This window comes from Sinomonas sp. R1AF57, assembly GCF_002224485.1.
In the GTDB taxonomy this organism is placed as follows: Bacteria; Actinomycetota; Actinomycetes; order Actinomycetales; family Micrococcaceae; genus Sinomonas; species Sinomonas flava.
The window spans coordinates 684119-795839 of record NZ_CP022463.1 but is presented as its reverse complement, the minus strand read 5'-3'; the positions used below and the strand labels follow the sequence as shown (position 1 = coordinate 795839).

General features: G+C 71.0%; 107 protein-coding genes and 3 pseudogenes (1 of these 110 only partly in view). 64 read left to right on the top strand and 46 right to left on the bottom strand.

The window, feature by feature from the left end:
* From CGQ25_RS03710 to CGQ25_RS03700, 4 genes are all read left to right on the top strand, one after another.
* On the top strand, window positions 1–727 hold the 3' portion of the coding sequence (locus tag CGQ25_RS03710) for an NAD(P)-binding domain-containing protein (RefSeq protein WP_208711875.1). The gene continues 86 nt to the left of window position 1, outside the view; the window shows 727 of its 813 coding nt (coding positions 87–813); its start codon lies beyond the left edge, outside the window; its stop codon occupies window positions 725–727.
* Between the two features lie 59 nt (window positions 728–786).
* Window positions 787–987 (top strand): hypothetical protein, encoded by a 201-nt coding sequence (locus CGQ25_RS03705; protein WP_208711874.1) that lies wholly within the window; start codon window positions 787–789, stop codon window positions 985–987.
* A gap of 67 nt (window positions 988–1054) precedes the next feature.
* Window positions 1055–1186 (top strand): hypothetical protein, encoded by a 132-nt coding sequence (locus CGQ25_RS18395; protein ID WP_255405545.1) that lies wholly within the window; start codon window positions 1055–1057, stop codon window positions 1184–1186.
* Entirely contained in the window at window positions 1183–1416 is a 234-nt protein-coding gene (locus tag CGQ25_RS03700) for a hypothetical protein (RefSeq protein ID WP_208711873.1), read from the top strand. The genes CGQ25_RS18395 and CGQ25_RS03700 overlap by 4 nt, the downstream gene beginning before the upstream one ends.
* A gap of 68 nt (window positions 1417–1484) precedes the next feature.
* Here CGQ25_RS03700 and CGQ25_RS03695 read toward each other — a convergent pair whose 3' ends face one another.
* On the bottom strand, window positions 1485–2192 hold the full coding sequence (locus CGQ25_RS03695) for an MBL fold metallo-hydrolase (protein WP_208711872.1): 708 nt from the start codon (window positions 2190–2192) through the stop codon (window positions 1485–1487).
* 94 nt (window positions 2193–2286) lie between these two features.
* Here CGQ25_RS03695 and CGQ25_RS03690 point away from each other — a divergent pair, with 94 nt between their 5' ends.
* The 3 genes from CGQ25_RS03690 (at window position 2287) to CGQ25_RS03680 (ending at window position 4232) form a co-directional block, all read left to right on the top strand.
* A complete protein-coding gene (locus tag CGQ25_RS03690; protein ID WP_208711871.1) occupies window positions 2287–2829 on the top strand; it encodes a TetR/AcrR family transcriptional regulator in 543 nt (180 codons plus the stop codon).
* Window positions 2830–2892: 63 nt separating this feature from the next.
* Window positions 2893–3570: a hypothetical protein gene (locus CGQ25_RS03685; RefSeq protein ID WP_208711870.1), complete on the top strand. Its 678-nt coding sequence runs from the start codon at window positions 2893–2895 to the stop codon at window positions 3568–3570.
* A 119-nt stretch (window positions 3571–3689) separates the two neighbouring features.
* Window positions 3690–4232: a flavodoxin domain-containing protein gene (locus tag CGQ25_RS03680; protein WP_208711869.1), complete on the top strand. Its 543-nt coding sequence runs from the start codon at window positions 3690–3692 to the stop codon at window positions 4230–4232.
* A 70-nt stretch (window positions 4233–4302) separates the two neighbouring features.
* On the opposite strand, the gene CGQ25_RS03675 is transcribed toward CGQ25_RS03680, so the two are convergent.
* Together CGQ25_RS03675 and CGQ25_RS03670 are read right to left on the bottom strand one after the other, a co-directional pair.
* Window positions 4303–4590 carry a CHY zinc finger protein gene (locus tag CGQ25_RS03675; protein WP_255405544.1) on the bottom strand — a complete coding sequence of 96 codons (288 nt, stop codon included), beginning with the start codon at window positions 4588–4590 and terminating at the stop codon, window positions 4303–4305.
* A gap of 38 nt (window positions 4591–4628) precedes the next feature.
* Window positions 4629–5321 (bottom strand): biotin transporter BioY, encoded by a 693-nt coding sequence (locus CGQ25_RS03670; RefSeq protein WP_208711867.1) that lies wholly within the window; start codon window positions 5319–5321, stop codon window positions 4629–4631.
* 223 nt (window positions 5322–5544) lie between these two features.
* Between CGQ25_RS03670 and CGQ25_RS03665 the strand changes: the two genes are divergently transcribed.
* Window positions 5545–6081, top strand: a complete 537-nt coding sequence (locus tag CGQ25_RS03665) for a flavodoxin domain-containing protein (protein WP_208711866.1) — start codon at window positions 5545–5547, stop codon at window positions 6079–6081.
* Window positions 6082–6641: 560 nt separating this feature from the next.
* On the opposite strand, the gene CGQ25_RS03660 is transcribed toward CGQ25_RS03665, so the two are convergent.
* From CGQ25_RS03660 to CGQ25_RS18680, 4 genes and pseudogenes are all read right to left on the bottom strand, one after another.
* On the bottom strand, window positions 6642–6785 hold the full coding sequence (locus CGQ25_RS03660; protein WP_208711865.1) for a hypothetical protein: 144 nt from the start codon (window positions 6783–6785) through the stop codon (window positions 6642–6644).
* 399 nt (window positions 6786–7184) lie between these two features.
* On the bottom strand, window positions 7185–7565 hold the full coding sequence (locus tag CGQ25_RS03655; RefSeq protein ID WP_208711864.1) for a hypothetical protein: 381 nt from the start codon (window positions 7563–7565) through the stop codon (window positions 7185–7187).
* 180 nt (window positions 7566–7745) lie between these two features.
* Window positions 7746–8663 carry a nuclease-related domain-containing protein gene (locus CGQ25_RS03650; protein ID WP_208711863.1) on the bottom strand — a complete coding sequence of 306 codons (918 nt, stop codon included), beginning with the start codon at window positions 8661–8663 and terminating at the stop codon, window positions 7746–7748.
* Between the two features lie 197 nt (window positions 8664–8860).
* A pseudogene (locus tag CGQ25_RS18680) lies at window positions 8861–9049 on the bottom strand (DUF86 domain-containing protein); the annotation flags it as partial.
* Window positions 9050–9249: 200 nt separating this feature from the next.
* Here CGQ25_RS18680 and CGQ25_RS18675 point away from each other — a divergent pair.
* The 3 genes and pseudogenes from CGQ25_RS18675 to CGQ25_RS03635 form a co-directional block, all read left to right on the top strand.
* A pseudogene (locus CGQ25_RS18675) lies at window positions 9250–10041 on the top strand (MFS transporter); the annotation flags it as partial.
* 245 nt (window positions 10042–10286) lie between these two features.
* Window positions 10287–10586, top strand: coding sequence for a hypothetical protein (locus tag CGQ25_RS18670; RefSeq protein ID WP_369802284.1), 300 nt, complete (start codon window positions 10287–10289; stop codon window positions 10584–10586).
* Window positions 10583–11590, top strand: coding sequence for a hypothetical protein (locus tag CGQ25_RS03635; protein ID WP_208711862.1), 1008 nt, complete (start codon window positions 10583–10585; stop codon window positions 11588–11590). Before CGQ25_RS18670 ends, CGQ25_RS03635 begins: the two co-directional genes overlap by 4 nt.
* Before the next feature lie 332 nt (window positions 11591–11922).
* Here CGQ25_RS03635 and CGQ25_RS03630 read toward each other — a convergent pair whose 3' ends face one another.
* From CGQ25_RS03630 to CGQ25_RS03610, 5 genes are all read right to left on the bottom strand, one after another.
* Window positions 11923–13374 carry an amino acid permease gene (locus tag CGQ25_RS03630; RefSeq protein WP_208711861.1) on the bottom strand — a complete coding sequence of 484 codons (1452 nt, stop codon included), beginning with the start codon at window positions 13372–13374 and terminating at the stop codon, window positions 11923–11925.
* A gap of 221 nt (window positions 13375–13595) precedes the next feature.
* Window positions 13596–15335, bottom strand: a complete 1740-nt coding sequence (locus tag CGQ25_RS03625; protein ID WP_208711860.1) for an alpha-glucosidase — start codon at window positions 15333–15335, stop codon at window positions 13596–13598.
* Window positions 15336–15480: 145 nt separating this feature from the next.
* Complete coding sequence (locus CGQ25_RS03620) at window positions 15481–18057, bottom strand: hypothetical protein (RefSeq protein WP_208711859.1); 2577 nt, start codon at window positions 18055–18057, stop codon at window positions 15481–15483.
* A 147-nt stretch (window positions 18058–18204) separates the two neighbouring features.
* Window positions 18205–18747 carry a hypothetical protein gene (locus tag CGQ25_RS03615; RefSeq protein WP_208711858.1) on the bottom strand — a complete coding sequence of 181 codons (543 nt, stop codon included), beginning with the start codon at window positions 18745–18747 and terminating at the stop codon, window positions 18205–18207.
* Between the two features lie 59 nt (window positions 18748–18806).
* Window positions 18807–19274, bottom strand: a complete 468-nt coding sequence (locus tag CGQ25_RS03610) for a hypothetical protein (protein ID WP_208711857.1) — start codon at window positions 19272–19274, stop codon at window positions 18807–18809.
* Between the two features lie 293 nt (window positions 19275–19567).
* Here CGQ25_RS03610 and CGQ25_RS03605 point away from each other — a divergent pair, with 293 nt between their 5' ends.
* From CGQ25_RS03605 to CGQ25_RS03595, 3 genes are all read left to right on the top strand, one after another.
* Entirely contained in the window at window positions 19568–20677 is a 1110-nt protein-coding gene (locus tag CGQ25_RS03605; protein WP_208712857.1) for an acyl-CoA desaturase, read from the top strand.
* A gap of 315 nt (window positions 20678–20992) precedes the next feature.
* Window positions 20993–21196 (top strand): cold-shock protein, encoded by a 204-nt coding sequence (locus CGQ25_RS03600; RefSeq protein WP_208711856.1) that lies wholly within the window; start codon window positions 20993–20995, stop codon window positions 21194–21196.
* 105 nt (window positions 21197–21301) lie between these two features.
* Window positions 21302–21670 (top strand): hypothetical protein, encoded by a 369-nt coding sequence (locus CGQ25_RS03595; protein ID WP_208711855.1) that lies wholly within the window; start codon window positions 21302–21304, stop codon window positions 21668–21670.
* An 88-nt stretch (window positions 21671–21758) separates the two neighbouring features.
* On the opposite strand, the gene CGQ25_RS03590 is transcribed toward CGQ25_RS03595, so the two are convergent.
* Entirely contained in the window at window positions 21759–22259 is a 501-nt protein-coding gene (locus tag CGQ25_RS03590; protein ID WP_208711854.1) for a hypothetical protein, read from the bottom strand.
* Between the two features lie 159 nt (window positions 22260–22418).
* Between CGQ25_RS03590 and CGQ25_RS03585 the strand changes: the two genes are divergently transcribed.
* Window positions 22419–23144 carry a DUF4386 family protein gene (locus tag CGQ25_RS03585; RefSeq protein WP_208711853.1) on the top strand — a complete coding sequence of 242 codons (726 nt, stop codon included), beginning with the start codon at window positions 22419–22421 and terminating at the stop codon, window positions 23142–23144.
* Between the two features lie 19 nt (window positions 23145–23163).
* Here the strand turns inward: CGQ25_RS03585 and CGQ25_RS03580 are convergent, their stop codons facing one another.
* Window positions 23164–24345, bottom strand: coding sequence for an acyltransferase family protein (locus CGQ25_RS03580; protein WP_208711852.1), 1182 nt, complete (start codon window positions 24343–24345; stop codon window positions 23164–23166).
* Between the two features lie 154 nt (window positions 24346–24499).
* Between CGQ25_RS03580 and CGQ25_RS03575 the strand changes: the two genes are divergently transcribed.
* On the top strand, window positions 24500–26071 hold the full coding sequence (locus CGQ25_RS03575; protein ID WP_208711851.1) for a CYTH and CHAD domain-containing protein: 1572 nt from the start codon (window positions 24500–24502) through the stop codon (window positions 26069–26071).
* 27 nt (window positions 26072–26098) lie between these two features.
* Here the strand turns inward: CGQ25_RS03575 and CGQ25_RS03570 are convergent, their stop codons facing one another.
* A complete protein-coding gene (locus CGQ25_RS03570; protein WP_208711850.1) occupies window positions 26099–27217 on the bottom strand; it encodes an alcohol dehydrogenase catalytic domain-containing protein in 1119 nt (372 codons plus the stop codon).
* Between the two features lie 100 nt (window positions 27218–27317).
* Here CGQ25_RS03570 and CGQ25_RS03565 point away from each other — a divergent pair, with 100 nt between their 5' ends.
* Window positions 27318–27650, top strand: coding sequence for a TfoX/Sxy family protein (locus CGQ25_RS03565; protein WP_208711849.1), 333 nt, complete (start codon window positions 27318–27320; stop codon window positions 27648–27650).
* Window positions 27651–27835: 185 nt separating this feature from the next.
* Here the strand turns inward: CGQ25_RS03565 and CGQ25_RS03560 are convergent, their stop codons facing one another.
* Window positions 27836–28798 carry a hypothetical protein gene (locus CGQ25_RS03560; RefSeq protein WP_208711848.1) on the bottom strand — a complete coding sequence of 321 codons (963 nt, stop codon included), beginning with the start codon at window positions 28796–28798 and terminating at the stop codon, window positions 27836–27838.
* A gap of 102 nt (window positions 28799–28900) precedes the next feature.
* A complete protein-coding gene (locus CGQ25_RS03555; RefSeq protein WP_222703690.1) occupies window positions 28901–29908 on the bottom strand; it encodes an adenosine deaminase in 1008 nt (335 codons plus the stop codon).
* Between the two features lie 57 nt (window positions 29909–29965).
* On the opposite strand from CGQ25_RS03555, the gene CGQ25_RS03550 reads away from it, so the two are divergent.
* The gene (locus CGQ25_RS03550; protein WP_208711847.1) at window positions 29966–30631 is read left to right on the top strand and encodes a hypothetical protein; all 666 of its coding nucleotides are present in this window, start codon (window positions 29966–29968) and stop codon (window positions 30629–30631) included.
* Between the two features lie 20 nt (window positions 30632–30651).
* Here CGQ25_RS03550 and CGQ25_RS03545 read toward each other — a convergent pair whose 3' ends face one another.
* Window positions 30652–31347, bottom strand: coding sequence for a type 1 glutamine amidotransferase domain-containing protein (locus tag CGQ25_RS03545; protein WP_208711846.1), 696 nt, complete (start codon window positions 31345–31347; stop codon window positions 30652–30654).
* A gap of 70 nt (window positions 31348–31417) precedes the next feature.
* Window positions 31418–32287: an NAD(P)-dependent oxidoreductase gene (locus CGQ25_RS03540; RefSeq protein ID WP_208711845.1), complete on the bottom strand. Its 870-nt coding sequence runs from the start codon at window positions 32285–32287 to the stop codon at window positions 31418–31420.
* Between the two features lie 138 nt (window positions 32288–32425).
* On the opposite strand from CGQ25_RS03540, the gene CGQ25_RS03535 reads away from it, so the two are divergent.
* The 11 genes from CGQ25_RS03535 to CGQ25_RS03485 all read left to right on the top strand — a co-directional run bounded on the left by CGQ25_RS03535 (window position 32426) and on the right by CGQ25_RS03485 (window position 42656).
* Window positions 32426–33406 (top strand): ABC transporter ATP-binding protein, encoded by a 981-nt coding sequence (locus tag CGQ25_RS03535; protein WP_208711844.1) that lies wholly within the window; start codon window positions 32426–32428, stop codon window positions 33404–33406.
* Entirely contained in the window at window positions 33345–35030 is a 1686-nt protein-coding gene (locus CGQ25_RS03530; protein WP_208711843.1) for an ABC transporter permease, read from the top strand. Before CGQ25_RS03535 ends, CGQ25_RS03530 begins: the two co-directional genes overlap by 62 nt.
* Entirely contained in the window at window positions 35027–35512 is a 486-nt protein-coding gene (locus CGQ25_RS03525) for a GbsR/MarR family transcriptional regulator (protein ID WP_255405543.1), read from the top strand. Before CGQ25_RS03530 ends, CGQ25_RS03525 begins: the two co-directional genes overlap by 4 nt.
* A 35-nt stretch (window positions 35513–35547) precedes the next feature.
* The gene (locus tag CGQ25_RS03520) at window positions 35548–36198 is read left to right on the top strand and encodes an SDR family oxidoreductase (RefSeq protein ID WP_208711842.1); all 651 of its coding nucleotides are present in this window, start codon (window positions 35548–35550) and stop codon (window positions 36196–36198) included.
* Window positions 36199–36287: 89 nt separating this feature from the next.
* Window positions 36288–36716, top strand: coding sequence for a universal stress protein (locus CGQ25_RS03515; protein WP_208711841.1), 429 nt, complete (start codon window positions 36288–36290; stop codon window positions 36714–36716).
* A 68-nt stretch (window positions 36717–36784) separates the two neighbouring features.
* The gene (locus CGQ25_RS03510) at window positions 36785–37096 is read left to right on the top strand and encodes a hypothetical protein (protein ID WP_208711840.1); all 312 of its coding nucleotides are present in this window, start codon (window positions 36785–36787) and stop codon (window positions 37094–37096) included.
* Between the two features lie 204 nt (window positions 37097–37300).
* Window positions 37301–37867 carry a dihydrofolate reductase family protein gene (locus CGQ25_RS03505; protein WP_208711839.1) on the top strand — a complete coding sequence of 189 codons (567 nt, stop codon included), beginning with the start codon at window positions 37301–37303 and terminating at the stop codon, window positions 37865–37867.
* A 102-nt stretch (window positions 37868–37969) separates the two neighbouring features.
* The gene (locus CGQ25_RS03500; protein ID WP_208711838.1) at window positions 37970–40156 is read left to right on the top strand and encodes an McrB family protein; all 2187 of its coding nucleotides are present in this window, start codon (window positions 37970–37972) and stop codon (window positions 40154–40156) included.
* Complete coding sequence (locus CGQ25_RS03495; protein WP_208711837.1) at window positions 40153–41334, top strand: 5-methylcytosine-specific restriction endonuclease system specificity protein McrC; 1182 nt, start codon at window positions 40153–40155, stop codon at window positions 41332–41334. The genes CGQ25_RS03500 and CGQ25_RS03495 overlap by 4 nt, the downstream gene beginning before the upstream one ends.
* A 78-nt stretch (window positions 41335–41412) precedes the next feature.
* Entirely contained in the window at window positions 41413–41772 is a 360-nt protein-coding gene (locus CGQ25_RS03490; RefSeq protein WP_208711836.1) for an iron chaperone, read from the top strand.
* Between the two features lie 179 nt (window positions 41773–41951).
* Window positions 41952–42656: a DNA alkylation repair protein gene (locus CGQ25_RS03485; protein WP_208711835.1), complete on the top strand. Its 705-nt coding sequence runs from the start codon at window positions 41952–41954 to the stop codon at window positions 42654–42656.
* A 35-nt stretch (window positions 42657–42691) separates the two neighbouring features.
* Here the strand turns inward: CGQ25_RS03485 and CGQ25_RS03480 are convergent, their stop codons facing one another.
* Window positions 42692–43438, bottom strand: a complete 747-nt coding sequence (locus tag CGQ25_RS03480) for an HNH endonuclease family protein (protein ID WP_208711834.1) — start codon at window positions 43436–43438, stop codon at window positions 42692–42694.
* 138 nt (window positions 43439–43576) lie between these two features.
* Window positions 43577–44398: a glycosidase gene (locus tag CGQ25_RS03475; protein WP_208711833.1), complete on the bottom strand. Its 822-nt coding sequence runs from the start codon at window positions 44396–44398 to the stop codon at window positions 43577–43579.
* A gap of 250 nt (window positions 44399–44648) precedes the next feature.
* Here CGQ25_RS03475 and CGQ25_RS03470 point away from each other — a divergent pair, with 250 nt between their 5' ends.
* Window positions 44649–48200, top strand: coding sequence for a bifunctional RecB family nuclease/DEAD/DEAH box helicase (locus CGQ25_RS03470; protein ID WP_208711832.1), 3552 nt, complete (start codon window positions 44649–44651; stop codon window positions 48198–48200).
* Between the two features lie 81 nt (window positions 48201–48281).
* On the opposite strand, the gene CGQ25_RS03465 is transcribed toward CGQ25_RS03470, so the two are convergent.
* Together CGQ25_RS03465 and CGQ25_RS03460 are read right to left on the bottom strand one after the other, a co-directional pair.
* Window positions 48282–49073 (bottom strand): DUF4190 domain-containing protein, encoded by a 792-nt coding sequence (locus CGQ25_RS03465; RefSeq protein ID WP_208711831.1) that lies wholly within the window; start codon window positions 49071–49073, stop codon window positions 48282–48284.
* A gap of 87 nt (window positions 49074–49160) precedes the next feature.
* Complete coding sequence (locus CGQ25_RS03460) at window positions 49161–49607, bottom strand: thioesterase family protein (RefSeq protein WP_208712854.1); 447 nt, start codon at window positions 49605–49607, stop codon at window positions 49161–49163.
* A gap of 534 nt (window positions 49608–50141) precedes the next feature.
* Between CGQ25_RS03460 and CGQ25_RS03455 the strand changes: the two genes are divergently transcribed.
* The 21 genes from CGQ25_RS03455 to CGQ25_RS03355 all read left to right on the top strand — a co-directional run bounded on the left by CGQ25_RS03455 (window position 50142) and on the right by CGQ25_RS03355 (window position 69336).
* Window positions 50142–50444 (top strand): urease subunit gamma, encoded by a 303-nt coding sequence (locus CGQ25_RS03455; RefSeq protein ID WP_208711830.1) that lies wholly within the window; start codon window positions 50142–50144, stop codon window positions 50442–50444.
* A gap of 10 nt (window positions 50445–50454) precedes the next feature.
* Window positions 50455–50763, top strand: a complete 309-nt coding sequence (locus tag CGQ25_RS03450) for an urease subunit beta (protein ID WP_208711829.1) — start codon at window positions 50455–50457, stop codon at window positions 50761–50763.
* A gap of 45 nt (window positions 50764–50808) precedes the next feature.
* Window positions 50809–52536 carry an urease subunit alpha gene (ureC, locus tag CGQ25_RS03445; protein WP_208711828.1) on the top strand — a complete coding sequence of 576 codons (1728 nt, stop codon included), beginning with the start codon at window positions 50809–50811 and terminating at the stop codon, window positions 52534–52536.
* A 24-nt stretch (window positions 52537–52560) separates the two neighbouring features.
* A complete protein-coding gene (ureE, locus tag CGQ25_RS03440; protein WP_208711827.1) occupies window positions 52561–53046 on the top strand; it encodes an urease accessory protein UreE in 486 nt (161 codons plus the stop codon).
* Window positions 53046–53771: an urease accessory protein UreF gene (locus tag CGQ25_RS03435; protein ID WP_208711826.1), complete on the top strand. Its 726-nt coding sequence runs from the start codon at window positions 53046–53048 to the stop codon at window positions 53769–53771. Before ureE ends, CGQ25_RS03435 begins: the two co-directional genes overlap by 1 nt.
* 46 nt (window positions 53772–53817) lie before the next feature.
* On the top strand, window positions 53818–54429 hold the full coding sequence (ureG, locus tag CGQ25_RS03430) for an urease accessory protein UreG (protein ID WP_208711825.1): 612 nt from the start codon (window positions 53818–53820) through the stop codon (window positions 54427–54429).
* Window positions 54426–55277 carry an urease accessory protein UreD gene (locus CGQ25_RS03425; protein WP_255405542.1) on the top strand — a complete coding sequence of 284 codons (852 nt, stop codon included), beginning with the start codon at window positions 54426–54428 and terminating at the stop codon, window positions 55275–55277. Before ureG ends, CGQ25_RS03425 begins: the two co-directional genes overlap by 4 nt.
* An 11-nt stretch (window positions 55278–55288) precedes the next feature.
* Entirely contained in the window at window positions 55289–56350 is a 1062-nt protein-coding gene (locus CGQ25_RS03420; protein WP_208711824.1) for a HoxN/HupN/NixA family nickel/cobalt transporter, read from the top strand.
* A complete protein-coding gene (locus tag CGQ25_RS03415) occupies window positions 56347–57252 on the top strand; it encodes an urea transporter (RefSeq protein WP_208711823.1) in 906 nt (301 codons plus the stop codon). The genes CGQ25_RS03420 and CGQ25_RS03415 overlap by 4 nt, the downstream gene beginning before the upstream one ends.
* 34 nt (window positions 57253–57286) lie before the next feature.
* Window positions 57287–57733, top strand: coding sequence for a pyridoxamine 5'-phosphate oxidase family protein (locus CGQ25_RS03410; RefSeq protein ID WP_208711822.1), 447 nt, complete (start codon window positions 57287–57289; stop codon window positions 57731–57733).
* A gap of 16 nt (window positions 57734–57749) precedes the next feature.
* Window positions 57750–58532 carry an IclR family transcriptional regulator gene (locus CGQ25_RS03405; protein WP_208711821.1) on the top strand — a complete coding sequence of 261 codons (783 nt, stop codon included), beginning with the start codon at window positions 57750–57752 and terminating at the stop codon, window positions 58530–58532.
* Between the two features lie 122 nt (window positions 58533–58654).
* Window positions 58655–60355, top strand: a complete 1701-nt coding sequence (locus CGQ25_RS03400) for an FAD-dependent oxidoreductase (protein ID WP_208711820.1) — start codon at window positions 58655–58657, stop codon at window positions 60353–60355.
* Window positions 60352–60657, top strand: a complete 306-nt coding sequence (locus CGQ25_RS03395) for a Dabb family protein (RefSeq protein WP_208711819.1) — start codon at window positions 60352–60354, stop codon at window positions 60655–60657. The genes CGQ25_RS03400 and CGQ25_RS03395 overlap by 4 nt, the downstream gene beginning before the upstream one ends.
* Entirely contained in the window at window positions 60654–62024 is a 1371-nt protein-coding gene (locus tag CGQ25_RS03390) for an MFS transporter (RefSeq protein WP_208711818.1), read from the top strand. The genes CGQ25_RS03395 and CGQ25_RS03390 overlap by 4 nt, the downstream gene beginning before the upstream one ends.
* A 20-nt stretch (window positions 62025–62044) precedes the next feature.
* Window positions 62045–63799 carry an FAD-dependent oxidoreductase gene (locus CGQ25_RS03385; protein WP_208711817.1) on the top strand — a complete coding sequence of 585 codons (1755 nt, stop codon included), beginning with the start codon at window positions 62045–62047 and terminating at the stop codon, window positions 63797–63799.
* Window positions 63796–64575: an SDR family oxidoreductase gene (locus CGQ25_RS03380; protein WP_222703689.1), complete on the top strand. Its 780-nt coding sequence runs from the start codon at window positions 63796–63798 to the stop codon at window positions 64573–64575. Before CGQ25_RS03385 ends, CGQ25_RS03380 begins: the two co-directional genes overlap by 4 nt.
* Window positions 64572–65321, top strand: a complete 750-nt coding sequence (locus CGQ25_RS03375; protein ID WP_208711816.1) for an SDR family NAD(P)-dependent oxidoreductase — start codon at window positions 64572–64574, stop codon at window positions 65319–65321. The genes CGQ25_RS03380 and CGQ25_RS03375 overlap by 4 nt, the downstream gene beginning before the upstream one ends.
* A gap of 6 nt (window positions 65322–65327) precedes the next feature.
* Entirely contained in the window at window positions 65328–66101 is a 774-nt protein-coding gene (locus CGQ25_RS03370) for an IclR family transcriptional regulator (RefSeq protein WP_208711815.1), read from the top strand.
* A 283-nt stretch (window positions 66102–66384) separates the two neighbouring features.
* The gene (locus tag CGQ25_RS03365) at window positions 66385–67722 is read left to right on the top strand and encodes a cytochrome P450 (RefSeq protein ID WP_208711812.1); all 1338 of its coding nucleotides are present in this window, start codon (window positions 66385–66387) and stop codon (window positions 67720–67722) included.
* Window positions 67715–68983: an NAD(P)/FAD-dependent oxidoreductase gene (locus CGQ25_RS03360; protein WP_208711806.1), complete on the top strand. Its 1269-nt coding sequence runs from the start codon at window positions 67715–67717 to the stop codon at window positions 68981–68983. Before CGQ25_RS03365 ends, CGQ25_RS03360 begins: the two co-directional genes overlap by 8 nt.
* Before the next feature lie 32 nt (window positions 68984–69015).
* A complete protein-coding gene (locus CGQ25_RS03355) occupies window positions 69016–69336 on the top strand; it encodes a 2Fe-2S iron-sulfur cluster-binding protein (RefSeq protein ID WP_208711805.1) in 321 nt (106 codons plus the stop codon).
* A gap of 522 nt (window positions 69337–69858) precedes the next feature.
* On the opposite strand, the gene CGQ25_RS03350 is transcribed toward CGQ25_RS03355, so the two are convergent.
* The 6 genes from CGQ25_RS03350 to speB all read right to left on the bottom strand — a co-directional run bounded on the left by CGQ25_RS03350 (window position 69859) and on the right by speB (window position 79465).
* Window positions 69859–71796: an ABC transporter ATP-binding protein gene (locus CGQ25_RS03350; protein WP_208712851.1), complete on the bottom strand. Its 1938-nt coding sequence runs from the start codon at window positions 71794–71796 to the stop codon at window positions 69859–69861.
* A 142-nt stretch (window positions 71797–71938) separates the two neighbouring features.
* A complete protein-coding gene (locus CGQ25_RS03345) occupies window positions 71939–73708 on the bottom strand; it encodes an ABC transporter ATP-binding protein (RefSeq protein ID WP_208711804.1) in 1770 nt (589 codons plus the stop codon).
* A gap of 163 nt (window positions 73709–73871) precedes the next feature.
* Window positions 73872–75893 carry an MDR family MFS transporter gene (locus CGQ25_RS03340; RefSeq protein WP_208712850.1) on the bottom strand — a complete coding sequence of 674 codons (2022 nt, stop codon included), beginning with the start codon at window positions 75891–75893 and terminating at the stop codon, window positions 73872–73874.
* Between the two features lie 16 nt (window positions 75894–75909).
* On the bottom strand, window positions 75910–76410 hold the full coding sequence (locus tag CGQ25_RS03335; RefSeq protein ID WP_208711803.1) for a MarR family winged helix-turn-helix transcriptional regulator: 501 nt from the start codon (window positions 76408–76410) through the stop codon (window positions 75910–75912).
* A gap of 203 nt (window positions 76411–76613) precedes the next feature.
* A complete protein-coding gene (locus tag CGQ25_RS03330; RefSeq protein WP_208712849.1) occupies window positions 76614–78305 on the bottom strand; it encodes a thiamine pyrophosphate-binding protein in 1692 nt (563 codons plus the stop codon).
* 119 nt (window positions 78306–78424) lie between these two features.
* The gene (speB, locus tag CGQ25_RS03325) at window positions 78425–79465 is read right to left on the bottom strand and encodes an agmatinase (protein ID WP_208711802.1); all 1041 of its coding nucleotides are present in this window, start codon (window positions 79463–79465) and stop codon (window positions 78425–78427) included.
* 250 nt (window positions 79466–79715) lie between these two features.
* On the opposite strand from speB, the gene CGQ25_RS03320 reads away from it, so the two are divergent.
* Window positions 79716–81695 carry an amino acid transporter gene (locus tag CGQ25_RS03320; protein ID WP_208711801.1) on the top strand — a complete coding sequence of 660 codons (1980 nt, stop codon included), beginning with the start codon at window positions 79716–79718 and terminating at the stop codon, window positions 81693–81695.
* 75 nt (window positions 81696–81770) lie between these two features.
* Window positions 81771–82373, top strand: coding sequence for a bifunctional 2-polyprenyl-6-hydroxyphenol methylase/3-demethylubiquinol 3-O-methyltransferase UbiG (locus CGQ25_RS03315; RefSeq protein ID WP_208711800.1), 603 nt, complete (start codon window positions 81771–81773; stop codon window positions 82371–82373).
* Window positions 82374–82427: 54 nt separating this feature from the next.
* On the opposite strand, the gene CGQ25_RS03310 is transcribed toward CGQ25_RS03315, so the two are convergent.
* Window positions 82428–83003 carry a cupin domain-containing protein gene (locus CGQ25_RS03310; protein WP_208711799.1) on the bottom strand — a complete coding sequence of 192 codons (576 nt, stop codon included), beginning with the start codon at window positions 83001–83003 and terminating at the stop codon, window positions 82428–82430.
* 237 nt (window positions 83004–83240) lie between these two features.
* On the opposite strand from CGQ25_RS03310, the gene CGQ25_RS03305 reads away from it, so the two are divergent.
* The 4 genes from CGQ25_RS03305 (at window position 83241) to CGQ25_RS03290 (ending at window position 87030) form a co-directional block, all read left to right on the top strand.
* Entirely contained in the window at window positions 83241–84359 is a 1119-nt protein-coding gene (locus tag CGQ25_RS03305; RefSeq protein WP_208711798.1) for a VIT1/CCC1 transporter family protein, read from the top strand.
* A gap of 188 nt (window positions 84360–84547) precedes the next feature.
* The gene (locus tag CGQ25_RS03300; RefSeq protein WP_208711797.1) at window positions 84548–85525 is read left to right on the top strand and encodes a glutamate ABC transporter substrate-binding protein; all 978 of its coding nucleotides are present in this window, start codon (window positions 84548–84550) and stop codon (window positions 85523–85525) included.
* 3 nt (window positions 85526–85528) lie between these two features.
* A complete protein-coding gene (locus tag CGQ25_RS03295; protein ID WP_208711796.1) occupies window positions 85529–86176 on the top strand; it encodes an amino acid ABC transporter permease in 648 nt (215 codons plus the stop codon).
* Entirely contained in the window at window positions 86173–87030 is an 858-nt protein-coding gene (locus tag CGQ25_RS03290) for an amino acid ABC transporter permease (RefSeq protein WP_222703688.1), read from the top strand. Before CGQ25_RS03295 ends, CGQ25_RS03290 begins: the two co-directional genes overlap by 4 nt.
* Window positions 87031–87067: 37 nt before the next feature.
* On the opposite strand, the gene CGQ25_RS03285 is transcribed toward CGQ25_RS03290, so the two are convergent.
* Window positions 87068–87967, bottom strand: a complete 900-nt coding sequence (locus tag CGQ25_RS03285) for a LysR family transcriptional regulator (RefSeq protein ID WP_208711795.1) — start codon at window positions 87965–87967, stop codon at window positions 87068–87070.
* A 103-nt stretch (window positions 87968–88070) separates the two neighbouring features.
* Between CGQ25_RS03285 and CGQ25_RS03280 the strand changes: the two genes are divergently transcribed.
* Window positions 88071–89096, top strand: a complete 1026-nt coding sequence (locus CGQ25_RS03280) for an MBL fold metallo-hydrolase (RefSeq protein WP_208711794.1) — start codon at window positions 88071–88073, stop codon at window positions 89094–89096.
* Between the two features lie 40 nt (window positions 89097–89136).
* Window positions 89137–90492: an MFS transporter gene (locus tag CGQ25_RS03275; RefSeq protein ID WP_255405541.1), complete on the top strand. Its 1356-nt coding sequence runs from the start codon at window positions 89137–89139 to the stop codon at window positions 90490–90492.
* 135 nt (window positions 90493–90627) lie between these two features.
* Here CGQ25_RS03275 and CGQ25_RS03270 read toward each other — a convergent pair whose 3' ends face one another.
* Window positions 90628–91752 (bottom strand): LOG family protein, encoded by a 1125-nt coding sequence (locus tag CGQ25_RS03270; protein ID WP_208711793.1) that lies wholly within the window; start codon window positions 91750–91752, stop codon window positions 90628–90630.
* A 242-nt stretch (window positions 91753–91994) separates the two neighbouring features.
* On the bottom strand, window positions 91995–93032 hold the full coding sequence (locus CGQ25_RS03265; RefSeq protein ID WP_208711792.1) for a Gfo/Idh/MocA family oxidoreductase: 1038 nt from the start codon (window positions 93030–93032) through the stop codon (window positions 91995–91997).
* Window positions 93033–93135: 103 nt separating this feature from the next.
* On the opposite strand from CGQ25_RS03265, the gene CGQ25_RS03260 reads away from it, so the two are divergent.
* Window positions 93136–94173, top strand: a complete 1038-nt coding sequence (locus tag CGQ25_RS03260; protein ID WP_208711791.1) for a LacI family DNA-binding transcriptional regulator — start codon at window positions 93136–93138, stop codon at window positions 94171–94173.
* A gap of 36 nt (window positions 94174–94209) precedes the next feature.
* Here the strand turns inward: CGQ25_RS03260 and solA are convergent, their stop codons facing one another.
* The 4 genes from solA to CGQ25_RS03240 form a co-directional block, all read right to left on the bottom strand.
* Window positions 94210–95385 carry an N-methyl-L-tryptophan oxidase gene (gene solA, locus CGQ25_RS03255; RefSeq protein ID WP_208711790.1) on the bottom strand — a complete coding sequence of 392 codons (1176 nt, stop codon included), beginning with the start codon at window positions 95383–95385 and terminating at the stop codon, window positions 94210–94212.
* Window positions 95386–95405: 20 nt separating this feature from the next.
* Window positions 95406–95987, bottom strand: a complete 582-nt coding sequence (locus CGQ25_RS03250) for an HhH-GPD-type base excision DNA repair protein (RefSeq protein WP_208711789.1) — start codon at window positions 95985–95987, stop codon at window positions 95406–95408.
* Window positions 95988–96057: 70 nt separating this feature from the next.
* On the bottom strand, window positions 96058–96825 hold the full coding sequence (locus CGQ25_RS03245) for a TIM barrel protein (RefSeq protein ID WP_208711788.1): 768 nt from the start codon (window positions 96823–96825) through the stop codon (window positions 96058–96060).
* Entirely contained in the window at window positions 96822–98003 is a 1182-nt protein-coding gene (locus CGQ25_RS03240; RefSeq protein WP_208711787.1) for a Gfo/Idh/MocA family oxidoreductase, read from the bottom strand. The genes CGQ25_RS03245 and CGQ25_RS03240 overlap by 4 nt, the downstream gene beginning before the upstream one ends.
* A gap of 147 nt (window positions 98004–98150) precedes the next feature.
* On the opposite strand from CGQ25_RS03240, the gene CGQ25_RS03235 reads away from it, so the two are divergent.
* Window positions 98151–99152, top strand: a complete 1002-nt coding sequence (locus CGQ25_RS03235; protein ID WP_208711786.1) for a LacI family DNA-binding transcriptional regulator — start codon at window positions 98151–98153, stop codon at window positions 99150–99152.
* A gap of 79 nt (window positions 99153–99231) precedes the next feature.
* Here the strand turns inward: CGQ25_RS03235 and CGQ25_RS03230 are convergent, their stop codons facing one another.
* A complete protein-coding gene (locus CGQ25_RS03230) occupies window positions 99232–100251 on the bottom strand; it encodes a sugar phosphate isomerase/epimerase (RefSeq protein ID WP_208711785.1) in 1020 nt (339 codons plus the stop codon).
* A 22-nt stretch (window positions 100252–100273) separates the two neighbouring features.
* Window positions 100274–101497, bottom strand: coding sequence for a Gfo/Idh/MocA family protein (locus CGQ25_RS03225; RefSeq protein ID WP_208711784.1), 1224 nt, complete (start codon window positions 101495–101497; stop codon window positions 100274–100276).
* Window positions 101498–101653: 156 nt separating this feature from the next.
* Between CGQ25_RS03225 and CGQ25_RS03220 the strand changes: the two genes are divergently transcribed.
* The gene (locus CGQ25_RS03220) at window positions 101654–102667 is read left to right on the top strand and encodes a LacI family DNA-binding transcriptional regulator (RefSeq protein ID WP_208711783.1); all 1014 of its coding nucleotides are present in this window, start codon (window positions 101654–101656) and stop codon (window positions 102665–102667) included.
* 451 nt (window positions 102668–103118) lie between these two features.
* On the opposite strand, the gene CGQ25_RS03215 is transcribed toward CGQ25_RS03220, so the two are convergent.
* From CGQ25_RS03215 to CGQ25_RS03205, 3 genes are all read right to left on the bottom strand, one after another.
* Complete coding sequence (locus tag CGQ25_RS03215) at window positions 103119–104066, bottom strand: ATP-binding cassette domain-containing protein (protein WP_208711782.1); 948 nt, start codon at window positions 104064–104066, stop codon at window positions 103119–103121.
* A gap of 15 nt (window positions 104067–104081) precedes the next feature.
* Entirely contained in the window at window positions 104082–105134 is a 1053-nt protein-coding gene (locus CGQ25_RS03210) for an ABC transporter permease (protein ID WP_208711781.1), read from the bottom strand.
* 75 nt (window positions 105135–105209) lie between these two features.
* Window positions 105210–106202, bottom strand: coding sequence for a substrate-binding domain-containing protein (locus CGQ25_RS03205; RefSeq protein WP_255405539.1), 993 nt, complete (start codon window positions 106200–106202; stop codon window positions 105210–105212).
* Between the two features lie 310 nt (window positions 106203–106512).
* On the opposite strand from CGQ25_RS03205, the gene CGQ25_RS03200 reads away from it, so the two are divergent.
* Together CGQ25_RS03200 and iolB are read left to right on the top strand one after the other, a co-directional pair.
* The gene (locus CGQ25_RS03200; protein WP_208711779.1) at window positions 106513–107253 is read left to right on the top strand and encodes a GntR family transcriptional regulator; all 741 of its coding nucleotides are present in this window, start codon (window positions 106513–106515) and stop codon (window positions 107251–107253) included.
* 36 nt (window positions 107254–107289) lie between these two features.
* Entirely contained in the window at window positions 107290–108195 is a 906-nt protein-coding gene (gene iolB, locus CGQ25_RS03195) for a 5-deoxy-glucuronate isomerase (RefSeq protein WP_208711778.1), read from the top strand.
* Between the two features lie 321 nt (window positions 108196–108516).
* Here the strand turns inward: iolB and CGQ25_RS03190 are convergent.
* The 4 genes and pseudogenes from CGQ25_RS03190 to CGQ25_RS18390 all read right to left on the bottom strand — a co-directional run.
* Window positions 108517–109392, bottom strand: a pseudogene (locus CGQ25_RS03190) (sugar phosphate isomerase/epimerase family protein).
* Entirely contained in the window at window positions 109389–110429 is a 1041-nt protein-coding gene (locus tag CGQ25_RS03185) for a Gfo/Idh/MocA family protein (protein WP_208711777.1), read from the bottom strand. The pseudogene CGQ25_RS03190 and the gene CGQ25_RS03185 overlap by 4 nt, the downstream one beginning before the upstream one ends.
* Window positions 110430–110472: 43 nt before the next feature.
* The gene (locus CGQ25_RS03180; RefSeq protein ID WP_208711776.1) at window positions 110473–111402 is read right to left on the bottom strand and encodes a sugar phosphate isomerase/epimerase; all 930 of its coding nucleotides are present in this window, start codon (window positions 111400–111402) and stop codon (window positions 110473–110475) included.
* Between the two features lie 94 nt (window positions 111403–111496).
* On the bottom strand, window positions 111497–111721 hold a 225-nt coding region (locus CGQ25_RS18390), incomplete at its 5' end, for an aldehyde dehydrogenase family protein (protein ID WP_208710882.1).

Here is a 111721-nt window from a genome sequence, read left to right as displayed (position 1 = left end):
CCTCGACCCCGGCCGCGCCGCCGACTGGGCCAATGAACACAGCGCTCCCGCCGTTTCCTCCTTCGAGGATGTCCCGTGGCCCCGCATCCGCAGGGTAATCATCGCAGTACGACTCGCAGCCCAGGTTGCCGACTGCTTCGAACAACTGCGCACACGGTTGAGCGGGCGCGACCACACTGTCTACGTACTGACGACCCTCAAGGTCAGCGACGCCAAAGCATTGCTGGACGTCGAGTGGGCGCGAATATTTGAAGCGCCGCTGTCGGGCGGGCCCAGGGCTGCCGCGCTCGGCACGATGGTCCTGTTCGTCGCGGGACCGACCCCGAACCCTGAGGAAGAAGCGTTGCTGCGCGACATGGCAGGACGTGTCTTCCGCACTGACCGATACGGCGCCCCGGCCGTGCTGAAACTGGCCAACAACGCACTCGGCGCCTACAACGCGATCGCCACGGCGACCATGCTTCGGATTGCTGCCGAACACGGTGTGACAGCCGAACAGTTCCTCGAGATCGTCAACGTCTCATCCGGCCAGAGCTGGATGAGCCAGAACTTCACTGAATTCCACCACGACTTGCTGTTCAAGGACGCGCACCTGTGGCAGCAGGACTGGGGATCGCTCCCAGAGATCAGTCTCTCGCCGGCACAGCCGGAGCTGAGCGCGCTCATCGACGGAAGCCGAGCTCTGCTGGGTATAGGGGCGCATCCGGCAGCTGAGCTCCCTGGCTAGGCCTTGATCAGTCCTGACGACGCCGACTTGGCACCACGCCCGTCATCATCTTCTGGACCGTGGTCGTCGTGGGTGCCCTCGTGGACATCTACACGATGCGCGAAGGGCGCACGCTCAAGGGTGCTCCGCAGAAGTTCGGCGAGGGAAGGCTGGGCCAGTTCAGAGACGGCAAGCGGGCGACGGCGGGTGCCCCACCCGTCGTCGTCCGCTCACCCTCTGGGTTTCGAGGAGCGCGCAGCGCAGTGGCTGCCGCGGCGTAGACGTGGTCCACCACACGGTGACGTTCTCCTCTTGCTTAGGCTCAGCGCCACTCGGGACTCTGGGCGCATGAACAAGGTGCGCGTCTCATTCGGCGCGTCCACCGCCGCGGCGATCGCCTGTGCCGCGGCCCTCCGCGACGGCGAGCGCGGTTCCTGGAACCCATCGACGGCCTCCTCAGCGGGCTGGCCGACGGGGTGAACGAATTCAACAATGTGCAGGCTGCGCTTCCGGTGGCTGGGGGTTTCCTCGCCTCCGCCGGTCGGGCGTTCGCCCTCGCCATACCGCTGTGCGTCGTCGCGATGGTGGTGAGCTTCTTCGCGGCCCGCAAGCGCCGGCGGGCGTTCAGGCGGCTGACCCAGCAGGTCCACGAACTCACTGCCGAAGTTGCCGAGCTCAAGCGCCTCGTCGGTGATCCGGTCCGGGTGTAGCCCCAGCCAAGCGAGGCGGACGACGGCGGGTGCGCACCCGGCGTCGTCCGTTCCCCAGACAGGCGCGGTCAGGCGGAGCGGACGGCCGCCACGAGGTCGGCGGGCGACCCGCGCCAGGGCCCGCCGTGACCGGGGAGAACCCAGGAGGCCGGAACCCCGCTGAGCCGATCGAGTGAGGCCAACGCCTCATCCGGGCTGTCCGTGAAAGGGGCCGGCTGCGCGGCCTCGCTTCCGGTGAGCACGTGGCGCGTGGTGAGCGCGTCGCCAACGAACACGGCATCCGCCACGGGGACGTGCACGGCGATGCTCCCGGGCGAGTGCCCCGGCATCCCGAGGATGACCGGGCTGCCGGGAAGGTCGAGCACGTCTCCGTCCGCGATCTCGACGACATCCTGCAGGTACCGGGTGCGCAGCCCGTTCTTCCGCAGCGCGTAGGCGAAGAAGCCGAGCGTGGGTCCGAGCCGCGCGGGCCCCATGGGGGTCTTGGGCTTCTCGCCGGTGCGCGCGCGGTGGGCGTCGCGGGCGTGGATGAAGACGGGCACGCCGACTTCCTGTCGCAGACGCTCGGCGAAGCCGATGTGGTCGCTGTCCCCGTGGGTGAGGACCAGGCCGCGGATGTCGGACAGCGGGCGGCCGATGGCGTCCAGCTCGCGGCGCAGGTCGTCCCAGTGGCCCGGCAGGCCGGCGTCGACGAGCGTGATCCCCTCGGGCACGTCGACGAGGTACGAGGCAACGATGTCGTTGCCGAGACGATGCAGGTGCGGCGCAAGCTTCATGGCGATCCCTTCCGCTATGATGGCTACGATCAGTAGCCTTCATAGCTACAGTACGTAGCCATGATGGCTGGCGTCAACAGCCGAGGAGGCCTGCGTGGTGGCACCCGCACGCATCACGAACGAGGAGGCGGTCAAGGCTGCGCGGGAGATCCTCGAGTCCTCCGGACCCGCGGGGCTCACGATGCAGGCCGTGGCCGCTCGTGTCGGCGTCCGGGCCCCGTCGCTGTACAAGCGCTTCCGAGACAGGGATGCCCTGCTCGCGGCGGTGGCGGCGTCGTGCATCGACGATCTGACCGGTCGGCTCGAGACCGCAGCGCCTGACCTGTCACGCCTGGCCACCGCCTACCGGAGCTTCGCCCATGAGCACCCCGAGGCGTTTCGCCTGATCTTCACTCCCTCCGCTCCGCAGGAGGCCCTTCAGCGCTCGGCCGCGCCCGTCATCCGCGCCGTCGCCGCGCTGGTCGGTGAAGAGCACGCGCTCGATGCCGCCCGGCTGGTCACCGCCTGGGCGACCGGTTTCGTGCAGATGGAGCTCGCGGGAGCCTTCCGCCTCGGTGGGGACGTCGACGAAGCGTTCGATTACGGGCTGCGACGCGTCGTTGCAATGCTCGACGCTGAACGTGCGCCGCATAGGTGATCCCCTGCCGTCGCGGCCGCGCTCCCCCTTGCGGCTCCGACTGCCGCTCGCGACGCTGGATTCATGAACAAGGTGCTCACCGCCGTCGGCGCGTCCACCGCGGCGGCCATTGCCTGCTCGGCCGCCCTCCGCCCCGTGTTCAGGCACTGGGGCGCGACCCGCGACGAGGTCGAGGGCCCCTACCCCGGCGAGGGCATCGTCCCCGACGGCGAGCGCGGCGCCACGATGGCCGTGACCATCGACGCCCCGCCCGAGGCCGTCTGGCCGTGGCTCGTCCAGCTCGGCGGCGACCGCGCCGGCTGGTACTCCTGGGACCGCCTCGACAACGGCGGCCGGCCGAGCGCCGACCGGATCCACCCCGAATGGCAGGATCTCAAGCTCGGCGACACCGTCAAGTACTGGACCAAGCGCAACGGAGCGGTGGGCGCCTGGACTGTCGCCGCCCTCGAGCCCAACCGCTTCCTCGGGCTCCACGGCCTCAGCGACCTCACCGGCCGCCCCCTCGACCCCGCACAGCCTCGACCCGCCGCCTACACCGAGGGCCTCTGGGGCTTCCAGCTCAAGGAGCTCCCGGGTGGCCGGACGCGCCTCGTGATCGGCGGGTACGAGACCTTTCGGCCGCGTTCAGTCGGCTGGCTGCTCTCGCAGTGGATCTTCCCCCCGCTCGTGTGGGTCATGCAGTCCCGCATGCTCGCGGTCCTCAAGCGCAACGCCGAGCGAGCTCCGAGCCACGCCGGCTGAGCGCGCGGCGGCCACACGCCGTCGTGCGCCGGGGCCCCAACCCGGCGGGACCCTCGCCACTGGGCTCCGCCTCCGGCCAGGCGGACCATGGAGGAAACCCGCCTCTGGAAGGAGCCGTCATGGGCAAGGTCCTCATCGCCTACAGCACGCACGAGGGGCAGTCGGCGAAGGTCGCGGACTTCATCGCGGAGGTCCTGCGCGGGCGCGGCCTCGACGCGACCGTCTCCGACATCAAAGAGTCCCCCGACGCGGGCCCGGCCGGGTACGACGGCGTGATCGTCGGCGGATCGATCCACATGGGCAAGCACGACAACCGCATGGTCGAGTACGTCCGCAGCAACCTTGAGGCGCTGTCCGCGGGGCCGTCGGCCTTCTTCTCCGTCAGCCTCGCCTCCCACGGCGAGCCGGAGGAGGCCGAGGGCTACGTCAAGAACTTCGAGGAGCAGACCGGGTGGCGGCCGGGCAAGGTCGCGATGTTCAGCGGCGGACTCCCCTACACGCACATGAACTTCATCGTGCGGCACATGATGAAGAAGATCGTCGAGGGCAAGCCCGGGGGCATGGACACCGACACCTCCCGCGACTACGTCTACACCGAATGGGACGGCGTCCGGCGGTTCGCCGAGGACTTCGCCGCCCAGCTCGAGGCCGCCGCCTCCTAGCAGCGGTGAGCGCACGACGGCGGGTGCGCACCCGCCGTCGTGCGCCGGCCACCCGCGGGGCTCGGTCAGCTCACCCGAAGTAGAGGTGCGTGTGGAGCGCGCAGCGCTCGTTGAACCCGGCGCCGCAGTTCGGGCAGGACGTGGTCGCCAGGTAGTCCTGGACGGCCATCTCGCCCTTGCACACCCCGCAGAGCACCGCCGGCTCCGACCACTGCGCCCGGGGCCAGGTCCGCGCCTCGTGGTCCGCGCCCTCGGCGTGGCAGAGGTGGCACGGGTAGTACCGCAGGCAGCAGGCGAACTTGATGGCGACGACGTCGACCTCGGTGCGGTAGTGGACGCAGCGGGTCTGGTCGTCCACGGTGGCGCCGAAGACGCGCACAGCCTGAGTTCGCCCGTTCACTTCACGCGGCGCACGAGCACGTCGGGGAACGCCCGGTGCACGGCGACCGCGGCGACGGCCGCCACGGCGTCCTTGAGGAGGTCGCCCGGGTAGAAGACGAGGTCGGCGGCGAACGCGGCCTGCCAGGAGAGCTTGAGGTTGACCATCATCCCGAGCACGCCCGGCAGGTGCGAGGCGAACACCGAGACCACGGCCGCGGCCAGGAAGAACCACAGGGCCCGGCGCTTGGCCGGCAGGCGCCGGATGATCTGCTCGGCGGCGACGCCCACGAGGAAGGCCGCGAGGACGAACCCGACGATGTAGCCGGCGGATCCGCCGGCCATGACCTGCAGGCCGGCGCGGCCGCCCGAGAAGATCGGCAGCCCGGCGAACGCCAGGACGAGGTAGAGCCCCACCGCAGCGGCGGCGCGGCCCCCGCCGAGGACGAGGCCGGTGAGCATGATCGCGAGGGTCTGCAGCGTGATCGGCACCCCGAAGCCGCCCACCGGGATGCCCGGGACGAGCGCCGAGGCCGCGATGAACGCGGCGAACACGGAGATCAGGGCCAGCGACCGGGAGTCCCACATGCGGCGGGGCTTGCGGGTGCTCTCGCGGGGGGTGTCACCGGGGCTGGTCTCAGCCTTCGGGGCGGTTTCAGTCTTCGGGGCGGGGCGGCCGGGTGCCGGGGTCGGCGTCGTGGGGTTGCTCATGGTTCCTCCAGAGGGTCCGGGCGGACGTTCTGCAGGAAGGCTATGCCGCCGCGGCGCCGGCTGTTTTGTGGGGAATCCACCACACGCGCGGGTGGTTTGTAGATCGGTCGCTACAAAGACCGGCGGAGGTGACGTAGCACATCGCGGGCGTGCGTCACCGGCTCGTACGCTGGTGCCATTGGCCCGGCACCCCGGCGGCCGGCCGCGCACCCAAGGAGCGTCCATGACCCAGATCCTCGTCGCCTACGGCACCACCGAGGGGCACACCGGCACGATCGCCGCCTTCGTGGCGGGCGTCCTGCGCGAGCAGGGCCACGAGGTCACGGTCGCGGACGTGGAGGCGCTCGAGACGGTCCCCGAGACCTGCGGCGCGGTGATCCTGGCCGGATCCGTCCACGTCGGCAAGCACGACGCCCAGGTGGTCGACTTCGCTGCCGCCAACCTCGAGGCGCTCACCACGCGCTCCTCGGCGTTCCTGTCCGTCAGCCTCGCCCTCGTCGGCGACACCGCCGAGGCGCAGAAGTACGTGCAGGACTTCGAGGCCGCATCGGGCTGGACCCCCGAGCAGGTCTCCCTCGTGGCCGGCGCCCTGCTCTACACGCAGTACGGCTTCGCCAAGCGCCAGCTCATGCGCGGCATCGCCGCCAGCAAGCGCGGCGCGCTGAGCACCGACACGAGCCAGGACCACGTCTACACCGACTGGGACGCCGTGCGCCGCTTCGCCGAGGGTTTCGCCGCGCAGGTCGCCGCCGCGGCGTAGCAGCACCCCGGCGGTCGGCGGGCGCACGACGGCGGGTGCGCACCCGCCGTCGTGCGTCGCCTGCAGAACAGTACGCCGCGCCAGGCACGACAGCGGTGAGTTAGTTGGCTATTCCGTTATGCCCCCTGCAGGCACCCTGCCGAGTCGTCCCGGGCCAAATGTAGCCATCCCTGCAGATGATGGGTCCGCCGATATGGGGAACGCTGGCCCCGCCCGACGTCCCGCCTCCTGAACCAGATACGTTGCCCCCACTCGTCCCAACGGCTGCACGCTGGGCCGCAGCTGCAGCATCAGCTGCGGCCTGCGCATCGGCCGCCGCCTTCGCATCTGCTGCAGCCTTCGCGTCAGCAGCAGCTTTGGCGTCCGCGGCGGCCTTCGCATCAGCGGCAGCCTTCTCTGCTGCGAGGTCGGAGGCGAGCTTGTCGGCCTTGGACTTGGTCATCCATACGGTGCTCCCGGCGCGGTCCTTCGTGCAGGTCAAGTCAACCTTGGCCATCGCGTACCGCTCGCCCACGGTGACGCAGGCGTCTCCATCGGCGTGAAGGGCGACCAGCACCGTTTCAGTCGAGGTCGGGCAGGCAGACGGCGTCGTCGCAGGAGCTGATGTGGCAGCGGTGCTCGTCGCCGACGGCTTGGCCGTCTGACCGCTCGGCGTGGGAGTGGCCGTGATGGTCACGGTCGACGTCGGCATGGGCGTGGGACAAGCCATAGTTGGCGTCGCCGTCGGCGTCTGAGACGTATTCGTGGCCTGAACCGTCGGGCTTGCCGAACACCCGGTGGTCACAATCGCCGCCAGGGCAAATACCGCTAGCAATTTCCTCAATCTGATTCCCCCTACCGCACTGATTTTCCTGCGCCCGGTCACCCACTTACGATGAACCGCGCAACGCTGCGCGGCTGGAGTGACAAGGACGAGCTCTTCCCGATGGAGTCTCACGAAACCCGCGGGCGCGTACCCGCAAGGAGATCACATTCTTGTTTGACATGTAAATAACACTGTCCCGAGGCGAGAAGCAGTGGACAGGGAGTGGTGGTTCCGGCTTCGAGAGCCGGAACCACCACTCATCGCTCACTTAGCGTTTACACGCCTGAATTGCGACGAACTATGCGCCCCTGAACCACCGGGCTGACGCCCGAAAGCGCCTCAAGAAGCCACGCTTCCCGGCGCCGCGCTCGTTCTCGCGGCGCCAGCGCTCGTCATCGCAAATCCGCAGAGCAACGACCTCGGCAGGTCCGGCAAGGTCGCCGAGGAGCTCCACGACCCACGGGGCGAAGCCCCATGCGTCCTCGAAGGTCTCGGCGTCCACCCTGAAACCGACACCGAGCTCCGGCATCTCCGACTCGGGCGAGAAGCTGAAGGTCTCAGCCCCGGCCTCCGTCACCCGCCCCATGGCGGCAACGACCCTGTCGACCGGGCTCGGCGAAGGACCGCCGGGGACAGGGAGGAGGCGGATATCCGCGGCAATGTGCCACACGCTGTTCATGCTGGTGTCCTTTCACGGTAGGACCGCCGATCACCCGGGTGATTCCCGGACGAAGGACGGTATCCCGTGCAGAACGTCAAGAAAGCAACATGGAGGCGTCGTCATAGGCCTCATCAGAGCACACGGCACCGACAGAACAGGCGAGCGGACGACGGCGGGCACGCACCCGCCGTCGTCCGCTCACCCTCCGCCGGGCGCGGCGTTGCCCGTTCCCGGGGGAACGGGCGGAACCGGGGGCTTGAGCTTCCCCACGAGCGCGGCGTGCACGGCGGGGTTGTCGGGCCAGTAGCCGATGGTGGCAGCGAGCGTGTTGCCGATCCGCTCCATGGCCTGCGCTGCGGTGGCGAGGTGGACCCCGTGTGCGGAGATGCTCGACGGCCGGACGGCGACGCCGCGCCCGTGGATGAGGACCAGCGGGATGACCTCGACCTGCGGACCCAGCAGCCGCCGATAGCCTTCCGCGGCGGCGTGCATCGCGTTGGGGCGGGGCGACCCGTACCCGTCCGTCCGGACCAGGACGTCGCGGTCCCGGCGAACATCCCACTGGTACGTGCCCCACCGGTAGAGCTTCGAGTCGATCAGGAAGACGACGTTCCCACGCGCCACGGCGTGGTCGACGTCGGCGTTGTCGTCGTACGGGAACTGCAGGCCGTGGAAGACCGCGGTGCCGGGGATGCTCAGCAGCATGTCCAGGAGGAGGGCAGTCGCCTCCTCCCCCACGGCCCCAGCCTGCACCTGCGCCGAGCCGAACCGGCTACCGGCCGCCCGGATGCCGCCGGGCGAACCGTGCGCCCTGCCCGCCCGCGCCGCCACCCCACGGTTGTGCTCGCGCTGGCGGGCGGCAGAGGCGAGGATGCGGATGAACCAGACGAAGCCGACGAGCAGCACACCCAGAACGAGTGGCGCCCATCCCGGCGACTTCGACGTCCCCGTGACGAAGGCGAGCAGGGACAGTGCAACGAGCGCCCCGAGCGCAGCCGAGAGGCAGCCCCCGACGCGCAGCAGCGCCCGCCAGCCCACGGCGAGGTTGGCCTTCCTCAGCTCCGGCGTCACATAGTTGGGGCCGCCCCCAAAGTTCCGGTACCAGGCCCACTGCATCGGATAGAGCCCAGAAAAGGCGACCGACCGCGCATCACGATCCACAGCTCCCCCCACGTCCCCCCAATTCGAGACCGGGCGCCCGGCGCCTCGGTATCGCCCATTCCACCATCTGGGCGAGCACCCGACGAGGCCTGAAGTACCGAAGGTGTTCTCCGCATCCGGGGAACCGGACATTCAACTAAACGCGCGCCCGCCTACGTGTTTAGCCGACTCACAATGCTCCGCACACGTTCTGCCTCGATCGGCAGCTGACGAGCCAGCGCGCCCCATAGGAGGTCGTAGTCGACCTGGTCGTAGCTGTGCGCTACGAGATTGCGAGTCGCCTTCATGGACCGCCACGGGACTTCGGGGTTTGCGGCGGTGAAATCTTCGGGCAGCCGCGCGACGGCTTCGCAAGAACAGCGCCGCCCGGATCAAACAGAGCTGATCCGAGCGAGCGCGTCACTGTTCCCCACCCGCGCCCGCTACACACTCTCCTCTACCGCCCACCAGGCAGCCCAGACGGGAGGAGCGTGAACGCGAAGTCGCGTACTCCGACTGGCTTTTTCGAGTGGTCGGAGGTGGAGCTTTCGCGTACACGGATATGCGAGAGTGGGCCCACCGGCGCCGCAGTGTGGCCGCGGAGCCGGCCCACATGGGGCGATGGCGGCGATCGGAGCGGCCGATGTATCTATCCCTCGCGGACTGGCGCAGCCGCAGGACCGAACTCGCTGCCGGCAAGGCGCCGCCTTTCAGGCTGGCCCCCACGATCGTCGCACTGGGCGTGGTCAGCCTGCTGACCGATGTCTCCTCCGAGTCGGTGGCGTCGGTCCTTCCCCTCTACATCACGGCATCGCTGGGTCTGTCGACGGTGGCCTACGGGTTCATGGACGGGATCTACCAGGGCGTCAGCGCCACGGTCCGGATCGCTGCGGGCATGGCCGCAGACCGGTCAGGCAGCCAGAAGTGGGTCGCGTTCTTCGGCTACGGGCTTTCGGCCGCGGCAAGGGTGGTCCTGCTGGCGGCCAACGGGTTCAACTCGCTCGCCGCCGTGATCGCCGTCGACCGCGTCGGCAAGGGCATCCGCACCGCCCCGCGGGACGCGATGATCCGCTTCGCCGCGCAGCCGGAGCACCTCGGCCGGTCGTTCGGCGTCCACCGCATGCTCGACACGATCGGCGCCACGCTCGGACCCGTCCTGGCGTTCCTGATCCTGCTGGCGATCCCCAACGGCTACGGCGTCGTCTTCGTCGCCTCGCTCGCGTTCGCGCTCGTCGGGCTCGCCGTGCTGGGCCTCCTCGTCCCGAATGATCGGGGACGCCTCCCGGCCGACGCCGTGCCGTCGCCGCCGCGCCCCCGCCCCCGCTGGCGGGACGTGAACACCGGCCCGATGCGGCGGCTGCTGCTCGCCGCCGGAATTCTCGGACTCCTCACGGTCGGCGACGGGTTCCTCTACCTCGTCCTCCAGGCCCGCACGTCGTTCGCTGCCCAGTGGTTCCCGCTCCTGTATGTCGGAACGAACACCGCGTACCTGGCCCTGGCCATCCCCATCGGCCGGCTCGCGGACCGGTGGGGCCGCAAGCGCGTCTTCCTCGCCGGTCACGCAGCTCTCCTCGCCGCCTACGCGTTCGCCGTCATGCCTTGGGCCGGGCTGCCCACGACCGTCGCGACGCTGGCCCTGCTGGGCGTCTTCTACGGCGCTACCGACGGCGTGCTGGCCGCGATGGCCGGCCTCCTCGCCCCCGGGAAGCCGCCGCGACCGGGATCGCCGCCGCGCAGACGGTCGTCGCCGTCGCCCGCCTGCTCGCGTCGACGGGTTTCGGCCTGCTCTGGTACACGGTCGGGAGCGACGCCGCGATGTGGCTGGTCGCCGTCGTGCTCGCGGCCGCCCTGCCGGTCGCGGCGATGCTGCTGCGCACTGCCCGGACGGCGGCCGCGTGACCACCCGCGTTCGGAGCATCCTGCTCATCGTCATCGCCGTCCTGGCCCTCGGCGGTGCGGGCGGCTACGGCGCCTGGGCGTACGCCCAGTACCAGTCCGAGTCCCGCGCCCCCTCCCAGGCCGCCGTCGCCGCAAGCGCGCCCGCCGGGCCCGTTGTGTACTTCCGCAACGTCGCGTCGGGGCAGGGCCAGGGGATGGTGGCGACCGTCCCGGTCGACAACTCCCTGGGACCGCGGACGATCACCGACCAGTCCTGCGACCGGATCTACGCGGCCGCCGCGCGCCGCATCTGCCTTCACGCCACACCGGGCCTGGCGAACACCACCGACGAGGAGATCTTCGACGCCGACTGGAACCTCCTGCGCACACGCACCCTCAACGGGTCGCCCAGCCGGGCCCGCCTGCTCGCGGACGGCACGCTCGCGTCGTCGACAGTGTTCGTGGCTGGCAGCGGCTACGCCGGCGGGTTCTCCACCGCCACAGAGATCTCCGCGACGGACGGCGAGGGCTTCGGCAACCTCGAGGCGTACGCGATCGACATCCCAGGCGTCACCCTGAGCCCCGCCGAGCACAACCTCTGGGGAGTGACGTTCGCCGAAGACGGGGACACCTTCTATGCCACGGTCGGCTCGGCGGACCGCAATTGGCTCGTCAAGGGCAGCGTCAGGGCGCGGACGCTCACCGCCGTCCGGGCCGGCGTCGAGTGCCCCTCGCTCTCACCGGACAGGACCAGGATCGCCTTCAAGTACAAGGCCGATCCGAACCAGCCGGGCACGAGGGTGCTCGCCGTCCTGGACCTCGCCACCGGCGAAGTGACCGTCCTCGCTGAGGGCCGCAACGTGGACGACCAGGCCGAGTGGCTGGACAACACCACGGTTCTCTATGGCCTCGCCCGCGGGGTTCCGATAGGCGACAGCGACGTCTGGTCGGTGCCCGCTGACGGCACGGGCAGGCCCACCCTCTTCATCGAGCACGCCTGGTCGCCGTCTGTCGAACGGCGGTAGCCTGCGCGCCCTGGGCGGAAACGGGCGCCGGGAGCCATTGACCCGCAGCAGTGGACTGCCGCGCGGACGACGCCGGGTGCGCACCCGCCGTCGTGCGCCCGTGGTTTCGACTCCGCTCAACCACCGGTGTGTGCCCGTGGTTTCGACTCCGCTCAACCACCGGTGTGCGCCCGTGGTTTCGACCCCGCTCAACCACCGGTGTGCGCCCGTGGTTTCGACCCCGCTCAACAACCGGTGTGCGCCCGTGGTTTCGACTCCGCTCAACCACCGTTGTGCGTCCGTGGTTTCGACTCCGCTCAACCACCGTCAACCATCTCACCGAGGCGGGCGCCTCAGCCGCGCAGGCTCGCCTCCTGCACGCGGCGCGGGCTGTCCGGGTTCATGAGCGAGTGCTTGCGCCCGTAGGCGAAGTAGATGACCAGCCCGATCACGAGCCAGACCACGAAGCGCAGCCAGGTCTCCCAGTGCAGCTGGCTGATCAGCAGGAGCGAGGCGATGACGCCGACCGCGGGGACCACCGGCATCCACGGCAGGCGGAAGGTGCGCGGGGCGTCCGGCTTGGTGCGCCGGAACACGATGACCGAGACGCACACCACCACGAAGGCGGCGAGGATGCCGATGTTGGTCAGGTCGGCCACGGCGCGGATGGGGAACACGCCGGCCAGGAACGCCGAGCCGACGCCGGCGATCCAGGTGACGCGCTGAGGGGTCCCGCCGCGGTCCACCTTCGAGAACCACTTCGGCAGCAAGCCGTCGCGGCTCATGGAGAACCAGACGCGGGTCACGCCGAGCAGGAAGGTCAGCATCACGGTGAGGATGGAGAGCACCGCGAACACCGAGATGATGCTCGCGATGACCGGCAGGCCCACCCCGGTGAAGGCGGAGGCAAACCCGGCCTTGGGGTCGATGTCCTGGTAGTTCTGCATGCCCGTCAGGACCAGAGTCGCGGCCACGTAGAGGAGCATCGCGATGATGAGGGACAGGATGATGGCCTTGGGCATGTGCTTCTTGCCCTCCGTGGCCTCCTCGGCGGCCGTGCTCATGGCGTCGTAGCCGAAGACGGCGAAGAAGACCGTGGCCGCGCCGCTCATCACCGGACCGAAGCCGCTGGGCATGAACGGCGTGTAGTTGTTGGTGTTGATGTAGAAGACGCCCAGGCCCACGATGAACAGGATCAGCGTGACCTTGATGGCCACGACGGCGAGCTCGAAGCGGCCGAACGCCTTGGTCCCGCGGCTGAGGATCAGCGTGACGAGGAGGCAGATCAGGATGGCCGGCACGTTGACGATGCCGCCCTTGCCCTCGTCCACGGTGGAAGTCATCCACGCCGGAAGGTGGACGCCGAAGCCGCCCAGGAACGCGTCGAGGTACCCGGAGATGCCGATCGCCACCACAGCCACGATCGCGATGTACTCCAGCAGCAGGTCCCACCCGATGAACCAGCCGGTGATCTCGCCCAGCGCCACGTAGCCGTAGGTGTACGCGGAGCCGGCGCGCGGGATCATGCCGGCGAACTCCGCGTAGGAGAGCGCCGCGGCGGCGGAGGCCAGGCCCGCGACCAGGAACGAGATCAGGACTGCCGGCCCGACCCCGGGGTTGTCTGCGTCGCCGTGCGCCACGAGCCCGGCGAGGGAGAAGATGCCCACGCCGATGATCCCGCCGACACCGATCGCCGTCAGCTGCCACAGGCCGAGACTCCTGAACAGCCCGCTCTTGACGGTCTCGTCTTCCATCTCCTCCAGTGGCTTGCGTCGCCACACCGACCGAGGATTCTGCCCACTCATCGAGAAACTCCCACCGTTGCTCCAGACCCGTTGCCGGGCCTTCTGGACTGTGCGGCCTCCGCGGGCAGCGGCTCCCCAACGTGACGCCCACCACATCGGCCTTGTTCAGTATCCGGAGCTGTGTCCCATCAGGTAAAGCGACTCTTCCCGAACACTATCGGTCAGCTTTTCCGATCAGTACCGCGCAGAGGGCTGTCCGGTGGGGGCCCGAAGACGGGCGTTCAGGCCGAGACGGTGCGGATCCGGCAGGCGAACTCCCAGGGCCCCAGGTCCAGGCCCGGGCTGTCAGGGCGGTTGCCGAGCAGCACCTGGGCGTGGGCCCAGCCCGGGTCGCCGAGCTCCACCGGCCGCGGCTCGGCCGAGAAGTTGCCGAGGACGAGCAGCTCCGTGGCCCCGAGGCGCCGGGTGAAGGCGTAGACGGCCTCGGTCTCGGGCAGGAGCATGGTGAAGTCGCCGTCGGCAATCACCGGCAGCTCGTGGCGGAGGCGGATGAGCTCGCGGTAGAAGGCGAAGACGGAGTCCTCACGGTCGACCTGGGCCGCGGCGTTGATCTCCGCGGCGTTGGGGTTGACCACGATCCAGGGGGTGCCGGTGGTGAAGCCGGCGTTGGGCCCGGCGTCCCACTGGACGGGCGTGCGGGCGTTGTCCCGGTTGAGCGGGGCGATGGACTCCAGGACCTGCACTGGGTCCAGGCCCAGGCCGCCGGTGGCCTCGCGATAGTGATTCAGGACCTCGATGTCCCGATGCGCGTCGATCCCGGCGAAGGCCATGTTCGTCATGCCCAGCTCCTCGCCCTGGTACACGTACGGGGTGCCGCGGTGCAGGTGCAGGACACCGGCGAGCATCTTCGCCGAGAGCTCCCGGTACTCGCCGTCGTCTCCCCACCGGGACACGATCCGCGGCTGGTCGTGGTTGCCCCAGTAGAGGCTGTTCCAGCCGCGCTCCTCGAGCCCCTTCTGCCATCGGCCGAACGAGGCCTTCAGGTCCGTGAGCCGCATGCGGCCGGGGCGCCATTTGCTGCCCCCGCCGTGGTCGAGGTTCACGTGCTCGAACTGGAAGACCATGTCCAGCTCGTGGCGGGCGGGATCGGTGAACAGGACCGCGTCCTCAACCGTGACGCTGGGCATCTCGCCCACGGTCAGCAGGCCCGGGCCGCGGTGTGCGAACACCTCCCGGTGCATCTCCTGGAGGAACTCGTGGATCCGGGGGCCGCACGCGTAGCCGCGGCGGTCGTGGCTGTGGAGCTCGCCCTCGTGGACGGGGGTGTCCGCCAGGGCGGGGTCCTTGGAGATGAAGTTGATGACGTCCATCCGGAATCCGTCCACCCCGCGGTCCAGCCACCAGTTCATCATCGCGTAGACGGCCTGCCGGACCTCGGGGTTCTCCCAGTTCAGGTCCGGCTGCTTCCTCGAGAAGAGGTGGAGGTAGTACTCGCCGGAGGCCTCGTCGAACTGCCACGCCGACCCGGAGAAGAACGAGCCCCAGTTGTTCGGCTCCGCGCCGGGCGTGCCGGGCTTGCGGCCGGGCCGGGGCGGGCGCCACCAGTACCAGTCGCGCCGCGGCGAGTCCTTCGACGCGCGCGACTCCTCGAACCACGGGTGCTCGTCCGAGGTGTGGTTGACCACGAGGTCCATGACGAGCTTCATCCCGCGGGCGTGGAGGCCCTCGATGAGCTCGTCGAGGTCTGTGAGGGACCCGAAGAGCGGGTCGATGTCCCGGTAGTCGCTGATGTCGTAGCCGTTGTCGTCCTGGGGCGACCGGTACACGGGCGAGAGCCAGACGACGTCCACGCCAAGCCGCTCGAGGTAGTCCAGCTTTCCGATGATCCCGCGGAGGTCGCCCACGCCGTCGCCGTCGGAGTCCGCGAAGCTGCGGGGGTAGATCTGGTAGACGACGGCGCTGCGGAACCACTGTGGGTCGGCGGCGGGGTTGGCGTGGGGCGAGCGGTCCGGAACGGTCATGGGTCCTCCTGTCGCGGTCCGGGCATCGTAGGCACGGTGCGGACCCCCGGGCCAGAGCGCCGGGCACGGCTGTTGGGCGGGCGGCCCGATGGACCGCACCGCCCAGACTCAGGACCCCGTCGCCTCCGGCTCGGACCTCGACCCATCAGGAGCCCGGCGTGTAGGACCCGTACGGGGCGTACTGGAACTCGACCTTCCCGTCCCTGACCTTGGCCACGCCGTAGAGGTAGATGCTCGTGCTGTCCTTGGTGTCGGTGTACGGGCTGTCCTTGGCGTAGGAGGAGGTGCTCTTGCTCTGGTAGGTGAGCTCCGCGGTCCCCGGGGCCTTCGGCTGCACGGCGACTGCGCCGTCGGAGTAGACGCGGTCGCCCACCGTGTAGGCCGGCGCCTTCGTGATGCTCCAGTGGACATTCCGGTAGTCGTAGCCCGACCATGCCGAACGGTCGAACGGGCACGCGCTGTCGCTGGAGCTGCTGGACTTCGAGAGCTCAGTCCGGGCGGCGCAGCGGTCCAGGAAGGCCTTCACGGACGCGTCGAGCTGATCTTGGAACGCCTTGCTCAGAGCAGCCTTGAGGCCTGCTGTTGCCGGCGCCTGCGCGCCGATGGCCACACTGAGGCGCTGCTCGGGGACCTCGAGCAATGGGCTCCCTGTGTCGATGCCGAACGTGTACTCCCCCGGAAGGGCATAGAAGGTCATGGCCGTGGTCCGGTCCGAGAGCCAACCGTCCGGGCCCGTCGGCGTGCCCGCCGAGCCGAAGGCGTAGGAGTTCCCCACCTTCACGTCGGAGGCACCGGTGCTGACGGCCGTCCCGTTGGCCATGACCTTGGGGTTCTTCGTGTTCACGGCGACGGTCAGCGGACGCACGAGGCTGCCGGAGTCGACGGTCCAGTGGTCGTCGAGCAGGCTCGGATCGCGCTTGGACACGGTGAACGTCTGGCGCTCGGTGCGCCCGCCCTGGCTGAGCTCCACCACCACCGTCGATGCATTCCCTGCGGACTCCGTGCTCACCATCGAGTACCGGTCAATCCGGCCGCCTGCCTTCCCGTACACGTCGTCGCTCAGCAGCGCCCGCGACTCATTCGGCACGTTCGGCGAGACCTTCTCCATGGCAGCCTCAGCCCGTCCCGCCACGACGTCGTCCAGGTAGGCGCGGACCACTGCGTCGGGTCCCTTGCCCGCCTTGACGACCGCCACAGCGATCGCTCCCGCCCCCACGAGCAGGCCCACGCCCACGACGGCGACAGCCACCACGAGCGCCCGCTTCCTCGCCCGCGGGCTCAGGGTTCTGACGGCGGGGGAAGCAGCCGGTGCGGTTCCAGCGGCCGCCGCGGCCCCGGCGTCGTGCGTCCGTGCCTCGCCGCTGGCTGCCGCGGACAGGGCAGCGCCATGCCCGTCCGGCGCGGGAGCGCCGGCAGGGGGCGCCTGGGGCCCGAGCCTGCGGCCCAGCCCGGCGAGGACCGGGGCCGGCAGCGCGCCCAGGGCGTACGGGGCGAGCGCCCGGCTGGCGACCTCGGCGAGCAGCCCCCACGCCCCGAGGACGAGCGGCGACCACGCCGAGGGACCCGCAGACACGCGGGCCGAGCCCGTCCCCAGGAAGGCGCTGAACGTCACGTCCACCGAGACATGGAACACGCCCAGGATCACGAGGCCCGCGAAGGCGTAGGCGACAGGGCCGGTCCACGCCGACCTCCAGTCCCGGGCCGCCGCACCGCGGGCCACAGAGAGCACGGCACCGGCGACCGCCGTCGCCCCGAGCGCCAGGACCACGAGGAGCCACGCGGCCCAGACGGGAACCGGGCCGCCGTCGCCGGCGAGGAAGTAGTAGAGGCCGTCGCCCCGCATCGTGCCCGCTGAGCTGCCGGCGGAAATCCCACCGACATGGCCGATGGTGAAGGCTCCGGCGACGGCATGGCCGAGCCACAGCGGACCGGAGAGGGTCGCGCCCCACCCGCCTTGGACGCCGCCGACGATCCAGGCGACGGGCGCCGCGATCAGGCTGAAGACCAGCAGGTGGGCGGCGCAGGCCTTCACGGGCGGGAGCAGCAGCGCGGCCACACTGGAGGTCTGGGAGCCAGTCAAGGGCCGCGGTGTCGACGGGCGGCCGATCCCGGACCCGATCCACCCCATGGCGGCGCCGAGCACAAGCGCCACCAAGAACGGCACGACGCCGGCCGCGCTGAGGTCGAGCGTTGTGCCGGGTTGAACGGAATGCACCCGTGCGGAGGCGGCGATCGCAGTCGTGGTCGCGGCAAATCCGACGCCGAGGGCACCGGACTGGGCCGCTCGGACGGCAACACTCGGAGCCGGCGCGAGGCGCGCCTGCACGGCGCCGGCCCACAGGGCGAGCACCGCGGCGACGACCGTGAGCCCGAACGGCACCACGAAGGCGCTCACCGAACCCTGCACGCCCAACCCTGCAGATGCGCGGCCTTCCGACGTGCCCAGAAGGGCCATCGCGCCCACCTGCGCCGCGACCCCCACGACCGCACCGACAGCCCCCTCCGGAACCGCCTCCCCGACCCCCGGGAGAGAGCTGCCCAGCGACTCGACCGCTCCTCCCGCCGCCGCGAGGAGGACGCTTGCCAGGCACAAGGCGAAGAACACGAGGGCCGCGGCCACGCCGGCCACCGCCCCCTGCCACGGAACCGCGGCCAGGTTCGGCGATGCCCCGGGCTGGCCCTCCCCCACCGTCGGACTGTCAGCAGGCACATCAGAACGCATCGAGCAATCTCCCCCCGAGATAGACCTTGTCGGCGCCTTTCACAGACAGTCTGAGCGTAGCCCCGGCGCACTGGGCGGCGCACCCGGGAAGGCCGCCTGTGGACAACATGCCGAAGGGCTGGTGGCCGTCCCAGCCCTCGGGCCTTGTCAGGCGGGGCGGTGGCTGATGGGAGGGTGCGCGGCGTGGCCTTCGGCGCGCCATTCCGCGCGGAGCAGCGGGACAATGGCCACGAGGACCACCGCGGCGTAGGCGGTGAGGAACCAGGAGAAGAACACGCCGAGGGCAACGTGGAAGAGGATGGCACCGATCAGCCCGATGCGGGTCGGCCACCCTCCCGAGAGGACCATGATCCCGATGAGTGCCTGGAACACGACCAGCAGCCCGATCCACAGGAGGGGTTTGGCGGGGACGACGTCCCGCCATGTGTGCGTCACCCACGCGAACTTCGCGTCGTTGGCGAACGTCGCGTAGTCGGCGCCGGAGGCCAGGAACGAGGCGTTTACCGCCGCGCCTCCGAGGAGCATCACGAGCCCCATGCCGATGCGCCCGACCAGTCTGGCCCAGATGTTCACGCCTGCGAAGAGGCCGCCGATGACAACCGGTATGGCCAGAATGAAGAAGACGATCATCGAGTTCTCGACGACCCTGTTCATGACCATTCCCCCAGTGCCGAAGGCCTCAGATGCCATCAGAATAGGACTGCTGCGACCCGAAGGTAAGGGGGGATTCCGTCCGCGCGGCCAGCGGGTCAGTCGTCGTAGAGGGTGTCGCTGCCCGCGTCGGAAAGCTCAGCTTCGTCCTCCACCACATGGTCCTCGAGCCCTGTCAGCGACGGGCCGGCGTAGCCGTACTGGTCGAGGTACTTGCCGTCCGTGAGCACAGTGGGTGCGGGGACGTCGGCGTAGACGATGGGCCAGTCGTGGGCGATGAAGTCATCCCGTATGGCATGCTGGCGGGCGAAGTCCTTGGAGAGCGTCACCCAGTCCCCGCTGTTGATCTCCCCGAGGCCCGGGGGCAGCGCCCTGTAGATCCTCACGGGGCCGTCGGGCACGTCACGCGCCAGCACGAGCTGCCGCATCGTCTCGGCATCGCACTCGCCGAACCCGTATTCACGGGGGTGTCCGAAGGCATCCTCCCCCAGTGCCGAGGCAAGCTCGGTGATGGCGAAGCCCTGCTCCCCGGCTCGAGGGGCGCGGGGAGACATGGCGTAGTGCATGCCGTCAACAGTACTCCACAGCAATCACGTGTAGACTGGTGAGGACGCGGACTACCCAGATGGTCGTCCAGACGATGCGTTTGCGCAGGCTCGATGAAATCTCCGAGCCTCACGTATTCCTCCTTCCCCTCCTTCCCGGCGCGGACAGCGCGCTCTGCTGGAAGGATCCGTGCCGCCCGTACGCTGCGGCCTCTGCCCCTCGTCCGGCAGCCCCCATCACCCATCCACATTCCCGCGTGCCAGCGCCGCTGGCACGGCGCATCCGCCCGTGAGCGGAGCAGTCAAGAAGGTCCCTGATCGCCACAGCATCCAGTACCGCAGCCCACCCTTCTCGCCGCGCCCAGCGCTATGCGGGCACCGACACGTTCCCGCCGCTGACCCAGGCCTATCTCCAGGTCGCCCAGGTGGTCCGCGAAACCGGGCTCCTGCGCCGCACCCCGTGGTTCTACGCCTTGGTCGGCGCGGGCCTCCTCGCAACGCTGGCGGGCTTCCTCACCGGATCCATCCTCTTGGGCCACAGCTGGTTCCAGCTGCTGATTGCCGCGGGTCTCGGGATCCTCTTCACCCAGGTCGCGTTCCTGGCCCATGAGGCTGCGCACCGGCAGATCCTCGCGACGGGGCCGGCGAACGATCGCCTCGCAAGGGCCCTCGGTGCGGTTGCGGGCATGAGCTACTCGTGGTGGGACTCCAAGCACACCCGCCACCACGCCAACCCGAACCGGGTGGGCAAGGATCCGGACATCGAGGTCGACACGATCTCCTTCGTGGCTGAGGACGCGGCAGCAGCTCGCGGCCTCCGGGCCTGGATCACCCGCCGCCAGGGCTGGCTGTTCTTCCCGCTGCTCACGCTCGAGGGGCTCAACCTGCACTTCCTGAGCTTCCGGCACCTGTTCTCACGGGGCAAGGTCAAGGGGCGCTGGACCGAGCTGGGCCTGATCACGCTGCGCTTCGGCCTGGTGCTCGTCCCGCTCTTCTGGCTCCTGCCGCTCGGCATGGCGTTCGCATTCCTGGGCGTGCAGCTGGCCGTGTTCGGCCTGTACATGGGGGCAACGTTCGCCCCGAACCACAAGGGCATGGCGGTGATCGCGCGGGATGCGAAGCTGGACTTCTTCAGCAAGCAGGTCCGCACCTCGCGCAACATCGCGGGCGGCTGGTGGGCCACGTGGCTCATGGGCGGCCTGAACTACCAGGTCGAGCACCACCTCTTCCCGAGCATGCCCCGACCCCACCTCGCGAAGGCGCGGCGGATCGTCCGGGAGCAGTGCGAACGCCTCGCGGTCCCCTACACCGAGACGAGCCTGTGGCGTTCCTACGGCATCGTCGTGAGTTACCTCAACCGGGTTGGCCTCGCCGCGCGCGATCCCTTCGAATGTCCGGTCACTGCCGCGTACCGGCGGACCTGATGGCCGTTCAGAACTCCACCATGCATCGAGCAGTCCGCACTTCAGCGCGGTGCCGAAAGCGCATGTGTGACGCCATCTGAGCGAAGAACCCGGAAACATGTAGACTGAACTGACGATCGACCCAGAGCCGACGCGCGAGAACGGCGCCGTCCGCCGCCCACGTCAGCCATCATCGAACCGCGCACTCGCAACCAGCCGAGGCAGCGCCCCTCATTCTCATCCTCCATCACCCACAGTTGTCCCGCGCCGGCGCCGCCGACGCAGCACAAACCGGCCGCGGACAAGCGGCCGGATCAACACAAGAAGGAAACACGCATGGCCACTGGCACCGTGAAATGGTTCAACTCCGAGAAGGGCTTTGGATTCATCGCCCCCGAAGACGGCACCCCTGACGTCTTCGCCCACTACAGCGCGATCGTCTCCACCGGCTTCCGCTCCCTCGACGAGGGCCAGCGGGTCGAGTTCGACTCCGAGCGTGGACCCAAGGGCCCGCAGGCCACGAACATCCGTCCCCTCTGAAGGGGGTAGGCCCCTGACCCAGGGCGCCAACGGGCGGGTCCGCTTCGGCGGACCCGCCCGTGCTGTTTAACGTGAACCGCCCGGTGGGCGGGTAAGGATGGCACCATGAGCGACGAGACGGAAATGGTCCAGCGCGGCATCGGGATCCTGACCGCGGCCCTCTCGTGGGAGCCGGAGGACCCCGCCGCGACCGAGATGTTCAAGGAATCGCTGAACACCCTCGCCCGGGTGGATGACATGGTGTCCGTGTCCTTCTCCGGCGGCTCCCCGGAGCAGGCTGCGCTGCTGCGGGAGGTCCTCCCCCAGGTGGTCCGGCAGGTCATCGAGGCGCTGGCCCCGGACTACACGCGCCTCGTCCTGGGGATGGCGATCGGCTTCAAGAGCGTCGCCGACGCCTACCGCGAGGACGTCCCCGGTGCGAACATCGAGGCCGTCCTGCAGGCAGCCTCGCTGAACCTGGCGGACGAGGAGTAGGGCCCAGTCTCCGATGGTGGGGTGATGGGCCTGTCCGCGCGGTGACGGGTCAGAGACGCTCTGACCCGTCACCCCACGATCGAAAGCCCTACGCCAGACGGTGCCGGCGGATCCTCAGCACGGGCGCCGGCTCACGGCCCCACTCGGCCCGCAGCAGCAGCACCATGGAGACGATCATGACGGCGGCGTAGTACGTCAGGAACCACGTGAAGAACACGCCCAGCCCGAGGTGGAAGGCGATCGCGGCGAGGAGGCCGATCCTCGTGGGCCACCCGCCCGAGAGGATCAGGATCCCGACCACGGCCTCGAACACGATGAGCAGCGCAATGTAGAAGACCGGGTTTGCGGGCACCACAGCGCGCCAAGCCCGTGTGACCCAGCCGAACTTGGCCTCGTCGGCGAAGTCGACATAGGTCGCGCCGGCGATCAGGAACGAGGCGTTCACGCCCGCTCCGCCCACCAGCATCATCAGCCCGGTCCCGATGCGGCCGAGATACCTCGCCCACGTGTACCAGACCGCGAGCACGCTCCCGACAACGGCCGGCACCGCGAAGCAGAAGAAGACGATCATCTGGACGATGGGGTTCATGGCAACCACTCCCTTAGGAACACGTCCTGCCCCACTCACCTCGACAGTAGGCCCGGACGCGCCGGCCGCGGCAGAGTCGGAGGTCCCGCAGCGCCAGGCCGCGCGATGCGGGCCCTTCGGCCCAAGGCCCGCGGAGGCCTCCGCACCTACGCTCGACGCATGACGGCGCTCCCCTGGCCTGCTGCCCGCGCGTGGGTCCCGCTGTACCGGGCCGCCGGGATCGCGGGGATCCTCTTCGTCCTCTTCGGCCTGACGGCCCTCGCCCTGTACTTCGGCGACCCGCCCCCGGTGTCCGGCGGTGAGGCGACGCTGCGCTTCATCGCCGACCACACGGCGTCGTACGTCGCGCAGCAGCTGCTCTGGCTCGTGCCGTCCCTGTTCGGGCTCGTCGTGTTCACGGCGCTCCTCGTGGCGCTGCTGCCCGCCAGCCCGAGCCTGGCGGTGCTGGGCTTCGTGGTGGGGGCGGCGTCGTGGACGGCGCTCATCGCCGTGCCGACGACCAGCGTGGGCAGCCTCTCCCTGGTCACCCTCAGCTCCCAGTACGCGGCCGCGGCGGACGACGGCGCGCGGTCGGCCCTCGCGGCAGCCGCGGAGGCGCTCGTGGCGGAGAACAACACCGTCACCTTCGGGGGCGCCCTCACACCGCTGGGCATCCTGCTCATCTCGCTGCCGATGGTCCGGAGTGTGCTGCCGCGCTGGATCGGGTGGCTCGGGATCGTCACCGGGGCCCTGGGCCTTGCGGGCGAGGCCCTGCGCTTCGCCGTCACCGGCCTGTACGCCGTCTACGGCCCGCTCCTGTGGATCTGGTTCGCAGCCGTCGGGCTGGCCCTGCTGAGACTGCCACAGCACCTCGCCGTACCCGTATCCGTGCGCGTCGGACGATGAAGGGGCACCGTGGGCCCGGTCAGGCCTGCTGCCTGAGCCGTGGAGCTGTGCCGAGCAGCACCCTCAGTCCGGGCACCTTCCCCGAGAGGTGGGCGGCGCCGAAGGAGAACAGCAGCCCGAACACGGCGACGAGGAGGAACTTGACTCCTGCGGGCCACGCCGGCTGCAGGATCGCCACCTGCAGCCCCACGACGATGTACACGTGGAGGATGTAGGCCGCATAGCTGGCGCGCGCCATCGCCGCCATGAACGGCCGCTCCCGCCGCAGCGCCTCGCGAAGCACGACGACGAGGCCCACCGAGAGTCCCGCGCAGATCAGGATCTCGAGCGTCACACGGAGTGCTGAGCGCCAGTCTGGACCCCCCGTCGCCGTCACCGTCGTCCAGAGGCCGAGGACCTGGAACGAGAAGACCGCGGCGGCCGCGGCAAGCGCGATGCACAGCCACACGACGCCCACGCCGCGGGGGATGCGCTCGAACCAGGAATTGCGATAGGCGAGGACGCCCACCACGAACAGGCTCATGTACTGCGCCATGTTCGCCGGCTCGGCGGGGACGGCAAAGAACAGCGGAATCCAGTCATCGACGGAGAACCACCACCGGACGACCCAGGTGACCAGCACGAGCGCCCCGACGAAGGCAAGAATCGCCCCGTGGCCGGGCGGTGGCAAAGGCGTGCGGCGCCGGAGGCGGCCCACAGCCGAGACCCGTGCGACCGCAACATAGGCGAGGGTGTAGAGCAGGAGATGGCCGAGGAACCAGAGGTGCAGGTAAGCAGGCTGCCACGCGCCGTCGTAGAGCGCTGCAACGAGCGCGCCGAGAGACGGTCGCCCCAGGGCCAGCCAGACCAGGGGAACGTTCACTGCCACGATGAAGAACACAAGCGGGACACCGATCCGCACCCATCGCTCCCGCAGGAACCGGCGCGCGCCCTTCCGGTCGCACGACCTCGGCGTGAAGAAGCCTGCGATGAGGAAGAGCAGGCCCAGGCCGACTGCGGCGTTGACCGTGTAGAAGGGGCGGAACAGGTCGCTCGTCGCCGCGTCCTTGACCGGCCAGAATCCACCCGTGGGTCCGTAGGCTTGTGCGGCGTGGTGGACGATCACCATGCCGACGATCAGGACCCTGAGGACGTCGAGGTAGACGAGGCGTGCGGCGCCGCCGTCAGTACGGGTCCTTCCGAGATCCGCTGCCTCGGCCATCCTGCAACCTTCCGCGCGCCATCCGTCGCAGCCCAGCCTGCCCCGATACCCATGAACAGGCCAGAGGCGGAAGGCCTGCCCGCGTGCCGAGGCGCAGTGCCCGCTCGGTCGGTCGCCCAGTGCGCCCCGGCTGCCCCAACCGTAGGCTGGGCTCATGGCCGCCCAGGACGCCCTCGAGGTGGAACGCAAGTACACCGTCGAGGCAGCCACCCCGATCCCCTCCCTCGAAGGCCTGCCCGAGGTGAGACGCGTCGGCGCGCCCGTCACGCACACCCTCGAGGCGGTCTACTTCGACACCGAGGACTTCGCCCTGGCCGCGAACCGCATCACCCTGCGCCGGCGCACGGGCGGCAAGGACGCCGGCTGGCACCTCAAGCTCCCCGGCAAGGGGGGCGCGCGGACCGAGGTGACCGAACCGCTCGGGGCCGACGCCGCGCGGGTGCCGGAGCGGCTCCGGCACCTCGTCTCGGTGCACACCCGGGCCAGGGACCTCCGCCCGGTCGCCCGACTGAAGACCCGACGCACGGTGGTGCTGCTGCTCGACGCGGAAGGCACCGCGCTCGCGGAGTTCTGCGACGACCACGTCGAGTCCGAGGCGCCTCCCTCGGGCGGCCTGCGGCAGGCGTGGCGGGAGTGGGAGATCGAACTCATCGGGGGCGAGGAAGAGCTCCTGTCAGCGGCCGACGACCTCCTCGCCGATGGGGGCGTGCACCCCGCGGAGCTCCCGTCGAAACTGGCCCGCGCCCTCGGCCCCTCCTACCCGGTGCTGCCCGAGCGCGCGGAGAGGCCGAAGCGGAAGGGTCCCGCCGGCGTCGTCCTCCTGGCCCGCCTGCGAGGGCAGGCGGAGGCGCTGAAGGCGATGGACCCGCAGGTGCGCCAGGACGCGCCCGACGCCGTGCACCAGCTCAGGGTCGCCGTACGCCGCATGCGCTCGGCCCTGGCGACGTTCCGCCCGTTCGTGGACGCGGAGAGGGCCAACCGGCTCCGGGACGAACTCAAGTGGCTCTCCCAGACCGTGGGCCAGGCGCGCGACGTCGAGGTCATGCGCGAGCGGCTCGCGGAGCTGGCCGGCGCCGAGCCGGGAGCGCTCGTGGTGGGTCCGGTCGCGGACCGGATCCGCCGCGAGTCGGAGGCCCGGTATCGGCAGGCGCACGAGGTGGGCCTCGTCGCGCTGGACAGCGAGCGCTACTTCCGCCTCCTCGACACCCTCGACGCCTTCCTCGCCGAGCCGCCCCTGACCGAGCGGGCCGCGAAGGCAGCCCGCAAGGCCGTCGCGAAGCGCGTCGCGAAGGACATCGAGCGCCTCCACGACGCCGTCGACGCCGCCGAGGAGGCCGAGGACGCCGACGCGGACCAGGACACCGTCGACGCCGCCGAGGAGGCCGAGGACGCCGACGCGGACCAGGACACCGTCGACGCCGCCCTGCACGAGGTGCGCAAGAAGGCCAAGCGGCTCCGCTACGCGGCCGAGGCCGCCCGCCCCGTCCTGGGCAAGCGGGCCAAGCGGCTCGCCAAGGCGGCCGAGCAGATCCAGGAGACCCTCGGCGAGCTCCAGGACAGCGTCGTGAGCCGCGGGCACCTGCTCGATCTCGCCGCCCAGGCCCACGAGGAGGGCGACAGCGCGTTCAGCTTCGGCCGCCTGCACGCCCTCGAGCAGCAGCGCGCCGCGGAGGCTCGCACGCGGTTCGCCCTCGACTGGGCCGACTTCACCGAACGCCACCCCTGACCGGGCGCGGCGCACGACGCCGGCCGCTCACCCGGCGTCGAACGTCACCACCTGGCGGATCACCGAGCCCGAGGCGAGGGCGTCCATGCCCTCGTTGATCTCGTCGAGGGTGATGCGCCGGGAGACGAGCCGCTCGAGCGGGAGGCGGCCCTCGCGCCAGAGCCGCTCGAAGGCGGGCACGTCCCGCTTCGGCACGGCGGAGCCGAGGTAGCTGCCCACGACCGTCTCGGCCTTCGCGGTCAGCTGCAGCGGCTCGATCTCGGCGGTCGCCCCCGGCGCCGGGAGCCCGACGGTCACGAGCGTGCCGCCCAGGCCCAGGAGCCGGTACGCGGTCTCGAACGCGCGCGGGTGGCCCACGGCCTCGAGCACGACGTCCGCCTCGACCTTGCGCTCGATCGCCTCCGCCGGGGTGAACGCCTCCGCGGCGCCCCACTCGCGCGCGGTCGCGAGCTTGGACTCCTGCGCGTCCACCGCCACGACCCGGCAGCCGGTGGCGAGCGCGGTCAGCAGCCCGGCCATTCCCACTCCCCCGAGGCCCACGACGGCGACTCTCGTCTCCGGCGTGATCCTGCCGGCGTTGAGCAGCGCCCCGCCGCCGGTGAGCACGGCGCAGCCGAGCAGCGCGGCGACCGTGGGCGGGACGTCGTCGCCGACGGGGACAACCGAGCGCTCGTCGACCACCGCGTACGTCGCGAAGCCGGAGACGCCGAGGTGGTGCTGGACCTCCTCACCGGCCCGCGTGAGGTGCCGGGTGCCGGTGAGGAGCGTCCCGGCGGCGTTCGCGGCGCTGCCCCGCTCGCACGGCAGGCGCCCGTCGGTGGCGCACGCGGCGCACTCGCCGCAGCGGGGCAGGAAGGTCATGACGACCCGCTGGCCCGGCGCGACGGCGACCCCCTCGCCCACCTCCTCGACGATGCCCGCGGCCTCGTGGCCCAGCAGCATCGGCAGCGGGCGCGGGCGCGAGCCGTTGACCACGGAGAGGTCCGAGTGGCACAGTCCCGCCGCCTCGATGCGGACCAGGAGCTCTCCGGGGTCGGGGCCTTCGAGCTCGAGCTCGTCGATGGTGATGGGCCGGCTGGCGGCGTACGGCTGCTCCGCCTCCATGGTGTTCAGGACAGCGCCGCGGATCGTGCGGGTGGCTGGCATCGGTGCTCCTTGATCTCGGATGTTCTCGGGACGTGAACGCTCATCCGCTCTGTGCCCATCCATCATTGCCCCAGACGCCCCCGCACCGCAGGATGAGCGCATGGCTTACGACCCTGAACTGGCGGACCGCGTCCGGCATACCGTCGCCGGCATGGCCGACGCGACCGAGAAGAAGATGTTCGGCGGGCTCGCGTTCCTCGTCGGAGGGAACATGGCCGTGGCCGCGAGCGGCGAGGGCGGGCTGCTGCTCCGGGCCGATCCGGCCGCGAGCGCGGACCTCTGCGCGAACCCCGGCGTCGAGCGCGCCGTCATGCACGGCAAGGCCATGGACGGATGGCTCCGCGTCTCCCGGGAGGCCGTCGAGCTCGACGACGCGCTCGACCGGTGGGTACGCGTCGGCGTCGACTACGCGGCCTCGCTCCCGGTCAAGTAGATGCCGGCGGTGGCGAGCCGGGGTGGGTCTCAACCAGCCGGCGTCGAGCCCGGCGCTCCGGCCCCTCCTGCCGGCACGAGCCACCTGGGGCATTTCGCGCTGTCGCGCAGCTCGTGGCGCGCTCCGAGGAACTCAGTGGGGTGCGGCTGGGAGTGTGAGCTCTCGGCCCGCGGTGAGCGCCGCTGTCAGGCTGAGCGCCGCAGCGCGTCGGCGACCCGCTGCACGACGGTCTCGAACCGCCGCCGCAGGACCTCCTGCTTCCCCCCGGGCCACTGGGAGTACGCGAGGCAGAGGCTGACCGTCTCGCCCCGGGGCAGCTCGAAGTGGGCGTACAGGTCACCGTCCGGGCTCGGCCCGATGTCCAGGGGCAGGGCGTCGTCCGGGCGGTCCGTGCCGTCGACCCGGTCGGTGCCATCCGGGCGGTCCGTGCCGTCGACCCGGTCGGTGCCGAGGAGGCCGAAGGAGTGCGGCACGAGGAACACCGCACCCTCGAGCGTGTCCAGCGCGAACAGCACGGCGCCCTTCTCGGGCACGCCCGCGGGCAGCAGTGCCGCCGTCGCGGGCGAGAGCATCCCGTCGGTGAGGACGAACGCGAACCCGCGCGGCGTGCTCACGAGGGCGCCGTTCAGCTCGACCGGGTCGGCGTCTCCCTGGTCGAGGAGCAGGAACCCGGGAAGGAGCACGGACTCGTCCATGTAGAGCTCGTGGTTGTACTCCGGGTCCGAGGCGGCCGCGTGCTCGAGCGCCGCCCGCATCATCATCGGCTCCGCCTTCGCCGCCGTGGCGAGCAGCGGGTCCTCGATGGCCTCGTCCTCGGCCTCGTGCGCCATCTCGCCGAGCACCTCGGCAGCCTCGGGAACGTGGCGCAGCACCAGCCGCCCGGCTTCCTCGGCACCGAACAGCACCGCCGCCGCACCCAGCATCGCGACGACCGCCTCCCGCGGCCCGGGCTCGGCCTCCAGCTGGCCTTCGAGCCACTCCACCACGGGCCGGGCGCCGGCCTGGTCGAGCACGCACCGCGCCGCCTCCCCGTGGCGCTCCGCTCCGGCCATGGTGCAGGTCTCGGCGAGGACCGCGGCGAGCGAGTCGGGCACGCCGGCCCGCGCAAGCCGCGTCGCCAGCGGCAGGCCCGATGGCGTTGTGCTCACGGTCTCAGCCTTTCAGCGGCCGGCATCCCGGGTCAACCGGCCCGGTGCCGGTGACGGATCGAGTCGCTCCGGTAGTCCATCGGTACCCATCCGCGCTCCGGCTCAACCGCCGTGGGAGCCCTCCCACGCGTCGATCTCGGCGGACAGCTCGGCCTTGCGCTCCTCGGACGCGAAGCTCGCGGCGACGGAGTTCCGCGCGAGCAGGGCGAGGTCCTCCCGGCCCAGGGCGAACTGCTCCGCGACCGCCTCGATGTTCTCGCCGGCGTACCCGCCGAAGTAGGCGGGATCGTCGGAGTTCACCGTCACGTGCAGCCCGGCGCGCAGCATGGCCGGCAGCGGGTGGTCCGCGAGCGTGTCCACGGCCCTCAGCCGCACGTTCGAGAACGGGCACACCGTCAGCGGCACCCGGTGGTCCACCAGGTGGCGGACCAGCTCGGGGTCCTCGAGGCACCGGATCCCGTGGTCGATCCGCTCCGCGCCGAGGCTCCGCATCGCGTCCCACACGTACTCGGGGCCGCCTTCCTCCCCCGCGTGCGCGACCGCGTGCAGCCCCAGCGCGCGGGCCTCGGCGAAGATCCCCTCGAACTTCCCGGCCGGGTTGCCGACCTCGGCGGAGTCGAGGCCGACGCCGATGATCGCACCCAGGTGCCCCTTCGCCTCGGCCCACGCGGCCTCGGCGTCCTCGATCGGCTGGTCGCGGAGGAAGCACAGGATGAGGCCGCCGCTGAGCCCGAGGAGGGCGGCGTCGTCGAGCGCGTCCTGCAGGCCGCCCACGACGTCACCGAACGGCACGCCGCGCGCGGTGTGCGCCTGGGCGTCGAAGAAGAGCTCGGCGTGGCGGACGCCCTCGGCCGCGGCGCGGCGCAGGTACGCGGAGGCGAGGTCGCGGAAGTCCTCGCGCGTGCGGAGCACCTCCATGCACGCGTAGTAGAGGTCGAGGAAGGACTGCAGGTCAGTGAACGAGTACGCGGCGCGCAGCTCCTCGACCGAGGCGAAGGGCAGCTGGACGCCGTTGCGCACGGCGAGCTCGAACGCGAGCTCCGGCTCGAGCGTGCCCTCGATGTGCAGGTGCAGTTCGGCCTTGGGCAGGAGCATGGCGTCGAAGGTCATGGCGTATACCTTCGCACACGGTTCCAGCCCGTCCCGCTCTTTGGCAGACTGCAGAGGATGACGCATCCGACCACCCTCTTCGGCCGGCTCTTCGCCGGGGCCTTCGGCGTCGTCAAGGCGTTCCGTCCCAACCGGCCCATCCACACCCAGGGAGTCCTGCTGTCCGGGACGCTCGAGCTCAGGGGCGCCGCGTCCGGCATCCCGTTCCTCGACGGCGCTGCGTCCCTGCCGGTGACCGCGCGGCTGTCGCGCTCGTTCGGGTTCCCCGTGGCGTGGCCGGACTTCATCGGCCTCGCCGTGCGCGTCCGCGCGGACGACGCCGACGCGGACCTCCTGCTCGCCTCCACCGGCTGGCGCGTGCCCGGCAGGTTCGCGCTGCTCATGCACCGCACGGCCGGCCTCGCGCGGCTGACCTCCCTCATGCCGTACCGCGGGGCGCGGGGCGCGGTCCTGCTCGGGGCGCGCACGGTCGGCGCGGACCCAGGCGCGCCGGGGCGCTTCCGCCCCGACGCCCGGTGGGACCTCGAGCTGTTCTGGGCCACGCCGCTCGGACCGTGGAACCGCTGCGGCTCGCTCCGGCTCACGCCCGTGCTCGACGCCGCCGGCCGGGTCCAGGACACGCCGCTGCGCTTCGACCCGCTGCTCAACCAGCTGCCGACGGCGCAGACGTACGGCTGGACGCGCCGGCTGCGCGAGCACTCCTACAGGCTCGCGCGGCAGTAGTCCGGCCCGCGTGGAGTCCCCTACGCCCCCAGCTCCCTGATGACCTCCTGCGCGACCGACGCGCTGGACTGCGGGTTCTGCCCCGTGATGAGGTTCCTGTCCACGACCACGTGGTCGCTCCACGCCTTCCCTGCCTCGACCACGAGCCCAGCCTTGCGCAGCTCCGTCTCGACGAACCACGGCGTCTTCTCGCCGGTCCCGCCGGAGCGCTCCTCCTCGTCGGTGAACGCGGTGACGCGGCGGCCCGCGAAGGCGTTGGAGCCGTCGTCGCGCTTGGCGGCGAGGAGGGCTGCCGGCCCGTGGCAGAACGGGGCGATGACCTTCCCGGCCTCGTCGGCCTCGATGAGGAGGCGGCCCACCTCGGGGTCGAAGGCGAGGTCCGTCATGGGGCCGTGGCCGCCCGGGAGCACGAGGGCGTCGTACTCCTCCACGACGGCGTCGAGCGGGAGGGCGGACTCGAGCTCCCAGCGGATCTCCTCGAGGTAGGCGGAGAGGTCCGCCGCGGTCTCGCGGCCCACGCGCTCGGGGTCCAGGCTCACGGCGTCCGCGACGGGGACCGCTCCCTTGGGCGTTGTGATGGTGACGGAGTGGCCCGCGCGGATGAGCTCGCGGTGCGCCGTGACGAGCTCCTCGGCCCAGAAGCCCGTGGGGTGCTCCGTCCCGTCGGTGAGCCGCAGCGTGCTGGCGCCGGTGACAATCATGAGGATCGAGGACATGGTGGGTCTCCCGTCGTCGCGGATGGTGGTCGCTGGAGAGACTACCCAGCCGGGGTGCTCCCGACGCGGCTCAGCTGCGAGTGCCGCGGAAGGCCGTGACGACTGCGGCGAGGTCGTCGCTGCCGTGGCCGGCCTCGGCCGCCTCCGCATACAGGCCGGCGAGGGCCTCCATGATGTCCGAGCGGGCGCCGGCGCTGCCCATCGCCTCGAGGATGAGCCGGGTGTCCTTGGCCGCGCCTTCGAGCGGGAAGCTCGTGGGGAACTCGCCCGCGATCATCGCCCGCCCCTTCATCTGGGCGTAGGTGCAGTCGGAGGCGCCGCCGGCGATCGTGTCGAGGAACATCTGCGGGTCCAGGCCGAGTCTGGAGGCGAGGTCGATGGACTGCGCCGTGGCGGCCACCACGGAGACCACCCAGGAGTTGGCCACGAGCTTGAGACGGTGCCCGTCGCCCGGGCGCTCGCCCACCCACACCGTGCGGACAGCGATTGCGTCGAAGACGGGCGCGACGGCGTCGCGCACTCCCTCGGGCCCGGCGGCGAGGACGGTGAGCTTGCCCTCCTCGGCCGGCTGGCGGGTGCCCATGACCGGGGCGTCGACGAACCGCACGCCGGCATCCGCGGCCCGGTCGGCGAGGCGTTCGGTCTCCTCGACGCCGAGCGTGCCGCTCTGCACCCACACGGCGTCGGGACGCATCGCCGGGAGCGCCTCCGTCATCACCTCCGCGGTGGCCGGCTCGTCGAACAGCATGGTCACGACAACGTCGGCGCCATCGACAGCCTCCGCCGGGGAGCCGGCGACGACGGCGCCGGCGTCCGCGAGCGGCTCGGCCCTGTCCCGACTCCGGTTCCACACCCGCACCTGAAAGCCCGCCTTGGCGAGGTTGCGCGCCATGCCCGCGCCCATGATTCCGGTGCCCAGGACAGCCACGGTCGTCGTCATCGCTTCCTCATTCCTCTAGACGTCAGACGTCCGCCACCCTACGCGCCGCCCGCCGCACAGGGGAACCCCGGACCCTTTGCGGATTCTTGATGCTTCCGAATCTTCAGAAAACAGTGAAGCAAGCGTACCGTCCCAACCATGGACACCGTCATCCAGACTGTCGAGCTCCACAAGCACTACGGCCGCGTCCACGCCCTCGACGGCCTCGACCTCGAGGTCTCCCGGGGCGAGATCCACGGCTTCCTCGGCCCCAACGGCGCAGGCAAGTCCACCACGCTGCGCGTCCTCCTCGGCCTTGCCCGCGCGACATCGGGCACCGCCCGGGTCTTCGGCAAGGACCCCTGGTCCGACGCGGTCGAGCTCCACCGCCGCGTCGCAAGCATCCCGGGCGACGTGAGCATCTGGCCCAACCTCTCCGGCGGCGAGGCGATCGACCTCATCTCCCGACTGCGCGGCGGCACTGCCGACCATGCCGCCTACAGGGCCCGCAAGAAGGAGCTCTGCGAGACCTTCGACTTCGACCCCACCAAGAAGGGGCGCGCCTACTCGAAGGGCAACCGCCAGAAGGTCGCCCTCATCGCCGCCCTCGCCACCGAGGCCGAGCTGTACCTGCTGGACGAGCCGACGAGCGGCCTCGACCCCCTCATGGAGGCGGTGTTCACGCGCGAGGTCCGCGCGCTCGCCGACCGCGGGGCCACGGTGCTCCTCTCGAGCCACATCCTCTCGGAGGTCGAGCAGCTCGCCGACCGGGTGAGCATCATCCGGTCCGGCAGGATCGTCGACGGCGGCACGCTCGCCTCGCTGAGGCACCTCACCCGCACCGAGATCTCCTTTGCAGCCGACCACATCGACACCGCCGCCCTCGCCGCACGCCCCGAGGTCCACGACCTCACAGTCGCCGAGGGCCGCGTGAAGTTCGGCGCGGACTCCGACCAGGTCGCCCGGCTCCTGCCCCTCCTCGGGAGCATGGCCGTCCAGGGCCTGCTCGTCTCTCCGCCGTCGCTCGAGGAGCTGTTCCTGCGCCACTACGGCGACACGACCGGCGCGGCGCCGCAGGATGAGCACGACGACGGCCGGTCGCCACGCCGGCATCGCGCGGCGACCCGAGCGGGAGCCTGAGATGGGCACGTTCCTCGCGCTGTACCGGCAGAGGCTGCGCCGTGACCGGTGGCAGCTCGTGAGCTGGGTCCTCGGCATCGGCGCCATGACCGTTTTCGCGGCCGCCGCGGTCGCGAAGACCTACGGCGACCTCGCCGAGCAGGCGGCGATCCTCAAGGTCGCCCTCGCGACGCCGGCCATCCTCGTCTTCCGCGGACTGGCCCGCGGGCCCGGCCTCGGCCCGTTCACGTTCTTCGAGATCTTCACCTTCCTCGCCCTGCTCGCCGGCTGGATGAGCACCTTCATGGCCGTCCGGCACTCCCGCGCCGAGGAGGAGAGCGGGCGGGCCGAGATGGTCTCCGCGACCCCTGCCAGCCGCATGCTCCCCTTGGCCGCCACCGTGCTGCACGGGCTCGTGGCGAATGCCCTCGCGGCGATCGTCGTCGCCCTCGGGTTCATCTCCGCGGGCCTCGACCCGGCCGGCTCGATCCTTGCGGGGGCGGCCACCGGCGCTGTCGGCGTCTCGTTCCTGGGCGTCGGGCTGCTCGCCGGCGAGTTCATGAGCACGTCGCGCGGCGCGAACGCCGTCTCGGCCTCCCTCGTGCTCGCCGCCTACCTCCTGCGGGGACTGGGCGACGCGGCCGGGACCCCTGGGGCGGACGGGATGACCATGACGGCGGGCTGGCCGAGCTGGGTCTCCCCCATCGGCTGGGGCCAGCAGACGTTCGCCTACACCGGGGACCGGTGGTGGCCGCTGGTGCTGCCGCTCGGCCTCGGGGCCCTGTGCGTCGCAGCCACCGCGCTGGTCATGGACCGCCGGGACGTCGGAGCCGCACTCCTCGCGGGACGCACCGGCCGCGCCGACGCCCATCCGACGCTCGGCGGTTCCTTCGCCCTCGCGGCCCGGCTCCAGATGGGTTCGATCATCGGCTGGTGCATCGGCGGCCTCGCCACGGGGCTCCTCACGGGCGGCCTCGGCTCGGCGGTCGATTCGATCACGGCCGCCAACGAGAACACGACGACGGCGCTGCGCAGGATGCTCGCGGCCCAGGGCGCCTCGACGTCCCAGCTCCTCGTCTCGGTCTTCTTCCTCCTCGCCGGCGTCCTCGCCGCGGCCTGCGCCCTGCAGGCCGTGATCCGGGCGCGGCAGGAGGAAGCGGGCGGCACCGGCCCGTGGCTCGTGTCCCAGCCGCTGGGACGCGTCCGGTGGTTCGCGGACTACCTGGGCCTGGGGAGCCTGACCATCGTCGCCGTGCTGCTCGTGACCGCGCTCGGTGCGTGGATCTCGCTCACCGCGTCCGGGGACACGTCGGCGGCGGCGGGAGACGTGTGGATGACCGCGCTCGACCAGGTCCCGGCGGCCCTGGTCTTCCTGTCCGTGCCCGCGCTCGTGTTCGTCGTATGGCCGCCGGCAACCATCCCGGCCGGCTGGACGATCCTGGGCGTCGCGGTGCTGCTCGGCGTGTTCGGCGGGCTGATCGGCGTCGACGAATCCGTCCGCGACATCTCGCCGTTCGCGCACACCCCCGTCCCGGGGCCGGGAGGCACCGACTGGACGGGGGGCTTCTGGATGCTCGGCATCTCGGTGGCCGCCGCGGCCGCCGCGCTCGCCCTCATGCGCCGCCGCGAGGTGGGTTCCGCGTGACGCCCCCGCATACGCCCCCGCTGGCGCGGATCCCGCCGAGCGCCGAGACCTCGGCCGCCGTCATGACCGCAGCCGGCTTCCCGAAGATGCCGGCGCGGGCGCTGATGGCACTCCTGGCCTCCGAGGAGGGCGCGCTCACCGCGACCGAGCTCGGGGAGGCCCTGGGTGCGAGTCCCGCGGCGGTCTCCGGCGCCGTCAGGTACCTCCAGCAGGTCGGCTTCATCCACCGCGTCTCCCAGCCGGGCAGCCGCCGCGACCGCTACGAGCTGCCAGAGGACGCGTGGTACGTCGCGAGCATGCGCCAGAACCCCGTGTACGAGAAGCTCGCCGGCCTCTCGACCGCGATGGCCAGCGAGCTGCCCGAGGGCTCCGCCGCCCGGTCGCGCGTGGAGGACATGGCGCACTTCTACCGCTTCCTCGTGGAGCGCATGCCCCGTCTCATGGACGAGTGGGAGGCCGAACGGGCGGCCGCCTCCGGGTAGCCTAGGCACCGCAGACGCCTAGGTTAGGAGCACGCATGTCCCGAATCGCGATCATCGGCGGCCACGGCAAGGTCGCCCTCCTCCTCGCGCCGCTGCTCGTGGGCCGCGGCGACGAGGTCACCTCCGTGGTGCGCAACCCCGAGCACGTCGCAGACGTCGAGGCCACGGGCGCGAGCGCGGTGGTCGCCGACGTCGAGCAGCTCGACACGAAGGCGATCGCCGAGCTCCTGGCCGGGCACGACGCCGTTGTGTGGTCTGCCGGGGCCGGCGGCGGGAATCCCGCCCGCACGCGCGCCGTCGACCGCGATGCGGCGATCCGCTCGATGGACGCAGCCGCCGCCGCGGGCGTGCCTCGGTACATCATGGTGTCGTACCTCGGCGCGCGCCCGGACCACGGCATCGCGGAGGACAACCCGTTCTTCCACTACGCCGAGGCGAAGGCCGCGGCCGACGAGCACCTGCGCGGCACCACCCTGGACTGGACGATCCTCGGCCCCTCCGCGCTGACCCTCGAGCCGGGAACGGGCAGGATCGACCTCGCGGACCATACCGAGTCCGGGAGCGTGAGCCGGGAGGACGTCGCCGCCGTCGTGGCCGCCGCCCTCCGCGAGCCGCGCACCGTGCGGGAATTCGTGGGCTTCAACCAGGGCCAGACGCCGATCGCGGAGGCGCTCGCCTCCCTCTGAGCGGGGCGCCCGGGCCCGGCGGAGGCCGGCCGGTACTGTGGGGACAGGTGCCGGCAGGCACACCCAGCAGACCACAAGGGGGCTCAGCAATGACCGGACCCATCATCGTCGGCGTCGACGGCAGCATCACGGCAGAGAAGGCGGCCGAGGCGGCCCGCGACCTCGCACGCGCCCTCGACGCCCCGCTCCACGTGATGTGCGCCTTCGAGAGGGACCGCACCGAGGTCATGGGCAGCGGCAGCGACACGTGGATCATGTCCGACGCCGAGACGGCGGTCGGCATCGCGAAGAACGTCGCGCTCGGCCTCGAGGCGCCCGGCCTCACGGTCACGTACAGCGCCGGTCGCGGCAAGCCCGCCGAGGCCCTCGTGGCGGAGGCCGAGCGGCTCGCGGCCCACATGATCGTGGTCGGAAACCGCCGCATGCAGGGGCTCGGCCGGGTCCTGGGGAGCGTCGCCAGCTCGGTCGCGCACAACGCGCCCTGCGATGTCTACATCGTCAAGACCGTCGGCGAGTAGGCGTCATCCACAGCCCACGCCGGGCGTGTGACAAGCGGGCGGCGTGGCCCTGTGATAGGCGTAGAGGCATGCAGGGCACGGAACACAAATACGAGCATGTCGTCACCTCCCAGCCGGTCAACGAGTCTGACCGCGGCTCCGAGGTACTCCGCATTCCCACGAGCGCGCTCCCGGCCTTCCCGGTGGGACCGGGGGTCGTGAAGGTCTCCGTCGACGGCGCGGTCCGGTCGGTGCTGTGGAGCCCGCGCAGCAACGAGCGGCGCTCCGGCACGCTCGCGGTCGGCAACGACGTCATGAGCTCGCTCCCCGCGTCCGAGCCGGTCAAGATCGGCGTCAAGGGCGACGTGTTCCACCTGCTCGTTCCCTGCCCCACCGCCTGAGCCCGCAGCCTCCCCCACCCGGCAGCAGAAATGTCGGACCCGTCTGGTTCGCTGTGAGTGCAGGCCGGGCGGCGAGCCCGGTCTGCGCCACAATCCGCCGCCCCGGGACAGGAGGCGGCGCGTGGAGCGCACTGCCCGGGACGGCTGACATGGGGGGCCGCCCCGGGCATTGCCGCGTCCGCAGGGTGCGGGGACAGTAGACCCATGGGCCGGCTCCTCTACATGAACCTCATGTCCCTCGACGGCTACATCAGCGACCGCGGCGGACGCTTCGACTGGGCCATGCCCGACGAGGAAGTCCACGCCGCGGTCAACGACCTCGCCCGGCCCGTAGGGACCTACCTCTATGGACGCCGGCTGCACGAGGTGATGCGCGTCTGGGACGACCCGGGGTTCGCAGCCGGCGAGCCCGGCGTCGTGCGCGACTTCTCCGAGATCTGGCGCGCCGCGGACAAGATCGTCTACTCCACCACACTCACGGGCGTCGACACAGCGCGCTCCACCCTCGAGCGCCGCTTCGAGCCCGAGGCCGTCCGGCGGCTCAAGGCACGCACGACGGCGGACCTCGCCATCGGCGGCCCCGGCCTGGCCGCGCCGGGGTTCTCCGCGGGCCTCGTGGACGAGGTGCACCTGTTCGTGGCGCCCGTCGCGGTGGGCGGCGGGACCCCGGCACTGCCGGACGCCCGGATGGACCTCGACCTCACCGCAGAGCGGCGGATCGGGCGCTTCGTGTACCTCTCCTACACCGTCCGGCAGGCGTCCCGCGAGTAGCCCCCAGACCCCTCCGAACCGGTCACCTAGCGTTCACGAGAACATGATCTAATGCTCTGGTGCCGTGGACGCGGCGCGGTGCGCAGGAGGCAGGGTCAGTCAATGGTGGAAGCGGTCATCCCCGAGGGTCAGTACTGGTTCGTCGGAGCCTTCTACTCGGATCGTGACCCCCAAGACCAGTCCGACCGCTTCGTCTCGGAGGGCATCTGGGAGAACGGCTTCGAGGACCGCTACCTGGACACCGTGAAGTCCATGAAGGTGGGCGACCAGATCGCGCTCAAGTCCACCTACGTGCGCAAGAAGGGCCTCCCGTTCGACCCGCGCGGCCACGCCGTCTCGGTCATGGCGATCAAGGCAGTCGGCGTGATCACGGCGAACCCGGGCGACGGCCGGAAGGTCGGCGTCGAGTGGAAGCGCCTTGACCGGCCCCGCGAGTGGTACTTCTACACCGGGCGCCACACCATCTGGAAGGTCACCCCTAGCCACTGGATGCGCGAGGCGCTGCTGCGCTTCACCTTCCTGGACGAGCCGCAGGACACCGACCGGTTCCGCAACGACCCAGCATGGGCCAAGCGCTTCGGCGACCTGGACCCGAAGCCCGAGCAGCGCTTCGAGTGGACAGCGTTCTACGAGGCCATGGCCACGGCTCTCCTCGACTTCCGCGGCCGCCGGGGCGAACTGCTCGCCCACCTGCGCGAGATGCAGGAGCGGCACGAGGAGCTCGGCTTCCTCATGGACCGCGACTGGCGCGACAACCCGGTGCCGCTCAAGGACATCTGCCCGTTCACGGTCATGGGCACCTTCAACCGCGGCACGACCACGGCCAAGCGCACCGAGATCGCGGCGGACTGGGCCGAGTTCCTCGGCGTCACCGTCGCGGTGCCGACGAGCTTCGACGGCATCCCCCTCCTGAACAACCAGAACTCGTGGTTCTTCCCGCCCGCGGGGACGCGGCTGAAGGACGACATCGACAGCCTCTGGGACGTGTTCGAGGCCGCGCTCGCCGTGGCCGACTCGAGCGAGGACCACGAGCGCTTCCGCCTCGCCGCCGCGTACGACCGCGCGCGGGAGATCTACCGGGTCGGCACCAAGCTGACGATGGGCCTGTTCTGGGTCCGGCCCTGGAACTTCCTGCCGCTGGACGGCCGCTCGCGCCAGTACCTCAAGAGCGAACTCATGCTCGACCAGGACTTCTTCACGGCCGACGGCGCCGCGTACGTCATGCTGCTGGACACGCTCGCCTCCAAGTTCGAGGATCCGCAGTTCGCGGTCCACTCCTTCCCCGAGCTGTCCTGGACGGCGTACCTCGAGCGGGACGGGCGCCGCGCCCACGCTGAGTCCGACGCCGAGGAGGTCCCGGAGCCCGAGGACGATCCGACGCCCGTCTCCCCACAGGCCAGCTACTCGGTGCGGGACATCATCGCCGACGGCTGCTTCCTGGACGAGTCCGCGCTCAACGGGTACCTGTCCCGGTGGCGCTCGAAGAAGAACCTCATCCTCCAGGGCCCTCCGGGCACCGGCAAGACCTGGCTCGCGCGCCGGCTCGCGTACGCGCTCATCGGCACCCGCGACAACAAGTCCGCGCTACGCGCCACGCAGTTCCACCCGAACTCCAGCTACGAGGACTTCGTGCGCGGCTGGCGCCCCGGCTCGGACGGAAAGCTGACCCTGGTGGACGGCCCGTTCCTCGAGATGGTCGAGCGCGCGAACGCCAACCCGGACGTCCCCCACGTCATGCTCATCGAGGAGATCAACCGCGGCAATCCGGTCCAGGTCTTCGGCGAGCTCCTGACCCTCATCGAGGCCGGCAAGCGCTCCCCCCGCGAGTCCCTCCAGCTGGCCTACCCGCGCACGACCACCGAGAGCGTGTTCGTGCCGAGCAACCTGTACATCATCGGCACCATGAACCTGGCCGACCGGTCCCTGGCGATCATGGACCTCGCCTTCCGCCGCCGCTTCGCCTTCATCTCCCTCGAGCCGAACGTGAACGACGCCTGGGAGTCGTGGATGTCGGCCCGGCACGGCGTCGAGACGAAGGACCTCGAGCTCGTGCGCCACCGCTTCGAGGCGCTCAACGCGCGGATCTCCGAGGACCCGACCCTCGGTTCCGAATTCCGGCTCGGCCACTCCTTCGTCACGCCTCCCGCCGAGGAGCGGGTCTCCTCCTTCGCCGACTGGTTCCGCGGCGTCGTGGACACCGAGATCGTGCCGACGCTCGAGGAGTACTGGTTCGACGACGCGACGAAGTCCGAGGCCGCTTCCGCCGCCCTCCTCGAAGGGCTCGAGTGACGCCGGTCCCCCCGACGGGCGGCGACACCGGCGAGGGTGAGGGTCCTGCCGCCACGGAGGAGCCCACGACGCCGGCGGACGGCACCGTCGTCGTCGCCCGTGGGGTGCGCATCCCCGTGCGCAACGTGTGGCTCCTGCTGCTCTACGCCTCGGAGTTCTACCAGCTGGGGCCCGAGGCGTTCGACGGCATCGAGGAGTACCCGGAGAAGCTCCCGGAGCTGCTCGCCGAGATCCTCGTGGCGAGCACCGAGGCACGCCTGAGGCGACCGCTCACGCCGTCGTTCGCCAAGACCACGCGGGACCTCGCCCGGGTCCGCGGCGGCATCGACACCCTGCGCACAGAGAGCCACCAGCTCCTCTCGCGCGGACTCGTCGCCTGCCGCTTCGAGGAGCTCACCGTGGACACGCCGCGGAACCGGCTCATCCGCACGGCGCTGGACTCGATCGCCCGCCTGTGCGGCGACGAGGAGCTGGCCCGGCGCTGCCTCGGGCAGTCGCAGCGGCTGGCGCACCTCGGCGTCGGCACGCTCGACCTGCGGGCGGGCCAGCGGGACGCCGAAGTGCGGCTCACACGCAACGACCAGCAGGACCGCTCGGTGCTCCTCGCGGCCAGGCTCGCGCTCCAGCTCCAGCTCCCCTTCGGACGCACCAACCCCGGACACGGCCGCGGGGCCCTCGACGAACGGCAGTTCCGCCACCTCTTCGAACGCGCCGTCGGCGGCTTCTACTCGGTGCACGGCCGCCCGCGCGGCTGGACGGTGCAGCGGGGGCGCAAGGTCGGCTGGAACGCTGTCGGCGCCACCCCGGGCATGGCCGCCGTCCTGCCGCACATGGTCACCGACGTGTGGATCGACGCCCCGACGCTGGGACGCCGGCTCATCGTCGACACCAAGTTCACCGCCGCGCTCACACCCGGCCGGTTCGCGCGCGAGACCCTCAGCTCGGGCCACCTCTACCAGCTCTACACCTACGTCCGCGAGCAGGAATCGGCCGCCGACGCGTCCTCCCTCGGGGCCGGCGGCCTGCTGCTGTACCCCTCGACGGGGGCGCACCTGAACGAGTCGTTCGTGACCGCCGGGCACCGGCTCGGTGCGGCGACCGTGGACCTCTCGGTCGCCTCGGTCGACGTCCGGAACCAGCTCATCGCGGCGGTGGAGCCCTACCTCGGCGCCCGCTGAGGCGGGGCATCCCGGCCTTCCCCGCGGCAGACTCCCCACCCTCTGGGCGCCGCCACCCGCCGGTGCGAGGATGGGCGCATGGGCGAGGTCACGGACTACCTGGCAACCCTCGACGGGCCCGACGGCGAGGCGGTCAGGCGCGTGTACGCCGTGGCCCGCGGGCTGGCCCCCGAGGCCGAGGAGGGGCGGAGCTACGGCATGGCCGCGCTGCTCCTGCACGGCAAGGGCTACGCGAGCGCGGTCGTGGCCAAGCAGCACCTCTCGCTCTTCCCGTTCAGCGGCCAGATCCTGCCCGGCCTCGCGGACCGGCTCGGCGGCTTCGACTGGGCCAAAGGCACGCTGCGGTTCAGCGCCGACCACCAGGTCCCCGAGGACCTGCTCCGGACCATCTTCGCCGCACGGATCTCCGAGATCGAGTCGTCGATGAGGAAGCGCTGACCGCACTCACCCGCCGCCCACGTCGGCGCGGAGGTCGAAGCCGAACGCGATGGTCACCTCGTCGCTCCTTTTGTCCAACAGAATGAAGAAATCGTGCGCCTGCCCGCCGCAACCCTATCCAGAGTTCTTTGTACGCGTTACGCTCGAATCGAGTTCGGTGTTCGGCCTGGGGGTGGGCAATGGTTGCCGGGACGGTGACCGCCAGCGGGTTCCTGGCGGCGCTGGAAGCTCTGAGTTCCGATGTCGAGCTCAGGAAGTACAAGCGTGCGTTCCCGCTGGCCCGGAGCGGCCGGGACCGTTTCCTCGGGGTCCGCATGGGAAGCGTCTTCGAACTCGCGCAGGCGTCCGCGGACATGCCCCTTCGGGAGGTCGAGCTCCTGCTCGACAGCCCGTGGCACGAGGCCCGCGCCGGGGCGGTGAGCATCATGGACTTCCAGGCGCGGCGACGCACCACGTCCCCGGAGCGCAGGAAGGAGCTCTACGAGCTCTACCTCCGTAGGCACGACCGCATCAACTCATGGGACCTCGTGGACCGGGCCGCGATCCACGTCGTCGGCGGGTATCTCGCGGACAGGTCCCGCGAGCCGCTCTACGCGCTCGCCCGCTCGGAGGCTGCCCACGAACGTCGCACCGCCATCGTCTCGACCATGTACTTCCTCGGAGCGGGAGAGACGACGGACCTGTTCGCGATCGCCAAGCTCCTGGCCCAGGACCCGGACGAATCGGTGCAGAAGGCCACGGGGTGGGCCCTGCGTACGGCGGGGACCCCGGCGCTTGAGGACTTCCTTGATTCCTGGGCCCCGAGGATGGCGCGCACCGCGCTCCGCTACGCGGTCGAAAAGCTGCCCAAGGGCGCCAGGGAACGGTACCTCAAGGCCTCGTAGCCCCTGGCTCTCGTCAGCCCGGTCCGGCTGCGCTGTCAGGCCGCCCGGCAGGCCGCGAGCAGCTCCCCCGCCTTGTCGTGCTCGGCCTGAGTCATCCACAGGCCGTACTCCGCCTTCACGGCGACGACCGCCACGGCATACTCGCAGCGGAAGGGCTTGTTCGGGGGCAGCCAGGTGGCGAGGTCGCCGTCGCCCTTCTCCTGGTTCGCAGCGCCGTCGGCTGCCCTGAGGTTGGCCGGGTCGTTGGCGAACTCGAGGCGCTTCTGGGCCGGCCACTGCTGGGCGCCCTTCTGCCAGGCGTCCGAGAGCGGCACGACGTGGTCGATCTGGACGTCCGCCGAGCGCTCCCCGCGCTGGAACTCGATGTCCCGGCCCGTGTAGGGGTCGTGCAGCGTCCCGGAGAGCACCGTGCAGTCGCGCGTCCCGGGCTTGAAGGTGGGTGCCACGAGGTCGCGCGCGAGGATGTCGTTCCTCGTGTCGCAGCCGTTGCGGTCGGTGTCCGCCCAGGCCTGCCCGAACTGCTCGCGCGTGTACCCGGTCTTGGGCGCGCGTCCCTTCACCGGGATCTGGGCGAGCGCAGTCTTTGCCGACTCGAGCTGCGCCGCGGGGACGCTGCCGACCTGCTGCTGCGCCCAGGGAGCCGGCGAGGACACGCCGGGGACCTCGACGAGGCCCACGAGCCACGCGAGCACGGCGAAGGCCGCGGCAGCCAGAGCCGCGGAACCGGCGACCCCCGAACGGCGCCTGCGGCGCGGCGCCGCCTTGGACTGTCGTTGCAGCATGCTTCCCCCTGATCACGGCGTCTGGTTCGACCCTAGGGGAGGCCGCCGACAATCCTCCACGCGCCCTTGCCCCATGTGGACAGAGAGCGGGCCGGGACTGCGCGTGCAGCCCCGGCCCGTCGCCGTCGCGACTCCCGGTCAGGAGAAGGCGATGTCCTTGGTGGAGTGGTCGTACGCGATGGTGACCGGGCCGCCGTCGTGCGCGAGCTCATGGTTCGCGCCGTTGAACGCGCCGAACGCGCCGTAGTTCTCGTCCCACGAGCGGTTGATCGCGATCTTGAAGGCGTAGTGGCCAGCCGGGAGGTCCACGGTGCGGACCCACACGCGCGAGGACGCATCGAGCCCCATCTGGACCTCGTCGGGCTGGGGCGTCCAGTCCTCCTCGGCGCCGAGGTGCTTGGCGAAGTCGCCGGCGATCGCAACGGCGTGGGGCTGGTCGAGATCGGCGATGGCGACGGCTTCGGCCTCGTGCGCCGCCTCGGAGATCTCCTCGGCAGCCGGCAGGGCCTGGGGGGTCACGAGCTCGGTGTCCTCCTTCGCGGCGGCCTTCGCGGTCGCCTTGCGGACACGCTTCTTCGGCGCCGGGGGCGCGGTGGGCACGGGGATGTCCGCCGGGACCGGCGTCCCGGCGGCGAGGGCCTCGGCGAGGGCCGTCGCTGTGGGGAAGGCGACCGTTGCCCGCAGGCCGTCCTCGGTGATGGACCAGCCGCTGCGGCCCTTGACCATCCACCCCGCCTTGACCAGCTTCGCCGTCGCCGTGGTCAGCGCCTTGTGGCCCCGCGGGATGCCGCCCGAGAGGAGGAAGGCCTCGTGCTCGTCGAACGGAACGGCCTCGACCGCGCCGGCCAGGACGGCGCGCGCGTCGACGGTCTCGTCAGCCCATGCTGCCTCCGCCAGGCCGTCGAGTACGGCCTTGAGCCGGAGATCGAGCTTCTCTACCGCGTTCGCGTTCCTCGCCATTGCTACCTCTCATTGCTTCGCATCCATCGGGTGCGGTCCCCTGCGAGCCTACCGCGGGCACCGCTTCCCATGCTGTCTCGTTACTGGCCGGTCGCCATGCAGGTGACCGAGTGTGACGTGCCGTACACCCACGCCTCCCACCACCTTGTCGTGGTTTGGTTTCCTGCGGGTTACGCCCACACGACGGACTGGTCGCGGACCCCGCCGTCGCCCCTCGAGAAATGTCGGAGGGCTGTGCTGTGCTGGACCCATGTTCTTCCTCGAGGGCGCCTTCGTCTTCTCGGCTTCGGACATCGTCACAGCCTCGGAGTGCGAGTTCGCGCTCCTGCGGCAGCTCGACGAGAAGCTCGGGCGCGCCCCCGTGCTCACCGTCGAGGACCCGATGCGGGAACGGGCCGCCCAGCTCGGCGACGTCCACGAGCAGGACGTCCTCCAAGCCTACAGGGAACGCTTCGGCCTCTGGACGCCGGGCCGCGCGGGCGGGGTCGCGGAAATCGAGCCGGCGTCCGCGATGACGCGGCAAGCCCTGACCGCCAAGCACGCAGAGTCGATGGCAGCGCTCGAGGGGGGCGCCGACGTCGTGTTCCAGGCCAGCTTCTTCGACGGCGAGTTCCACGGCCGCGCAGACTTCATCGTCCGCACCGCGCGCGGGGACTACGCGGTGCAGGACTCGAAGCTTGCCCGGCGCGCGAAGGCCACGGCCCTGCTGCAGCTCGCGGCCTACGGCGATCAGCTCGTCCGGGCCGGACACCCTCCCGCCGATGAGGCCACCCTGATCCTCGGCACGGGCGAACACCAGTCATTCAGCCTCACCGACCTCATGCCCGCCTTCCGGGAGCGGCGCGCGCGGCTCCGCGACCTCGCCGCCGCCCACCTCTCGCAGGAGTCCGCCGCGGAGTGGGACGAGCCCGGCGTGCACGCCTGCGGCCGGTGCGACTACTGCTCTGTCCAGGTCCAGGAACACCGGGACCTCTTCCTGACCGCCGGGATGTCCGCCCCGCGCCGGCGGGCACTGCGGGACCTGGGTGTCCGCACGATCGACGGGCTCGCGGCGCTCGACCCCCCGGCGGGGGACGCGACGCTCGCGCGGCTCGTCGCGCAGGCGCGGCTGCAGACAGGCGTGGCGACCGGCGACGGCGGGGCGCTCGCCCCCGCGCACGGAGACTCCCCCGAGCATTGGGTCGCCTACGAGGTGCTCCCGGACCACCGACTCGGTGCCATCCCGCCGCCATCCCCTGGAGACGTCTTCTTCGACTTCGAGGGCGACCCACTCTGGTTCGACAGGACGTCGCGGACGTGGGGGTTGGAGTACCTGTTCGGCATCGTCGAGGCGCCAGGACCCGGGGCCGCCGCTGAGTACCGGGCCTTCACCGCGCACACGCTGTCCGAGGAGCGGCAGGCCCTCATCGACTTTGTCGACTACATCCAGCGGCGCCGGGGGCAGCACCCCGGGCTGCACGTCTACCACTACGCCGCGTACGAGAAGGCGGCCCTGCGCAAGCTCTCGGTGCGCCACGGCGTGTGCGAGGCCGAGATCGACTCCTGGCTGCGTGAAGGCCTGCTCGTGGACCTCTACCAGTCCGTCCGGCAGGGGATCCGGATCTCGGAGCGCTCCTACTCCATCAAGAAGCTCGAGCCGCTGTACATGGGCGGGGACCTGCGGACCGCCGAACTGCAGGGTGGCGCCGCCTCGGTGGAGATGTACGCACGGTTCACGGCCGCCCGCGAAGGCGGGGACCCGGCCGAGGCGGAGAGGCTCATGGACGCGATCCTCGAGTACAACCGCGACGACTGCGTCTCCACCCTGCGGCTGTGCGAGTGGCTGCGCGCACTCGCCGCCGCCCATCCCTCCACCGCGCGGATTCCGACGCGCGAGCGGCCCACTCCCCCTCCGCCGGAACCCGTGGACGCCGCCGAGGCCGAGCTTGCCGCCTTCGTGGGGCGGCGGCGCGCGGCCCGCGCTGAGGGCGGACCGGTTCCCGCTCGGGAGGCTGCGGACGACGACGCGCTGGGACTTCTCGCCGCTGCCGTGCGGTACCACCCCCGCGAGCGCAAGGCGTACTGGTGGGCGCACTTCGACCGGCTTGAGAGGCCCCTCGCGTCGCTCGAGTCCGTGCGCGACGCGTTCCTCGTCGACCGGGTCGAGATCCTCCGCGACTGGGAGCCCGACGGGCGCAGCCATGCCCGCGCCCTGCGCCTCATCGGGCTCGCCACCCCCGGCTCGGACTTCCGCGAGGGAAGCACGTGGTTCCGGGAGTTCGAGCCGCCCCTGCCGGAGGGGCTCGCCGCGACCGATGCCCTGGGGCTCGGCCGCAACGGGCTGTTCGGCACGAGGGTCCTGGGTGTGGGGATGGAGGACGGCGAGGACGTGCTCCAGGTGCTCGAAAGGTCCACCGCGAAGGTGCCGCCGTACCCCAACCTGCCCGTCGCGCTCACCGAGGATGCGCCGGTCAGGACAGCATCCATCGAGGCAGCGCAGCGTGAGGTGGCCCGCGCCGCCGCGGACGCGCTGCCCGGCATGCTCGCCCAGCCGGCGGTCGACCTCCTGCGACGCGTCCCGCCCCGGACCCTGGACGGGGTGCCGCTGCCGGCACCGCCACCGTCTGCCGATGGCATGGCGGAGTCCATCGAGGCGGCGCTCCGGTCCCTCGACCGCTCCTATCTGGCCGTCCAGGGGCCCCCAGGCAGCGGCAAGACCCATCTGGGCGGCCGGGTGATCGCCCGGCTCGTCTCCTCGGGATGGAAGGTCGGGGTGGTCGGCAGCTCGCATGCCGTCGTGGAGAACCTGCTCGTGCGGGCCGTGGGAGCCGGGGTCCCCCCAGGGCGCGTCGCGAAGAAGGCCAATCCATGGCCCGGGCCGTCGGCTTCACCCGCGGCGTGGCCCGAGGAGAACCAGCGGGAGGGTTCGGTCGCCGCGCTCGTGTCCGCGCCCGGCGGCTGCCTGGTGGGTGGCACGGCGTGGCAGCTCACCGGTCCCGAAGTCCCGGCCGATTCGCTCGATCTGGTCGTCGTGGACGAGGCGGGCCAGTTCTCCCTCGCCGACACCGTCGCCGTGAGCCGGGCGGCGCCGCGCCTGCTCCTCCTCGGCGACCCGCAGCAGCTCCCTCAGGTCAGCCAGGGCCAGCACCCGGAACCGGTCAATGACTCCGCCCTCGGCTGGCTCGCCGCGGGCGCCCGGGTCCTCCCGGCCGCGTTCGGGTACTTCCTTCCGGAGTCCTGGCGGATGGCGCCGCCGCTGTGCGCCGCCGTCTCCCGGCTCTCCTACGCCGGGCGGCTGCACTCCGCGCCGGTTGCCGCGGCGCGCCGTCTGGACGGCGCGGCGGCGGGAGTAGAGACGGTCATGGTCGACCACGCGGGCAATGCGACGTGCTCCATCGAGGAGGCCGAGGAGGCGGTCCGCCAGGTCCTCGCCCACGTGGGCCTCGTCTGGCACGACGAGTCGGGCTCCCGGGCCCTGACGGACGCCGACGTCCTCGTCGTCGCCCCGTACAACGCGCAGGTCAACCTGATCCGGGAGCGGCTCGCAGCTGCCGGCGCCGGAGACGTCAGGGTGGGCACGGTCGACAGGTTCCAGGGGCAGGAGGCCGTCGTCGTGATCGTTTCCATGGCCTGCTCGTCCCCCCGCGAGGCGCCGCGGGGCCTGGACTTCCTGCTCAACCGCAACCGAGTCAACGTGGCGGTCTCGCGTGCGAAGTGGCGGGCCGTCATCGTGCGCTCGCCGCAGCTCACGGCGGCGCTCCCCCGACGGACGGCGGCGCTCGAGGAGCTGGGGGCGTTCATCGGACTCTGCAGCGGCGCCTGACGCCTGACGGCCCCGACCTGGAGACGCCTGCGGGGCACGGGAACCCCTTCCCGTGCCCCGCAGGCGTGGCTCAGCCGCGCGTCAGTTGGACGAACCGGAGCAGGAGGCGTTCGCGTACGCGCCCGTGCCCGTCTTCTTCGACACGCTCTTGCCGTCGATGATGATCTCGCAGCTCACGTGGGTCGACGCGTCCCCGGCGTCGCTCATCACGGACAGGGAGCCGATGACGTAGCCCGTCTCAGCGAAGTCCTTGTTCCAGTTCGCCGTGACCTCCTCGTTGCTGCTCCCGTTGCTGTCGATGTAGGTCACGGTGGCCTTGCCGGTCGTCGTGACCTTGTACTGGACGCTGTGCTGCGCACTCGCCTGGGCCGAGTAGGTCTCGGAGAACTTGCGCAGCTCGTCGGACGCCGATGTTGCCGCGGCGATGACGATCATGTTGACCACCACCGAGATGATGACCGCCACGACAGAGAGGGCGAGTCCTGTGATGGCGAGCGGCTTGCCGGCCTGCTTCCGGATGAGGGCGATGAGGCCGCAGACTGCGCCGGCGATGCCGAGGGCGATCGCCAGCCCGTTGACGAACGGGATCCAGCAGGTCAGGAAGGCCACGCCGCCGAGCACGAGGGCGACGATTGCGAGGGCCTTGCTGGGCTGCGGTCCCGGAGCGCCGTAGGCCGCGCCGGGCTGGCCGTAGCCCTGCCCCTGGCCGTAGCCCTGAGGCTGGCCGTAGCCCTGCGCCTGACCGGGCTGGCCATAGCCGGGAGCGCCATGCTGCGGCTGGCCGTACGTCTGCGGCTTCGCATAGTCGGGCTGCTGGCCCTGGACAGGCGGCTGGCCCTGCGGCTGGGCAGGCTGCTGCGGTGTGGTGCTCATAGGTTCCCCCCTATTGCTTGATGCGCCCCCTCCCGGCCCCTCGCCGAGACGACCGGGCGCATGAGCCGAGTATCCCACTCCGCAGCGTCAATTCCGCGTGCCGGCGGCGAAGATTCCCGTGCCGACGTACGGAGCCAGCCGCTCCCGCTGGTCCGTGGTGAGCCGCATGAGGCGCCCCGAGGACTCCTCGACGAAGGCGAGCTGCGTCGTCGCGCGCACGCACTCGTGGCCGTCGACAGGGTCGCGCACCACGTAGTCGAGAGTGAGGGCGGCCGCCTTGAGCCCGCTGACCCACACGTCGACCTCGGCCGGGACGTTGCGGTAGTCGAGGGGCCTGAGGTACCGGACGCGGTGCTCGACGACGAGCGCGAGCGTCCCGTCCGGCACCGCGGAGAAGAGCGGCACGAGGGGCTCCACCCCGGCGGCACCTGTGCCCCCGGGAGGGCCGAAGGCGGCGATGCGGGCCTCCTCGAGCATGCGGATGATCTCGACATTGTTGATGTGCCCGTACGCGTCCATGTCGCCCCAGCGCATGGGGACCGTGACGCGGAGCCGCTCGCCGCCGTCGTGCGTCGTCGCGTCCCCGCCGCCCGCGGGCCGCGCCGCGCTCTCACTGCTCACCCCACCGGTCTACCACAGCCGATCCCGGGGGCCGGGACAGGCAGGACCGCGCGGGGCGCACGACGGCGCGCGGCGGCAAGGTGGCGCCCCGCCGCCGGGGTGACCTCCCGGGGCGGGGCGCAGTGCCGGGCGGTGCCTCTCCGCCCGACGCCGGTGGCCGCGGGGAACCGCCCGGGACGCTCCGTGCCCCGCCGGCGCCAGCCCCGCGGCTGGCCTGTGCTGTGCTCAGTTGTGCTCTGGGACCCAGTGCGCTGCTGCCTGGCCGTCCCGTCCGAACCGATGGCTCCAGCGTACGGAGGGCAGCTTGCGCCGGGGTGTCCCGTGTGTTTAATCGCGGTTACGGCGCTTGCTGGGATTTTCATGGGAGTCCGTCCGCCCCAGGGTGCACCCGTCCGGGCGAGGTCTATCGTGAAGGGGCCCACGCAACGCCGATCAAGGAGTTCGCTGATGCACCTCACCCCCCGCGAGCAGGAGAAGCTGCAGATCGTGGTCGCCGCGGATCTGGCGCGGCGCAGACAGGCCCGGGGCCTCAAGCTCAACTTCCCGGAGGCGGTCGCCATCATCACCTACGAACTGATCGAGGGCGCACGCGACGGGCGGACGGTGCCCGACCTCATGAGCTACGGGGCCACCCTGCTGACGAGGGACGACGTCATGGAAGGCGTCCCCGAGATGATCTCCGACGTCCAGGTCGAGGCCACGTTCCCCGACGGGACGAAGCTCGTCACCGTCCACCACCCGATCCGCTAGGAGGAGCGCCATGATCCCCGGGGAGTACATCCTCAGCGACACGCCGGTGACGTGCAACGAAGGCCGCGAGACCGTCGAGGTCGAGGTCACCAACACCGGCGACCGGCCCATCCAGGTCGGCTCGCACTTCCACTTCTTCGAGACCAACAATGCCCTCGAGTTCGACCGCGGCCCGACCCGCGGCTTCCACCTCGACATCCCGGCAGGCACGGCCGTCCGCTTCGAGCCCGGCGACCGCAAGACCGTCCGGCTCGTCGCCATGGCCGGCGCCCGCGCCGTCTACGGCTTCGACAACGCCGTCAATGGCCACCTGGACTGAGCGTCCCACCAGTGCGTCCGGACCCTTCACCACGGGAGGAACACCATGAGCTTTGACATGAGCAGGCGGCAGTACTCGGACCTCTACGGCCCCACGACGGGAGACTGCGTCCGGCTGGCCGACACGGATCTGTTCCTGGAGATCGAGGAGGACCGCACCGTCCACGGCGACGAGGTCGTGTTCGGCGGAGGCAAGGTCATCCGCGACGGCATGGGGCAGGACGGCAACACGGTCCGGGACGGCGCTCCGGGAGACCTGTCCGTGGCCGACACTGTGATCACGAGCGTGATCGTCCTGGACTACACCGGCATCTACAAGGCGGACATCGGGCTGCGCGACGGGCGCATCCTCGCGATCGGCAAGGCCGGCAACCCCAACATCATGGACGGCGTCACCATCGTGATCGGCCCGAGCACCGAGGTGATCTCCGGCGAGGGCCGAATCGTCACCGCCGGCGGGATAGACACGCACGTCCACTTCATCAGCCCGGACCAGTTCCCGACAGCCCTCAACTCCGGGGTCACTACCCTGATCGGCGGGGGCACGGGGCCGGCCGAGGGCACGAAGGCCACGACGATCACCCCCGGCCCCTGGAACCTCGCGAACATGCTCAAGGCGGTCGAGGACGTCCCGCTGAACATCGGCTTCCTCGGCAAGGGGCACGCGAGCTCGGTCGAGCCCCTGGCGGAGCAGATCAAGGCTGGCGCGATCGGGCTCAAGGTCCACGAGGACTGGGGTGCGACCCACTCCTCGATCGACAACTCCCTGCGGGTGGCAGACCACTACGACGTCCAGGTGGCAATCCACACCGACACCCTGAACGAGGGCGGCTTCGTCGAGGACACCATCGCGGCGATCGCCGGCCGGGTGATCCACACGTACCACACGGAGGGCGCCGGCGGCGGCCACGCGCCCGACATCATCAAGATCGCGGGGCTCCCGAACGTCCTGCCGGCCTCGACAAACCCGACCCTGCCCTATACGAAGAACACCGAAGAAGAACACCTCGACATGCTCATGGTGTGCCACCACCTCAACCCGGACATCCCCGAGGACGTCGCGTTCGCCGACTCACGCATCCGGCCGGAGACAATCGCGGCCGAGGACGTGCTCCAGGACATGGGCGTCTTCTCCATCACCAGCTCCGACTCGCAGGCGATGGGGCGCGTCGGCGAGGTGGTCCTGCGGACCTGGCAGGTCGCCGACAAGATGAAGAAGCAGCGGGGCAAGCTCGAGGGCGACACCGAGCGGGGGGACAACTTCCGGCTCAAGCGCTACGTCTCGAAGTACACGATCAACCCCGCTCTCGCACACGGGGTGGCCGAGTACATCGGGAGCATCGAGGTGGGCAAGGTCGCGGACCTCGTGCTGTGGGAACCCGCGTTCTTCGGCGTCAAGCCGTACGCGGTCCTCAAGGGCGGCCAGGTCGTGACCTCGCTCATGGGGGACTCGAACGGGTCGATCCCCACACCGCAGCCGCAGACGATGCGCGGCTCCTTCGGCGCCCTCGGCAGCGCCGTGCACGCCTCCTCGATCACGTTCATGTCCCAGGCAGCGGTCGACGCCGGGGTCCCGGAGGCGCTCGGCCTGCGCAAGCACGTCCGGCCGGTCCGCGGGATCCGCACCCTGCGCAAGTCCGACTTGAAGTTCAACGGCGAGACGCCGCAGATCGACGTCGACCCCGAGACGTACGAGGTCCGCGTCGACGGCGAGAGGGCCACCTGCGACCCGGTCGACGTCCTGCCCATGGCCCAGCGCTACTTCCTCTTCTGAGGCTGACGGAAGGACAGGCATCCAATGATCGTCGAAGCCGTTGCAGGCAACGTCTCCGAGCTCACGGACGAAGAGCTTGCCGGGCTGCACGTGGAGAAGGTGGTGCTGCCCAGCGCCGCCCTCGTCAAGCGCATCCAGCGGGTGACTACCGACCACGGGCGGGAGATCGGGCTGAGGCTCGAGGCCGCTCCCGGGCCTGAGGGCGACCTGCGCGACGGGGACATTCTCGTCCGCGACGACGCCGGGCTCGTCGTCGTCTCGGTCGAGGCCACGGACGTGCTCGTGATCGCACCGCGGTCGGTCCACGAGATGGGGGTGACGGCCCATGCGCTGGGCAACCGGCACCTCCAGGCGCAGTTCTTCGACGAGGGCTCGGAGGACGGGGCGGCCGTGATGGTGGTCCAGTACGACCACACGGTCCAGGACTACCTCGACCACCACAGCGTGCCCTACCAGCGGCAGGAGCGGGTCATGCCCGTCCCGTTCCGCCACGCGGAGCACACCCACTGATGGGAGGAAACAGCCTCCGGGAGGAGGGCGCCGTGGACTGGGTCCTGCCGCTGCTGCAGCTGTGCGACTCGGCGCTGCCCACGGGGTCCTTCGCCCACAGCTTCGGCCTCGAAACCTACATGGACCGGGGCACGGTGGACGACGAGGCGAGCTTCCGCGAGTGGCTCGGGCAGTTCCTCGACCACCAGCTCGTGCACGCCGACGGGCTCGCGGTCCGGCTCGCCGCGGACCTCTGCTCCCCCGACGGCGGCCCGGCGGACGAGGCCCTGGTCCACCTCGATGCCCTCATGCACGCGCAGTCCCTGCCCGCCCAGCTGCGCGAGGCCGGCGTGACCATGGGACGCCGCCTCGTGGAGATCGGGTCCCAGGCCCTCCCGGGTCCACGTCTCGGGCAGTACGCGCGCCTCGTGGAGAGCGGCCGGTGCCGCGCGCACCAGTCGATCGCGTTCGCCCTCATCGGCGTGGACCACGGAGCGCCCACCCCAGTCCTCGTCCGCGCCTACCTCTTCTCCAGCCTCACGGCGCTCACCCAGAACGCGGTCCGTGGCGTCCCCCTAGGCCAGAACGCGGGCCAGCGCGTCCTGGCCACGATGCGGCCGCGCGTCGTCGCGGCGCAGCGCCGCATCCAGCAGCTCGGCCTCCGCGACCTGGGCGCCGTGCCCCCGGGCCTCGAGATCGCCCAGATGCAACACGAGACCCAGCGGGCCCGGCTGTTCATGAGCTGAGCCCTGCCCCTGCCAGAGCGACCAGCACCGCGAAAGGACACCTGACATGACACCGGTGAAGATCGGCATCGGCGGCCCCGTGGGCGCCGGCAAGACCCAGCTGGTCGAGCGGCTCACCCGGGCCCTCAGCCATGAGATCTCGATGGCCGCCATCACCAACGACATCTACACGATCGAGGACGCGAAGATCCTCGCCCGCACGAGCGTCCTGCCGTTGGACCGGATCGTGGGCCTCGAGACCGGCGGCTGCCCGCACACCGCGATCCGCGAGGACACCTCGATGAACCAGGCGGCGATCGACAGGCTCATCGAGGCCCACCCCGACCTCCAGGTCATCTTCGTCGAATCCGGAGGGGACAACCTCTCCGCGACGTTCAGCCCCGAGCTCGTGGACTTCTCGGTCTACATCATCGACGTGGCCCAGGGCGAGAAGATCCCCCGGAAGGCCGGACAGGGCATGATCAAGTCGGACCTGTTCATCATCAACAAGACCGACCTCGCCCCATTTGTCGGAGCGGACCTCTCCGTGATGGAGGCCGACTCGAAGACGTTCCGCGGCAACAAGGCCTTCTGCTTCACCAACCTCAAGACGGACGAGGGCCTCGAGCACGTGATCCGCTGGCTCAGGCACGACGTTCTCATGATGGATCTCGCGTGAGCGCGCTGGCCGATGCGGCGACGCTGTACCGGGGGGAGCTCGACCTCGGTCTGGACCGTCGCGGGGACGGGCGGACGGTCGCCAGGTCGCAGTACCACAGGGGCGCCCTGCGCGTCCTGCGTCCGATGTACCTGGACGCGACCGGGCAGGTGACGTACGTCGTCGTCAATCCGGGCGGTGCGTACCTGGACGGCGACCGGTACCGCATCGACGTGACGCTCGACGACGGCGCCGACCTCCTCTTGACCACCCAGTCAGCGACCAAGGTCTACCGGACCCCGAGGGAGGGCGCCATCCAGGAGGCGAGGTTCGTCCTCGGCAGCGGGAGCAGGCTCGAATACCTCCCCGACCAGCTCATCGCCTACCGCGGCTCCCGCTACGAGCAGGACACGCGGATCGAGATGGATCCGACGGCGGGTCTGGTGATGGCCGAAGTCGTGACCCCGGGCTGGTCGCCGTCGGGCGCGCCCTTCGGCTACCGGGAGCTGCGGCTGCGGACGGAGGTCGCGATGGGCGGCCGCCCGGTCGTGGTGGACAGCATCGTGCTCGACCCGTCCGACGGCGCCGGCGGCCTGGGCGCACTCGGCCTGCTCGAGGGCCACAGCCACCTCGGCTCGCTGCTCGTGGTCGACCCCCGGGCCGACCAGGACGCGGTCGACGCCGTCCGCGGCCTCCTCGCGGACCGGCCGGCCCTGCGCGGCGGCGTCTCGGCGCTGGCGGTGCCGGGGTTCGCGCTGCGGGCCCTCGGCCCCTCGACGGATGATGTGGGGGGCGTCATCCGGTCCGCCGTGGACAACCTGCGCGCCCGCTGGGGCGGCCAGGGCCGGGTGGACCTCAGGAAGTACTGAGGGGAGGGACCATGACCAGCAGCAGGCTCCAGCCCGGCGTCGCCCGGGGGGAGCGCCGGTCCTTACGGCACCGGGTGCTTGCCACGCTCGCCGCGGTCGCAGCGCTGCACGCCGTCGCCGTCATCCTCCTGCTGGCGGGTGCCGCCGGCGGCGGGGGTCCCCTCGCAGCAGGCCTTGTCGCGACCGCCTACCTCACCGGCGTCCGGCACAGCTACGACTGGGACCACATCGCGGCAATCGACAACTCGACCCGCCGGCTGGTGGCCATGGGCCGCGAGCCCGCGAGCGTCGGCCTCGCGTTCAGCCTGGGCCACAGCAGCGTGGTCATGGCCGCCGGCGTGCTCGTCGTCGCCGGCGCGGCCTTCATGTCCTCGCTCCTGCAGGAGGGCACCGCGGCGAACACGGTGCTCGCCCTCGTGGGCGGGTCCGTCTCCGGCGGTTTCCTCCTGCTGATCGGCTGCTTCAACGCGGCAGCAGCGCGCCGCGCCTGGACCCTGCGCGCGAGAGCGCACGCCGGAGCCGCCCTCGAGCCCCACCAGCTCGAAGCCCAGGGCCTCCTCACGCGGCTGCTCGCCCGGCCGCTGTCCCGCCTGGTGACGCCGCGGGGCATGTACGTGCTCGGCTTCCTCTTCGGACTGGGCTTCGACACCGCAAGCACCATGTCGCTGCTGATCCTCACCGCCTCAGCCTCCCTCAGCGGGGTGTCCGCGTGGACGCTCGCATCCCTGCCGTTCTTCTTCGCCGCAGGCATGTGCCTGTGCGATTCGCTCAACGGCTTCGCCGTCCTGCGGCTGTACCGCACCGCCTGGCAGGATCCTGCGCGAAAGCTGGGATTCAACGCGGCCGTCACGGGTGCCTCGGCCGTCTCGGCGCTGTTCATCGCCGCCATCACGATCGGCGGGGTGGCGCACCGCGGGCTCGGCCTGCACGACCCGCTGACCACATGGCTCGCCGGCGTCGACCTCGGGGAGGCAGGGCTCGCCCTCGTGGCGCTCATGCTCGCCTTCTGGGGCGTCGCCGCGCTCCTGGAACGGGCACGGCGCCGGCCCGAGCCAACGGTCCGGGAACCGTGACCCGCCTCCCGCTGGCCCTCGTCAGGAGCCAGGCCCAGATCTTCTTCCAGCCCGCGTGGCCCACAGGAGTCCTGCTCCTCGCCGCCTTCGCCGTCGCGAGTCCGCTCCTGGCGGGGTTCGCGCTGCTCGGCGCGGCGGTCCAGTCCGCCGCAGCCTGGTTCATCCCGGCGCTGGACCGGGCCGACGTCGTCGAGGGCAAGCACGGGTTCTGCGGGGCCCTGACCGCCGTCGCGGCCGGCACCGCCCTGGGCCCGACGGCCGCGGCGCTCGTGTGGGCGCTGGCAGGCTCGGTGGCGTGCGCCGGCGTCGTGCTCCTCATGGACCGCGGCAGGACCGCCGAGCGTGGCCTGCCCGCGATGACCGCGCCGTTCTGCGCCGTCAGCAGCGTTGCGCTCCTGGCCACCGCGTCGATGCAGTCGCCGCCCCCGGCCTTCGCCTACCACCCGACGGGCACGCTCCTCGACCCGGTCGTCGCCGTGCTCCTCAGCGTCGCCCAGGTGGTCCTGCTGGACAACGTCTGGAGCGGCGCCCTCATCCTGGCGGGGCTCTTCGCCGCGGGATGGGCTGTGGGCCTGTGGGCCCTCGTCGGCGCCGCCGTGGCCTCCACCGTCGCATGGGCCGTCGGCGCGGACGCGGACGGCGTGCTCAACGGCCTGGACGGGTACTCGGGAGTGCTCGTGGCGCTGAGCCTCGGCCTGGTCTTCGTGCGGTCCCGGTATCGGGTCCCGATCACCCTCGCCGGAGTGGCGCTCACGGTCCCGGTGCGGTTCCTCCTGGCAGGCGCCGGCGTGCCCGTGTACACGTGGCCGTTCGTCCTCGTGACGTGGGCCGCGCTGGTGCTGATCCACCTGGCGCGAAGCAGGACGAAAGGCGGTTCCGGAGCACCTCCCCGGCATGCCTAGGATGGGATCACTCGGAGAGAAAGAGGCGACAACGATGCTGTTCGACCACGACAACGACGATCCGATCCGCGTCCTGAACGACGCCGAGAGCTGGGAACTGCTCGAAGCCGCGCGCCATGGCCGTCTGGCCACCTTCGCCGCGGGTGAGCTCGACATCGTGCCCATCAACTTCCGGGCCTCGGGCCGCCGCCTGTTCCTCAAGACGACGCCCGGCACCAAGCTCGCGGAGCTCACCATCCACCCCGGCGTCGCCTTCGAGGCCGACGGCGTGATGCAGGACGAGGCGTGGAGCGTCGTCGTCAAGGGCACCGCCCGAGTGCTCGAGCACTCCGCCGAGATCGAGGAGGCGGAGGCCGTCGGCATCGAGACCTGGCTGCCCACCGTCAAGTCCGTGTACGTCGAGATCGAGCCCCAGCACGTCGAGGGCCGCCACTTCCGCCTCGGCGCGGAGCCGGAGGCCACGACCGCGCACGACTACTGAGCCCTGGCGCCGCGCCATGGCCAACTCGCCGTCGGGCGACTCGATGGTCCACCGCCTCGTGCGGGTCATCGAGGCGTTCGACGGCGAGCACCGCACCCTGAGCGCGGCGGAGATCGCCCGCCGCGCGGACCTCCCCACGAGCACCGCGTACCGCCTCGTCGACGAACTCCTCGCCGAGTCGCTCCTCGACCGTGACGGGCGGCGCCTCCGGCTCGGGACCCGGCTCTGGGAGCTGGTCTCCCGTGGCTCCAAGGTCCTGGGGCTCCGCGAGGCGGCCCTGCCCTTCATGGAGGACGTGCAGTCCGTGGTGGGCCACCACACCGTCCTCGGGATCCTGGACCAGAACGAGGTCCTCTACATCGAGCGGATCGGCTCCAACTCCTCGACCATCAACATCACCAAGGTGGCCGGCCGCCTGCCCGTCCACGCGACGTCGACCGGCCTGGTCCTCATGGCCTTCGGCCCCGCGGACGCGCAGGAGACCTTCCTCCGCCGGCGCCTGCCCCGGTACACCGACACGACCACGACGAACCCGGATGAGCTCCGCCGCAGGCTCGCCGAGGTCCGCCAGATGGGCTTCTGCGTCATGACGGGCGCGATCGTGCCCGAGTCGACGGGCGTCGCGGTGCCGGTCTTCAACGCGGAGGGCACCGCTATCGCGGGCCTCAGCGTCGTGATCCCCCGCGCAGGCGGGCCCCTCCAGACCTCGATCTCCGCGCTCCAGACCGCGGCGCGCGGCATCTCCCGCGCGCTCGGCTGGGACGGGACGCTGCGCGACGCGATCCGCCGGAGCCTCTAGGACACGCGCCAGCGGAGCCACTGACCGAAACAATTCCCGATGATCGGGAATGTGTGATGTGCAGAACACACCGAACCTCGACTCTCGTGAGTAGCCAGTTTCCCGGCTCGAAGGAGAGTCCCATGAAGTACCTCATCGGCGCCCCGCGCAGCTCGTACGACGTCGTCGTGCTCGGCTCCGGCGCAGGCGCCCTCACCGCCGCGGCGACGGCCGCGCGCTCCGGCAAGTCCGTCCTCGTCCTCGAGAAGGCCAGCCTGCTCGGCGGAACGAGCGCCATCTCGGGCGGCATGCTCTGGATCGCGGCGAACCACCACGCCCGCGAGGCCATGGCGGACGGTGGGTTCGCCGACACCCGCGAGGCCGCCGCCGAGTACGTCCGGGCCGTGTCCCGCGGCCGCGGCCGCGAGGAGCTCCTCGACGCCGCGGTCTCCTACGGCGACACCATGCTCCGCTACGCCGAGGACGAGCTCGGCGTGAAGTTCCTCTTCCTCGACAACTTCCCGGACTACCGCCAGGACCTCCCGGGCGCGGTGGACGGCGGCCGCACCATCGAGCCGCAGCTGGCGAACATCAACGAGCTCCTCGGCGACCTCGCCGAGCACGTGCGCTCCGACGGCCGCGCCCCCTTCACGATGCAGGAGTACGAGGACTGGGGCGCCTTCACGCGCTTCCCCTGGGACGAGCTCGACGCCCGCGCGAAGGCCGGACTCGTCGCCAAGGGCCGCGCCCTCATCGCGATGCTCCTCGCGGCCGCCGTCCGCGACGGCGTCCACATCGCGGTCGAGGCCCGCGGCGAGAGGCTGGCGCACGACGGCGGCCGGGTCACCGGCGTCGTGCTCGCCACCGGCGAGGAGATCGCCGCGGCGGACGCCGTGGTGATCGGCACGGGCGGCTTCGAATGGGACCACGCCCTCGCCGACTCGATGCTCGCGAGCCGCCTCTACACGATGTGCTCCCCGCCCACGAACGAGGGCGACGGCCTGCGGATGGCCCAGCGCCTCGGCGCCCAGACGCGCGGCACGCGCGAGGCCTGGTGGGCGCCCATGTCCATCACCGGCGACACCCGGGACGGCAAGCCGATCGGCACCCTCCTGCGCTTCGAACGCCAGGGACCGGGCTCGATCATGCTCAACCGCCACGGGAAGCGCTTCGCCAACGAGTCGCAGAACTACAACGACCTGGCCCGCTGCCTCCAGTCTTGGGACTCCCCCGCCAACACCACGCTCAACACCCCGGCGCACGTCGTCTTCGACCACGCCTACCTCGAGCGCTACGGCATCCTCGCCCACCGCGCGGGCGAGCCGACGCCGTCGTACCTCATCGAGGGCGCGACCCTGCCGGAGCTCGCGGCGAAGATCGGCGTGCCCGCCGAGAACCTCGTCGCGACGGTCGAGCGGTTCAACGCGTTCGCGGTCAAGGGCGAGGACCCGGACTTCCACCGCGGCGAGACGGCCTACGACAAGTACTGGGGCGACGCCGAGAACGCGTGGCCCAACCCCTCGCTCGGCCCGCTCGAGCGCGGCCCGTTCTACGCGATGGAGGTGGTCAACGGCGCGTTCGGCACGAACGGCGGGATCGCCACCGACGGCCGGGCCCGCGTGCTCGACGTCGACGGCGCCCCGATCGCCGGCCTCTTCGCCGTGGGCAACGCGACCGAGAGCGCCTACGCGGCGGGCTACCCCGGCGCCGGCGCGACCCTCGGCCCGCTCATGACGATGGGGTACCTTGCCGGCCGGACGATCGCCGGGGAGCCGGTCGAGTACGATGCCGGGGCTGCCGCCGCCGGCGCTGTCACCGCCGAGCTGGCGGGGGCGGCGCGATGATCCGCCACGCCGTCCTGTTCAAGTTCAAGCCCGACTTCCCTGCCGAGCAGCGCGAGGCCTGGACCGCGGGACTGGACCGCATGCGCGGGAACGTCCCCGGGCTCCTGGCCCTGACGCACGGGCCGGACGTCATCCGCTCCGAGCGGGCCTTCGACTACGCGATCGTCGCGGACTTCGAGTCCGTCGCCGACATCGAGGTGTACAACACCCACCCCCTGCACGAACCGCTGAAGAAGTACTCCTTCCCCAACAGCGAGCAGATCATCTCCGTCGACTTCGAGATCAGCAAGGATGCACCATGAGCAACGTCGCTCCGCGCACCGCAGCAGCACCCGCGCCCTCCGCGGCGCAGCCCCGCAAGACCCCGGGCAAGGCGGCGCTCGCGTCGTTCCTCGGCTCCACGCTCGAGTACTACGACTTCTTCATCTACGGCACCGCCGCCGCGCTGGTCTTCCCCGCGCTGTTCTTCCCAGCCGACAACCCGACCGCGGGCCTCGTGGCGGCGTTCGCGACCTTCGGCGTCGCCTACGTGGCCCGCCCGCTCGGCGGCATGGTCATGGGCCACTTCGGCGACCGCCTCGGGCGCCGCAACGTGCTCCTCGTGACGCTCTCGCTCATGGGGCTCGCTTCGCTCGGCATCGGCTTCCTCCCGACGTACGACGCCGTGGGCCTCCTCGCGCCCGTGCTCCTCACCCTCGGCCGGCTCATCCAGGGCTTCTCCGCAGGTGCGGAGTCGGCAGGCGCCTCGACGCTGACCCTCGAGCACTCCCCCGAGGGCCGCCGCGGCTTCTTCACCTCGTTCGTCATGACCGGCTACGCCTCCGGGATGGTCCTGGCAACCCTCGTGTTCGTCCCGATCACGGCGCTGCCGAAGGACGACCTCATGTCCTGGGGCTGGCGCGTGCCGTTCTGGTGCTCCATCGTGGTCCTCGCGATCGCCTACTGGGTCCGGACGCACCTCGAGGAGACCCCGGTGTTCGAGGAGGCCAAGGAGGAGGCCCTCGAGACGGGCACGGCCCGCAAGCTCCCGCTCGGCCAGGTGCTCCGGTTCCAGGCGCCCGACGTGCTGCGGGTCCTGTGCATGTCCATCTTCTCGGTCATGCAGACCATCTTCACGGTGTTCGGGCTGTCCTACGCCACCGCCCACGGCGGTCTCGACAAGGGCGCGATCCTGACGATCAACGCCGTGACCATCGGCGCCTCCATGCTGGTGATGCCCGCCGTGGCCACACTCTCGGACCGGATCGGCCGCAAGCCCCTCATGCTCACCGCGATGCTCGGCTGCTCGGCCGCGCTGTTCGCCTACTTCTGGGCCCTCGGCACCGGCAACCTCGTCCTCGTGTTCATCGCGAGCTTCGTCTTCATGACGCTGCTGTACTCGGGCTTCAACGGCGTGTGGCCGGCCTTCTTCGCGGAGCTCTTCGCCGCCCCCGTCCGCTACACGGGCATGGCCCTGGGCAACCAGCTCGGCCTCCTCGTCGCGGGCTTCGGGCCCATGATCGGCGGCCTGCTCATGACGGCAGGCCCCACGGGCTGGGTCCCGGTCGCCGTCTTCGGGGCGGCCTGCGCGATCGCCGCCGCCATCGCCGCCTTCAGCGCCCGCGAGACCGCCCACACGCCGGTCGACGAGCTCGGCGAGCCCTACCTCACCGCCACCCGCACGAAGTGACCTCAGGAGACATCGGCACCATGAGCAACGACAAGACAGTAGCCTGCGACGTCCTCGTCGTCGGATCGGGAGCGGCCGGGATGGCCGCAGCCCTGGCGGCCGCGAGCCGGGGCCTGAGCGTGATCGTCGCCGAGAAGGAGCAGCACTTCGGCGGCACGACGGCGATCTCCGCTGGCTGGGCCTGGGTGCCCGGCAACCGCGTGGGCGCCGCCGCCGGGGACACCCGCGAGGAGGTCGAGACCTACCTGAAGAACCTCGCCCCGGAGACGTACAACGCCGACGGCGTCAGGCAGTTCCTCGACACCGTCCCCGAGGCGCTGGAGTTCTTCGAGCGGGAGACCGACGTCGAGTTCGTCTACCCCGACAAGGCACCCGACTACCAGATGGACCTCCCCGGCGCCCGCCTGGGCGGACGGGCGATCCTGCCCAAGGACACCGACGCCCGCATCCTCGGGGACAAGCGCCTGCTCATGCAGCCCTATCTGTCCTCCTACACCGTGTTCGGGTACATGCCGCAGGTGGGCCCGGACATGAACGAGTTCGTCCACGTCAACCAGTCGCTGAAGTCCTTCGTGTACGTGGCGAAGAAGCTCCTGCGGACCTGGTTCGACACGGCCCGCTACCGCCGCCCCGTGCTGCGCACCAACGGCAACGCGCTCATGACCCTCATGGTCAAGAGCGCCCTCGACGCCGGCATCCGGCTGTGGGAGGGCACCCCGGTCGTCTCCCTCACCCGGGGCGACGACGGCGCCGTCACCGGTGCCGTGCTCGGCGGCCGGCACGCCGCCCGGGTCGAGGCGAGGCTCGGCGTCGTCCTCGCCGCCGGCGGGTTCTCCGGCAGCGCACAGCTGCGGCAGAAGTACTTCCCGCACGACGCCGCGGGCGACGACCACTTCACCCCGACCGTGGGCCACGGTGGCGACGCCGCGAACCTCGCGCTCTCCGCCGGCGGGTACATCGACGACCGCGTCTCCTCGGTCGGCTCGTGGGCCCCCGTGACTGTGTTCCGGCACAACGACGGGCGCCAGCGGCTCTTCCCGCACCTTCGCGCGATCGGCCTTCCCGGCCTCATCGCCGTGGACCGGCACGGGAAGCGCTTCGGCAACGAGGCCCTGAGCTACCACGACTTCGGCGGGGCGATGATCGCCCACAACGCCGGCGAGGAGAAGACCTTCGGCTGGGTCATCGGGGACGCGAAGACGATGCACAAGTACGGCATCGGCTACGCCAAGCCGTGGCCCATGCCGCGCGGGTACTTCTACAGGGTCGGGTACCTCGTCAAGGGCGCCACCCTGCCGGAGCTCGCGGGGAAGATCGGCGTGGACGCCGCCGGGCTCGAGGCCACCGTCGCCGAGTTCAACCGCAACGCCGCAGCTGGCACCGACCCGGAGTTCGGCCGCGGCTCCACCGAGTACAACCACTTCCGCGGCGACATGGACCACCGCCCCAACCCCAACCTCGCCCCGCTGGACAAGGGCCCGTTCTACGCCGCCAAGATCCAGATGGGCGACCTGGGCACGTTCGCCGGGGTGGCCGTCGACTCGGACAACACCGTGGTGACCGAAGAGGGCGCGCCCATCCCGGGCCTGTACGCGGTCGGCGCCGCCGCACGCAGCGTGTTCGGCGGCGGCTACCCCGGCTACGGCTCCCACATCGGAGCGGCCCTCGTCTTCGGCTACCGCGCCGGACGCGACATCGCCCGGCTCGCAGCCGAGCGCGGGGCGGTCCGCGGTGCGGCCCGCGGGGTCGAGACCACCGAGGAGGCGGCACGATGAGCACGCTGTCGGACCGCGTCGCCGGAAAGGTCGCCCTCATCTCCGGCGCCGCCCGCGGCATGGGCGCCTCCCACGCCCGCGTCCTCGCCGCGCACGGGGCGAAGGTCGTCATCGGAGACCTGCTCGACGACGAGGGCCGCGCCCTCGCGGCGAAGATCAATGCTGAGTTCAACACCGGCTTCGGCGGGGACGTGGCGCTGTTCGTCCACCTGGACGTGACGGACTTCGCGAGCTGGGAGCAGGCGGTGGGGGCCGCCGTCGAGCGTTTCGGGACGCTGGACGTGCTGGTGAACAACGCCGGCATCTTCACGCGGGGCAGCGTCGAGGAGGCCGACGTCGACGAGTGGCGCCGCACCATCGACATCGACCTCACCGGGAACTTCCTCGGCATGAAGGCCGCGGTGCCGGCCATGAAGGCCGCGGGCGGGTCGATCATCAACATCTCCTCGATCGCCGGGCTCGTCGGGTTCAAGAACCGCGCCGCGTACGCCGCGGCGAAGTGGGGCGTCCAGGGGCTCACCAAGACCAGCGCGCTGGACCTCGGGCCGTACGGCATCCGCGTCAACTCCGTGCATCCGGGGTCGGTCAAGACGCCGCTGACGGCGGGCCTGAAGCGCGGGTTCGGGCAGATCCCACTGGGCCGGGACGCCGCGCCTGAGGAGATCTCCGACCTCATCCTCTACCTCGCCTCGGACGAGTCGCGGTTCATGACCGGGGCGAACCTCGCGATCGACGGCGGCGAGACCGCGGGCAACAACCTGCGGCAGGACGCGTGAGCGCGTCCTTCACGGACCGCGTCGCCGTCATCACCGGTGCGGCGTCGGGCATCGGGGCCGCGACGGCGAGGCTGCTCGCCGAGCGGGGCGCCGCCGTCGTGCTCGGCGACGTCGCGGAGGGGGCGCACGACGTCGCGCGCTCCCTCCGCGGGGACGGGCACCGGGCGCTGTGCGTGCGCACCGACGTCACGGACGAGGACTCGGTGGCCGCGCTCATGGACCGCGCGGCCGCCGAGTTCGGCGCCCCCGACGTGCTCGTGGCCAACGCCGGCATCGCCGAGCCGAAGGCGCCGCTGCACGAGCTCGACGTCGACGCGTGGCGGCGCGTCGTGGAGATCGACCTCACCGGGGTCGCGCTGTGCGGGAAGCACGCGCTGCGGCACATGGTCGCCGCCGGCCGCGGCTCGATCGTCAACGTGTCCTCGATCCTCGGGACCGTGGGCCAGGCGAACAGCACGTCCTACTCGGCCGCGAAGGCCGCCGTCGCGAATCTGACCCGGTCGGCGGCCGTGACGTACGCGTCCCAGGGGATCCGCGTCAATGCGGTCGCGCCCGGCTATGCCGACACCCCGCTCGTGGCGGGCCTTCCCGACGAGGTCCGCGCCGCGATCGCGGCGCGGCAGCCGATCGGGCGGCTTGCCGGGCCCGAGGAGGTGGCCGAGGCCATCGCCTTCCTCGCCTCGGACGCGGCGTCGTTCGTGGTCGGCGCCGTCCTCGCGGTCGACGGCGGGTACACCGCGGTGTAGCCGGCCATGCCCACGCCCGCCGAACCCACCCGTGACTCGATCATCAGCCGCGTCGTGCGCATCCTGAGCTGCTTCGACCGCAGCACCGCAGCCCTGAGCCTGAGCAGCCTCGCTCGGCGCTCGGGGCTGCCGCTCACCACTGCCCACCGGCTCTGCGAGGAGCTGCTCCGGCATGGCCTCCTCGAGCGCGACGCCGCCGGCGACCTGCGCCCGGGGCTGCGCATCTGGGAGCTGGGCTCCCGCGCCTCCCACGCCCTCACGCTGAGCGAGGCCTGCCGCCCCTACATGGAGGACCTCCAGGACACCGTGCGCCAGCACGTGACCCTGGCGGTGATGGACCGTGGCAGCGCCCTCTACGTCGAGCGGCTCTCCGCGCCCGAGTCCCCGCTCGACGCCGCCCACATCGCCCAGCGCATGCCGCTGCACGCCTCCTCGAGCGGCCTCGTCCTGCTCGCGTTCTCGGACCCCTCAGTCCGGGCCAGCGCCCTTGCCGGCCCGCTCGAGAAGGTCACGCCCGCCACCGTCACGGACCCCGAGCAGCTGCGGCGCCACCTCGCCGACATCCGGCAGAGGGGCTTCGCCGCGCCGCCCGGCGTGGGACGCGCCGAATGGATCGGCGTCGCCGTGCCCGTGTTCGGGCCCGGCCAGAGCGCGCACGGGCCCTGCATCGCGGCTGCGCTGAACTGCATCCTCCCCCTCGACGCCGCCGACCTCGTCCCTCGCGTCGTCCCGGCGCTGACGACGGCTGCCCGCGGCATGTCCCGCGCCCTCCGCGGCTGAGCCCTCGGCCCTCTCCCCCTCCCCCTCCCCCTCCCCCTGTCGAGGGGTCGCCTCCCCCTGCCGAGGGGTCGCTTACCCCTGTCGAGGGGTCACCTCCGCGCCTGGGGCGGTGACTTCTTCCGGTCACCGGAAGGGTGCCTGCCACAGTGTGCCGGGCTCGGCCAGACTCAATCCATCGACGTGATCAGCGTCACGGAGCAGGGTCCAGCACCCACTCCGACACCCCGACCCTTGCGACCGCAGTGCGCGCAGTGCCGCGCGCCCTCGGCGGAAAGGACCCAGGATGACCATCACCTGCCCCTTCACCGGAGCCACGGCCGACGCCGCCGGTGCGGCTCCCAGCGCCGGCGACCAGGCCGGCGTCGTGCGCCCCACCGAACCGACCCTGCCGCCGTACTCGCACGAGCTCCCCTGGCCCGACGGCCTGGAGCCCTTCAAGGTGGTCGACGACGGCAGCCAGGGCGACCCCTACGCCCACTACGCGTGGATGCTCGAGAACGCCCCGGTCCTGCGCGCGGCCTCCGCGACCACGGACGTCTGGTTCATCTCGCGCTTCGAGGACGTCCGCAAGGCGCTCCGCGCCCCCAAGGTGTTCTCCTCCGAGGTGGTCAAGCCCGTGCCGCTGACGTTCCTGACGCTCATCGACGCCCCCGACCACGCCCGGCTGCGGCAGATCGTCGCGAAGGCGTTCACGCCCAAGGCCATCGGCCTCTTCGAGGACCGCATCCGCGAGACCGCCACACGCCTGCTCGACGGGCTGATCGCCCGCGGAGGCGGCGACGTCGTCGAGGAGTACGCGATCCCGCTGAGCATGTCCACCATCAGCGCCCTCCTCGACGTCCCCGCCGAGGACTTCGACAAGATGAAGTTCTGGTCCGACGAGACGTTCAGCTACTTCGGCCGCCTCGCCCGCAACGCCCCGGGCACCGGGACGGACGAGGAGAGCGCCCACGCATTCTTCGCGTACCTCAAGGACACGATGGAGCGACTGCACGCCGCCGGCAACGAGTCGGTCGGAGGCCAGATCGCCCGGATGTGGAAGGACGGGCAGCTCTCCGAGAAGGAAGCCAAGGAGCTGTGCGCGTTCGTCTTCATCGCAGGCCACGACACCACGACGATCCTCCTGGCCAACGCCTTCCGCGTCTGCGCCGAGAACCCGCAGCTGCTCGCGCAGGTGCGTGAGACGCCGTCGGGCGCCGAGAAGTTCGTCGAGGAGCTCGCCCGGTTCCGGGGCACCGTCCAGCGCGTTTCCCGGGTCACGACCGAGGACGTCGAGGTCGCCGGGGTGACGGTCCCAGCCGGCTCCATCGTCCGGCTCATGCCCGCGGCGGCGAACCACGACCCCCGCAAGTACCCCAACCCCGACGTGTTCGACCTCGACCGGGACACGAGCGGCCACATGGGCTTCGGCCACGGTGTCCACGCGTGCCTCGGAGCGCCCCTCGCCCGCCTCGAGACGGTTGTGACCGCCGAGCTCCTGAGCCAGCGCCTCGCGGGCGTGGCGCTCGACCCGGCGCACCCGATCGAGTACGTGCGCGGCAACAACCTGACCAACTCGGGGCCGGAGCGCCTCGTCGTCTCCGTGGAGGGACGCAACACCGTGGAGGGAAGCCATGAGTGAGACCATCCAGCCGGCGCGGCCGATCGTCGTCGTCGGATCGGGACACGCAGGGGTCGGCGTCGCCGCGGGGCTGCGCTCGCGCGGCTGGGACGGCCGTGTTGTCCTCGTCGACGCCGAGGATCAGCTTCCGTACGAGCGGCCACCGCTCTCCAAGGACCTCCTCGCCCCCGGCGCCGCGGCCGAGCCCGTGCCCATGCGCAAAGAGGCCTGGTACGCCGCGCGGCGCATCGAGCGCGTGCACGCCACGGCCGTGTCGGTCGACCGGGAGCGCCGCGAACTGACGCTCGACGACGGCCGCGTCCTGCCGTACGCGAAGCTCGTCCTCGCGACGGGGTCGACGCCGCGCCGGCTCACCGTCCCAGGTGGGGACCTCGACGGCGTCCTGCTCCTCAAGACCCTCCCGGACGCCCGCCGCCTCGCCGGCGAGCTGGCGCCCGGCCGGCACGTCGTCGTGATCGGGGCCGGCTACATCGGGCTCGAGGTGGCTGCGGCGGCGGCGAAGCTCGGCTGCTCGGTCACCGTCCTCGAGTTCCAGGACCGGGTCATGAGCCGGGTGACGAGCGAGCCCGTGTCCCGGTTCTTCGAGGACGCCCACCGCCGTGCCGGGGTCGAGTTCCGCTTCGGCGCCGCGGTCACCGCGATCGAGGGCACGGGTTCCGCGGGAGGCGCGGGCCGGGTCGAGTGGGTCGTGACGGCCGACGGCGCGCGGCACCGTGCCGACGTCGTCGTCGCCGGGATCGGGGTGGTGCCCGAGCAGGGGCTCGCCGCCGCGGCCGGCCTGGACGTGAGCGACGGCGTGCTCGTCGATGCGGCCGGGCGGACCTCCGATCCGGACATCTACGCCGCCGGCGATGCGACCCGGTTCGCGAGCCTCTACGACGGGGCGAGCCAGCGTCTCGAATGCATCCAGAACGCCCGCGCCCAGGCCGAGGCCATCGCGGCGGACATCACCGGGCAGGCGCAGCCGGCCGCCGAGGTGCCCTGGTTCTGGACGGTCCAGCACGGCGTGCGGCTGCAGACCGCGGGCGTGCGCCACCCGGACGACGACGTCATCCTGCGCGGCGCCCCGGCCACGGGGAAGTTCACCGTGGTCTACCTCCGCGACGGCCGCGTTGCTGCCGTGGACACCGTCGGATCGCTCGCCGACTTCAACGCCGGCAAGCGGCTCGTCGCCCAGCGGGCTGCACTCTCCCCCGCACTTGCCGCGGACCCGTCCGTCCCGCTCGAGCAGGCCGTTGTGTCGCTCGAACCGGCATTCTGACCCCTACCAACCACTGCCGAAAGGTGAGCGCCATGCCCACGACCATCACCGCCGTCGACCGCGACGGCACCCAGCACTCCCTCGAATGGGACGAGGATCAGTCCCTCATGGAGGTCCTCCGCGACAACGACCTGCCCGTGCTCGCCTCGTGCGGCGGGACGGCGTCCTGCGCGACGTGCCACGTATACCTCGACGAGCCTGTCGCGGTCCGGCTGGGCGCGCGCAGCGCCGACGAGGAGGAGCTCCTGGCCGACGCCGAGGGGTTCCGCGAGTGCGGCTCCCGCCTCTCCTGCCAGATCGCGCACGACCAGGAGCTGGACGGCATCCGCGTGGAGCTCGCGCCGGAGTCCTGAGGGGCCCCTGCCACGCGCCCCACACCGTTTCGGGTACAGCTATTCCGCGCCCACGCCGTCTCGGGTACAGATAATCGACACCCGCGCCGTTTCGGGTACAGATAATCCACGCCCCACGCCGTTTCCGGTACAGCTAATCCACACGCACGCCGTTTCGGGTACGCACGACGCCGTCGGCGCCCCGCGCCCGACACGCTACCCGCCCTGCTGGCCGACTTCTCGGTCAGGCCGGGTGAACCGCCGTCTGGCAGAGGGCACGGGTTTTCTCCCCGACTGAGGCGCCGAGATGCGGATGAGACGGGTTGCGGGTGATGGTGAGACGCCCTGTCGCGGGCAGGACGCCCTCGAGTCGCCTCCCTCGCGTCGAGGCGTCTCCGTGCCTCGAGGCTCACCTCCCCCGTCCGCCTGCAGCCCGCGCCAGAGTTGCTGTACCCGAAACGCGCCGGGGGCGAATTTGGCGTACCCGAAACGCCACCAACGCGAATTTGGCGTACCCGAAACGCCGCAGGAGGGCGCGGGGGGCTAGGTGCGGGGCGGCGCTCCGGCCGACGCTGCGGTCTGCTCGTCGAGATCGATGCCCCCCGCGAATTGGCTCATGTAGAGCCGGTGGTAGGCGCCGCCGCGCTCTAGGAGTTCGTCGTGCCGGCCCTGCTCGACGATCTTGCCGTTCTCCATGACCAGGATCGTGTCCGCGTCCCGGATCGTGGAGAGCCGGTGGGCGATCACGAACGAGGTGCGGTCCGTGCGGAGCGCGGCCATGGCCTTCTGCACGAGCAGCTCGGTGCGGGTGTCCACGGACGAGGTGGCCTCGTCGAGGATCAGCAGCGAGGGGTTGGAGACGAAGGCGCGGGCGATCGTGATGAGCTGCTTCTCGCCGGCGGAGACGTTGGTGCCCTCCTCGTCGATGACGGTCTGGTAGCCGTCGGGAAGGGCCCTGACGAACCGGTCCACGTAGGTGGCCTTCGCCGCGGCGATGACCTCCTCTTCCGTCGCATCGAGGTTCCCGTAGCGGATGTTGTCGTAGATCGTCCCGCCGAACAGCCACGCATCCTGCAGGACCATGCCCACCTTCGAGCGGAGTTCGGCCCGCGAGAGGTCGCGGATGTCCACGCCGTCGAGCAGGATCCGGCCGGCCTGGATCTCGTAGAACCGCATCACGAGATTCACGAGGGTCGTCTTGCCGGCGCCGGTGGGGCCGACAATGGCGACGGTGTGGCCCGGCTCGGCCGTGAGCGACAGGTCCTCGATGAGCGGCTTGTCCTCGGAGTAGGAGAACGAGACGTGCTCGAAGTCGACGTGCCCGTCCGTGACCGCCGGCAGGTGCGAAGTGGCCGTCTCCGGCTCCTCTTCGTCGGCGTCGAGCAGCTCGAAGGTCCGTTCGGCGGAGGCGACGCCGGACTGGAGCATGTTGGCCATGCCCGCGATCTGGCCCAGCGGCTGCGTGAACTCGCGGGAGTACTGGATGAACGCGGTCGCGTCGCCGAGGCTCATCTGGCCGGCGGCGACCCGCAGGCCGCCCACGACGGCGATGCCCACGTAGGCGAGGTAGCTCACCCAGTTCATGACTGGGAAGATCATGCCGGACACGAACTGCGCGTTGAACGAGGCCCGGTACAGTTCCTCGTTCTTCTCGTCGAACCGGCGCACCATGTCCGCCTGGCGGCCGAACACCGTCGCGAGGTCGTGGCCCGAGAAGGACTCCTCGATCTGTCCGTTGAGCAGACCCGTGTTCTTCCACTGCGACTGGAACATCTTCTGGCTGCGCGAGCCGATCACGCCCGCGACCACGCCTGAGAGGGGCAGCGCGATGAGGGCGATGAGGGCGAGCTGCCACGACACGATGAACATCATGACGACGATGCCGAGCACCTGCAGGAGCGAGGACAGCAGCTGCGAGAACGCCTGCTGGAGGCCCTGCTGGATGTTGTCCACGTCGTTCGTCACCCGGGAGAGCACGTCGCCGCGCTGCCGGGTGTCGAAGTAGCCGAGCGGGAGGCGGTTGATCTTCGCCTCGATGTCCTGACGGAGCCGGTAGACGACCCGCATGACGAGCCGGTTGAGGATGTAGCCCTGCGCCCACATGAACACGCCGGCCACGAAGTACATGAGCAGCACGACGGCGATGAGGAACGTCAGCCGCGAGAAGTCGATGCCCTGTCCCGGCACGAGGTTCATGCCTGAGAGCATGTCCGCGAAGTTGTCCTGGCCCTGCGCCCGCAGGCCCTCGACGACCTGCTCCTTCGTGACGCCGGCAGGCATCTGCTTCCCGATCGCACCGGCGAAGATGACATCCATGGCCTGGCCGAGGATCTTCGGGGCGATCACGGTGAGCACCACAGAGACGAGGATGAAGAGCACGACGACGCTCATCAGCGCCCGCTCGGGCTTCAGCAGCCCCATGACCCGCTTGGCACTGGGGCCGAAGTTCTTGGCCTTCTTGGCCGGCAATTCGCCGAACATGCCGCCGTCGGCCTCGGTGGGGCGGTACTCCTCCTCGAGGATCTCCTCGGCTTCGGCGACCACCTGGCCGCTCTGGGGTGCTCCGTCCTGGGACACGGCTTCCTTCCGGACCTCGTTCCTGCCCTGCCTCTTGAAGCGGCGATCAGCCACCGTGCACCTCCTTGCTGCCGGAGGAGACGCTCGCGGCCTCTTCGGCCGTGATCTGCGACTGCACGATCTCCTGGTACGTCGGCGACGTCTCGAGCAGTTCCTCGTGCGTGCCGCGGTCCACGATCTTGCCCTTGTCGAGCACGAGGATGAGGTCCGCGTCGATGATCGTGGACACCCGCTGGGCCACGATGATGACCGTCGCGTCGGCGGTCTGCTTCTTCAGGGCGCGGCGCAGCCTCGCGTCCGTGGTGACGTCGAGGGCCGAGAAGGAGTCGTCGAACAGGTACACCGCGGGCTTCGCGACGAGGGCGCGCGCGATGCACAGGCGCTGGCGCTGGCCGCCGGAGACGTTCGTGCCGCCCTGCGCGATCCCGGCCTCGAGGCCCTTGGGCTTCTCGCGGACGAAGTCCGCTCCCTGCGCCACGTCGAGTGCCTGCCAGAGCTCATCCTCGCTCGCGTCCTCGCGGCCGAACCGGAGGTTGTGTGCGATCGAGCCCGAGAACAGGTAGGGCCGCTGCGGGACCATCGCCACGCGGGAGGTGATCTCGGAGCGGGGCATCCTGTCTACGGGCACCCCGTCGAGGAGCACCTGGCCGCGCTCCGCGTCGTAGAGGCGCGGGATGAGGGACAGCAGGGTCGTCTTGCCCGAACCGGTCGCACCGATGATCGCCACCGTCTGCCCCGGCCGCGCGGTGAACGTGAGGCCCGAGAGGACCGCGGCCTCCGCGCCCGGATACGAGAACGAGACGTCGCGGAACTCGACGACGCCCTCGCGCTTGGCCGGGATCTGCGGATCGCCGGGAGCGGCCATCGAGGGCACGACGGCGAGCACCTCGCCGATGCGGTCGGCGCAGACGGAGGCGCGCGGGATCATCATGGCCATGAACGTGCCCATCATGACGGCCATGAGGATCTGCAGGAGGTACTGGAGGAACGCCGTGAGCGACCCGACCTGCATTTCGCCCGCGTCCACACGCTGGCCGCCGAAGTACAGGACCGCGGCGGTGGACAGGTGCAGGAGCATCATGATGATCGGGAACATGAGCACGAAGATCGCGCCGACGCGGAGGGAGATGTCGGTGAGGGCCTTGTTCGCCTCGGCGAACCGCCCTTCCTCGAACGGCTCGCGCACGAAGGCGCGCACCACTCGGATGCCCATGATCTGCTCGCGCAGCACGCCGTTGATCCCGTCGACCCGCTTCTGCATGCCGCGGAAGAGTGGCAGGAGCAGGTACACGAGGTAGCCGACGATCGCGAACAGCACCGGCACGGACACCCAGACGAGCCACGAGAGCCCGAGGTCCTCGCGAAGCGCCATGATGATGCCGCCCACGCACATGATCGGCGCGGACACCATGAAGTTCAGCCCCATCAGGAGGACCATCTGGACCTGCTGGACATCATTGGTCCCGCGGGTGATCAGGGTCGGCGCACCGAAGGACTGCACCTCCTGTGCAGAGTAGGACGTGACCTTGCGGAACACTGCCTGCCGGAGGTCCCTGCCGAAGGCCATCGCGGTCTTCGAGCCGAAGTAGACCGCCGCGATCGCGGTGATCACCTGTGCCAGCGCGATGCCGAGCATGAGGGCGCCCTGGCGCCAGATGTACCCGGTGTCGCCCTTCGCGACGCCCTGGTCGATGATCTGGGCGTTGATGCTGGGCAGGTAGAGGGTCGCAATGGTGGTCGCGAGCTGGAAGACAACCACAGCCAGAATCCAGAGCCAGTAGCGGGCGCTGTAGCGCCGGATGAGTGTGAGGAGCATCGAAGTCCTTCGAGTCTTGGGCCCCTGCGGGATGCCGAAAGGGGCGTGTCAAGCGTAGGCCTGCGCGCACCTGCGGGGCATCAGTCCTGAGGACTAATCAGCCAGCCTGCGGACAGCGATTGTCCGCAGGCTGGCTGATCGATGAGAAGCCTCCGACAGGGCCTCAGGTCGCCGTGTGGCGGCCCCGCGTGGCGAGGTAGAGCGCCGCCTCCTTCTGGAGCTGCCGCTCGGCCGCAAGCTCGGCCTGGAGTTCGGCGAGCAACGCCGCCGTCTCGGCCTGGGCCTTGGCCGTCTGGCCCTGCTCGGCGGCGATGCGCTGCTGTACCTCGAGCTGGTCCGCGACCCGGGAGAACAGCTGGCCCAGTTGGACCTGCTGCGCGGCGAGGAGCCGCTGCGTCTCCTGGAGGACAGCGGCGTCGGGCACGCCGGCGGCACCTGCGCGCTCCGCGGACGAAGACGCTGACTCGGCCTCGGCCAGCAGGAGCTGCAGCTCGCCGTCCAGGCCCGCGGCCTCGCCCTCGCGCCCGGCCAGTGCGGCGCGGACCGCAGCCCGGCGGGACGCGCCGTCGTCGGCCGCACCCGCCGCGGGTGTGCGTGCCTCCGCGCCGCGACGGACAGCGGACGACGGCGAGCCGGTCGCCTCGGGCGAGGAGGCGGCGTCGTGCGCCTGGCCCGGTTCGGAGGGCTTGACGATGTCCACCGTGCGGCGCAGCGGGACCTCCTTGATGAAGGCCACCGCGATGAGCGCGACGACCGCGATCACGGCGGCGATGAGGAACACCCGGGCGGTCGCGTCGCCGAACGCGCCGCGGACGATCTCGGCGATGGGGGCAGGCATGTCCTTGAGGTCCATGCTCCCGCCGGCGGAGCCGCCCGAGGCCTGGATGCCGTGGTCGGCGAGGCCCTGGACGACGAGGTCGCTCGAGCGGTTGCTCAGGACGGCGCCGAGCACCGAGACCCCGACCGCGCCGAACACCGAGCGGAAGAACGCGACCGTGGAGCTGGCCGTGCCGATATCCGCGGCGCGGACAGTGTTCTGCACGCCGAGCACGAGGTTCTGCATGGTCATGCCGAGGCCGAGGCCGAGCCCGAACGTGTACACGCCGGTGATCCAGAGCTCGGTGGTGTGGTCGATCGTGCCGAGGAGGCCCAGGCTCGCGATCGTCAGGACGGAGCCGAGGACGAGCCAGCGCTTCCACTTGCCGGTCCGCGTGATGATCTGGCCGGACGCGACCGAGCCGAGGAAGTTGCCCGCGATCATGGGCAGGGTCAGCAGGCCGGCCTCGGTCGGCGTCGCGCCGCGGGCCACCTGGAAGTACTGGCCCAGGAAGGAGGACGACGCGAACATGGCCACGCCGACGGCCGCGGACGCGAGGATGCTGAGCGCCGTCGTGCGGTTGGCGACGATCTTGAGCGGGATGATCGGCATGGCCACGCGTGACTCGACGACCACGAGGAGGATCAGGCCCAGGACGGACCCGCCGACCATGACGGCGGTCTGCCAGCTCCACCAGTCGTAGTAGTCGGCCTTGCCGGCGAAGGAGACCCAGATGAGCAGCGTCGAGACCGAGGCGGTGAGCAGGATGGTGCCGAGCCAGTCGATCTTGGCGGGGCGCTTGACGTGCTGGATCTTGAGCGTGGTCTGGATGAGGAACAGCGCGACGACGGCGAGCGGCACGCAGACGAAGAACGTCCAGCGCCAGCCGAGCGGCGAGTCCACGATGAAGCCGCCCAGGAGCGGGCCGCCCGCGGTGCCGACCGCCATGACGGCGCCCATGTAGCCCGAGTACTTGCCGCGCTCGCGCGGCGGGATCATGGTGCCGATGATCGCCATGGCCAGGGCCGTGAGGCCGCCCATGCCGATGCCCTGGATCACGCGCGCCGTGAGGAGCGACGGGATGTCCTGCGCGAACCCGGCGATGACCGATCCCGCGACGAACACCACGATGTTCAGCTGGGTGAGGAGCTTCTTGTTGAACAGGTCCGCGAGCTTGCCCCAGACCGGGGTGGTCACGGCGTTGGCCAGGAGGGCCGCGGTGATGACCCACGCGAAGTCGGTCTGGGTGCCCTTGAGGTCCGACATGATGGTCGGCAGGGCGTTCGCCACGATCGTGGACGAGAGGATCGCGGTGAAGAACGCCGCGAGGAGGCCCGTGAGGGCCTCGAGGATCTGCTTGTGGCTCATCTGCGGAGCCGGTGCTTCAGTGGGCTGCACGCGCTTCCTCCTGTGCGGTCGTAGTGGTCACGGCTGTGAGGCGGCGGTCGGCGGAGCCGCGCCGGAGGGCGTCCGAGAGCTGGGACAGGCCCTCGACCGCGGCGGCCGCCTGCCCCTCGTCCCAGTCGGCGAGGTAGCCCTGGAGCCGGGCGATCCGGTGCTCCTCGATCTCGCGCAGCGCGGCCCACCCGGACTCGGTGAGCGCGATGAGCTGGGCCCTGCGGTCCTCGGGGTCGCGGTGCCGCTCGACGTACCCGAGGGCCTCGAGGTCGGAGAGGTGCCGACTCAGGACCGGGGCGCTCACCCCGAGCCGCGAGGCGATCTCGACGGCGCGCCCCCCGTGCTCGGCGACCATGCGCAGCACGCCCTGGAAGGCGACGCCGAGGTCGTGGTGCTTGAGCTCCGAGTTGGCGAGGCAGCGCACGACGCGCTGGAGGTCGAAGACCCGGTGGACGAGTTCCCGCGCGGTCTCGGGATCGACAGGCATTGCCGCCTCCTCAATTGATTGCTTACAGCAACTATACGCCGTGAAGGTTGCCTACACAAACCAATTCGCTAGGTAACCTTTGTAAGCTTCGCCACTCTCCGGCGCGGGCGCCCGCCCTTAACGACGTCTGGGGGTCACCTTCTGGGGGTCACATCAAGTGACCCCCAGAAGGTGACCCCCAGACGGGGCGGCGCGCGGGCGGGCTACGCCTCCAGGTGCGTCGGGGCGAACATCTTCAGGAGCGTCTCGACCACGACGACGTTGGGCCCGTCCGCGGCGAAGCCCTCCTCCAGCGCCTCCCGCACCCGGTCCACGGGGACGCGCTTGGCCGGGACGCCGAAGGATTCTGCGAGCGCCACGAAGTCCGGACGCGCGAGCTCCGTCGCGGTGGCCTTGCCGAAGGCGCCCACCATGTACTCGCGCAGGATCCCGTACCCGCCGTCGTCGACGATGAGCCACGTGACCGGGACGTTGTGCTGCCGCGCCGTCGCGAGCTCGGAGATCGAGTACATCGCGGAACCGTCCCCGGACACCGCGAGCACGCGCGCGGGCTTGCCGATGGTCGCGAGCCCCACGGCCCCGCCGATCGCGGCGGGGAACCCGAAGCCGAGGCCGCCCGCGCCCTGGGCGGAGTGGAACTGGCCCTGCCGGGCGTCCCAGCAGCTCCAGGCCCAGTAGGCGGAGATCGTCATGTCCCAGAAGGTCTGCATGTCGTCCGGCACGGCCGCGCGGATGTCCGCCATGAAGCGCAGCTCCTTGCCGAGGTCCTGCGAGGCGAGGCGCGCGCGGACAGCTTCGAGCGAGTCGGCGACCACCTCCTCCGGGCTCCTCCCGTGCCAGTCCGGGGCCGGCCGCTCCCCGTCGAGCGCCCCGGGCAGCGCCGCGTCCAATGCGGCGTTCAGTGCGTCCAGCGCCTGCCCGGCGTCGGCCCGGATCCCCAGTCCGGGCCGGTTCGACTCGAGGACCCTCGGTTCGGCGTCGATCTGGATGATCCGCCCGCGCGGCTCGAACGTGAAGTAGTTCGACGTGACCTCCCCCAGCGAGGACCCGATGACCACGAGCACGTCCGCGTCCTCGAGGAGGTCGGTCATGTGCCGGTCCTCGATCCAGGACTGGAGCGAGAGCGGGTGCTCCCACGGGAACGCTCCGTTGCCGCCGGGCGTGCAGATCACCGGGGCCCGCAGGCGCTCGGCGAAGGAGAGCAGCGCCTTCTCGGCGTGCCCGCGCCGGGTGCCGCCGCCGGCGATGACCGCGGGCCGACGGGCCTCGCGCAGCCACCTGACGGCCTCGCGCACGAGCTCGACGCGGGGCGGGTTGTCGGCCGCGACCGCGAGCGCGTCCTCGACCGGCGGGACCATGATCGGCTCGAGCAGCACGTTCTGCGGGATCTCGACCCACACGGGACCCTGTGGCGAGGAGATCGCGTCTGTCCAGGCGTCCTGGATGGCGGACGGGATGCCCGAGGCGTGCTGGATGAGCCGCTGGCTCTTCGTGACGTTCGCGGCGGATGCCTTCTGGTCGTCGAGCTGGTGCAGCATGCCCTTGCGCCGCGCGCCGAGGCCCTCGAGCGGGATCTGGCTCGCGATGACCACCATCGGCACGCCGGTCGCGTACGCCTCCTGGAGGCCCGCGAGCGAGGTGAGCGCACCGGGGCCGGTGGAGAGGAACAGGACCCCGACCTCGCCCGTGGCCCGGGAATAGCCGTCCGCGGCGAACGCCGAGTTGTTCTCCACCCGGCTCGAGACGAACTTCAGGTTCCCGCGGCCCATCGCGTCGAACAGCCCGAGCGCGTGCTGGCCGGGGATTCCGAACACGGTCTTCGCGCCCAGCGCCTCGAGCGTCTCGACGACGAGGTCGCCGCCGTTCCGCACGGAACGGTCACCGACCTGGCGCACGACGCCGTCCTGGCCGCCCTGCGCTGCACGCTCGCCGTCCTCGCGGGCCGCCGCGGCGATGCCCGCCTCGCGGGCCTGGATCGCCTCGGCCTCCCCCGTGCGGGGCGACTCGACGGCGCTCACTGGGCGCCCGCCGTCGTGCGCTGCTCGGCGGGGATCCCGTGCTCTTGGTTTCGACTGCGCTCAACCACCGGGCGGGGCAGTTCGCTCATGAGCGTGACGAGGTCGTAGGCGACGTGGCTCGCGGCGACGCCGGTGATCTCGGCGTGGTCGTAGGCGGGGGCGACTTCGACGACGTCGGCAGCGACGAGGTTGAGCCCGCGCAGGCCGCGGATGATCTCGAGGAGTTCGCGACTGGTCATGCCGCCGGCCTCGGGCGTGCCGGTGCCCGGCGCGTGCGCGGGGTCCAGGACGTCGATGTCCACCGAGATGTACAGCGGGCGTCTGCCGATGCGGTCGCGCAGCTTCGCCACCACCTCGCGGACGCCCTGGTAGTAGACGTCGGAGGACGTGACGATGCCGAAGCCGAAGCGGCGGTCGTCTTCGAGGTCGCGCTTGCCGTAGAGCGGGCCGCGGGTGCCGACGTGGGAGATCGCCTCGGTGTCGAGGAGGCCCTCCTCGACGGCCCGCCGGAACGGGGTGCCGTGCGTGTACTCGGCGCCGAAGTACGTGTCCCAGGTGTCGAGGTGGGCGTCGAAGTGCAGGAGCGCCACGGGTTCCCCCGCGCGTTCGGACGCGGCGCGCAGGAGCGGGAGGGCAATGGTGTGGTCGCCGCCGAGCGTGAGGAGGCGCGCGCCGTCGGCCGTGAGGTCCAGCGCGTCCTGCTGGATGGTCTCGATGGCCTCGTGGATGTTGAAGGGGTTCACCGCCATGTCACCGGCGTCGGCGACCTGGGCGCTCGCGAACGGCGAGACGTCCTGCGCCGGGTTGTAGGGGCGCAGGAGGCGGCTCGCCTCGCGGACGTGGTTCGCGCCGAAGCGCGCGCCCGGGCGGTAGGAGACGCCCGAGTCGAAGGGGACGCCCACGACCGCGATGTCCGCCCGCTGCACCTGGTCCAGGCGGGGCAGCCGGGCGAACGTCGCGGCGCCGGAGAAGCGCGGGATGCGGGATGAATCAATGGGGCCGAGGTTGCCGTTCTCCTCGATGCGCAGCTCTTGCACGATAACCCTCCGTAGGTGGCTCTTCTGTGAGCCAGCCTACAGGAAAAGTTGCCCTCTATGCACCCCTTGTTTACCGGATTGGCCGACTGGGATCGCGCCGTGACCTCGTCGCGCAGGGTTCCTCGCCGGCGTCGTCCGCAAAGACGCCGCGAGGGCGCCGTAAAGGTTCCATAAAAGGCAGCAGTCCCGGCCGCGGCGCCGCCCTACGCTCCAGTGGACGCCATCCCCGCGTCCCGCACCAGCAGGAGCCATGAGCACACTCACCCGACCCCCCGCCGAGCCGAGCCCCAAGCGGCGCCACCACGACCAGCACCCACTGAGGACCTGGCTCCTCGAGGGGATGCCCGAGACGGCCGGCAAGAGGCAAGGCCCCCACGGCGTCCCCAAGGAGGACCACAAGCCCGCCTCATGGTGGCGCGTCATGTGCCTCACCGGCGTCGACTACTTCTCGACCCTCGGCTACCAGCCCGCCATCGCGGCCCTTGCCGCGGGGCTGCTCGCTCCGATGGCGACGGTCATCCTCGTGATCGTCACCCTCGCGGGAGCGCTTCCGGTCTACCGCCGGGTGGCGCGCGAGAGCCATCGCGGCGAGGGGTCGATCGCCATGCTCGAGCGGCTCATGGGCCGGTGGACCGGGAAGCTGTTCGTACTGGCGCTCCTCGGCTTCGCGGCCACGGACTTCATGATCACCATGACGCTCTCGGCGGCGGATGCGAGCGCGCACCTCATCGAGAACCCGTTCGCGCCGGAGGCGTTCCACGGCCAGCAGGTCACCATCACGCTCGTGCTCATCGCGGCGCTCGCGGTCGTGTTCCTGCGCGGGTTCAAGGAGGCCATCAACGTCGCGGTCGTGCTCGTGGGGCTGTACCTGGCGCTGAACGCGGTGGTGGTCGGGACCGCCGTCGTGCGCGTGTTCACGGAAGGTGCGGTGGTCACCGACTGGTGGACCGCCCTCACCACCCAGCACAGCGACCCCCTCATGATGGTGGGCATCTCCCTGCTCGTGTTCCCGAAGCTCGCGCTCGGCCTGTCCGGCTTCGAGACCGGCGTGGCCGTCATGCCGCAGGTCAAGGGCTACCCGACGGACACCGAGGAGAACCCCGAGGGCCGTATCCGCGGGACGCACCGGCTCCTGACCACCGCGGCGCTCATCATGTCCTCGTTCCTGATCACCTCGAGCTTCGCCACGACCGTGCTCATCCCCGCGCAGGAGTTCGAGGACGGCGGCAAGGCCAACGGGCGCGCCCTCGCCTACCTCGCCCACCAGTTCTTCGGCGACGGGTTCGGCACGGTCTACGACATCTCCACCATCGCGATCCTCTGGTTCGCAGGGGCCTCGGCCATGGCCGGGCTCCTCAACCTCGTCCCGAGGTACCTCCCCCGCTACGGGATGGCCCCGGCGTGGACGCGCGCGGTGCGGCCGCTCGTGCTCGTGTTCTCCGCGGTCGCGTTCCTCATCACCTGGATCTTCGACGCGAACGTCGAGGCCCAGGGCGGCGCGTATGCCACCGGCGTCCTCGTGCTCATGACCTCGGCGGCCGTGGCCGTGACCCTCTCGGCGAAGCACCGCAGGCAGCGGTCCCGGACCTGGGCGTTCGGGGTGGTCAGCGCCGTGTTCACCTACACGACGATCGCCAACGTGGTCGAGCGGCCGGACGGCATCCGGATCGCAGCGCTGTTCATCGTCGGCATCATCGTGGTCTCGTTCGCCTCCCGCGTGCGGCGCTCGTTCGAGCTGCGCGCCACCCACGTCCGCCTCGACGAGCAGGCCCTCGAGTTCCTCACCGACGTCGAGCAGGGCCCGATCCGGCTCATCGCCCACGAGCCCAAGCGCCTCGACTCCGAGCGCTACCGCAACAAGCTCGAGCACGCCCGCGCCGCGAACCACCTGCCCGAGGACGCGGACATCCTGTTCATCGAGGTCGTCGTGGACGACTCCTCCGAATTCGAGCAGGAGCTCGACGTCGTGGGCATCAAGCGGCACGGCTTCAAGGTGCTCGAGGTGCACTCGAACAACGTGCCCAACACCCTCGCCGCCGTGCTCCTGCACCTGCGCAACGTCACCGGCCTCATGCCGCACATCTACTTCCGCTGGACCGAGGGAAACCCGGTCACGAACCTCACGAAGTTCCTGTTCTTCGGCGAGGGCGAGATCGCCCCGGTGACCCGCGAGGTGCTCCGCGAGGCCGAGCCGGACATCACTGAGCGGCCCTGGGTCCACGTCGGCTGAGCCTCTCGTCCGGGCCGTGGCGGGTACGCACGACGGCGCCGGCCCACCTCGCACTGACCCAAGGAGGACTGAGCCATGAGGGCCTTCTACAACCTCTGGTACCGCCGCGGCACTCCGCCCTGGGTAGGCCCGGCCCGGGTGGAGCTCGTTCAGCTGGTCGAGTCGGGCCGCATCCCGCCGGGCCGGTCCCTCGACCTGGGCTGCGGCGAAGGGGACAACTCCGTGTTCCTCGCGCGGCACGGCTTCGAGGCGACCGGCGTCGACTTCGCCCCGGCAGCCCTCGCGAAGGCGAGGTCGAAGGCGGAGGCGGCGGGCGTCGTCGTGCGCTTCATCGAAGACGACCTCACCACCATGCGCCGCGTGTCCGGTCCCTTCGATGTCCTCGTGGACTACGGCTCGTTCGACGACCTGCATGGACGGGACCGGGAGGCGTACGTGCGCGCGGTCGTGCCGCTGCTCCGCGCGGGCGGGCTGTTCCTGCTGTGGTGCTTCGAGTGGGTTCCATCGCTGTGGGAGAGGGCGGCCGTGGCCGCGCTGCCCTTCGGGGACATGGCGCTGCGCCCGGGTGAGGTCGAGGACCGCTTCGGACGAGACTTCTCCATCGAGCGCATCGCGGGCGAGTCCGGGCTGAAGGGCTGGCCGCACGGGTGGGCGGCGTACCTCATGACGCGGCGGTGACGCGGGCCGCCGGCCTTCCCGGCCGGATGGGGATTGCGCTGGGCAAGGGCGGGGTCAGCGCGAGGCAGCCGGCACGAGGATCCAGAGGACGGTCGCGGGCCTGTCCGTGGGGTTGACCCAGGTGTGCGGTTCGCGGCCGGGGAAGGTGAGCGTGTCCCCGGCACTGAGGGCGTACCGCTCGTTGGTCATCACGAGCTCGATCTGGCCCCGCACCACGTGGAGCACGTCCACGTCGCAGTCCACGGCGTAGAGCTCCGACTCCCCCGTGCCGTGCGGCTCGATGTCCGCCTGCAGCACCTGCACCCGCCGCTCCGACCTCGCGGTGAGGAGCTTCTCCACGATCCCCTCGCCGCCGAGGGAGATCCGTGGGGCCTCGGCGGCGCGGGTGAGGTGGGTCTCGGGGGTGGCGAAGAGGTCGCCGATCGAGAGGGAGAGGACCTGGCACAGCGTCACGAGCGAGGCGACCGAGGGGGAGGTGAGGTCCCGCTCCACCCGTGAGAGGAACCCCTTCGTCAGCCCGGTCGCGTCTGCCACCTGCTCGATGGTCATCCGCTGGGACTGCCGCGCGGCGCGGATGCGGGAACCGATGGCCACGGGGGCGTTGCTCGGCTCGACGGGCAGGGCTTTCATCTGGTTCTCCCCAAGACGCTGGAGGCAGGCTGGCGTTCTGCCAGGACGATGTGCTCGGTCCCGCAAGCCTAGAGGACAACAGCCGTTGCCTTCTAGGCACCCGTGCCCGAGGAGGGCGAGATTGCGGCCCGCCTAACTCAGGAGCAGCGGTATACCGGCCGAAAATCGGCGGCCAAAAGGACTACAGTGCTGGAGGCAAAGGCGCCCGCAGTTCGCCCGTGAAGCCCAGGAGACGCCATGCAGAAGACCTCCCCCACCGCGCCCGGATCCCGCCCGGACCCCTCCTCGTCCGACGTCCGGCGCTGGCGCCAGTACCTCGCCGACGAGAGGGCCGAGGCAGCCATCTACCGGGCGCTCGCGTCGCGCCGCGAGGGCGAGGAGCGCGACATCCTGCTCGGCCTGGCCGAGGCCGAGGGACGCCATGAGGCCCACTGGAGGACCCTGCTGGGCGAGAAGGCCGGCCGTCCCGTGGCGCCCTCGCTGCGCAGCCAGCTCCTCGGGTTCCTCGCCCGGCACTTCGGCAGCGTCTTCGTCCTCGCGCTCGCCCAGCGGGCCGAGAGCCGCTCCCCGTACGCGGACGACCCATTCGCCACCCCCGCGATGGCGGCGGACGAGCGCATCCACGAGGAGGTCGTGCGAGGCCTCGCGATCCGCGGCCGCACCCGCCTCTCCGGGACGTTCCGCGCAGCGGTGTTCGGGGCCAACGACGGCCTCGTGAGCAACCTGTCCCTCGTGGCAGGCATGGCCGCCTCGGGCGTCGCGAGCCACGTCGTGCTGCTCTCCGGCGTCGCAGGGCTGCTTGCCGGCGCGCTGTCCATGGGCGCCGGGGAGTTCATCTCCGTCCGCTCGCAGCGCGAGCTGCTCTCGGCGTCGCGCCCCACCCAGATCACCCTGACCGCCGCCCCGGACCTGGACCTCACCCAGAACGAGCTCGTGCTCGTCTACAAGGCGCGCGGCATGAGCCAGCAGGCCGCCGAGCACCGCGCGGCCGAGCGGCTCGGCCACTTCGCGTGCGACTGCGACCCGAGCCTGTCGCTCCACCCGGAGAAGGAGGAGGCCGAGGACGAGCACGAGGCCATCGGCTCCGCGTGGGGCGCGGCGCTCTCGAGCTTCTGCTTCTTCGCCTCGGGCGCGATTGTGCCGATCATCCCGTTCCTCTTCGGCATGACCGGGGTTCCGGCGCTGGTCCTGGCCGGAGTCCTCGTGGGCCTCGCACTCCTCGCCACCGGGGCAGTGGTCGGCCTGCTCGCCGGCGCCTCGCCGCTCACGCGGGCCCTGCGCCAGCTGGGCATCGGCTTCGGCGCGGCCGGAGTGACGTACGTTCTCGGCTGGGTCTTCGGGGCCACGGTCGGCTAGCTGGGCGGAGGCCGGCATCCCGGCACGTCCCGCGGCCCCTGCGGCCGGACGGCGCCGAGCCACTCCCGCGCGGGGTCTGCAGTACTGGCGCACCGCGTGCCTAGACTGACCCTGCGGCACCTGGTGGGGCCCGAGAGCCACGGTCAGGCGCCCGTACTGAGGAATCAGGGGAAACGGGAGGAACTGCCATGGACCAGATCGAGAATGCTCGGCGCAGCCTCAGCAGAAGGGGACTTCTGGGAATCGGCCTCGGCGCAGTGAGTGCCGGAGCGCTGGCCGCCTGTTCCAGCTCCCCCACGCTTCCGGCGTCGTCGGGTTCCGCGAGCGCGGGGGCGTCCTCCTCCGGCTCGGCGATCGACCTCGCGGCCTTCGATGCCGTCCTCTCGAAGGGGGCGGTCGCGGATGCCTCGCTCGTGGACGGCAACTCCTGGGCCAAGGCCATCAAGGACCGCGGGACGATCAACCGCGGCGGCACCGACACGTCGTCGCTCTTCTCGCTCAGGGACCCGACCACGGGGAAGGTCGCGGGCTTCGACGCGGGCATCTCCCAGCTCCTGGCGAAGTACATCACCGGGCAGCCGAAGGAGAACCTCAGCCAGGTCACGGTCGACACCCGGGAGACGCTCCTGCAGAACCAGTCCGTCGACCTGATCGTGGCGACCTACTCGATCACCCCCGCCCGCCAGCAGAAGGTCGACTTCGCGGGGCCGTACTACGAGTCGAAGTCGGCGATCCTGGTCAAGTCCACCAACAACGACATCAACTCCGTCGACGACCTCGCGGGCAAGAACGTCGCGACCCAGGCGGCGAGCACCGGCGTCGCACTCCTGCAGAAGTACGCACCCAAGGCGAACGTGCAGACCTTCGACGACAACCCGAAGTGCCTCGCGGCGGTGCAGCAGGGCCGTGTCGATGCGTACGTGATCGACCAGTCGATCCTGCTGTCGAACGTCGCGAAGAACAAGGACGTCAAGATCGTCGGGGAGCCGTTCGGCTCGTCGGATCCGTACGGGATCGGGCTGCACAAGGGCAGCGATGCGCTCGCCTTCGTCAACGCCTGGCTGAAGGTCATGGAGGGCGACGGATCCTGGGCCGCCCTCTGGAAGGCGACCGTCGGCCAGGTGGTCAAGACGGAGCCGCCCGCGCCGCCCGCCATCGCCTCCTGACCCATGGAGGAGCTGTTCAGCACCTACCTGCCGGAGCTGCTCGACGGCCTGTGGATGACCCTCAGGCTCACGGCGGTCAGCTTCCTGGGCTCGCTCGTGGTCGGCACGGTCGCGGCTGCCTTCCGGATCAGCCCGATCGTGCCGCTCCGCGCCGTGGGCAGGGTCTACGTCGAGCTGTTCGTCAACATCCCGCTGATCAGCCTCCTGGTCGTCGTGACGTTCGGGCTGCCTGACATCGGGGTGACGTTCGACCTCTTCACGTGCGCCGCCCTGTCCATGACGCTGCTGGGCGGCGCGTTCACGTGCGAGGCCATCCGCACGGGAATCAACGCGGTCTCGGTCGGGCAGATCGAGGCGGCCCGCTCGATCGGGCTGGACTTCTCGGGGGTGCTCCGGCACGTCCTGTTCCCGCAGGCCTACCGGAGCGTGGTCCAGCCGCTCGTGAACGTCTTCATCGGGATCCTCCTGAGCTCCTCGCTCGCGGGGGTCATCGGCGTCAAGGACCTCACGCTCCAGGTGTCCGAGATCAACAACCAGGCGGCTCTGGGTCTCACGGCGTACGTCGTCGTCGCCTTCGCCTACGTCATCATCTCGCTCCTCGCCGGTGGCCTCGGCGCGCGGCTCGAGAAGCGGTGGAGGGTCCAGCGGTGAGCACCCAGGAGCACATCTTCGACGCGGCAGGACCGCGCGCGCGGCGCACGATCCGGGCGGTGACAGCCCTCAGCCTCCTGGCGATCGCGGCCGTCGCCATCCTGATCGTCCTGCGCTTCGGCCAGGCAGGGCAGCTCGCCGCCGACCGCTGGGCGGAGTTCACGCAGTGGCCCTACCTCCAGTTCCTGCTGGCGGGCCTGGGCAACACCGCCCTCGCGGCCGGGGCCTCCGCGGTCTTCGCCATCCCCACGGCGCTGCTCATGGCGTTGGCGCGCACCTCGCACCGCGCGTGGCTTCGGCTGCCCGCGGTCGCCTACATCGAGTTCTTCCGTTCGGTCCCGCTCCTGCTCGTCGTCTACGTCTTCGTGAGCGGACTGCCGTCCTACGGGATCAACCCGGACATCTTCTGGAAGCTCGTCATTCCCATCACACTGTGCAGCTCGGCGGTGATGGCGGAGATCTTCCGGGCCGGCATCCTCGCCCTTCCCGCCGGGCAGGTCGAGGCCGCCCTCAGCATCGGCCTCCAGCCCTCCCAGGCCACCCGGTACGTGGTCCTGCCGCAGGCCGTGCGCATCGTGGTGCCCTCGATGGTCGCGCAGCTCGTCGTGCTCCTGAAGGACACGACCCTCGGCTATGCGGTCAGCTACCCGGAGCTGATGAAGACGGCCAACAACCTCACGGCGTACACGAGCCACCTCATCCAGACCTTCCTCGTCATCGCCGCCGTCTACATCGTCACCAACATTCTCATCTCGCACTTCGCCCGGTACCTGGAACGACGGATCTCGGGGCGCACCGCGCGTCCGGCCCGGGCCGTCGCGGAGCAGGAGCCCGCGGGGGCGCCGATCGGCTGAGGGGCGGCGGGGGCGGCGGGGGCTTGGCCGGTCCCGCTCACGCGCTCGCGATCTCGCGCGCCGCGGCGATGACGGCATCGACCCGCCGGGGCCTGCTCAGCCCCGGCGGGACGGCTGCCACCACGGCGTTGTGCGGCGTCGGGTCCGAAACCGGCACCAGGACCACGCCCGACGATGCGAACAGCTCCCCCATCCCCTCCCAGACATTCACCACCGAGTAGGCCAGGCCCCGGGCGACGATGCCCCGGATGTTCTCGGCGACGACGCTCCTCCACCGGACCCGCGGCTCGACCCCGGCGGAGCGGAACATGGCCAGGACCCGCTCCGCGCTGGGAGGAACGTCGAACAGGACCGCGTCCTCGCCGGCGAGGTCGGCGAACGCGAGCGACTCCCGGCCGGCAAGCGGGTGGGACTCGTGCAGCATGATCTGCGGACGGGACTCCGCCACCGCCACGAGGTCGACGCCGCCGATCGCCTGGAGCGAGTAGACGAACGCCGCGTCGAGCTCACCGTCGGCGACGGCGCGCTGGAGCTCCTCGGCCGCACCCTCGCGGAACTCGACGCTGATCTCCGGCCAGCGCTCTCCGACCTCGGCGAGGAGGCGGGGCATGAGCCTTGGCCCGATCGCGATCATGCACCCGAGCCGGACCCGGCCGCGGAGCTCCTCGAAGCCGGTCCTGATCGCGTCCGGGATGTCGGCCGCCTCGGAGAGGATCCGGCGGGCCCGCGCCCCGAGCTCGACGCCGGCGGGCGTCGGAACTACCTTCTTGGAGCGCGCCCGCACCAGGAGGTCGACGCCGAGCGACCGTTCGAGCTGCGCGACGGCCATGGAGGCGGCGGCCTGTGAGATCCGGCAGACCTGCGCGGCCTCGGTGACGGAGCCCGTGTCGAGGACTGCGACGAAGTACTCGAGCTGCCGCAGCGTGAAGTCAGACATCAACTCTCCTTATGCCTCTGACCGGAATGATTGATTATACAAATGGAGTGGCCGAGGACACACTGGATCCCAGACCCGCAGGACCGGAAGAACAGGAATCCCCATGGCAGCGCCACTCGCCCCGCACATCGTCACCCTCGGCACCGCCGGCGGCCCCCGGTGGTGGGCCGCCGCCGACTCGGGCGAGCGCACCGGGATCGCGACCGCCGTCGTGGTCGGCGAGTCCTTCTACCTCGTGGACGTGGGCCAGGGAGCGGGCCGCCGGATCGCACAGGCGGGCCTGGACCTGAAGGACCTCCGGGCCCTGTTCATCACGCACCTGCACTCCGACCACGTCTACGACCTCGCGGGCCTCGGCATCTTCGGCCTCTACGCCCTCCAGGACCGGGCCGGGAAGGACCCTGTGCGCATCCTCGGCCCCGGCAACCGCGGCGAGCTGCCCCCGGTGTCCCCGCGCGCCGTCGTGCGTCCCGAGCCCCTCGCGCCGCAGAGCCCGACGCCGGGCACCCGGGAGATGTTCGAGACCCTCATGGCCGCGCACGCCACGGACCTCAACGACCGCATCCTCGACTCGCTCAAGCCGAGCCCGCTGGACGTGTTCAGCGCCGAGGACATCGAGATTCCAGCCGGGATCGGCTACCACCCGAACGACAACCAGACCCCCGAGATGGACCCGTTCGAGGTCTACCGCGACGAACTCGTCACCGTCACGGCGATCCTGGTCGAGCACCCGCCCGTCGCGCCGGCGTTCGCGTTCCGCTTCGACACCGCCGAGGGCTCGGTGACCATCTCCGGCGACACCTGCTACACGCAGAACCTCATCACCCTCGCGCAGGGCACCGACCTGCTCCTGCATGAGGCCATCGACTTCGACTGGGTCGAGTCCCTCTACGGGGACAAGACCGACGAAGCCTCCCGCGCCGGGCGCGACCACCACTACAAGTCGCACACGAGCGTCCGCGAGGCAGCCAAGGCCGCCGACGCCGCGGGCGCGGCCACGCTCGCCCTGCACCACCTCGTGCCCGGCCACGCGCCCCAGGCCGTCTGGGCCGAGGCCGCCGAGCACTTCACCGGCAGCTTCGTGCTGCCCAACGACCTCGACGTCATCCCCTTCGGCCGCCAGCGCTGACGGCCGACCCACCTGAGTCCATCATTGGAAGAGGACCACCGTGACCACTGAAAGCACCGCCACCACCGAGAGCACCATGGCAACCGAAACCACCCGTGGGCAGCAGACCGGGTCGACCGAGACGCTCAACACGAAGGACATGCGCCGCATCCTGGCCTCGTCCTTCGCCGGCAGCGCCATCGAGTACTACGACTTCATGCTCTACGCGACCGCGGCCTCCCTCGTGTTCGACAAGGTGTTCTTCGCGAACCTCGGCCCCGGCTTCGCCCTGTTCGCCTCGTTCGTGACCCTCGCCGTCGGATACGTGGCCCGGCCCCTCGGCGGGCTCATCTTCGGCCATTTCGGCGATCTCGTGGGCCGCAAGAAGATGCTCGTGCTGTCCATGGTGATCATGGGCGCCGGCACGATCGCGATCGGCCTGCTCCCCCCGACGGCCCAGGTCGGGATGGTCGCCCCCATTGCGCTCGTGCTGCTGCGCCTCGTCCAGGGCGTCGCGGTGGGCGGCGAGTGGGGCGGCGCCGCGCTCATGGCGATCGAGCACGCTCCGCAGAAGCACCGCGGCTTCGCGGCCTCCTTCGCCAACGCCGGCGGCCCCGCGGGCGCGATCCTCGGCACGCTGGCGCTCTCGTTCTTCGCCGCGATCTCGGGCAGCCAGTTCCTCGTGTGGGGCTGGCGGGTGCCGTTCCTGCTCTCGGCGCTCCTGATCGCTGTCGGCCTCGTGATCCGCCTCAAGGTCTCCGAGACCCCGGCCTTCCAGCGCCTCGAGGCCGCGAGCGAGAAGCGCAGGGTGCCGATCGTCGACGTCCTGCGCCACTCGAAGCGCGCCGTCCTGCTCGGCCTGGCCGCGACCACCGCCTTCTACGTCTGCCAGGCCATGACCACGGTGTGGGGCGTCTCGGTCGCCGTCGAGTCCGGTGCGGACAAGAACGGCGTGCTCAACATCAAGGCGGGCGCGGCGGTCCTGACCCTCGTGATGTGCTTCGTCTCGGCGCGCCTCTCCGACCGGTTCGGACGACGCCGCGTGCTCGCCTTCGGCGCCCTGCTCGGCATCGTCGCGGCGTACCCGACGGTCCTGCTCATGACCAACGGCACGCTCTGGGGCTTCGGGCTCGCGATCTTCATCGGCAACGGCCTCGTGCAGGGCGTCCTCTACGGCCCGATCGCGGCGTACGTCGCGGAGCAGTTCCCGACCCGGCACCGCTACACCGGCGCATCGCTCGCGTACCACACCGCGTCGATGCTGGGCGCCGGCTTCACCCCGATGATCATCACCGGCCTGACCCTCGCCGCCGGCGGAGCGCTCTGGCCCGTCGCGGCATTCTGGATCGGGATCCTGCTCGTCGCGTTCGTCGCGGTCCGCGCCACCCCGGAGGGGACCCGGCGGGACCTCGACTGACAACCCGACCAGCGGGACACGACCCCGCAACCACCGGGACGGGACCCCACAACCGCACTGGTTGCGGGGTCCAGTCCGGTCCGTTGCGGGGTCCCGTCCGGTCCGTTGCGGGGTCCCGTCCGGTCCGTTGCGGGGTCAGCCGAGGACCGCGACCGCCTCCTCGACCGAGTCGACGAGATGCACGCGCCCGGCCATGCCCCGCCCCTCGGCAAGGCGCGCCAGCAGGGGCCACGCGGGCAGCTCCTCGGTCCAGTGGCGCACCCCGACGAGGACCATGGGCGTGATCGTCTCGGGAGTGCCGTAGTAGTTCTCGCACGCGTCCTGGAACACCTCTTGGACGGTGCCGGCCGCGCCGGGGAGGAACACGACGCCCCCGGTGCACTTCTCGAGCAGCACCGCCTCGCGCACCGAGTTCGCGAAGTACTTGGCGATGTGGGTGGCGAACATGTTCGGCGGCTCGTGCCCGTAGAACCAGGTTGGGATGCCGAGGCTCGGCGTCCCGCCCGGGAAGCGCCCGAGCACCGCGAGGGCCACGCGCGCCCACGCGCTCACGGACGGGCGGAACGAGGGGACGACGGCGATCTCCCGGAGCGCCGCGGCGAACTCGCGGTCGGGCACGGCCGCGAGGTACGCCCCGAGGTTCGCCGCCTCCATCGCCCCGGGACCGCCGCCCGTGGCGACCACGTGCCCCGCCGCGGCGATCGCGCGCCCGAGCCGCGCGGCGTCGTCGTACGTGTGGCTCCCCCGCGCCGCCGCGTGGGCGCCCATGACGCCGACCACGCGCCTCCCCGCGCCGAGCTCCTCGAGCGTGTCGAGGAGGGCGTCGCCGATGTGGTGGTCGTGGAGGGCCGCGGACAGGGCGGACTCGACGCCGGCTCGGCCCTGGCGCTTGGTCCAGGCGTAGATCCGGGCGTCCGGGGTCTCCTCGTAGGGGCGGGCGAGGACCCCCTCGTAGAGCTCGGGACCGGTGTAGAGGGTCGGGCGGTAGGGGTTGAACGGCACACCGGGGAGTATCGGAAAGACCAGCGCGCCCCTTGCCCGCAGCGACTGCTCCATGCCGGGCTGCAGGGCGCAGCCGAGGAACATCGCCGCCGCCGGGTTGAGCGCCTTCAGCACGCCGGAGCGCTCCGTGAGGTCGACTGACTGGACATGCCAACCGGTCATCTCGGTGGCCCCCGCCTCGACGAGCGCGTCGAACTGCTCAAGCGACTCGACCTCCAGAGTGCGCGGCATCGGGTTGAGCGCTGGGGCGGGGTCCATGGGGCCAGCGTAGCGGGACTCCGTTTCGGGTACAGATGATCGCGCCCGAGCGGCCTCCGGGTACGCGACGGCGTGGCCGGAACCCGCCCTGCCGCGAACTTGGCGTACCCGAAACGGGCGGGGCGCGAACTTGGCGTACCCGAAACGGGCGGGGCGCGAACTTGGCGTACCCGAAACGGGCGGGGCGCGAACTTGGCGTACCCGAAACGGGCCTGGCGCGAGTTTGGCGTACCCGAAACGGGTCAGGCGCGGGCGGGGACCCCCACTTGGACGGGGGCGCCGGTCTCGAGGGACTCCTGGGCTGCGTCGGCCACGCGGGACGCTGCCACCGCGTCCTCCGGGGTGCAGGGATTCTCCCGCTCGCCGAGCACGAGCTCGACGAACGCCACAAGCTCGGCGCGGTACGCGGCGTCGAACCGCTCGGCGAAGGTCTTGTGCGTCTCGCCCGCGGGGAACGCGACCCCGGCCTCGGTCGAGCGCAGCGCGGTCTTGTCGTCGAGCCCGACCATGACCGAGGACTTCGAGCCCTGGATCTCGAGCCGCACGTCGTGGCCAGCACCGTTGTAGCGGGTCGCGGAGACGGTGCCGACCGTGCCGTCGTCGAACGTGACGACCGCGAGCGCCGTGTCGACGTCGCCGACCTCGCCGATCGCCGGGTCGCCGTTGTTGGAGCCCTTCGCGTAGACCTCGGTGATCTCGCGGCCGGTGAGCCAGCGCAGGATGTCGAAGTCGTGCACGGAGCAGTCGCGGAAGAGCCCGCCCGAGGTGGCGATGAACTCCACCGACGGCGGGACCATGTCCCCGGTCATCGCGCGCAGCGAGTGGATCCAGCCGATCTCTCCCGCGTCGAAGCGGCGCTTGGCCTCGAGGTAGCCGGCGTCGAAGCGGCGCTGGTGGCCGATCTGGACCGTGCCGCCCTTCTCGGCGATGTACTCGAGCACGGGCCGGGACTCTGCGACGGAGCCCGCGACCGGCTTCTCGCAGAACACGGGCAGGCCGGCGTCGACGCCGGCGCGGATGAGCTCGGGGTGGGTCTGGGTGCCGGTCGCGACGACGAGCGCGTCGACGCCATGGGCGATGAGCCCGGCCGCGCCCCCGGGGACGAACTCCGCGCCGACCTCGGCGGCAACGCCGCGGGCGTGCTCCTCGGCCACGTCGGTGAGCGCGAGGCGCAGCTCGACGCCGCGCGCGGCGAGCTGCGGTGCGATTGCCGCGATGTTCCGGGCATGCATGACGCCGATCCGGCCGACGCCGACGAGCCCGAGCGTGACAGTCTTCATGAGGCACTCCATCGTGTTGTGGGAACGTTCCAACATTTCCCTTAGAGTATCTCTGAGGCCGCACGCGCGGTCAAGCTTTGTCCTGACATGAAAGGAGGTCGGGGTGGCGAAGTCCGTCACGATCCTCGACGTCGCCGCACGCGCGGGCGTCTCGAAGTCGGCCGCATCCCTCGCCCTGCGCGGGACGGGCTACGTGAGCGAGGCGAAGCGCCGCGCCGTCCTCGAGGCGGCCGCGGAGCTCGGCTACCGGCCGAACGCCGCCGCCCGCGCGATGGGCTCAGCCCGCAGCGGCACCGTGGGCCTCATCCTCGACGACCTGCGCAACCCGTGGTTCGTGCCCGCCGTCGAGGGCCTCTCAGACGGCCTTCACGCCGCGGGCCTGAGCCCGCTGCTCGGGGACTGGCGGCTCGAGGGCGCGGCCCTCGCCGAGCGCTTCCTCGAACTGCGCGTGGAGGGCCTCGTGCTGGTGGGGACGCTCGACGGCGCCGAGAGCGCCCTCCCCGCGCTCGGCGGGCTTCCGGCGGTCCAGGTCGGCTCCCCGCTCGCCCAGGTCCCGGGCGCGGCCGTGGTGACGAACGACGACGCCGAGGGCGCCCGCCGCGTGGTCCGCCACCTCGCGGCCCTCGGCCACCGGCGCATCGCGCACCTCTCCGCGCCCGGGACGCCCGTGGGCGAAGCGCGCCAAGCGGGGTTCGAGGACGAGGCCCGCCGCGCCGGGATCGAGGCATCCACCGTCCCGGGCGGGCTGACGGAGGAGGCCGGGCGCCGGGCAGCCCTCGAGGCGCTCCGGAAGGATCCGCGGCCCACGGCGCTCTTCGCCGTGAACGACATGGCCGCCTTCGGTGCGCTCTCCGCCGCCGAGGAGCTGGGCCTGGGCGTCCCCGGGGACGTCTCGCTGGCGGGCTACGACGACACGCCCGCGGCGAGGCTGCGCGCCGTCGGCCTCACGAGCGTGGACAACGCGAGCCGCGAGGCCGGGCGCGTCGCGGCGGACCTGCTCGCCCAGCGCATCGCCGGCGCACGGGGCTCGGGCACGGGTGGCACGGACGACGGCGGCGCGGAACCGACCGCCGTCGTCCTCCTGAGCCCTGAGCTCAAGGCGCGCTCGAGCACGGCGCCGCCGACCGGCGTCGTGCGCTGACCCGGCCCCGCAGCGGTCCGCGCCATCGTCGGTGCATCAGGTGAGCCGGAACGCTGGCACGAAGCCGGGATCCGTCAGGGCGGGCCGCGTCAGCGAGAAGGGCCCGATCGGGAGGGAGGCCGCGCCGTCGACCGTGAGCTCGGCGAGGATCTTCCCGATGAGGCTCGCGAACTTGCCCGCGTGGCCGGCGCCGTTGAAGACCGCGACGTGGGGGCTGCCGGGGAGCGTGTCGAGGACGAAGTCGCGGTCCGGGGCCATGTCGTACACGCACGTCTTGTTGGCCCAGACCGGGCCGACCGCGCCGGGCAGGTGCCGCTCGAGGAAGCTGCGCAGGATGGCGGCCTCATCGTCGTCGCCCTCGAAGACCCGCTCGCTGCTGGTGATGAACCGCCCGCGCATGTCCCGGGCGAGCTTGACGCCCGGCTCTCCGTACACCGGGAAGCCGTAGAAGGTCTCGTCGCCGTGGAAGATCCAGATGGGGAACTTCTCGGGGGCGAAGTCGCCGAGGTTCGGCGAGGTGAAGTAGGTGACCTGCTCCTGTGAGAGCGTGAGCGGGTAATCGAGCCCGAGGTCCGGCATGAGCTCGGGGAGCCAGGACGCGGCCGCGACGACCAGGTTCTGCGCGTGGAACTCGCCGCCGTCGGTCCTGACGGTGACGCTGTCCGGCAGCACGCCCACCCCCGTCACGCGGGTGTCGGGGAGGAACTGCACCCCGGCGGCGAGCGCAAGCGAAGTGTGGGCCGCGACCGTGGCGCGGATGTCGACCAGTCCCCCTGCCTCCTGGTACATGCCGGTCACGTCGTCGTCGATGTGCCACTGCGGGTAGCGCGCGCGGATCTCCGCCGCGGTCAGGTCCTCGTACGGGATACCCTCGGCGGCGAGCGCGCCGCGGTAGGCGTCCAGCTCGGCGATGCTGGCCTCGGCCGAGGTCGCGAGGTCCAGGCCGCCCGTCTTCACGTAGAGGGTCATCCCCGAGCGCTCCTCCACCTCGGCCCACGCCTCGAACATCGCCGGCGTGAGCTTGGTGTAGTCGCTGCTGTGGTAGGCGTGGCGGATGATCCGCGAGACGTCGCGGGAGGAGTTGAGCGTGTTGACGAGGCCGAACTGCTCCACCACGAGCACGCGCGTGCCGGGCCTGCGCGAGAGCCAGTAGGCCGCCGCCGAGCCGATCGCGCCGGCTCCGATGACGATGTGGCTGTACCCGTTCTGCATTCCCTCTCCTCCGGAACGGCCTAGGAGGTCTGCGCCTTCGCCTTGGCCGCTGCCTTCTGCCCGCGCTTGTACTCGCGGACCTTCGCGAGGGACTCAGGCGAGACGATGTCTGCGACGCTGCGGTACGAGTCCTCCTCCCCGTAGGCCCCGGACGCCTCGCGCCAGCCCGCGCCGGCGTACCCGTACTGCTTGCCGAGCAGGGCGAGGAAGATCTTCGCCTTCTGCTCCCCGAAGCCGGGCAGCTTCTTGAGCCGCTTGAGGACCTCGGCGCCGTCCGGGTCGCCCTGGGTCCAGATCGCCTTGGCGTCCCCGCCGAAGTCCTGCTCGACCGCCCCGCACAGCGCCTGCACGCGGGCCGCCATCGAGCCGGGGAAGCGGTGCACGGCAGGCGTCTCCTTGAACAGCTCCGCGAACTCGTCGGGGTTCATCTGCGCGAGGGCCGCGGGGTCTAGGGTGCCCGCGCGCTGGGCGATCTTGTGCGGCCCGGCGAAGGCCGTCTCCATCGGGACCTGCTGGTCCAGGAGCATCCCGATGAGCAGGGCGAGCGGGTCGTCGGTGAGCAGGCGGTCGGCGTCGGCGTCGCCGGTGATGCGCAGGGTCATGCGGCCCAGTCTCCCACCGGCCGCCGCTCGGGTCGACCGGCCGGGCGTGTGCCACGCCGTCGTGCGTGGCTCAGCGCCCGAAGGCGGAGCCGAAGGCCTTGAGCGCGTCGTCCGAGTCCCCGGAGGCGTAGGCCTCCATCCCCACGGTCCCCTCGTAGCCAGCCTCGGCGAGGGCCCGGTGCACCGCCGCGTAGTTGACCTCCCCGGTGCCGGGCTCGCAGCGGCCCGGCACGTCCGCGATCTGGATCTCGCCGATCCACGGCAGCGCCTCGCGCACCAGCCCGATGAGGTTCCCCTCGCCGATCTGGGCGTGGTAGAGGTCGAGCATGAGCCGCACGTTGGGGTGGTCCACTGCGCGGACGAGCGCGAGCGTGTCCTTCGCACGGGCCAGCGGGATGCCCGGGTGGTCGAGGACCGTGTTGAGGTTCTCGAGGCAGAACGTGAACCCGTGCCGCGCGCCGAGATCGCCGAGCCGCTCGAGCGTCCTGGCCGCGGTCAGCCACATCGTCCCGTCCGAGCGCCAGTGGGGCCTCGCCGCCTGCCCGTCGACGAGCTCGGCCGGGTGCACCACGAGACGCTCGACGCCGAGCTCGAGTGCGGCCGGGATCAGGCCCTCCGCGGTTCGCACCACGAGGTCCGCGGTGTCCGGCTCGACGATCGAGCCCGCGCCGTAGCCGGTCATGGACGAGAAGCGCGCTCCCGTGGCCGTGAGCGCTGCGAGATCCTTGGTGCGCGAGTCCCAGAGCTCGACGTCGAATCCGGCCTCGTGGATGCGGCGCACCCGCTCGGGGAAGGGCAGGTCCGTGTAGACCATCTCGGCGCAGACGGCGAGCCTCATGCCCGGGCTCCCGCGGCGCGAGGTGCGGCGGCAGGTGCCGCCGAGGCGGCGGGCGAGCCGGCGGCGTCGTGCGCGGGCCCCGTTCGTGACGGTGAGCCGGGCGCGAACCCCGGGACCGCCGCCGCGGCCCCCGTCTGGGCCGACTCGATGCACGCAAGGGCCACGGCGAGCGCCCGCCGGGCATCGTCGAGCCCGGGGGTGAGGGGCACGCCGTGGTCCGGGGCGGGGGCGCCGCCGCGGAGGGCGGCGACGTGGGCCGCGAAGTCGGCGAGCTCGTCGCGGTAGGCGTCCGCGAAGAGCTCGATGTTCAGGCGCGGGGTCTCGGCGGAGAGGCCGCCCGCGCCGTAGCGCAGGGCCGCGGTCTCGGTGGGGCGCCCGGCCTGGACCATCCCGGCAGAGCCGAACACCTCGCCGCGGACGTCGTAGCCGTACAGCGCGGAGAAGCTGGCCTCGGCCACGGCGATCGCGCCGTTCGCGTAGCGGACGGTCACCACCGCGGTGTCGAGGAACCCCGCGTCCTTGAGGGATGGCTCGACGAGCGCGTCGGCCGTGACGTGGACGCTGAGGGGCTCGGCGCCGGCGTTGTACCAGTTGAGCGCGTCGAAGTCGTGGATGAGGGTCTCGAGGAAGATCGTCCACTGGGGGACGCGCGCGGCGTGGGGAATGCTGCCGGTGCCCGGGTCCCGTGTGAGCGAGCGGAGCAGCTGCGGCGTGCCCACGGCGCCGGCGGCGATGTCGCGGCGGGCGGCGAGGAAGTCGGCGGCGTAGCGGCGGTTGAAGCCGATCTGCCAGTGCACCCCCGCCTCGGCGACCGCGTCCTGGACGGCGGCGAGCTCCTCGAGGGTGAGCGCCGCGGGCTTCTCGCAGAACACGTGCTTGCCGGCGCGGGCGGCGTCGACCGAGAGCTGCGCATGGAAGCGGGCGGGCCCCGCTATCACCACGGCATCGATCTCCGGGTCGGAGAAGAGGTCCGCCGGGTCGGCGGTCACGCGGGCGACGCCGAGCTCGGCCGCGAGCGCCGAGGCCGGCTCGAGGGCGGGGTCGGCGATCGCGGCGAGGGCCGCGCCCGGGATGTGGAGCGCGAGGCTGCGCGCGTGGTAGGCACCCATCCAGCCGGCGCCGACGAGGCCGACGCGCACGGGGGCGGGCCTCGTGGAGGCGATGGGGAGGTAGCTCATGACGGGTCCTCTCGGGGTCGGGGCGATAGCAGCGAGGCTTCTAGATCGATCTAGCAAAGCGTCTGGAGCCAGTGTGGCACGGCACTGCCGCGCTCGTCTAGATCGATCTAGTAGTATGGGTGAGGATGACGCCCGGAAGGAGGGAGCATGGCCGGACGCCCCACCATGGCCGACGTCGCCGCAGCGGCGGGCGTCTCGCGTGCCCTCGTCTCGATCGTGTTCCGCGACGCACCCGGCGCGAGCGATGCGACCCGCGAGCGCGTCCTCGCCGCCGCCCGGCGCCTCGGATACCGGCCGGACACCCGGGCCCGGCTCCTCCGCAGCGCACGGAGCCGCCTGCTGGGCGTGGTGTTCGCCCTCGACGGCGCGTTCCACGCCGAGCTCGTCGAAGCGCTGTATCCGGCTGCGGCGCAGGCGGGCTTCGGCGTCGCGCTCTCGGCGCGGGGACCGCGCCGGCCGGAGCGCGAGGCCGTCCAGGACCTGCTGGACCTGGGCGTCGAGGCGCTCCTGGTCCTCGCTCCCGATGCGCCCGGCGAGAGCCTCCTCGAGCTGCCGGTTCCGGCCGTCTCCGTCCTCGAGCCGTCCGGGCGCCCGACCCTCGCGAGCGTCGCGACCGACGAGGCGGCCGGCGTGCGTCTCGCCGTCGAGCACCTGCGCGCCCTCGGGCACGCGCGGATCGCGCACGTCACCGGCGGCGGGGCCGTCGGATCCCGTGCCCGGGCAGACGCCTTCGAGCTGCTCGCCGCGCACGACGGCGCCGCTCCCCTCCTGCTTCCCGCCGGCCCCACCGAGGAGCACGGCATGGCCGCGGCTGACGGCCTCGCGGAGATCCTCCGCGGTGCGGACGCGTCCCGGCCGACCGCCGTCGTTGCGTTCAACGACGTCCTCGCCGTGGGGCTCATGCACGGGTTGCGCGAGCGGGGGGTGCGCATCCCGGAGGACGTCTCGATGGTCGGCTACGACGACTCACGGCTCGCCGCCCTCGCCCACGTGAGCCTCACGAGCGTGCGCCAGGACCCTGACGCCCTCGCCGCAGCCGCGGTCGGTGCCGCGTCCGCCGCGCTCGACGGGCAGCCCGCGCAGGTCCTCGTCCCGCCCTCGCTGACGGTGAGGTCGAGCACGGCCCCGCCGCGCGCCGTCGTGCGCTAGACCCCATCGACTGCTCCGCAAGTGTCCGTTTCAGGGCTCATAACGACACTTGCGGAGCAGTCGATGGGTGGGCGGGACGTCAGGCGCGCGCCGGGGCGTCCTCCCCGATCATCCGCGCCGCCTCGAGCAGCACGCCGGCGGCGACCTCGAGCCCCTCGATCCGACCGAGGGAGACGTCCTCGTGCTCGATGTTGACCATCATCTCCGGGTCCACGTCGCGGAGAGCGCGCAGGAACTCGGCCCAGTACGCGGCGTCGTGCCCGCGGCCCAGCGCCACGAAGTCCCACGCCGAGTCCTTGGGCCACTCGTTGGCCCACTCGTCACCGCCGAGGTTGGTGCGGGGCTCGTCCGGGGAGAGCCGGCGGAAGCGGTTGTCGAGGACGCCGTACAGGCGAGCGTTCTCGGGGTTGACGCGCACATCCTTCGCGGCGGCGTGGAACACGAGCGGGCCGAGCTCGCGGACCACCGCGACCGGGTCCATCTGCTGCCAGAACAGGTGCGACGCGTCCAGCTCCACTCCCACGTGCGTCGCGCCGGTCAGCTCCACGAGCCTGTACACATCCGCCGTGTTGAACACGATGTTCTGCGGGTGGAGCTCGAGGGCCACCTTGACGCCGTGGTCCGCGGCGAACCGGTCGGTCTCGCGCCAGAAGTCCGCGGCGATCCCCCACTGGTAGTCCAGCACGTCCAGGGCGGCGGAGTTCCAGGCGTTCACGACCCAGTTCGTCACGGTCGCTCCGGGCTCGCCGCCGGGCAGGCCGGACATGGTCACCAGCCGGGTCTGGCCGAGCCGTTCCGCGAGGCGGATGGAGCGGCGGATGTCCTCCGCGTGCTTCTGGCCGATCTCGGCCTTGGGGTGCAGCGGGTTGCCGTTGCAGTTCAGGCCCGCGATGCCCACGCCCGTGCCCTCGAAGATCCCGAGGTAGTCGTCGCGGGCGGCGTCGCTGACGAGGATCTCATCGAAGGTGGGGACATGGACGGCGGGCAGGAAGCCGCCGGTGTTGATCTCGATCCCGGTCAGACCCAGGCCGGCGATGACCTTGAGGGCCTCGGGCAGGGAACGGTCGTGCAGGATCGCGTTGTAGACGCCGAGCTCCATGATGTCGGTTCCTTTCAGGGGGTCAGCGCACGACGGCGGCGGTCGGCTTCGCGGCGGATCCCACCTCGACGCGGCGGCCGGCATCCGCGGCGGAGGCGGCGACGGCGTCGAGGATCTCCATGTTCCGCACGCCCTCGTCGAAGGACGCGCAGCGCGGGAGGGACTCGGCCTCGGACAGGCCGGCGACCTCCTCGAGGAACGCGCGCGCCTGGTAGCCGAAGGCGTCGTTCTGGCCGAAGCCCACGCTCGGGGCGTCCATGGCCAGCCCGCCCGCGATGTACGGGTGGTCGGGGCCGAGGATGACCTGGCGGTAGCCATTCTGGGCGTCGGGACCCTCGTGGAGGAACAGGCCGATCTCGGCCGGGCGACGCTGGTCGAAGACGGCCGCGCCGTTCTCGCAGAACACCTCGAACATGAGCGAGTTCGCATGCCCTGCGGCGACACGGGAGACCGAGAGCGAGCCCATGCACGAGGCGAACTCGGCCGAGAAGGAGGCGACGTCGTCGTTCTCCACGCGCTCGAAGCGGTCCGAGACGGCCGCGTGGTCGTGGCCCATGACCGCGCCGAGGGGCAGGGGGCGATGCGCGATCGCGGTGGAGAGCTGGCCGCCCGAGACCGACTGGATGTCGCCGCAGAGGAACTCGCCCACGTAGGCAAGGTGGCTGCCGACGTCCGCGAGCGCGCCCGAGCCGGGGCCGCCCTTGTAGCGCCAGCTCATCGGGGCCTCGGGGCTGCAGCCGTAGTCGGTCCAGTAGCGGCCGGAGAAGTGCAGCGGGCGGCCGAGCGTGCCGTCCTGCATGAGCTGGCGGATCGCGGCGATGCCGGGCGTGCGGCGGAACGTGAAGCCGATGCGGCCCAGGACGCCGCGCTCCTCGGCGGCGCGGGCGGCGTCGGCCATCGCTCGGGCGTCCACGAGCGAGTCGGAGAGCGGCTTCTCGCAGAGGACGTGCTTGCCGGCGGCGAGGAGGCCCTCGACGACCTCGCGGTGCAGCGAGTTGGCGATGACGACCGAGACGACGTCGATGTCGTCCGCCTCGGCGATGGCCTGCCAGCTCGGGTCGTGGCGGGCGTAGCCGAAGCGGGTCGCGGCGGCCTGACCGAACTCGGCGTTGACGTCCCCGATCGAGACGAGGCGGATCCCCGGCAGGGTGGGCTTGTAGAGGGTGCTCGCGGTGCGGTATGCGGCGGCGTGGGCCTTGCCGGCCATGCCTGCGCCGATGACGGCGACGCCGAGGGGCTTGCTCATGTTTCTCTCCTTCGAGGGGTCCGGCGTCGCCGGGGATTGCCTAATTTTGGAGCGCTCCAAAACAGGGTAGAGGCGGCGACTTTGTCCTGTCAATAGAGAGCGCGGCGGGGCGTTTCCCAGCGCGTGCCCGTCAGCGGCGGGTGCCATGATGGACCCGTGCCAGCCGATACGAGCCCCCGTCCGACGATCTACGATGTCGCGCAGCGGGCCGGCGTGTCGAAGTCGCTCGTCTCGCTCGTGCTGCGCGGTTCTCCGCACGTGAGCGAGGCGCGGCGGGAGGCCGTCGAGGCCGCCATCGAAGAGCTGGGCTACCGTCCGTCGCGGGCCGCCGCAGCCCTCGCCAGCCAGCGCACGCGCACGGTCGGGGTGCTCATCGATGACTTCCACAACCCTTGGTTCGTCGAGCTCCTCGCGGGGCTGCGCTCCGTCCTCGACCCTGCGGGGTACACCGCGAGCGTCGCCGATCTGCAGCTCGACGCGGCTTCGGGCCGCAATCCCGTGGACGGCTTCCTCGCCCAGCACGTCGACGCGCTCGTCGTCGCCGCCGAGCCCGCGCCCGGCGCGCTCGACGGCGTGGGCGCGCCGATCGTCGTCGCCGGCACCCGCGAACTGGGCGGCGCGCAGGACGCCGATATCGTGACCGGCGACGACGAGCTGGGCGCGCGTCTCGCAACTGAGCACCTCATCGGTTTGGGGCACCGGCGCATCGGCCACCTGACCGGCCGCAGCGGGCCCGGCGCGCATCGGCGACGGGGATACGAGGCCGCGATGGCGGCGGCCGGCCTCGCGCCCGCCGTGACAGGCGAGGACGGCGGGACCTCCGAGGAGGACGGCTATGCCGCTGCGTGCGACCTGCTCGACGGGACCGCGGGCGTGACGGCGATCGTCGCAGGCAACGACGTCATGGCGGTCGGGGCGCTGGCGGCGCTTCGCGAACGCGGCCTGTCGGTGCCGGCCGAGGTATCGCTTGTCGGTCACGACGACTCGCCTCTCGCCGCCTACCGGTACCTCCAGCTCACGAGCGTGGACGGACACTCACGAGAGGTCGGCGCCGCCGCCGCCCGGGCCCTGCTCTCCCGGCTGGACCACCCTGACGCTCCCCCGCACCGCGAGCTCCTGGCGCCCGAGCTCGTGGTCCGCGCCTCGACGGCCCCAGCGGCTTCCGTCTGAAGGTCCTCTCCTGAGGGTCATCTTCTGAGGGTCACGTCCTGAGGGGACATCTTCTGAGCGGCGCCCGAAACTGCACATCTCGGGGACGGACGACGCCCCCAGTGGCCGCTTCCGGCCGCGGCTTGTGCAGTTCCTGACATCTGCAGCGCCCGGTAACGGACGCGCTCCGCGCCCATGATTCCGGCGCCGATCACGCCGACTCTGATGCTCATGCCGATTCCTCCGCCGGGTTAGTGGAACGTTCCAAGGTAACGTTGTCACCATCTGAGACGCTCCGACTTTGTCCTGTCAAGGTGCGCTCGTCACCCGCATACCAGCGCACGACGGCGGCGCGGCGGGCTGGGTGCCGCGCCGCGCCGTCGTGCGCGTCCCCCACACCCCGATCGACTGCTCCAGAAGTGTCGGTCTGAGGCTCGATAACGACACTTGTGGAGCAGTCGATGAAAGGGGGTCAGGGGCGGGTCGAGAGGTCCCGCTCGGAGGAGGGCGCCTCCGCCGTGACCGCGGCGGCTTCGGCCTTGACCTCCTTGAGCGCCTGGGTGTGGCCGCCGAGCTGTTCGAGCTCGTGGGCGAGCTCTGCGAGCTCGGCGCCGCCGGCCATCTGGGCGGTGAGCTCCTCGAGAGTGATGTCCTTCTTGTCGTAGTAGCCGATCGAGCGGCCGCGCTTCAGGAGCAGGAACCGGTCCCCGACGGGGTAGGCGTGGTGCGGGTTGTGGGTGATGAAGATGACTCCGAGGCCCCGGTCACGGGCCTGGAGGATGTACCGCAGGACCACCCCGGACTGCTTCACACCCAAGGCGGCGGTGGGCTCGTCCAGAATCAGGACCTTGGCCCCGAAGTACACGGCCCTGGCGATCGCCACGCACTGGCGCTCGCCGCCGGAGAGCTGGCCGATGGGCTGCTCGACATCGCGCAGGTCGATGCCCATCTGCGCCAGTTCCTTCTTGGTGATCTCCTTCATCCGGTTCACGTCCATGCGCCGGAACGGGCCGACGCCGGTGGTCAGCTCGGAGCCGAGGAAGAAGTTCCGCCAGATCGGCATGAGCGAGACCACCGCTAGGTCCTGGTACACGGCGGCGATTCCGGCATCCAGAGCCTCGCGTGGGCTGGAGAGCTTCCGCTCCTCGCCCATGATGGTGAAGGTGCCCTCGTCGTGCTGGTGGAGCCCGGCGATGATCTTGATCAGGGTCGACTTCCCCGCCCCGTTGTCGCCCAGGACGCAGGTCACCCGGCCGTTGTCCACGGCCATCGTCACGTCCCGCAGGGCAATGACGTTCCCGTAGTGCTTGCCCACAGAGTCCAGGTGCAGCAGGTGCACCGGCCGGTCGGTCAGCGGGTCGCTCTCGCCCGCGAGGAGGTCTTTGTTGCTGATGTGCTGGGCTGCGTTGTGCTGTGCCATGGTGGCCACTCCGTCCTACTTCAGTTCCGCGCGGCGCTTGACGATGAGGTTCACGATCGTGGCCAGCAGGAGCATCAGGCCAAGGAAGAACTTGAACCAGTCCGGGTTCCACTGCGCGTACACGATGCCCTTGTTGGCCATGCCGAAGATGAACGCGCCGATCGCCCCGCCCACGGCCGAGCCGTACCCGCCGGTGAGCAGGCAGCCACCGATGACCGCGGCGATGATGTAGAGGAACTCGTTGCCCACGCCCTCCCCGGACTGCACGGCGTCGAACGCGAAGAGGTTGTGCATGCCCAGCAGCCACCCGCAGAAGCCCACGCCCATGAACAGGCCGATCTTGGTCGCCGTGACGGGGACGCCGACGGCGCGTGCCGCGTTGGCGTCGCCGCCGGAGGCGAAGATCCAGTTCCCCACCCGGGTCCGCAGGAGGACCCAGGAGGCGATGAGGACCAGGACGACCCAGTAGAAGACCGTGATCTTCACATCCACCCCGGCGATGGAGACCGAGGAGGCGAAGATCGCCTTGGCCGCCGAGAACCCGTCCATCGCCCCGATCGACGGCGAGGACACCGCCCCGCCGATCGCCCGGGTCAGGGCGAGGTTCAGGCCCGTGAGCATGAGGAACGTGGCAAGGGTGACGATGAAGGACGGCAGCTTGGTCTTGACGAGGATCCAGCCGTTCACGAACCCGATGCCGAGGGAGACGACGAGGGCGAGCAGGACGCCGACCCACACGTTAACGCCGAAGTTCCAGGAGAACAGCGAGGCGGTCAGGGCCGACGAGATCACGGCGACGCCGGCGGAGAGGTCGAACTCGCCGCCGATCATCAGCAGCGACACCCCGACGGCCATGATCCCGATGGTCGAGGACCCGTACAGCACGGTGGCGAAGGCGTTCGGCTGGAGGAAGGTGCTCGAGACGAACGAGAAGAAGATGAACAGGACGACGGCGCCCACGAGGGCCCCGACCTCGGGACGCCCGAGGAGCTTCTGGAACGGGCCGCGGCGCCCGATCCGCTCGTCCGCAAGCGGCGCTGGCGCCGACGGCAGGGTTGCTGTTGCCATGGGGGATGCTCCTTGGTGGTCGGGCCGCGCGGCGCACTTCTGGACGATGCGCGCCGCGCAGCCCGCGATCCGGTGTTAGCGGACGCCCTGCTGGGCGAACTTGACGACGTCGGCAGCGTTGGACTTGTCGACGATGGTCGGACCGGTCAGGACGGGCTGGCCGCCGCCGATCTTGAAGCCGCCGCGCTTGTTCTGCCAGAGCGCGTCGACGGACATGTACCCCTGGAGCCACGGCTGCTGGTCGATGGTGAAGATGACCGTCCCGTCGGCGATCTTCTGCGCGAGCTCGGCGTTGAGGTCGAAGCTGGCAACCTTGGCGGAGCTGCCGGCGTCCGTGACGGACTTGAGCAGGGTCAGGGTGATCGGGGCGCCGAGGCCGATGATGACGTCGGCGTCCTTGGTGGCCTGGAGCTTGGCGGTCGCGGTGGACTGCACCGAGGTCATGTCCTGGCCGTTGACGTAGAGGATCTCCGTGCCGGGGACCTTGGCCTTGACGCCCGCGCAGCGGTTCTCGAGGCCGACGTGGCCCTGCTGCTGGATGACGCAGATCGGGTGCTTGTACCCATCGGACGCGAGGCGCGTGCCGACCGTCTCGCCGGCGAGCTTCTCGTTGGAGCCGAAGTGGGTGAACGCCCCGAGCTTCGCGGAGACGTCCTCGCCCGCGTTGAGGCTCACCACGGGGATGCCGGCGTCCGTCGCCTTCTTCACGACGTCCTTGAGTGCATCGGGCGTTGCGAGGGTAACGGCGATGCCGTCGACCTTCGAGTCGATCGCCTGCTGGACGAGCTGGGCCTGGCGCCCCGCCTCGGGGTCGTTGAGGTACTGCAGGTCCACGTTGTCCTTCGACGCCGCCTCCTCGGCGCCCTTGCGGACGATGTCCCAGAACGTGTCGCCCGCTGCTGCGTGCGTGACGAGCGCGACCTTGATCCTGGGCGTCGAGGCAGCCTGGCCGCCGCCGCTGCCGCCGCCGGTGTCACCGGCCTTGCCGCCGGCCGAGCAGGCCGAGAGGGCGAGCGCGGGCACGGCGAGGGCCACAACAGCTGCGCGGCGCCACGAAAACTTGGTCACGGAAATCTCCTTTGATCTCGGCCTGGCCGGCGGCTGCGCCGGCCCCTGAGGCTCTTGCGTCGATCTTGGGTGACGTACATCACCGCTGTCAACAGTTTGTCCACACATACGCACTAATTTTTGGAGCGCTCCGAAGCATCAATGATGGTTTGTCACCTCCTGCAGACAAGCGCCGGCCGACCATCCTTCCGCCGGAATTCCCGGAGGAATGGGGTTGCGACTGCTAGGATGAGCGTGGAGAATTTGTCCTATCAAATAAACAAAGCGGTTCGAGGACACAGGACCCGTCACCTCGACCCAAGGAGGGGTCATGGCAGCCAGCCTCAACATCCCAATCGACCGCTCGTCCCCCATTCCCCTGTACCACCAGGTGGTCCAGGGGATCGAGGCGATGATCCGCAGCGGCACTCTGGAGCCCGGCTCGAGGCTCGAGAACGAGATCGAGCTCGCGGCGCAGCTCAACCTCTCGCGCCCGACCATGCGCAAGGCGATGGACGAGCTGGTCCGCGCCGGCCTGCTCGTGCGCAAGCGCGGCGTGGGCACCCAGGTCGTCGCGAGCCAGGTGCGCCGGCACCTCGAGCTCTCGAGCCTCTTCGACGACCTCTCGCGTGGCGGCAAGCAGCCCACCACGAAGGTGCTCGCGTTCCGTCACGGCCCCGCCGAGCGGGACATCGCCGAGACGCTGCAGCTGCCGCCCGACGTCGGCGTCTACCACTTCACGCGCCTGCGCTCGGTCGGCGAGAAGCCGTTGGCCCTCATGGAGAACTGGGTGCGCGACGACGTCGCCGAGCTCACCGAGGAAGGCCTGCGCCAGAGCGGCATGTACCAGATCCTGCGCGACGCGGGGGTGAACTTCCGCCTCGCGAACCAGCGCATCGGGGCCACGGTTGCCGACGAGTACCAGGCCGAGCTCCTCGAGACGGCGCCCGGCTCGGCGCTCGTGACGATGGAGCGCACCGCCGTGGACGACACCGGGCGCAACGTCGAGACCGGCCGGCACGTCTATCGGGCGGACTCGTACAGCTTCGAGATGACGCTGGTCCAGCGCTGAGGCAGCGCCCGAGCGGCACCTGACGAAAGGAATCACATGGCAGAGTGGGTCTACCCCCTCGGAACGGCCAAGGACGGCGACTGGCAGGTCTCCCTCGGCGGCCACGACAGCTCCACGGCCGTGGACGGCTGGGAGCACACGGGTCTCAAGGTCGCCGAGCTCGCGCCCGGCGCCTCGGTCTCCCTCGAGGCCACTGGCGAGGAGCGGATCGTCGTGCCGCTCACCGGGGCCTTCGAGGTGACGGTCGACGGCGTCGCCCACTCCCTGCGCGGCCGGGCCTCGGTCTTCTCCGGCCCGAGCGACGTCCTCTACACGGGCATCGGGAAGGCGGTGGAGATCTCCAGCGCGGAGGGCGGCCGCGTCGCCGTCGCCCTCGCCCCCGCGAAGGCGGAGTACCCGACGCGGCTCGTGCGGGCTGAAGAGACGCCGGTCGAGCTGCGCGGGGCGGGGAACTGCTCGCGCCAGGTGCACAACTTCGGCACGCCCGCCGCGCTCGAAGCGGACCGGTTCATCGTGTGCGAGGTCATCACGCCTGCAGGGAACTGGTCCTCCTACCCTCCGCACAAGCACGATGAGGAGAAGGACGGGGAGACCTTCCTCGAGGAGATCTACTACTTCGAGACCCGTCTGGCCCCCGGGTCCCCCACGGGCACCGACACCGCCGCCGGCCAGGACCCGGTCGGGTACGCCCGCGTGTACGCCTCGGACGAGCGGCCGATCGACGTCAACGCCGAGGTGCGCACCGGCGACGTCGTGCTGGTCCCCCACGGCTGGCACGGGCCCGCGATGGCGGCTCCCGGCTACGACCTCTACTACCTCAATGTGATGGCCGGCCCGGGCCGCGTGCGCGAGTGGCTCATCAGCGACGACCCCCACCACGGCTGGATCCGCTCCACCTGGGACGCGCAGCAGGTGGACGCCCGCCTCCCCTTCACCGCCTGACCCACCGCCCACCCTGTTTCGGGTACGCCATTTTCGCCCCAAGGACGTTTCGGGTACAGCTCTTCCCGCCCCACACGCTTCTCAGGTACGACGGCGGGTGGCCGGCGCCGGCGCGGGCGGCCGCGCGCCGTCGTGCGCATTTCCGCGGGGTGACCTCGCGCGCACACGGGGTGACCTCGCGCGCACGCGGGGTGACCTCGCGCGCACACGGGGTGACCTCGGCGGCCGGGGACGGCGAGGGGCCCAGGCCCGGTGAGCGAGTCACCGGGCCTGGGCCCCTCGGGATCCGGTCATCCCCCATCGAGGCGTCCGGAAGCTGCGTCAGCGCGAGACCCGCGAGACGCGGTCCTGCATGGTGCGCAGCTGGAAACGGGACACCTCGTCCGCGTTCTCGTTCTCGGCGAAGACGCTCGAGACCATGACGGTGTCGTCGCGGTCGAGGAAGCCGATTTCGCCGAGGCCGCCGAAGAACTGGTCCCAGTTGACGTCGCCGTCGCCGATCTTGAGGTGCTGGTGCACGCGCACATCGTTGCCGGGCGGATTGGTGATGTACCGCAGTCCGTGGGAGGCGTGGTGGTTCATCGTGTCGGAAACGTGGACCACGCGGATGCGCTCCCCGGCGGCACGCATGATCTCCAGCGGCTCGTCCTTCATGTGGAAGGTGTGCGAGGCGACGTAGACCATCCCGATGCTGGGCGAATTGATGCCGCGGATCACGCGCAGGGCGGCGAGGCCCTCCTCGACGAAGTCGTCGGGGTGCGGATCGATCGCCACGTGGACGCCTTCCCGCTCGAAGACGGGGACGAGCTCCTCCATGGACTTGTAGAAGCAGGCCTCAGACTCCTCGGGCTTCTCGGGGCGCCCCGAGAATTCTGTGTTCATCTGGCTGCATCCCAGGTCCACGGTGATCTGGACGGCACGCTTCCAGTACCGCACCGCGGCCTCGCGCATCGTCTCGTCCGGGCCGGACCAGCGCAGGACGGGCAGGACCGAGGCGACCTCGACTTCCGCGTCGGCGCAGGCCTTGCGGAACTGCCGGACGAGCTCGTCGTCGGCCTTGGGGTGCGTGAAGAACGGGATGAAGTCCCGGTGCGGGGTCATCTGGAGGTACTTTTAGCCCAGCTCCGCGGCGAGGGCGGGGAACTCGAGCAGCGAATGCGTGGAGTGGAACGGGGTGGGATCGAGCGCGATCTTCACTTCGCCGCCTCCGCGGCTGTCCCCGCACGGTACAGCTCCGGCTTCTCGTTGAGCACGACGGCGACCTTCTCGCCGCTCTTCTGCGCCTCGACGCCCGCCTCGCAGCAGGCGGCGGTGGCGTAGCCGTCCCAGGCGGACGGGCCGCCGATCCCACCCCGGAGTGCAGCATCGACCCAGGACTGGACCTCGACGTCGTAGGCGGCGCCGAAGCGCTCGATGAAGCTGGGAGTGACCTCACCGCCCCAACGGCCGGCCCGGCGGATGTAGGCGCCGCCGTCGTTGCCGATGTCCACGATCCCGTCCTCGAACGCGGCCTGGGTGGCGACCTCGTAGCCGAACTGGGCGTTGACGAAGATCTCGACGTCGGCGAGGACGCCGGACTCCGTCTCGATGAGGACGTGCTGCGGATCGTGCTGGCCTGCCGGCGCCTTCGAGGAGGCCTTGCCGAGGCGCACCTGGACGGAGGTGATCTCCTCGCCCGTGAGGTAGCGGATCACGTCGAACTCGTGCACCACGGAGTCATTGATGAGCATCTCGTTGGTGAAGCCTGCCGGGGTGTCGGGATTGCGGTGCCTGCAGTGCAGCATGAGCAGCTCGCCGAGGTCGCCGCCGCGGACGAGGCCGCCCAGCTGCGCGTACTCGGCGTCGAAGCGGCGCATGAAGCCGACCTGTATGCGCTGGCGGCCCAGCCTCTGCTCGGCCTCGACGATCTTCCACGCGGAGGCGGCATCCGGGGTGAGCGGCTTCTCGCAGAGGATCGGGATGTCCAGCTCGAGGGCCTCGAGGAGGGCCTGCTCGTGCAGGAACCCGGGCGTGGCGATGAGGACGGCGTCCACCGTGCCGGACGCATAGGCCTCCGCCGGGGTCGCGAACGCCTGGGCGCCCGGGATGTCCGCGATCGCGGCCTTGGCGCGCTCGAGGTCGATGTCGACGACGGCGGCGACGTCGGCCCCGTGGATGCGCGTGTGGAGGCGCTGGATGTGGTCAGCGCCCATACGGCCGGCGCCGATGACGGCGACGCGCAGGTTCTCAGCCATGGGAATGTGCCTTTCTAGGTCTGTTTCGGTGAAGACCGGCAGGTCAGGAGACGCGCGTGCGGGACCCGCACGAGAGGAGGTAGTTGCGGGTGCGCTTGGCGATCGGGAGCGGGACGTCGAACGCGACGGGGTACATGTCCTGCTCGACGATGCCGAAGATCGGGCGGTCGAGCCCCTCGACCGCCTCGATGACCTCGCGCAGGTCAGGCAGGCCCGACGGCGGCTCGACCATGACCCCGGCGATATTCGCGGCAGCCCAGGTCATGTTCTCCGCGCGGACCTTCGCGAGGACGTCGGGGTCGATCTGCTTCAGGTGCAGGTAGCCAATGCGCTCGGGGTACTTGCGGATGAGGTCGACGCTGCTCGCTCCCCCGTACTCCGCGTGGCCCGTGTCGAGGCACAGGGTGAGCAGCTCCGGGTCGGTGTTCTCCAGCAGCCGCTCGATGTCGGCCTGGCCCTGGACATGGGAGTCCGCGTGCGAGTGGAACTGCTGCGCCAGGCCGAACTGCTCCTGCAGGCGGCGGCCCAGCTCGTTGTGGCCGTTAAAGAGCGAGTCCCACTGCTCGGAGGAGAGGACCTGGTTCTCGACCGCCTCGCCGGTGACGTCGTCGCGCCACATGGCGGGGATGACGACGATGTGCTCGCCGCCCATCGCGGCCGTCAGCTCGGCGACGCGCCAGGCCGGCTCCCAGGCCTCCTCGAAGGCTGCGTCCCCCGGCCGCCCGCCCCGGTGGAACGCGGTGAACACGGTCCCTGCGGAGACCTGCAGGTCGCGGGCCTTGAGCTCGTCGGCGAGCCGGGACGGGTCCGTCGGCAGGTAGCCGTAGGGGCCCAGCTCGATCCACTTGTAGCCGGCCTCGGCCACCTCGTCGAGGAAGCGCTCCCACGGGGTCTGCTTCGGGTCGTCGGCGAACCAGACGCCCCACGAGTCCGGGGCCGTCCCGATGATGATCTTGTTCTCGATGTCAGTCATGGTGCTCCTTCGCGGTCGGGCCGAGGCGGTGGTTGGGCGGAGTCGGAACCGCTTGCGGGTTTCGACTCCGCTGGGCTCCGTTGAACCGGCGTGGCTAGTTGGAGGGGAAGCTGTAGGTGGCGCCGGAGGCGTGGGTGGGTTCGGGCCAGCGCTGGGTGATGACCTTGGCGCGGGTGTAGAAGGCCACGCCTTCCTCGCCGTAGATGTGCTTGTCGCCGAAGAGGGAGTTCTTCCACCCGCCGAAGGAGTGGTACGCGACCGGGACGGGGATCGGGACGTTGACCCCGATCATGCCCACGTGCACCCCGCGGTGGAACTT

Coding starts and splice junctions, on each gene's coding strand:
- iolB (WP_208711778.1), top strand. CDS start 107,290: ATGGCAGAGTGGGTCTACCCCCTCGGAACGGCCAAGGACGGCGACTGG.
- CGQ25_RS03355 (WP_208711805.1), top strand. CDS start 69,016: ATGCCCACGACCATCACCGCCGTCGACCGCGACGGCACCCAGCACTCC.
- CGQ25_RS03245 (WP_208711788.1), bottom strand. CDS start 96,825: ATGAGGCTCGCCGTCTGCGCCGAGATGGTCTACACGGACCTGCCCTTC.
- CGQ25_RS03395 (WP_208711819.1), top strand. CDS start 60,352: ATGATCCGCCACGCCGTCCTGTTCAAGTTCAAGCCCGACTTCCCTGCC.
- CGQ25_RS03585 (WP_208711853.1), top strand. CDS start 22,419: ATGACGGCGCTCCCCTGGCCTGCTGCCCGCGCGTGGGTCCCGCTGTAC.
- CGQ25_RS03435 (WP_208711826.1), top strand. CDS start 53,046: ATGGGAGGAAACAGCCTCCGGGAGGAGGGCGCCGTGGACTGGGTCCTG.
- CGQ25_RS03680 (WP_208711869.1), top strand. CDS start 3,690: ATGGGCAAGGTCCTCATCGCCTACAGCACGCACGAGGGGCAGTCGGCG.
- CGQ25_RS03655 (WP_208711864.1), bottom strand. CDS start 7,565: ATGAACAGCGTGTGGCACATTGCCGCGGATATCCGCCTCCTCCCTGTC.
- CGQ25_RS03460 (WP_208712854.1), bottom strand. CDS start 49,607: ATGCGCTGGGGCGACATGGACGCGTACGGGCACATCAACAATGTCGAG.
- CGQ25_RS03215 (WP_208711782.1), bottom strand. CDS start 104,066: ATGGCACAGCACAACGCAGCCCAGCACATCAGCAACAAAGACCTCCTC.
- CGQ25_RS03420 (WP_208711824.1), top strand. CDS start 55,289: ATGACCAGCAGCAGGCTCCAGCCCGGCGTCGCCCGGGGGGAGCGCCGG.
- ureG (WP_208711825.1), top strand. CDS start 53,818: ATGACACCGGTGAAGATCGGCATCGGCGGCCCCGTGGGCGCCGGCAAG.
- CGQ25_RS03540 (WP_208711845.1), bottom strand. CDS start 32,287: ATGACGACGACCGTGGCTGTCCTGGGCACCGGAATCATGGGCGCGGGC.
- CGQ25_RS03265 (WP_208711792.1), bottom strand. CDS start 93,032: ATGAAGACTGTCACGCTCGGGCTCGTCGGCGTCGGCCGGATCGGCGTC.
- CGQ25_RS03470 (WP_208711832.1), top strand. CDS start 44,649: ATGTTCTTCCTCGAGGGCGCCTTCGTCTTCTCGGCTTCGGACATCGTC.
- CGQ25_RS03505 (WP_208711839.1), top strand. CDS start 37,301: ATGGGCCGGCTCCTCTACATGAACCTCATGTCCCTCGACGGCTACATC.
- CGQ25_RS03475 (WP_208711833.1), bottom strand. CDS start 44,398: ATGGCGAGGAACGCGAACGCGGTAGAGAAGCTCGATCTCCGGCTCAAG.
- CGQ25_RS03225 (WP_208711784.1), bottom strand. CDS start 101,497: ATGAGCAAGCCCCTCGGCGTCGCCGTCATCGGCGCAGGCATGGCCGGC.
- CGQ25_RS03500 (WP_208711838.1), top strand. CDS start 37,970: ATGGTGGAAGCGGTCATCCCCGAGGGTCAGTACTGGTTCGTCGGAGCC.
- CGQ25_RS03615 (WP_208711858.1), bottom strand. CDS start 18,747: ATGGCATCTGAGGCCTTCGGCACTGGGGGAATGGTCATGAACAGGGTC.
- ureE (WP_208711827.1), top strand. CDS start 52,561: ATGATCGTCGAAGCCGTTGCAGGCAACGTCTCCGAGCTCACGGACGAA.
- CGQ25_RS03350 (WP_208712851.1), bottom strand. CDS start 71,796: ATGTTCGGCGAATTGCCGGCCAAGAAGGCCAAGAACTTCGGCCCCAGT.
- CGQ25_RS03400 (WP_208711820.1), top strand. CDS start 58,655: ATGAAGTACCTCATCGGCGCCCCGCGCAGCTCGTACGACGTCGTCGTG.
- CGQ25_RS03610 (WP_208711857.1), bottom strand. CDS start 19,274: ATGCACTACGCCATGTCTCCCCGCGCCCCTCGAGCCGGGGAGCAGGGC.
- CGQ25_RS03345 (WP_208711804.1), bottom strand. CDS start 73,708: ATGCTCCTCACACTCATCCGGCGCTACAGCGCCCGCTACTGGCTCTGG.
- CGQ25_RS03570 (WP_208711850.1), bottom strand. CDS start 27,217: ATGCCAGCCACCCGCACGATCCGCGGCGCTGTCCTGAACACCATGGAG.
- CGQ25_RS18395 (WP_255405545.1), top strand. CDS start 1,055: ATGAACAAGGTGCGCGTCTCATTCGGCGCGTCCACCGCCGCGGCGATC.
- CGQ25_RS03185 (WP_208711777.1), bottom strand. CDS start 110,429: ATGGCTGAGAACCTGCGCGTCGCCGTCATCGGCGCCGGCCGTATGGGC.
- CGQ25_RS03590 (WP_208711854.1), bottom strand. CDS start 22,259: ATGAACCCCATCGTCCAGATGATCGTCTTCTTCTGCTTCGCGGTGCCG.
- CGQ25_RS03595 (WP_208711855.1), top strand. CDS start 21,302: ATGAGCGACGAGACGGAAATGGTCCAGCGCGGCATCGGGATCCTGACC.
- CGQ25_RS03520 (WP_208711842.1), top strand. CDS start 35,548: ATGTCCCGAATCGCGATCATCGGCGGCCACGGCAAGGTCGCCCTCCTC.
- CGQ25_RS03580 (WP_208711852.1), bottom strand. CDS start 24,345: ATGGCCGAGGCAGCGGATCTCGGAAGGACCCGTACTGACGGCGGCGCC.
- CGQ25_RS03535 (WP_208711844.1), top strand. CDS start 32,426: ATGGACACCGTCATCCAGACTGTCGAGCTCCACAAGCACTACGGCCGC.
- CGQ25_RS03360 (WP_208711806.1), top strand. CDS start 67,715: ATGAGTGAGACCATCCAGCCGGCGCGGCCGATCGTCGTCGTCGGATCG.
- CGQ25_RS03600 (WP_208711856.1), top strand. CDS start 20,993: ATGGCCACTGGCACCGTGAAATGGTTCAACTCCGAGAAGGGCTTTGGA.
- CGQ25_RS03450 (WP_208711829.1), top strand. CDS start 50,455: ATGATCCCCGGGGAGTACATCCTCAGCGACACGCCGGTGACGTGCAAC.
- CGQ25_RS03295 (WP_208711796.1), top strand. CDS start 85,529: ATGGAGGAGCTGTTCAGCACCTACCTGCCGGAGCTGCTCGACGGCCTG.
- CGQ25_RS03310 (WP_208711799.1), bottom strand. CDS start 83,003: ATGAAAGCCCTGCCCGTCGAGCCGAGCAACGCCCCCGTGGCCATCGGT.
- CGQ25_RS03555 (WP_222703690.1), bottom strand. CDS start 29,908: ATGACCTTCGACGCCATGCTCCTGCCCAAGGCCGAACTGCACCTGCAC.
- CGQ25_RS03490 (WP_208711836.1), top strand. CDS start 41,413: ATGGGCGAGGTCACGGACTACCTGGCAACCCTCGACGGGCCCGACGGC.
- CGQ25_RS03380 (WP_222703689.1), top strand. CDS start 63,796: ATGAGCACGCTGTCGGACCGCGTCGCCGGAAAGGTCGCCCTCATCTCC.
- CGQ25_RS03550 (WP_208711847.1), top strand. CDS start 29,966: ATGACGCATCCGACCACCCTCTTCGGCCGGCTCTTCGCCGGGGCCTTC.
- CGQ25_RS03370 (WP_208711815.1), top strand. CDS start 65,328: ATGCCCACGCCCGCCGAACCCACCCGTGACTCGATCATCAGCCGCGTC.
- CGQ25_RS03300 (WP_208711797.1), top strand. CDS start 84,548: ATGGACCAGATCGAGAATGCTCGGCGCAGCCTCAGCAGAAGGGGACTT.
- CGQ25_RS03685 (WP_208711870.1), top strand. CDS start 2,893: ATGAACAAGGTGCTCACCGCCGTCGGCGCGTCCACCGCGGCGGCCATT.
- CGQ25_RS03695 (WP_208711872.1), bottom strand. CDS start 2,192: ATGAAGCTTGCGCCGCACCTGCATCGTCTCGGCAACGACATCGTTGCC.
- CGQ25_RS03670 (WP_208711867.1), bottom strand. CDS start 5,321: ATGAGCAACCCCACGACGCCGACCCCGGCACCCGGCCGCCCCGCCCCG.
- ureC (WP_208711828.1), top strand. CDS start 50,809: ATGAGCTTTGACATGAGCAGGCGGCAGTACTCGGACCTCTACGGCCCC.
- CGQ25_RS03385 (WP_208711817.1), top strand. CDS start 62,045: ATGAGCAACGACAAGACAGTAGCCTGCGACGTCCTCGTCGTCGGATCG.
- CGQ25_RS03240 (WP_208711787.1), bottom strand. CDS start 98,003: ATGAGCTACCTCCCCATCGCCTCCACGAGGCCCGCCCCCGTGCGCGTC.
- CGQ25_RS03180 (WP_208711776.1), bottom strand. CDS start 111,402: ATGACTGACATCGAGAACAAGATCATCATCGGGACGGCCCCGGACTCG.
- CGQ25_RS03565 (WP_208711849.1), top strand. CDS start 27,318: ATGGCTTACGACCCTGAACTGGCGGACCGCGTCCGGCATACCGTCGCC.
- CGQ25_RS03665 (WP_208711866.1), top strand. CDS start 5,545: ATGACCCAGATCCTCGTCGCCTACGGCACCACCGAGGGGCACACCGGC.
- CGQ25_RS03575 (WP_208711851.1), top strand. CDS start 24,500: ATGGCCGCCCAGGACGCCCTCGAGGTGGAACGCAAGTACACCGTCGAG.
- CGQ25_RS03620 (WP_208711859.1), bottom strand. CDS start 18,057: ATGCGTTCTGATGTGCCTGCTGACAGTCCGACGGTGGGGGAGGGCCAG.
- CGQ25_RS03280 (WP_208711794.1), top strand. CDS start 88,071: ATGGCAGCGCCACTCGCCCCGCACATCGTCACCCTCGGCACCGCCGGC.
- CGQ25_RS03410 (WP_208711822.1), top strand. CDS start 57,287: ATGCTGTTCGACCACGACAACGACGATCCGATCCGCGTCCTGAACGAC.
- CGQ25_RS03455 (WP_208711830.1), top strand. CDS start 50,142: ATGCACCTCACCCCCCGCGAGCAGGAGAAGCTGCAGATCGTGGTCGCC.
- CGQ25_RS03530 (WP_208711843.1), top strand. CDS start 33,345: ATGAGCACGACGACGGCCGGTCGCCACGCCGGCATCGCGCGGCGACCC.
- CGQ25_RS03270 (WP_208711793.1), bottom strand. CDS start 91,752: ATGGACCCCGCCCCAGCGCTCAACCCGATGCCGCGCACTCTGGAGGTC.
- solA (WP_208711790.1), bottom strand. CDS start 95,385: ATGCAGAACGGGTACAGCCACATCGTCATCGGAGCCGGCGCGATCGGC.
- CGQ25_RS03230 (WP_208711785.1), bottom strand. CDS start 100,251: ATGGAGCTCGGCGTCTACAACGCGATCCTGCACGACCGTTCCCTGCCC.
- CGQ25_RS03480 (WP_208711834.1), bottom strand. CDS start 43,438: ATGCTGCAACGACAGTCCAAGGCGGCGCCGCGCCGCAGGCGCCGTTCG.
- CGQ25_RS03405 (WP_208711821.1), top strand. CDS start 57,750: ATGGCCAACTCGCCGTCGGGCGACTCGATGGTCCACCGCCTCGTGCGG.
- CGQ25_RS03510 (WP_208711840.1), top strand. CDS start 36,785: ATGCAGGGCACGGAACACAAATACGAGCATGTCGTCACCTCCCAGCCG.
- CGQ25_RS03285 (WP_208711795.1), bottom strand. CDS start 87,967: ATGTCTGACTTCACGCTGCGGCAGCTCGAGTACTTCGTCGCAGTCCTC.
- CGQ25_RS03320 (WP_208711801.1), top strand. CDS start 79,716: ATGAGCACACTCACCCGACCCCCCGCCGAGCCGAGCCCCAAGCGGCGC.
- CGQ25_RS03650 (WP_208711863.1), bottom strand. CDS start 8,663: ATGCAGTGGGCCTGGTACCGGAACTTTGGGGGCGGCCCCAACTATGTG.
- CGQ25_RS03545 (WP_208711846.1), bottom strand. CDS start 31,347: ATGTCCTCGATCCTCATGATTGTCACCGGCGCCAGCACGCTGCGGCTC.
- CGQ25_RS03200 (WP_208711779.1), top strand. CDS start 106,513: ATGGCAGCCAGCCTCAACATCCCAATCGACCGCTCGTCCCCCATTCCC.
- CGQ25_RS03630 (WP_208711861.1), bottom strand. CDS start 13,374: ATGAGTGGGCAGAATCCTCGGTCGGTGTGGCGACGCAAGCCACTGGAG.
- CGQ25_RS03315 (WP_208711800.1), top strand. CDS start 81,771: ATGAGGGCCTTCTACAACCTCTGGTACCGCCGCGGCACTCCGCCCTGG.
- CGQ25_RS03235 (WP_208711786.1), top strand. CDS start 98,151: ATGGCCGGACGCCCCACCATGGCCGACGTCGCCGCAGCGGCGGGCGTC.
- CGQ25_RS03340 (WP_208712850.1), bottom strand. CDS start 75,893: ATGAGCCACAAGCAGATCCTCGAGGCCCTCACGGGCCTCCTCGCGGCG.
- CGQ25_RS03390 (WP_208711818.1), top strand. CDS start 60,654: ATGAGCAACGTCGCTCCGCGCACCGCAGCAGCACCCGCGCCCTCCGCG.
- CGQ25_RS03335 (WP_208711803.1), bottom strand. CDS start 76,410: ATGCCTGTCGATCCCGAGACCGCGCGGGAACTCGTCCACCGGGTCTTC.
- CGQ25_RS03625 (WP_208711860.1), bottom strand. CDS start 15,335: ATGACCGTTCCGGACCGCTCGCCCCACGCCAACCCCGCCGCCGACCCA.
- CGQ25_RS03485 (WP_208711835.1), top strand. CDS start 41,952: ATGGTTGCCGGGACGGTGACCGCCAGCGGGTTCCTGGCGGCGCTGGAA.
- CGQ25_RS03305 (WP_208711798.1), top strand. CDS start 83,241: ATGCAGAAGACCTCCCCCACCGCGCCCGGATCCCGCCCGGACCCCTCC.
- CGQ25_RS03465 (WP_208711831.1), bottom strand. CDS start 49,073: ATGAGCACCACACCGCAGCAGCCTGCCCAGCCGCAGGGCCAGCCGCCT.
- CGQ25_RS03210 (WP_208711781.1), bottom strand. CDS start 105,134: ATGGCAACAGCAACCCTGCCGTCGGCGCCAGCGCCGCTTGCGGACGAG.
- CGQ25_RS03365 (WP_208711812.1), top strand. CDS start 66,385: ATGACCATCACCTGCCCCTTCACCGGAGCCACGGCCGACGCCGCCGGT.
- CGQ25_RS03515 (WP_208711841.1), top strand. CDS start 36,288: ATGACCGGACCCATCATCGTCGGCGTCGACGGCAGCATCACGGCAGAG.
- CGQ25_RS03250 (WP_208711789.1), bottom strand. CDS start 95,987: ATGACCCTGCGCATCACCGGCGACGCCGACGCCGACCGCCTGCTCACC.